This window comes from Streptomyces sp. S.PB5 (genome assembly GCF_030403745.1).
Lineage (GTDB): Bacteria > Actinomycetota > Actinomycetes > Streptomycetales > Streptomycetaceae > Streptomyces.
Genome location: NZ_JAQMWP010000001.1, coordinates 283235 through 398164 on the forward strand (window position 1 = coordinate 283235; position 114930 = coordinate 398164).

At 71.0% G+C, this 114930-nt stretch carries 92 protein-coding genes, 1 other RNA gene and 4 pseudogenes (1 of these 97 running past the window's edge); 49 read left to right on the forward strand and 48 right to left on the reverse strand.

What is annotated here, in order from left to right:
• Positions 1–32 precede the first annotated feature (32 nt).
• Positions 33–2120 (forward strand): bifunctional glycosyltransferase 87/phosphatase PAP2 family protein, encoded by a 2088-nt coding sequence (locus PH203_RS01330; RefSeq protein ID WP_289915087.1) that lies wholly within the window; start codon positions 33–35, stop codon positions 2118–2120.
• 26 nt (positions 2121–2146) lie between these two features.
• On the opposite strand, the gene PH203_RS01335 is transcribed toward PH203_RS01330, so the two are convergent.
• Complete coding sequence (locus PH203_RS01335) at positions 2147–6205, reverse strand: CHAT domain-containing protein (protein ID WP_289915089.1); 4059 nt, start codon at positions 6203–6205, stop codon at positions 2147–2149.
• Positions 6206–6286: 81 nt separating this feature from the next.
• On the opposite strand from PH203_RS01335, the gene PH203_RS01340 reads away from it, so the two are divergent.
• Together PH203_RS01340 and PH203_RS01345 are read left to right on the forward strand one after the other, a co-directional pair.
• Positions 6287–6652, forward strand: a complete 366-nt coding sequence (locus PH203_RS01340) for a hypothetical protein (RefSeq protein ID WP_289915091.1) — start codon at positions 6287–6289, stop codon at positions 6650–6652.
• Between the two features lie 10 nt (positions 6653–6662).
• A complete protein-coding gene (locus PH203_RS01345; protein WP_289915093.1) occupies positions 6663–7556 on the forward strand; it encodes a hypothetical protein in 894 nt (297 codons plus the stop codon).
• Positions 7557–7988: 432 nt separating this feature from the next.
• Here PH203_RS01345 and PH203_RS01350 read toward each other — a convergent pair whose 3' ends face one another.
• Entirely contained in the window at positions 7989–9227 is a 1239-nt protein-coding gene (locus PH203_RS01350; protein ID WP_289915096.1) for a cytochrome P450, read from the reverse strand.
• Between the two features lie 238 nt (positions 9228–9465).
• On the opposite strand from PH203_RS01350, the gene PH203_RS01355 reads away from it, so the two are divergent.
• Complete coding sequence (locus PH203_RS01355) at positions 9466–10635, forward strand: steroid 3-ketoacyl-CoA thiolase (RefSeq protein ID WP_289915098.1); 1170 nt, start codon at positions 9466–9468, stop codon at positions 10633–10635.
• Between the two features lie 44 nt (positions 10636–10679).
• Here PH203_RS01355 and PH203_RS01360 read toward each other — a convergent pair whose 3' ends face one another.
• Entirely contained in the window at positions 10680–12932 is a 2253-nt protein-coding gene (locus PH203_RS01360) for an XRE family transcriptional regulator (protein ID WP_289915101.1), read from the reverse strand.
• A 99-nt stretch (positions 12933–13031) separates the two neighbouring features.
• Between PH203_RS01360 and PH203_RS01365 the strand changes: the two genes are divergently transcribed.
• The 3 genes from PH203_RS01365 (at position 13032) to PH203_RS01375 (ending at position 14893) form a co-directional block, all read left to right on the forward strand.
• Entirely contained in the window at positions 13032–13865 is an 834-nt protein-coding gene (locus tag PH203_RS01365) for an alpha/beta hydrolase (RefSeq protein WP_289915102.1), read from the forward strand.
• A 111-nt stretch (positions 13866–13976) separates the two neighbouring features.
• Positions 13977–14426, forward strand: a complete 450-nt coding sequence (locus tag PH203_RS01370) for a hypothetical protein (RefSeq protein WP_289915105.1) — start codon at positions 13977–13979, stop codon at positions 14424–14426.
• Entirely contained in the window at positions 14423–14893 is a 471-nt protein-coding gene (locus tag PH203_RS01375) for a pyridoxamine 5'-phosphate oxidase family protein (protein WP_289915107.1), read from the forward strand. Before PH203_RS01370 ends, PH203_RS01375 begins: the two co-directional genes overlap by 4 nt.
• Here PH203_RS01375 and PH203_RS01380 read toward each other — a convergent pair.
• The 9 genes from PH203_RS01380 to PH203_RS01420 all read right to left on the reverse strand — a co-directional run bounded on the left by PH203_RS01380 (position 14799) and on the right by PH203_RS01420 (position 23846).
• Complete coding sequence (locus PH203_RS01380; RefSeq protein WP_289915109.1) at positions 14799–15233, reverse strand: Fic family protein; 435 nt, start codon at positions 15231–15233, stop codon at positions 14799–14801. The genes PH203_RS01375 and PH203_RS01380 overlap by 95 nt on opposite strands.
• A 346-nt stretch (positions 15234–15579) precedes the next feature.
• Positions 15580–16374 carry a hypothetical protein gene (locus PH203_RS01385; RefSeq protein WP_289915111.1) on the reverse strand — a complete coding sequence of 265 codons (795 nt, stop codon included), beginning with the start codon at positions 16372–16374 and terminating at the stop codon, positions 15580–15582.
• Between the two features lie 59 nt (positions 16375–16433).
• Positions 16434–17117, reverse strand: coding sequence for a YoaK family protein (locus PH203_RS01390; protein ID WP_289915112.1), 684 nt, complete (start codon positions 17115–17117; stop codon positions 16434–16436).
• Between the two features lie 99 nt (positions 17118–17216).
• Entirely contained in the window at positions 17217–17636 is a 420-nt protein-coding gene (locus PH203_RS01395; protein ID WP_289915114.1) for a transglycosylase SLT domain-containing protein, read from the reverse strand.
• Positions 17637–17944: 308 nt separating this feature from the next.
• Complete coding sequence (locus PH203_RS01400; RefSeq protein WP_289915116.1) at positions 17945–18808, reverse strand: ECF transporter S component; 864 nt, start codon at positions 18806–18808, stop codon at positions 17945–17947.
• A complete protein-coding gene (locus PH203_RS01405; RefSeq protein ID WP_289915118.1) occupies positions 18805–20655 on the reverse strand; it encodes an ABC transporter ATP-binding protein in 1851 nt (616 codons plus the stop codon). Before PH203_RS01405 ends, PH203_RS01400 begins: the two co-directional genes overlap by 4 nt.
• Positions 20652–21833, reverse strand: a complete 1182-nt coding sequence (locus PH203_RS01410; RefSeq protein WP_289915120.1) for an energy-coupling factor transporter transmembrane component T — start codon at positions 21831–21833, stop codon at positions 20652–20654. Before PH203_RS01410 ends, PH203_RS01405 begins: the two co-directional genes overlap by 4 nt.
• A gap of 130 nt (positions 21834–21963) precedes the next feature.
• The gene (locus PH203_RS01415; protein ID WP_289915121.1) at positions 21964–22641 is read right to left on the reverse strand and encodes an SCO2322 family protein; all 678 of its coding nucleotides are present in this window, start codon (positions 22639–22641) and stop codon (positions 21964–21966) included.
• Positions 22638–23846, reverse strand: coding sequence for a prenyltransferase/squalene oxidase repeat-containing protein (locus PH203_RS01420; protein WP_289915123.1), 1209 nt, complete (start codon positions 23844–23846; stop codon positions 22638–22640). The genes PH203_RS01415 and PH203_RS01420 overlap by 4 nt, the downstream gene beginning before the upstream one ends.
• A 330-nt stretch (positions 23847–24176) precedes the next feature.
• Here PH203_RS01420 and PH203_RS01425 point away from each other — a divergent pair, with 330 nt between their 5' ends.
• Both PH203_RS01425 and PH203_RS01430 read left to right on the forward strand, forming a co-directional pair.
• Positions 24177–24821: a phosphotransferase gene (locus tag PH203_RS01425; protein WP_289915127.1), complete on the forward strand. Its 645-nt coding sequence runs from the start codon at positions 24177–24179 to the stop codon at positions 24819–24821.
• A gap of 110 nt (positions 24822–24931) precedes the next feature.
• On the forward strand, positions 24932–27031 hold the full coding sequence (locus tag PH203_RS01430; protein ID WP_289915129.1) for an NB-ARC domain-containing protein: 2100 nt from the start codon (positions 24932–24934) through the stop codon (positions 27029–27031).
• Here the strand turns inward: PH203_RS01430 and PH203_RS01435 are convergent.
• Complete coding sequence (locus PH203_RS01435; RefSeq protein WP_289915131.1) at positions 27007–27471, reverse strand: nuclear transport factor 2 family protein; 465 nt, start codon at positions 27469–27471, stop codon at positions 27007–27009. The two genes, PH203_RS01430 and PH203_RS01435, sit on opposite strands and share 25 nt — an antisense overlap.
• Positions 27472–27512: 41 nt before the next feature.
• Complete coding sequence (locus PH203_RS01440) at positions 27513–28550, reverse strand: MBL fold metallo-hydrolase (RefSeq protein ID WP_289915133.1); 1038 nt, start codon at positions 28548–28550, stop codon at positions 27513–27515.
• A 194-nt stretch (positions 28551–28744) separates the two neighbouring features.
• Here PH203_RS01440 and PH203_RS01445 point away from each other — a divergent pair, with 194 nt between their 5' ends.
• The 3 genes from PH203_RS01445 (at position 28745) to PH203_RS01455 (ending at position 31075) form a co-directional block, all read left to right on the forward strand.
• On the forward strand, positions 28745–30202 hold the full coding sequence (locus PH203_RS01445; protein WP_289915135.1) for an aldehyde dehydrogenase: 1458 nt from the start codon (positions 28745–28747) through the stop codon (positions 30200–30202).
• A gap of 6 nt (positions 30203–30208) precedes the next feature.
• Positions 30209–30442 carry a ferredoxin gene (locus PH203_RS01450; RefSeq protein ID WP_289915136.1) on the forward strand — a complete coding sequence of 78 codons (234 nt, stop codon included), beginning with the start codon at positions 30209–30211 and terminating at the stop codon, positions 30440–30442.
• A 90-nt stretch (positions 30443–30532) separates the two neighbouring features.
• A complete protein-coding gene (locus PH203_RS01455; protein WP_289915138.1) occupies positions 30533–31075 on the forward strand; it encodes a hypothetical protein in 543 nt (180 codons plus the stop codon).
• Positions 31076–31346: 271 nt separating this feature from the next.
• Here PH203_RS01455 and PH203_RS01460 read toward each other — a convergent pair whose 3' ends face one another.
• Complete coding sequence (locus PH203_RS01460; RefSeq protein WP_289915141.1) at positions 31347–31985, reverse strand: TetR family transcriptional regulator; 639 nt, start codon at positions 31983–31985, stop codon at positions 31347–31349.
• A gap of 209 nt (positions 31986–32194) precedes the next feature.
• Here PH203_RS01460 and PH203_RS01465 point away from each other — a divergent pair, with 209 nt between their 5' ends.
• The 3 genes from PH203_RS01465 to PH203_RS01475 are packed head-to-tail and all read left to right on the forward strand — an operon-like array spanning position 32195 to position 35441.
• A complete protein-coding gene (locus tag PH203_RS01465) occupies positions 32195–33643 on the forward strand; it encodes a glycosyltransferase family 4 protein (protein ID WP_289915142.1) in 1449 nt (482 codons plus the stop codon).
• Complete coding sequence (locus PH203_RS01470) at positions 33637–34371, forward strand: class I SAM-dependent methyltransferase (protein WP_289915144.1); 735 nt, start codon at positions 33637–33639, stop codon at positions 34369–34371. Before PH203_RS01465 ends, PH203_RS01470 begins: the two co-directional genes overlap by 7 nt.
• Entirely contained in the window at positions 34368–35441 is a 1074-nt protein-coding gene (locus tag PH203_RS01475) for a prenyltransferase/squalene oxidase repeat-containing protein (RefSeq protein WP_289915146.1), read from the forward strand. The genes PH203_RS01470 and PH203_RS01475 overlap by 4 nt, the downstream gene beginning before the upstream one ends.
• Before the next feature lie 41 nt (positions 35442–35482).
• Here PH203_RS01475 and PH203_RS01480 read toward each other — a convergent pair whose 3' ends face one another.
• Positions 35483–35773: a hypothetical protein gene (locus tag PH203_RS01480; protein ID WP_289915147.1), complete on the reverse strand. Its 291-nt coding sequence runs from the start codon at positions 35771–35773 to the stop codon at positions 35483–35485.
• A 110-nt stretch (positions 35774–35883) separates the two neighbouring features.
• Between PH203_RS01480 and PH203_RS01485 the strand changes: the two are divergent.
• Positions 35884–36111, forward strand: a pseudogene (locus tag PH203_RS01485) (hypothetical protein); the annotation flags it as partial.
• A 12-nt stretch (positions 36112–36123) separates the two neighbouring features.
• Here the strand turns inward: PH203_RS01485 and PH203_RS01490 are convergent.
• The 9 genes from PH203_RS01490 to PH203_RS01530 all read right to left on the reverse strand — a co-directional run bounded on the left by PH203_RS01490 (position 36124) and on the right by PH203_RS01530 (position 45622).
• A complete protein-coding gene (locus tag PH203_RS01490; protein ID WP_289915150.1) occupies positions 36124–37134 on the reverse strand; it encodes an LLM class F420-dependent oxidoreductase in 1011 nt (336 codons plus the stop codon).
• Positions 37135–37242: 108 nt separating this feature from the next.
• The gene (locus PH203_RS01495) at positions 37243–38040 is read right to left on the reverse strand and encodes a DUF5336 domain-containing protein (protein ID WP_289915151.1); all 798 of its coding nucleotides are present in this window, start codon (positions 38038–38040) and stop codon (positions 37243–37245) included.
• Between the two features lie 158 nt (positions 38041–38198).
• On the reverse strand, positions 38199–39188 hold the full coding sequence (locus PH203_RS01500) for an N-acetylmuramoyl-L-alanine amidase (protein WP_289915152.1): 990 nt from the start codon (positions 39186–39188) through the stop codon (positions 38199–38201).
• Between the two features lie 385 nt (positions 39189–39573).
• The gene (locus tag PH203_RS01505) at positions 39574–40224 is read right to left on the reverse strand and encodes a class I SAM-dependent methyltransferase (protein WP_289915154.1); all 651 of its coding nucleotides are present in this window, start codon (positions 40222–40224) and stop codon (positions 39574–39576) included.
• 99 nt (positions 40225–40323) lie between these two features.
• Positions 40324–41481, reverse strand: a complete 1158-nt coding sequence (locus tag PH203_RS01510) for a sialidase family protein (RefSeq protein WP_289915155.1) — start codon at positions 41479–41481, stop codon at positions 40324–40326.
• Positions 41469–42005: an RICIN domain-containing protein gene (locus PH203_RS01515; protein ID WP_289915157.1), complete on the reverse strand. Its 537-nt coding sequence runs from the start codon at positions 42003–42005 to the stop codon at positions 41469–41471. Before PH203_RS01515 ends, PH203_RS01510 begins: the two co-directional genes overlap by 13 nt.
• A gap of 80 nt (positions 42006–42085) precedes the next feature.
• On the reverse strand, positions 42086–42586 hold the full coding sequence (locus tag PH203_RS01520; RefSeq protein WP_289915159.1) for an RICIN domain-containing protein: 501 nt from the start codon (positions 42584–42586) through the stop codon (positions 42086–42088).
• 121 nt (positions 42587–42707) lie between these two features.
• The gene (locus PH203_RS01525) at positions 42708–43712 is read right to left on the reverse strand and encodes a helix-turn-helix domain-containing protein (protein ID WP_289915160.1); all 1005 of its coding nucleotides are present in this window, start codon (positions 43710–43712) and stop codon (positions 42708–42710) included.
• A gap of 161 nt (positions 43713–43873) precedes the next feature.
• Positions 43874–45622, reverse strand: coding sequence for an MFS transporter (locus PH203_RS01530; protein WP_289915162.1), 1749 nt, complete (start codon positions 45620–45622; stop codon positions 43874–43876).
• Positions 45623–45789: 167 nt separating this feature from the next.
• On the opposite strand from PH203_RS01530, the gene PH203_RS01535 reads away from it, so the two are divergent.
• The 4 genes and pseudogenes from PH203_RS01535 to PH203_RS01550 all read left to right on the forward strand — a co-directional run bounded on the left by PH203_RS01535 (position 45790) and on the right by PH203_RS01550 (position 49901).
• Positions 45790–47238, forward strand: a complete 1449-nt coding sequence (locus tag PH203_RS01535; RefSeq protein WP_289915164.1) for an MFS transporter — start codon at positions 45790–45792, stop codon at positions 47236–47238.
• A 162-nt stretch (positions 47239–47400) separates the two neighbouring features.
• Positions 47401–47919 (forward strand): annotated as a pseudogene (locus PH203_RS01540) (SigE family RNA polymerase sigma factor); the annotation flags it as partial.
• 119 nt (positions 47920–48038) lie between these two features.
• Entirely contained in the window at positions 48039–48881 is an 843-nt protein-coding gene (locus PH203_RS01545; RefSeq protein WP_289915168.1) for a hypothetical protein, read from the forward strand.
• Between the two features lie 273 nt (positions 48882–49154).
• The gene (locus tag PH203_RS01550) at positions 49155–49901 is read left to right on the forward strand and encodes a class I SAM-dependent methyltransferase (protein WP_289916595.1); all 747 of its coding nucleotides are present in this window, start codon (positions 49155–49157) and stop codon (positions 49899–49901) included.
• A 108-nt stretch (positions 49902–50009) separates the two neighbouring features.
• Here PH203_RS01550 and PH203_RS01555 read toward each other — a convergent pair whose 3' ends face one another.
• Complete coding sequence (locus PH203_RS01555; RefSeq protein ID WP_289916596.1) at positions 50010–50642, reverse strand: response regulator transcription factor; 633 nt, start codon at positions 50640–50642, stop codon at positions 50010–50012.
• A 103-nt stretch (positions 50643–50745) separates the two neighbouring features.
• Between PH203_RS01555 and PH203_RS01560 the strand changes: the two are divergent.
• A pseudogene (locus PH203_RS01560) lies at positions 50746–50892 on the forward strand (amino acid transporter); the annotation flags it as partial.
• 36 nt (positions 50893–50928) lie between these two features.
• Here the strand turns inward: PH203_RS01560 and PH203_RS01565 are convergent.
• Positions 50929–52248 (reverse strand): sensor histidine kinase, encoded by a 1320-nt coding sequence (locus tag PH203_RS01565; RefSeq protein WP_289915170.1) that lies wholly within the window; start codon positions 52246–52248, stop codon positions 50929–50931.
• Positions 52249–52557: 309 nt separating this feature from the next.
• Here PH203_RS01565 and PH203_RS01570 point away from each other — a divergent pair, with 309 nt between their 5' ends.
• Genes PH203_RS01570 through PH203_RS01580 form a run of 3 tightly spaced genes read left to right on the forward strand, consistent with a single transcriptional unit; the run spans position 52558 to position 55512 of the window.
• Positions 52558–53415, forward strand: a complete 858-nt coding sequence (locus tag PH203_RS01570; protein WP_289915172.1) for a MaoC/PaaZ C-terminal domain-containing protein — start codon at positions 52558–52560, stop codon at positions 53413–53415.
• Between the two features lie 39 nt (positions 53416–53454).
• Positions 53455–54531 (forward strand): Zn-dependent alcohol dehydrogenase, encoded by a 1077-nt coding sequence (locus PH203_RS01575; protein WP_289915173.1) that lies wholly within the window; start codon positions 53455–53457, stop codon positions 54529–54531.
• Positions 54532–54573: 42 nt separating this feature from the next.
• The gene (locus PH203_RS01580; RefSeq protein WP_289915176.1) at positions 54574–55512 is read left to right on the forward strand and encodes a 3-oxoacyl-ACP reductase; all 939 of its coding nucleotides are present in this window, start codon (positions 54574–54576) and stop codon (positions 55510–55512) included.
• A 65-nt stretch (positions 55513–55577) separates the two neighbouring features.
• Here PH203_RS01580 and PH203_RS01585 read toward each other — a convergent pair whose 3' ends face one another.
• Together PH203_RS01585 and PH203_RS01590 are read right to left on the reverse strand one after the other, a co-directional pair.
• The gene (locus PH203_RS01585) at positions 55578–55733 is read right to left on the reverse strand and encodes a hypothetical protein (protein WP_289915178.1); all 156 of its coding nucleotides are present in this window, start codon (positions 55731–55733) and stop codon (positions 55578–55580) included.
• Between the two features lie 96 nt (positions 55734–55829).
• Entirely contained in the window at positions 55830–57086 is a 1257-nt protein-coding gene (locus tag PH203_RS01590) for a hypothetical protein (protein ID WP_289915180.1), read from the reverse strand.
• A gap of 202 nt (positions 57087–57288) precedes the next feature.
• On the opposite strand from PH203_RS01590, the gene PH203_RS01595 reads away from it, so the two are divergent.
• From PH203_RS01595 to PH203_RS01605, 3 genes are all read left to right on the forward strand, one after another.
• Positions 57289–58143 carry a Nif3-like dinuclear metal center hexameric protein gene (locus PH203_RS01595; protein WP_289916598.1) on the forward strand — a complete coding sequence of 285 codons (855 nt, stop codon included), beginning with the start codon at positions 57289–57291 and terminating at the stop codon, positions 58141–58143.
• Positions 58140–58883, forward strand: coding sequence for a C4-type zinc ribbon domain-containing protein (locus tag PH203_RS01600; RefSeq protein ID WP_354671232.1), 744 nt, complete (start codon positions 58140–58142; stop codon positions 58881–58883). Before PH203_RS01595 ends, PH203_RS01600 begins: the two co-directional genes overlap by 4 nt.
• Before the next feature lie 96 nt (positions 58884–58979).
• Positions 58980–60326 carry a bifunctional RNase H/acid phosphatase gene (locus PH203_RS01605; RefSeq protein ID WP_289915183.1) on the forward strand — a complete coding sequence of 449 codons (1347 nt, stop codon included), beginning with the start codon at positions 58980–58982 and terminating at the stop codon, positions 60324–60326.
• Here PH203_RS01605 and PH203_RS01610 read toward each other — a convergent pair.
• Both PH203_RS01610 and yaaA read right to left on the reverse strand, forming a co-directional pair.
• Positions 60298–60930, reverse strand: coding sequence for a bifunctional 4-hydroxy-2-oxoglutarate aldolase/2-dehydro-3-deoxy-phosphogluconate aldolase (locus tag PH203_RS01610; protein WP_289915185.1), 633 nt, complete (start codon positions 60928–60930; stop codon positions 60298–60300). The two genes, PH203_RS01605 and PH203_RS01610, sit on opposite strands and share 29 nt — an antisense overlap.
• 87 nt (positions 60931–61017) lie before the next feature.
• Positions 61018–61800, reverse strand: a complete 783-nt coding sequence (yaaA, locus tag PH203_RS01615; RefSeq protein ID WP_289915187.1) for a peroxide stress protein YaaA — start codon at positions 61798–61800, stop codon at positions 61018–61020.
• 76 nt (positions 61801–61876) lie between these two features.
• Between yaaA and PH203_RS01620 the strand changes: the two genes are divergently transcribed.
• Positions 61877–63316, forward strand: coding sequence for an RNB domain-containing ribonuclease (locus PH203_RS01620; RefSeq protein ID WP_289915189.1), 1440 nt, complete (start codon positions 61877–61879; stop codon positions 63314–63316).
• Here the strand turns inward: PH203_RS01620 and PH203_RS01625 are convergent.
• On the reverse strand, positions 63258–63881 hold the full coding sequence (locus PH203_RS01625; RefSeq protein WP_289915192.1) for a hypothetical protein: 624 nt from the start codon (positions 63879–63881) through the stop codon (positions 63258–63260). The two genes, PH203_RS01620 and PH203_RS01625, sit on opposite strands and share 59 nt — an antisense overlap.
• Positions 63878–64636: a MerR family transcriptional regulator gene (locus PH203_RS01630; protein WP_289915193.1), complete on the reverse strand. Its 759-nt coding sequence runs from the start codon at positions 64634–64636 to the stop codon at positions 63878–63880. The genes PH203_RS01625 and PH203_RS01630 overlap by 4 nt, the downstream gene beginning before the upstream one ends.
• 227 nt (positions 64637–64863) lie before the next feature.
• Between PH203_RS01630 and PH203_RS01635 the strand changes: the two genes are divergently transcribed.
• The 5 genes and pseudogenes from PH203_RS01635 (at position 64864) to rnpB (ending at position 68058) form a co-directional block, all read left to right on the forward strand.
• A complete protein-coding gene (locus PH203_RS01635) occupies positions 64864–65340 on the forward strand; it encodes a DUF4260 family protein (RefSeq protein WP_289915195.1) in 477 nt (158 codons plus the stop codon).
• Complete coding sequence (locus PH203_RS01640) at positions 65333–65854, forward strand: TetR/AcrR family transcriptional regulator (RefSeq protein WP_289915197.1); 522 nt, start codon at positions 65333–65335, stop codon at positions 65852–65854. The genes PH203_RS01635 and PH203_RS01640 overlap by 8 nt, the downstream gene beginning before the upstream one ends.
• Positions 65855–65893: 39 nt before the next feature.
• Positions 65894–66721: an AraC family transcriptional regulator gene (locus PH203_RS01645; protein WP_289915199.1), complete on the forward strand. Its 828-nt coding sequence runs from the start codon at positions 65894–65896 to the stop codon at positions 66719–66721.
• 21 nt (positions 66722–66742) lie between these two features.
• Positions 66743–67537 (forward strand): annotated as a pseudogene (locus PH203_RS49600) (DMT family transporter); the annotation flags it as partial.
• A 115-nt stretch (positions 67538–67652) separates the two neighbouring features.
• Positions 67653–68058, forward strand: an RNA gene (gene rnpB, locus PH203_RS01655) — RNase P RNA component class A.
• A gap of 67 nt (positions 68059–68125) precedes the next feature.
• Here the strand turns inward: rnpB and PH203_RS01660 are convergent.
• Positions 68126–69010, reverse strand: a complete 885-nt coding sequence (locus PH203_RS01660) for a hypothetical protein (RefSeq protein ID WP_289915203.1) — start codon at positions 69008–69010, stop codon at positions 68126–68128.
• Between the two features lie 18 nt (positions 69011–69028).
• Positions 69029–69904: a hypothetical protein gene (locus tag PH203_RS01665; RefSeq protein ID WP_289915205.1), complete on the reverse strand. Its 876-nt coding sequence runs from the start codon at positions 69902–69904 to the stop codon at positions 69029–69031.
• A gap of 181 nt (positions 69905–70085) precedes the next feature.
• Here PH203_RS01665 and PH203_RS01670 point away from each other — a divergent pair, with 181 nt between their 5' ends.
• On the forward strand, positions 70086–70436 hold the full coding sequence (locus tag PH203_RS01670) for a hypothetical protein (protein WP_289915206.1): 351 nt from the start codon (positions 70086–70088) through the stop codon (positions 70434–70436).
• On the opposite strand, the gene PH203_RS01675 is transcribed toward PH203_RS01670, so the two are convergent.
• Positions 70416–72008: a CBS domain-containing protein gene (locus PH203_RS01675; RefSeq protein WP_289915208.1), complete on the reverse strand. Its 1593-nt coding sequence runs from the start codon at positions 72006–72008 to the stop codon at positions 70416–70418. The two genes, PH203_RS01670 and PH203_RS01675, sit on opposite strands and share 21 nt — an antisense overlap.
• 231 nt (positions 72009–72239) lie before the next feature.
• Here PH203_RS01675 and PH203_RS01680 point away from each other — a divergent pair, with 231 nt between their 5' ends.
• The 3 genes from PH203_RS01680 to PH203_RS01690 all read left to right on the forward strand — a co-directional run bounded on the left by PH203_RS01680 (position 72240) and on the right by PH203_RS01690 (position 82351).
• Complete coding sequence (locus PH203_RS01680; protein WP_289915211.1) at positions 72240–73529, forward strand: serine/threonine-protein kinase; 1290 nt, start codon at positions 72240–72242, stop codon at positions 73527–73529.
• A 160-nt stretch (positions 73530–73689) separates the two neighbouring features.
• A complete protein-coding gene (locus tag PH203_RS01685) occupies positions 73690–76764 on the forward strand; it encodes a DEAD/DEAH box helicase (RefSeq protein ID WP_289915214.1) in 3075 nt (1024 codons plus the stop codon).
• Between the two features lie 70 nt (positions 76765–76834).
• Positions 76835–82351: a DNA methyltransferase gene (locus PH203_RS01690; RefSeq protein ID WP_289915216.1), complete on the forward strand. Its 5517-nt coding sequence runs from the start codon at positions 76835–76837 to the stop codon at positions 82349–82351.
• Between the two features lie 74 nt (positions 82352–82425).
• On the opposite strand, the gene PH203_RS01695 is transcribed toward PH203_RS01690, so the two are convergent.
• Positions 82426–82626, reverse strand: a complete 201-nt coding sequence (locus PH203_RS01695; protein WP_289915218.1) for a DUF397 domain-containing protein — start codon at positions 82624–82626, stop codon at positions 82426–82428.
• A complete protein-coding gene (locus PH203_RS01700; protein WP_289915220.1) occupies positions 82623–83561 on the reverse strand; it encodes a helix-turn-helix transcriptional regulator in 939 nt (312 codons plus the stop codon). Before PH203_RS01700 ends, PH203_RS01695 begins: the two co-directional genes overlap by 4 nt.
• Before the next feature lie 147 nt (positions 83562–83708).
• Between PH203_RS01700 and PH203_RS01705 the strand changes: the two genes are divergently transcribed.
• The gene (locus tag PH203_RS01705) at positions 83709–84209 is read left to right on the forward strand and encodes an ATP-binding protein (RefSeq protein ID WP_289915223.1); all 501 of its coding nucleotides are present in this window, start codon (positions 83709–83711) and stop codon (positions 84207–84209) included.
• Here PH203_RS01705 and PH203_RS01710 read toward each other — a convergent pair.
• Positions 84190–84765 carry a Fic family protein gene (locus tag PH203_RS01710; RefSeq protein ID WP_289915224.1) on the reverse strand — a complete coding sequence of 192 codons (576 nt, stop codon included), beginning with the start codon at positions 84763–84765 and terminating at the stop codon, positions 84190–84192. The genes PH203_RS01705 and PH203_RS01710 overlap by 20 nt on opposite strands.
• Complete coding sequence (locus PH203_RS01715; protein ID WP_289915225.1) at positions 84762–85112, reverse strand: type II toxin-antitoxin system Phd/YefM family antitoxin; 351 nt, start codon at positions 85110–85112, stop codon at positions 84762–84764. The genes PH203_RS01710 and PH203_RS01715 overlap by 4 nt, the downstream gene beginning before the upstream one ends.
• Positions 85113–85284: 172 nt before the next feature.
• On the opposite strand from PH203_RS01715, the gene PH203_RS01720 reads away from it, so the two are divergent.
• Entirely contained in the window at positions 85285–92286 is a 7002-nt protein-coding gene (locus PH203_RS01720; protein ID WP_289915228.1) for a DEAD/DEAH box helicase, read from the forward strand.
• Positions 92283–94595, forward strand: a complete 2313-nt coding sequence (locus PH203_RS01725) for a UvrD-helicase domain-containing protein (protein WP_289915232.1) — start codon at positions 92283–92285, stop codon at positions 94593–94595. The genes PH203_RS01720 and PH203_RS01725 overlap by 4 nt, the downstream gene beginning before the upstream one ends.
• 102 nt (positions 94596–94697) lie before the next feature.
• On the opposite strand, the gene PH203_RS01730 is transcribed toward PH203_RS01725, so the two are convergent.
• From PH203_RS01730 to PH203_RS01745, 4 genes are all read right to left on the reverse strand, one after another.
• On the reverse strand, positions 94698–97274 hold the full coding sequence (locus PH203_RS01730; RefSeq protein ID WP_289915234.1) for a DUF262 domain-containing protein: 2577 nt from the start codon (positions 97272–97274) through the stop codon (positions 94698–94700).
• A gap of 154 nt (positions 97275–97428) precedes the next feature.
• The gene (locus tag PH203_RS01735; protein ID WP_289915236.1) at positions 97429–98937 is read right to left on the reverse strand and encodes a DUF4246 domain-containing protein; all 1509 of its coding nucleotides are present in this window, start codon (positions 98935–98937) and stop codon (positions 97429–97431) included.
• 139 nt (positions 98938–99076) lie between these two features.
• Positions 99077–99598: a hypothetical protein gene (locus PH203_RS01740; protein WP_289915239.1), complete on the reverse strand. Its 522-nt coding sequence runs from the start codon at positions 99596–99598 to the stop codon at positions 99077–99079.
• A gap of 386 nt (positions 99599–99984) precedes the next feature.
• Positions 99985–100590 carry a TetR/AcrR family transcriptional regulator gene (locus PH203_RS01745; protein ID WP_289915241.1) on the reverse strand — a complete coding sequence of 202 codons (606 nt, stop codon included), beginning with the start codon at positions 100588–100590 and terminating at the stop codon, positions 99985–99987.
• 143 nt (positions 100591–100733) lie between these two features.
• On the opposite strand from PH203_RS01745, the gene PH203_RS01750 reads away from it, so the two are divergent.
• The 4 genes from PH203_RS01750 (at position 100734) to PH203_RS01765 (ending at position 106226) form a co-directional block, all read left to right on the forward strand.
• Complete coding sequence (locus PH203_RS01750) at positions 100734–101363, forward strand: TetR/AcrR family transcriptional regulator (protein WP_289915243.1); 630 nt, start codon at positions 100734–100736, stop codon at positions 101361–101363.
• Between the two features lie 261 nt (positions 101364–101624).
• Entirely contained in the window at positions 101625–103622 is a 1998-nt protein-coding gene (locus PH203_RS01755) for a hypothetical protein (RefSeq protein WP_289915247.1), read from the forward strand.
• A gap of 53 nt (positions 103623–103675) precedes the next feature.
• On the forward strand, positions 103676–104053 hold the full coding sequence (locus tag PH203_RS01760) for a hypothetical protein (protein WP_289915250.1): 378 nt from the start codon (positions 103676–103678) through the stop codon (positions 104051–104053).
• Between the two features lies 1 nt (position 104054).
• Positions 104055–106226: a VCBS repeat-containing protein gene (locus PH203_RS01765; protein ID WP_289915251.1), complete on the forward strand. Its 2172-nt coding sequence runs from the start codon at positions 104055–104057 to the stop codon at positions 106224–106226.
• A 43-nt stretch (positions 106227–106269) separates the two neighbouring features.
• Here the strand turns inward: PH203_RS01765 and PH203_RS01770 are convergent, their stop codons facing one another.
• Positions 106270–106623, reverse strand: coding sequence for a MazG-like family protein (locus PH203_RS01770; protein ID WP_289915254.1), 354 nt, complete (start codon positions 106621–106623; stop codon positions 106270–106272).
• Positions 106624–106707: 84 nt separating this feature from the next.
• Positions 106708–107250, reverse strand: a complete 543-nt coding sequence (locus PH203_RS01775) for a DoxX family membrane protein (RefSeq protein ID WP_289916599.1) — start codon at positions 107248–107250, stop codon at positions 106708–106710.
• Positions 107251–107476: 226 nt separating this feature from the next.
• Between PH203_RS01775 and PH203_RS01780 the strand changes: the two genes are divergently transcribed.
• On the forward strand, positions 107477–107800 hold the full coding sequence (locus PH203_RS01780; RefSeq protein WP_289915256.1) for a nuclear transport factor 2 family protein: 324 nt from the start codon (positions 107477–107479) through the stop codon (positions 107798–107800).
• A 113-nt stretch (positions 107801–107913) separates the two neighbouring features.
• On the forward strand, positions 107914–108894 hold the full coding sequence (locus tag PH203_RS01785; RefSeq protein WP_289915259.1) for an aldo/keto reductase: 981 nt from the start codon (positions 107914–107916) through the stop codon (positions 108892–108894).
• 281 nt (positions 108895–109175) lie between these two features.
• On the opposite strand, the gene PH203_RS01790 is transcribed toward PH203_RS01785, so the two are convergent.
• The gene (locus PH203_RS01790; protein ID WP_289915261.1) at positions 109176–109934 is read right to left on the reverse strand and encodes an SDR family oxidoreductase; all 759 of its coding nucleotides are present in this window, start codon (positions 109932–109934) and stop codon (positions 109176–109178) included.
• A gap of 138 nt (positions 109935–110072) precedes the next feature.
• Between PH203_RS01790 and PH203_RS01795 the strand changes: the two genes are divergently transcribed.
• Positions 110073–111713, forward strand: coding sequence for an alkaline phosphatase D family protein (locus PH203_RS01795; protein ID WP_289915263.1), 1641 nt, complete (start codon positions 110073–110075; stop codon positions 111711–111713).
• Here PH203_RS01795 and PH203_RS01800 read toward each other — a convergent pair.
• Positions 111700–112719 (reverse strand): Gfo/Idh/MocA family oxidoreductase, encoded by a 1020-nt coding sequence (locus PH203_RS01800; RefSeq protein WP_289915265.1) that lies wholly within the window; start codon positions 112717–112719, stop codon positions 111700–111702. The two genes, PH203_RS01795 and PH203_RS01800, sit on opposite strands and share 14 nt — an antisense overlap.
• A 99-nt stretch (positions 112720–112818) precedes the next feature.
• On the opposite strand from PH203_RS01800, the gene PH203_RS01805 reads away from it, so the two are divergent.
• Both PH203_RS01805 and PH203_RS01810 read left to right on the forward strand, forming a co-directional pair.
• On the forward strand, positions 112819–114117 hold the full coding sequence (locus PH203_RS01805; RefSeq protein ID WP_289915268.1) for a multidrug effflux MFS transporter: 1299 nt from the start codon (positions 112819–112821) through the stop codon (positions 114115–114117).
• Positions 114069–114930, forward strand: the 5' portion of a protein-coding gene (locus PH203_RS01810; RefSeq protein WP_289915270.1) for a serine hydrolase domain-containing protein. 341 nt of this gene lie beyond the right edge of the window; only the first 862 of its 1203 coding nucleotides appear in the window; it begins with the start codon at positions 114069–114071; its stop codon lies off the right edge, out of view. The genes PH203_RS01805 and PH203_RS01810 overlap by 49 nt, the downstream gene beginning before the upstream one ends.

Consider the following 114930-nt stretch of genomic DNA (forward strand, 5'->3'; position numbering starts at 1 on the left):
GTGGGACGAACGGGGCGGGAGGCCTTCGAGTCGTGGCGGATGCGGAACGCGGCGGGCAGACGGTGGAGGCGTTCGGGGCGACGGCCGCGGACACGGCCAGAGCGCGGATGCGCGTGGTCAGACTCGGGCTGTGGCTGGTCGCCGCGATACTCGGCGTCCGGCAGGTGGCCGTCATCCTGAGCACCCCGGAGGGGGAGCGGCTGACGGATCTGGAGACCTGGGTCGGTCCCGAGGGTGTCCTGCATGTGAAGGGCTCGCTGTACGACTCCTCGCTCTTCACGGGTACGCCGTTCGGTGGGCTTGTGCTGAAGCCGTTGACACGTGCCGCCGAGCAGGCGCTCGGCTGGGGCTGGACCTTCGGCACGCTGCTGCTGGTCGCTGCCCTCGGCCTGGTCGCCGCGCGTGCTCTGCCGCAGCCGGTGAGCAGGCTTGCATCGCTGCTGGCCGCGCCGGTCGCGATCAGTCTGCTGATGCTGTCGCTGCCGGTCCGCAACACGCTGTGGCTCGGGCAGACGAGCATCATGCCGGTCCTGCTGGTGCTCCTTGGCTGTTTCGTCGTCCGCGGGGAGCGGGCGGGGGGCGTGCTGATCGGCGTCGCGGCCGCTCTGCAGCCGACCGTGCTGCTGTTCGCGCCGCTGCTGTGGTTCACCGGGCGGCACCGGGGTGCGCTGTCGACGGGCGTGACGTTCGTGGCGTGCACGGCGCTGGCCTGGCTGGCGATGCCGCACGACTCGTACACGTACTGGGTGCACCACGTGGCGGGCACCGGGCTGGGCGGGCAGTCGGACGACCTCGGCAATCAGTCGCTGCACGGGGCGCTGCTGCGGGCCGGGTTCGCCGGGCCGACGGAGATCGGGCTGTTCCTGGTGCTGGGTACGGCGGTCGCGGTGCTGGCACTGCGGCGGGCCGTGCGGTACGCCCACGACGGTCAGCTGCTGCTCGCGGTGGCCGTCACGGGCTGTGCGGCGATCCTGATCTCGCCGACGACCTGGCAGCACCAGTTGCTGTGGGTGCTGCTCGCGGTGGTCGGGCGGGTCGGGAAGCGGGCGTCGGACCGGTATGTGTGGCCGGTCGCGGTGGTGCTGGTGATGACACTGCCGGCGAAGATGATCTTTCCGAACATGTCGGTGCTGTACCCGTTGCGCGACAACGTCGTGCTGCTGGCGGCGCTCGCGGCGGCGACGGTGGTCCCGTTCCTGTCGCGCACGTCCGCCTACTACCAGACCCCGGTTCCGACGGAGTTCGCCGCACCTGTCCCGGCCCGCGTCAAGCGCGTGCCGCTGCTGCCCTTCCTCAAACGGGTGCTGACCCGTCCGAACCTGCTGCTCGAACTGCTGCTGATCCGGGTGACGTACGCGGCGTACCAGAAGGTGCGGCTGGCGGCGACGGGCGGCAGCAACTCCGGAGGGCGGGTGCGGGCGGAGCGGCACGGCGGGCAGGTCCTGGACCTGGAGCGCCTGCTCCACATCGACATCGAGCACTGGGCGAACCACGCGATCGTCAAGGTCGACTGGGCCCGGAACTTCTTCGACTTCTACTACACGTCCTTCCACTTCGTGGTGCCGCTGTCGGTGCTCGGGGTCCTGTACTGGCGCCGGCCGGTCGACTACCGCTGGGCCCGTGCGTCACTGGGCTTCACCACGCTCCTCGCCCTCGTCGGCTTCTGGCTCTACCCGCTGGCTCCGCCCCGCCTGATGCCGTCGCTGGGCATCATCGACACGGTCCACGGCGTCCAGGACTTCTCCCAACCGGACTACGGCACCCTGACAGCCCTGACGAACCAGTACGCGGCGATGCCCTCACTGCACTTCGGCTGGTCCCTGTGGTGCGGCCTGGTGATCGCGATCATCGCGCCCCGATGGTGGATGAAGGCACTGGGCCTGCTGCACCCCCTGTTCACGGTGACGGCGATCGTGGTGACGGGGAACCACTGGCTGCTGGACGCGGTCGGCGGCGCGGTGGTCGTGGGCGCGGGCTTCGGACTGGCCTATCTGTTCCAGGGGCCGCGGGCGCGAGGGGCGGGGGCGGCGCGCGGAGTGGAGGAGGAGAAGGACGTCGGTGCCGTCGGTGCCGTCGGTGCCGTCGGTGCTTCCGGTGCCGCCGGCGAGAGAGCCACTTGAGCGGGTTCGGGAGAGCGGCGAAGTGGTCAGGGGCCCGCGTGTACCTGGCAGGCCCACAGGCTGGGGGTTGTCGGGTAGCGCGTGCGGAGGGTGCGGACCGTGGTGTGGAGGGCGTGGGCGGTGCGGGTCACGTCCAGGGTGCCGGTGGCTGTGCGCAGGCCGGTGTAGACGGACGGGACGGCTTCGGCCGCGATCGTGTCGTCGACGTGCCACAGGGATCCGACGACGTGTGGGAAGCCCGCCATCTGGAAGGCGCTGACGATGTGGACGGCCTCGTCGGCGAGTTCCGGGCTGGTGCGCAGGGTGTCGCAGGCGGAGAGATAGGCGAGCTGGACCGCGGGCAGCCGGTGGCGGGACAGGTCCCGGACGGTGAGCGGGTGTTCGGCGTGGTCGTGGAGGACCGGGCCGCCTGCGGAGGGACGTTCGGGATCGCCCAGGGCGTGGCAGGCGAAGTGGGCGTACGCGTGGCGCGGGAGCGCGGAGAGCACCGCGGCGCGGGTCGCGTGTGCGTCGGCGAGCAGGGTCGAGCCGGGGAGCAGCCCGGTCAGGTACTCGGCCTCGCGGCGCGTGCCCGGCAGCGGTTCGTGTCCGGGGGCCTGCGGGACGGAGACGATCAGGGCGCCCGGGCTCGTGGGGTGCTGTGACGGGCGGGTGAGGCGCTCTCTGGCGTGGTGCAGGGCCCGTAGCGTCGGTGTGTAGGACGAGACCACGCGGTCCAGTGCGCCGGGGGTGCCGTCGGCGGGGGCCGCGGCGTGGAAGGGGAGGGTGCGCAGGACACCCGCGGGCGACCACCACAGGCGGGGCCAGGGGCCCTCGGGCGCGGACGGTATGCGCAGATGACCGAGGACCGGCCCGGTGACCGTGCGCCACAGCCAGTCGAGCGTCTCCCGGACCACCTGCTGGGCCTCCAGCGACTGCTTGTGGGAGATCCCGGGCGACCTCAGACGGTCCACCGCCTCGTCCAGCGCCCGCTCACGCGTGGCCGCCCGCCGCGGATCGAGATCGGGCAGCGGTACGGCGTCCACGGCGCGCTCGGTGACGATCAGCGCGTCGCTGCCGTACGGGGACACGTTGACCAGGACCACCGGACCCACGGCGGCCGCCGCACGCAACTCCCCCTCGTCCCAGTCCCGCACCGGCCGCAGCAACCCCGACTCGGGATGCTCGGCACGGATCCGGGCGGTGAGCTCCCGCCACTCGGCGGCCAAGCGCTGCCGCTCGTCGGCGCGGGGGATGGCGGGGGCGGTGGCGGGAATGGTGGCAAGGGTGGTCGGTATGCCGGTGGCGGGGTACGGCACTTCGGCGTGGGCGGGGGGCGGGGGGTACGGCACTCCGGCGTGGGCCTCGGTCAGGCCGGTCGGTGCATCGGGGCCGGTGTCGGTCGGGTCGGTCGGTGCGTCGGTGTGGGCGGTGGGCGGGTCGGTCAGCAGCTCGATGTGGGCGTTGGTCGGGCCGGTCGGCAGCTCGGTGTGGGGCGTGGGTGTGCCGGTGGCCGTGGTGGTCGGGGGCAGTGGTGGTGTTGGTTGTTCCGGTAGGAACTCCTGGGTGACGGTTGCCGTGTCCAGGGAGTCCCGGAGGTGTTCGAAGCGGTCGGCCAGGGCGGGGGCCGTGTCGCGGAGGCGGGTCAGGTCGCTGTCGGCGTCGAAGGCGTGGGAGAGGATCACGCCCCGTGCCTGTTCGAGGAGGCCGACCGCGAGGCCGGGGCGGCCGCAGCGCACCGCGCAGGCAGCGGCGGCGGCGCCGAGGCCGACGCTGCGGCCCAGCAGGAACTCCTGGTCGTCGCGGGCGAGATGGCGGGGCGCGACCGCGTGCAGCAGGTCCACCGCCACGACGTAGCCCTCCAGGGCGCCCGCCCAGTCACCGAGTTCCGCCCGGGTGTCGCCCCAGTCCCGCGCCGCGTCCAGGCGCAGGACGGGCGCGCACTGCTGCTCCAGGGCCGCCTCCTGGAACCGCTCGGCCGCCTCGACGAGATCGGCCCGGCGGCGACGGCGGCGGGACCCCGGACCGCGCAGGACGTTGCCGAGGTTCGAAAGCCGCTGCGTACGCGTGGGATGGCCGGGCGGGGTGGCCTCGACCGCCCGGCGGTACAGCGCGACCGCCTCCTTCCGCGCCGACGACGACACCAGGGTCCGCAGGCTCAGCAGCCGCGCGCCCCCGGCCACGGTGAGGGCACCCGGCAGGTCGGGGGAGTTCGGCGGCAGTGCCGCGACCACCGCGTCGGCCAGTTCACGTGCCTCGCGGGCCTGGTCGATCCGCATGGTCCTGGAGATGCGGAGCAGCAGGGCGACGGCGAGGTTGTGCCGGCGCCGGGGCAGCCGCGGATCGCTCTCGGGGGTGAGGGCGAGCGCCTCCCGCAGGAGCCGTACCGCCTCGTCGAGCAGGGCGACGGGGTCGGGGGCGCGTTCGACGCCCGGCATGAGGCTGAGCCCGGTCGAGCTGAGCAGCGCCGCCCGGTGCGCGGGGCCCATGCCGGGCAGCCCGGTGGCCCGGCGCCGGCACTCCTGGGCCTCCCGCAGGTCGTCGCCGTCCTCGGTGAGCTGGTTCCGCAGAGTCAGTGCGGTGCCGAGGTTGAGCAGCCGGATCCCGAGCGAACCGTGCCCCTCCACGGTGAGCGCCACCGACTCCCGGTGGACCAGCACGGACTCGTTCAACTCCTCCGGATTTCCCGAGCGTTGATAGCAGGCCGTCAGGACCAGACCGAGGTCGTCGAGGGCCGCGGGGCGGTCCGGGTGGGTCGGTGGCATGAGCTTCTCGGCGTGCCGGAGGCGGCGCAACGCCTCGTCCAGGTCCGCGCTGTTGGCCTTCGGGTCGCGCAGATAGCGGTTGTACAGGGCCACCGCGGGGCCGATGAGCGGCAGTTGGGGCCGGTCCGAGGGATCGGCGAGGTCGAGCGCTTCGTCCAGGTCGTCCTGGGAGCCGGTCGCGACGGAGCGGGCGCGCCTGGCGTTGCTCAGCGCGTTGCGCAGGGCGGCGGTCTCCCCCTCCTGCCGCGCCGCCGCCAGCGCCTCGGTGAACACGGTGATCGCCTCGTCCAGATCGGCGACCCGCCCGGTGTGGTGGGCCCTCAGGACCAGTGCCATGCCGAGGTTGTGGCCCGCCCCCGCGGGTCCCTTCACCTGGTCGGTGAGGGCCCGGCGGCACACGTCCACCACCTCGTCGCACTCCTCGGGCGTCGCCCCCGCCGCCTGCCGCAGCAGCACCAGCGCCTCACCCAGGGCGCCGAAGGCGGACGGCAGATGCGGGTGCCCGGACGGCAGTTGGGCCAGTACGTCCCGGGCGATGCCCACCGCCTCGTGCAGGTCCTCCGGGTCGTGCGTCTCCAGGTAGCGGGCCAGAAGGCGGCGGCCCAGGCCGTCGAGGACGAGGACCCGCTCGGGGGAGCCGGGCGGGATCCGTCTGAGGGCGCCGCGCACGAACCGGACCGGATCCGCGTCCGCCAGATCCTCGAACGGCCAGGCCGCCCCCGCGAGGTTCACGAACTCGGCCACGCCGCGCAGCCGGCCCGCGAGCCAGGGGTCGTACTCCGGCGTCGTGAGCAGGACGAGTCTGCCGAGCCCGAGCGCGGTGGCGAGCCCGGTGTCGCGCGAGGGGATCATGGCGGTGAGCACCGCGGCCACCTCGTGGAGCCATCGGTCGGCCTCGGAGGCGTCCGGCGGTGGCGTGTGCTGCCGCCCCTCCCACGCGATCCCGAACGCGGCGACCTGGGCCATCCACTCGTGGGGGCCGTCCGCGTTCACCGGGTCGGGGTGCACGGCGGGATCGTGGGACGCGTACCCCGCCGCCAACTCCGCTGGCACCAGGCTTGGTTCGGCGACCCACACCGGGAAGAGCAGCGTCCCGGCCATGCATCCGTGCACGGAGCCGCGCGGACCGGGGTCGGCCATCGCCCGGGCGACACAGAGCCAGCCCGCCGCGTGCCGGGCCTCCATGTCGGTCCTGGTGTCACAGGTCCGCAGCAGCCCCCTCAACTCGGCGTCCGCGTCAGGGCCGTACACCACGTCCGCGGCCACGCCCCCGTCCGCCGTCCCGGCCCGGTCGAGGCGTACACGCACCGCCCGGAGAAACCAGTCCCGGTCGTACCTCACGCCTGCGCTCCCCCCGTCCGCCACTGTCGACAGCATGTCAACTCGGGCTCAACTCCGCTCGTTCTCCGGCACACTTGGACCATGAACGCGACTCCCGACGACCCCTTCGCGGCGGCGTTGTGCGCTCTCCTCAACCAGCCCGAGGCGCTGCGACAGCCCGGAGTCCGGGAGGCGGCCGAGCGAGCCAGGGACCTGCTGCGGGCGGGCGCGGACGCCGCCGAACTCGCCGGCCCCTACCGAGCCCTGGACACCGCGCTGCGGCAGGCGGGGGACGCGCGAGGCCTGTCCGGCGCCCGGGTCGCGAGGGCACCCGGCATCGCCCAGCACATCACGGTGGCCGTCTGCCCGGGCCCGGCCCGGTGCACCCGCGTCGAACGGGCCCGCGACCTGCTCCCCGCCCCGCCCTGCGCCGTCAACGGCGCCCGGATGCACAAACGGCGCCGGTGACCCCGCCCGGATGAACTCCCTCCTCGCCACCCTGGGCGGCAGACTCACCGAGCGCTGGCTGAACCTGCTGGTCCTGCCCGGCGCCCTCTTCCTGGCCGCGGGCGCGGTCGGCGCCACCCTGGGGCACCGCCGCTGGCACGACGTCGACCGGCTGCGCACCACGCTGGACGACCTCGCGGCCCGCCCCGCCCTCGACCGCGCCGGCACCGCCGCGCTCCTGGTCGCCCTCGTCCTGCTCGCCGCGACCGCGGCCTCACTCGCGGCGCAGTTCCTCGGCGGCGCGATCGAGCGGTACTGGCTGCGGTTCGGGAGCGACCGGCTGTCCCGTGCCCTGACCGCCCGCCGGGGACGCCGGTGGCGGGAGCTGGACACGCGGTTCGAGGCGGCCGTCACCTCTTCGGGCAGCGCCCCGGAGGCGGACGTGTCGGGGATCCAGGCGCTGGCCGAGGCCCGCGACCGCGTCGCCCTGCGCGCGCCGGCCCGCCCCACCTGGTACGGCGACCGTATGCAGGCCGCCGCGGACCGCGTCCACCTCGCCTACGGGGTGGACCTCGCCGCCCTCTGGCCGCGTCTGTGGCTGATCCTGCCCGAACCCGCCGTACGCCAGATCCAGTCCGCCCACGACTCCTTCACCGCCGCCGCCCGGCTCGCCGCCTGGGCCGTGGGATACGCCCTGCTCGCCTGCTGGTGGTGGCCGGCCGCCCTGGCCGCCGTCGGCTGCGCAGCGGTCGCCCGCTCTCGGGCCCGCGTCGCCCTGGACGCGCTGGCCGAGCTCATCGAGGCCGCGGTCGACGTCCACGGCCGAGAACTGGCCGAACGCATCGGCCTGACCGGGACGGACTCGGCGGTGCTGGACCGTCGGGTGGGGGACCGGATGTCGGAACTGTTCAGGAAGGGTGGGTGAGAAGGCCGGGTGAGTGGGTCGAGCTGGAAGGCCGGGTGAGTGGGCCGGGTGAGCGCGCCGAGCCAGAGAGCTGGGTGAGCGGGGCGAGTGAGCGGGCCGAGCCAGAGGGCCGCGTGAGCGGGCCGGGTAAGTGGGCCGAACCGGAAGGCCGGGGCGAGCCGGAGCGCCGGGTGAGCGGGGTGAGTGAGTAGGCCGAGCCAGAGGGTCGGGTGGGCGGGCCGAGCGGGAAGGCCGGGGTGGGCGGGTCGAGCCGGAGCGCCGGGTGAGTGGGGCGAGTGAGAAGGCCGGGTGAGTGGGCCGAGTCAGAGGGCCGAGCGCCAAAGCCGGGCGGGTCTCGGGGGAGGCAGGGGCGGGGCGTGTGGGACTGGGGTGCTCCTGCCTCCCTCGGGACGGGCCGGCGGCGCCGGGAAGCCGCCGGCCCGAGCAGTGCGGTCAGCCGACGCTGACCTGGAGTTCCTTCACCCCGTTGATCCACGCGGAGCGCAGCCGGCGGGGGTCGCCGGTGAGGTGGAGGCCGGGCATGGCGTCGGCGACGGCGTTGAAGATCAGGTTGATCTCCAGGACCGCCAGGGACTTGCCGAGGCAGAAGTGCGGGCCGCCGCCACCGAAGCCGAGGTGGGGGTTGGGGTCGCGGGTGATGTCGAAGGCGCCGGGGTTGTCGAAGACGTCGGGGTCGTGGTTGGCGGAGGCGTAGAAGATGCCCACCCGGTCGCCCTGCTTGATCTTCTTGCCGCCCAGCTCCGTGTCCTGGGTGGCCGTGCGCTGGAAGGAGACCACCGGGGTCCCCCAGCGGACGATCTCCTCGGCGGTCGTCGCGGGCCGCTCGCGCTTGAACAGCTCCCACTGCTCGGGGTGGGTGAGGAAGGCGTGCATGCCGTGGCTGATCGCGTTGCGGGTCGTCTCGTTGCCCGCCACCGCCAACGCCAGGACGAACATGCCGAACTCGTCCGAGCCGAGGTTGCCCTCGTCCTCCGCCGCCACCAGCGTCGTCACGATGTCCTTCGCCGGGCACTTCTTGCGTTCGGCGGCCATGTTCATGGCGTAGGCGATGACCTCCATCGCCGCCTCCTGGCCGACCTCCTCGGTGATGGCGTACTCGGGGTCGTCGTACGAGATCATCCGGTTCGACCACTCGAAGATCTTGAGGCGGTCCTCCTGGGGGATGCCGATGAGTTCGGCGATGGCCTGGAGGGGGAGTTCGCAGGCGACCTGGGTGACGAAGTCGAAGGAGCCGTCGTGGGTGGCGAGGGCGGTTTCGACGATGGACCGGGCGCGGGCGCGGAGGGTGTCCTCCAGGGCCCTGATCGAGCGTGGCGTGAAGCCGCGCTGGACGATCTGGCGGACACGGGTGTGCTCCGGGGGGTCCATGTTGAGGATGATCAGGCGCTGGGCGTCGATGGCGTCGCGCTCGATGTGCTCGTTGAAGCGGATGATCGCCGTGTTGAGCATGGAGGAGAAGAGCTCCGGGTGCGTGGAGACGTACTTGACGTCCTCGTGCCTGGTGACGGCCCAGTAGCCCTCGTCCTGGAAGCCGGCGATGTTGCCCTGCTGGGGGACCCAGTGGACGGGTTCCGTCCGGCGCAGCTCGGCGAACTCCGGCAGCGGGACGCGGTGTTGCAGAAGGTCGGGGTCGGTGAAGTCGAACCCGTCGGGCAGCGCTGGACAGGACATGAGCAACTCACTCCACTCGTCATTTTCTGACGGTCCATCAGGTCCGGTTGCCGTGAAGGTAGTAACGGGTTCTATAAGAGGCAAGAGGTGCGGCGAGCTCAATTGCTTGCACGACCCTTGCGGTTATGGACGCGAAGTCAGCAGACTGCCTGTGGAACTAGAACACGTACTAGTTCCGCGTGGCGGGCCGGGCCGGGACGCCCCCGCGCCGCGCGGGTACGGAGGAGAGGAACTCCCCATGGCCGCGGAACCCGTGATCGTCGAAGCCGTACGCACCCCCATCGGCAGGCGCGGCGGCGCGCTCGCCAACCTCCACCCCGCTTATCTTCTGGGCGAGACCTACCGTGAACTCCTCGGCCGCACCGGCATCCCCGCCGACTGCGTCGAGCAGATCGTCGGCGGCACGGTGACCCACGCCGGCGAGCAGTCCATGAACCCCGCGCGCACGGCCTGGCTGACCATGGGCCTGCCGTACGAGACGGCGGCGACGACCGTCGACTGCCAGTGCGGCTCCTCGCAGCAGGCCTCGCACATGACGGCGAACCTCGTCGCGGCGGGCGTGATCGACGTCGGCATCTCGTGCGGGGTCGAGGCGATGTCGAGGGTGCCGCTGGGGTCGGGGTCGAAGCACGGTCCGGGGAAGCCGTTCCCGGACGAGTGGAATGTGGATCTGCCGAATCAGTTCGAGGCGGCGGAGCGGATCGCCCGCCATCGGGGGCTGACCCGCGAGCACGTCGACTCGCTCGGGCTCATCTCGCAGGAGCGGGCCGCCGTCGCGTGGAGCGAGGAGCGGTTCAAGAGGGAGACGTTCGCCGTGCAGGTCCCGACGACCGAGGACGAGCAGCGTGCCGGCCAGGGCATGTGGCGGCTCGTCGACCGCGACGAGGGGCTGCGCGACACGTCCATGGAGGCGCTGGCCGGTCTGAAGCCGGTCATGCCGACCGCCATCCACACGGCGGGCAACTCGTCCCAGATCAGCGACGGCGCGGCCGCCATCATGTGGGCGTCGAAACGGATGGCACGCGCCCTGAAGCTACGGCCCCGGGCACGGATCGTCGCCCAGGCGCTCGTCGGCGCCGACCCGCACTTCCACCTCGACGGCCCGATCGACGCGACCAAGGCGGTCCTCGGCAAGGCGGGCATGTCACTGAAGGACATCGACCTCGTCGAGATCAACGAGGCCTTCGCCTCCGTGGTGCTGAGCTGGGCACAGGTCTTCGACCAGGACCTGGAGAAGGTCAACGTGAACGGCGGCGCGATCGCCCTCGGCCACCCCGTGGGAGCCACGGGCGCCCGCCTCATCACCTCCGCACTCCATGAACTGGAGCGCACGGACAAGGAGTTCGCCCTGGTGACCATGTGCGCGGGCGGCGGTCTCGCCACCGGCACGATCATCCAGCGGATCTAGGCCCGACAGCGGGTGACGCGCCCCGGCCACGTGGTTCGTACAGGTCAGTCGGCCGAGGAGAGGCGGGCGATCGCGGCGCTGGTCCTCGCCGCGGACGCCGTGTCCTCGGCCGACTCGTACAGACGCCGGGCGTCCTCGTAGTGCTCGAGCGCCTCCGTGACGTCACCCATGTGTTCCAGGGCCGTCGCCAGGCCCGCCAGGATGTTGCCGCGGAAGCGTTCGATGCCCTCGTGGGTGGCCGGGGCCATGACCGCGCGGTAGGCGGCGGCCGCCTCCTCCCAGCGGCCCAACGCCAGCAGGTCGGCGGCTATGTCGAGGTGCAGCAGGGCCTGGATGTACTCGCCCACGTCGGGAACGTCCCCGGAGGAGACACCGAGTTGGGCGCGGTGCAGGGCGAGGGCCCGCTCGGGCTGTCCGGCCGCGCGGAGGGCACTGGCGTGCTGGCGGGCGGCGACCGCCCTGCCCATCGGGTCGTCGAGGACTTCGAAGAGCTCAAGGGCCTGCTCGATCGCCCGGAGCCCTTCCGCCGGCCGGTCCTGTCCCAGGAGGGCGCCGCTCAGGTGGGCCCAGGCCCAGGCCTGCCGGTCGCGGTCCCCGGCCTCCGTCGCCAACTCCAGGGAGCGGCGGGCGTGTTCCTCGGCCTGTGCGTACTGCGCGGCGCCGACCGAGTGGGCCCAGGCCAGGCAGTGGAGCTGATGGGCCTCGGCCGCGCGGTCGCCGAGGGCCGCGGCGGAGCGGGCGCCGTGACCGAAGAGCAGGCGCCACTCGGGCCACTCGCTCCAGCGGTCGGAGAACCAGTAGAGGGTCCGTGAGGTGTGGAGGATGTGCTCATGGGCGCCCGCCTCGGCCAGCACGTCCAACGCGCCCGCCCAGTGGGCGCGTTCGGTGATGAGCCACTCCTCCGCGTCCTCCCGCGACGCCGGCGTGAACGCCGGGATGTCCCCCGGCCACGGCTGCGGCGCACCCGGCGCCTCGAAGAGACGGCCCGCCGCGGACGCCGAGCGCAGCAGCCAGTCGGCCATACGGAGACGGGCGGCCTCGGTGACCTCCGGCGGGTCCTCCTGGACCAACTGCTCACGGGCGAAGAGGCATACGAGATCGTGGAGGGCATAGCGGCCGTGTGCCGTCTCCTCCAGCAGGCCCCGGTCGACGAGCTGGTCCAGGGAGTCCTCCACCGCGATCGGGTCCCCCTCCACCAGTACGGCGGCCAGCTCCGGCCCGGTGTCGCGGCCCAAGGTGAGAGCGAGGCGGCGCAGAAGGAGGCGACGGGGGCCGGTGAGCTGGCGGTACGACAGGGCGAAGGCGCTGCGCACCGCGAGGTCGCCCGCGACCAGCCCGCTCAACCGGCGCTCCTCGTCGGCCAGTTGACCGGCGAGTCGGTCCGGTGTCCACGTGGGGCGGCTGGAGAGGCGGTTGCCGACGATCCGCAGGGCGAGGGGGAGATGGCCGCACAGGCCGGTGAGCCGCTCGATGGCCTCGGTCTGTCCGGCCGTGCGTCCCGTGCCGAGGATCCGTTCCAGCAGGGTCGCCGACTCCCGGGTGGACAGTCCGCCGAGCCGGATGCGCTGGACGCCCTCCAGGCCTGCCAGCGGCCGGCGGCCGGTGACCAGGGCGAAGCAGCCCGGGGCGTCCGGGAGGAGCGGGCGGGTGTCCGCCTCGTCGGCGGCGTCGTCGAGGACGACCAGGACGCGCCGGGCGGCGAGGGTCGCCCGGTAGACGGCCTCGCGGGTGGTGGGGTCGGCGGGGATGCGGTCGGGCGGATGGCCGAGGGCGGTGAGCAGCAGGACCAGGGCCTCGGCTGCGGGCACCGGTGACTCGCTCATGCCGTGCAGCTGGACGGTGACACAGCCGTCCGGGAAGTGGTCGGCCAGCCGGCGGGCCGCCTCCGCGGCGAGGGTCGTCTTGCCCTGGCCGCCGGGCCCGAACAGGACCACGCCACGGGTGCGCGCCGGGTCGGCGGCGAGGGCCGCGAGCGCGGCCAGTTCGTCCTCGCGACCGGTGAAGTCCGGGACCGTGCGCAGCAGATACGGCGCTGGCGGGTCCCCGCCGCGGTCCCGCCCCGCGTCGGCCAGGCGCCGCAGCCGGCCGCGCTCCTCGGCGTCGAGCTTCAGGGCGTCGGCGAGCGCCTCGACGGTACGGCGCTGAGGGCCCCGGCTGCGGCCGCGCTCCATGTCACCGAGGGCACGGACACTGACCCCGGACAGCCCGGCCAGCTCCTCCAGGGTGAGCCGGGCGGCCCGGCGCAAGGAACGCAGCGTCACACCGAACGGGGTGCCCTGCGGGAAGTCACTGATCATCAGGGCAATTCTGCCTGTGTTTCTGCCTGGAGCCCGGAGGATGGGGCTGTTGGACTGGACGTACCCCCTGCCCGTACGACCGAACGGAGACCAACCGCCATGCCGTACATCACCGTTGGTGAAGAGAACAGCGCCGAGATCGAGCTGTACTACGAGGACCACGGCACCGGACAGCCCGTCGTGCTGATCCACGGCTACCCGTTGGACGGGCACTCCTGGGAGAAGCAGCTCCCCGTCCTGCTGTCCGCCGGCTACCGGGTCATCACCTACGACCGCCGCGGCTTCGGCCGGTCCTCGCAGCCGACGACCGGCTACGACTACGACACCTTCGCCGCCGACCTCGACAAGGTGCTGACCACCCTGGACCTGACCGACGCGGTGCTTGTCGGCTTCTCCATGGGCACCGGCGAGGTGGGCCGCTACCTGGGCACGTACGGCTCGCGCCGGGTGGCCAAGGCGGTGTTCCTGGCCTCCCTGGAGCCCTTCCTGCTCAAGACCGACGACAACCCGACCGGCGTCGGCCAGGCGGTCTTCGACGGCATCCTGGAGGCCGTCACCAAGGACCGGTACGCCTACTTCACCGCGTTCTACCAGGACTTCTACAACCTGGACGAGACGCTCGGCAGCCGGATCAGCGAGGAGGCCGTGCGGGGCAGCTGGAACGTCGCGGCAGGTGCCTCCGCGCACGCCTCGGCGGCCTGCGTACCCACCTGGATCACCGACTTCCGCGCGGACATCGAGAACGTCGACGTCCCGGCGCTGATCCTGCACGGCACCGGCGACCGCATCCTGCCCATCGACGCGACCGGCCGCCCCTTCCGCGCCCTGCTGCCCTCCGCCGAGTACGTCGAGGTCGAGGGCGCGCCGCACGGGCTGCTGTGGACCCACGCCGAGGAGGTGAACGCGGCGCTGCTGGCGTTCCTCGCCAAGTAGCCCGCGAGCAGACGTCGGTCCGGGTCGCCCCCCGTTCGGCCCGGACCGATGAGTTCCGCCCGTCGCCGGCGTCATCCTTGCGTCAGACGCGAGGACGAGGAGGTGTCCGTCATGGGCGGCGGAGCGGAAGCCCTGGAGAGGCTGGGCGTACTGGTCGGGGAGTGGGAGGTGGAGGCCGACCTTCCCGGCGCGGCCGAGGGCCCGGCCGCGCGCTGCGTGTTCTCGTGGGACCTCGACGGCCGGTTCCTGGTGCAGCGCACGGAGATCCCGGTGCCCGGGGCCCCGGACAGCATGGCGGTCATCGCCGTCGACCCGGAGTCGGGGGCGTACACGTACCACTACTTCGACACGCGCGGGGTCGTACGGACGTACGGGATGACCTTCGACGGTACGGAGTGGCGGCTGCTGCGGGAGAAGGCGGACTTCTCGGCGCTGTCCTTCCGGCAGCGGTTCGCCGGGCGGGTCGAGGGTGATGTGATCCGGGGTGTCTGGGAGCTGGCGAAGGGCGAATCGGCGGACTGGGAGCGGGACTTCGGGCTCGTGTACCGGAGGCGTGGGTGACGGGGCGGGCCGAGAGCGCGCGGGAACTCCTCGACGCGGTCGCGTACATGGTGCTGGCCACCGCCGACGCGGACGGACTGCCGTGGAGTTCGCCGGTCTACTTCGCGCACGAGGGATACCGCGCGTTCTTCTGGGTGTCGTCCGCCGAGGCCACGCATTCGCGGAACATCGCGGTACGGCCCGAGGTCGGCATCTCGGTCTTCGACTCCTCCGTGCCCATCGGCACCGGCCAGGGCGTGTACATGGCGGGCGTGGCGGAGGAGGTCGTGGACGACAAGGCCGCCGAGCACGCGCTGGAGGTCTTCTCCCGGCGCTCGGTGGCGCACGGCGGCCGGGTCTGGACCCTCGACGACGTCCGGGGCGGCTCGGGGATCAGGCTGTACCGGGCGGTGGCCGCAGGCTACTCGGTCCTGGCGAAGGACGGCCGGCCGGACCACCGGATCCCGGTCGACCCGCTGTCGCCGTGATGAGCACGGCCAGCAGCTCGGCGAGCGCCAGGGCGCCCTTAGGATCGTCGGCGTAGCGGGCGATCCGCCGCACCGGACCGACCTGGTCGAGTGCGACCCCCTCCCGGGCCAGCACGAAGGCCAGGGCCAGGAAGGCGGCGCGGGCGTTGCCGTCGTCGAAGGGGTGGAAGAAGCAGACGTCGAGGTAGGCGCGGGCGGCGCGGGCGGTGAGCGGCAGCGCGGGATCGGCGGCCTCGGCGAGACAGACGTCGAGACGGGCGGGGAGATCCGCTCCGATGCCGTACCGCTCCCGGCCGCCCTTCGCATACGCCGGGTGCCGCCGGAAGGGAGCCTCGGACACGCCCAGCACGTACCGCTGCCAGCCGCTGAGCAGGCCGAAGCTCAGGGGGACACCGGCAGCGGCATCGGCACGGGCCCGCTCGAGGGCGGCGAGGAGCCGTTCGGCACGGTGCGGGGAGCGGGCGTGGTCATGGGTGCGGATGTCGTGGACGGCACCGTCACGGGCGGGGGCGGTGGGGGCGGGGGCCGGGCGGGTTCGGTGCCAGGGGATGCCGGGGCGGAGCGCCAGCCAGATGCGGAGGTGGTCGGGGGCTGAGCGGGGGCAGCCGGGGCCGGCGGCCGGGCGGTGGTCGCGTCGGTCATGGGGCGCCTCGTCGGTCGTGTGTCGTCTCGTCGCTGCGGCCCGGTCACTCGTCCAGGTAGGACTGGAGGTGCGCGGACGTGTACCGGTACCGCTCGACCGCGGCCGGGGGCTCGGCGTCCGGCTCCAGGGAGGTGGCGAGCTGCTCCGCCACCTCGTGGACCAGTTTCCCCTCCGGTGCGGTCCAGCTCGCGAAACGGCCGCCGATCGCCTCCTCGACCAGGGCGTCGGCGGTCCGGCGGTCCACGTCCCAGCGGGTGAGGAACCAGGTCAGGACCTGCCGGCAGTGGCCGTACCAGGCGTCCCCGGAGCCGGTGCGGTCCAGGACCTGGAGGATCAGGTGGTGGGTGGCGCGCTCCCACGTGTCGCGGCGGTCCTCGGCGTCCGGGGCGTCCAGCGGGTAGGCGTCGAACCGCCGGGCCAGGTACTCCAGCCACTCCCGCCACTCGCACAGCGCGCCGGCGACCCGCTCCAGGGTCTCCTCCGGTGTGCCGATCGAGTGCAGGGTGCAGCACCAGAGGCCCACGGGTCCACCGCCGAGGTCGCCCTCGTCGTGCGCCCAGCGCCAGCCGGTGCTCCAGGGGCCGTACCGCGCGATGAGGTCCGCGGTCATGGCCCTGGCCCAGTCCCAGCCCTCGGTGTGGGACCAGGAGCAGAGCCTCGCGTACTCCTCGCGCCGCTCGTCGGGATCGGACGAGCGCCTGCCGAAGGGCCGCACCGGCACCCGGCTCGCCGCGTCCAGCCCCCGGACGACGTCGAGTGCGGCGGCGGGATCGAAGGGGTGGGTGCGGGGGTCGACGTCGGACCAGGCGAGGTCGTAGGGGAGCAGTTCGCGGGACATCGTACGAACGTTCCATCGCCCGCCGTTCGCCCCGCAACCGAATTACCGGTCCCTGATCGCTACTCGCGTCCCGAGGTCAGCACCGCCAGCAGCCCCACCACTACGGCCGCGACCAGCAGCGGGAGGCCCAGCCCGTGGTCGCGTACCAGCCATGCCCCGAGCGCGGCGCCCGCGACCATCGCGGCGACCGCCGCCGTGCGGCGGACGGAGCGGGTGCCCGGGCCGTCGGCGGCGAGGCCCGTCAGGGTCATGGTCAGGACCGTGGTGGTGAGGTCGGGGACGCCGAGCCTGCGCACGGTGGCGTTGCGGAAGCCCATCGCGAGGGCCGTGACCGCGATGAGCGCGTAGACGGTGGCGGTGGCGTCCGGGGCGGCGAAGGCGACCACGGCGGACGCGGTCAGCAAGGTGGCCTCCGTGGCGAGGGTGAGCCGGGCCCAGGTCCGGCGCGGACCGCCGGCGAGGCGTGCGGCGACCCGTCCGCCGGCCGCCGCGCCGGTCACGAAGCAGCCCAGTGAGGTCAGCGTGTGCGGGACGGAGAAGCCGGGCGCGCCGGTCGCCGCGAAGCCCAGGACCACCACGTTGCCGGTCATGTTCGCGGTGAAGACATGCCCGAGGCCGAGATAGCTGACGGCGTCGATCATCCCGCTGACCGCGGTCAGCACGAGCAGCACCGGCACCAGGCGCAGGCCGCGCTCCTTTGGGGTGGACGGGCCGGACGCACCGGCCTCGGTCTGTGTGCTCACCGGGTCAGTGGAACACGGGAGGGTGAGGGGCGGGTGTACGACGACGGCGGCGCCCCTCTCCGAGAGGGGCGCCGCCGTCGTGTGTCAGTGCCGGTCGGCTCAGTACCAGCCGTTGGCCTGCCAGAAGGACCACGCGCCGGTCGGGCTGCCGTAGCGCTCGTTCATGTAGTTCAGGCCCCACTCGATCTGGGTCTCGGCGCTGGTCTTCCAGTCGGCGCCGGCGGAGGCCATCTTGGAGCCGGGGAGGGCCTGGACCAGGCCGTAGGCGCCGGAGGAGGCGTTGGTGGCGTCGACGTCCCAGCCGCTCTCGTGCTCGACGATCTTGCTGAAGGCGTTGTACTGAGCGGTGTTCGGGATCATCTGGCGCGCGATGGCCTTGGCCTCGGCGACGGAGTCGGTGGTGGCCGCCTGAGCGGGCGCCGCGGTCAGCACCAGACCTGCGGTGGCGGCGGCCATCGCGAGGGTGGTGACGGCCTTCTTGGGAGAAGCGATGCGGCGAACGATGCGGGAGACGGACACGGAGAACCTTTTCTTCGGGGACAGGGGATCGCCCGTATGTCGTGGTCGCGGTGAGCGGCTCCGACATGCGTTGGCGCCGAGGCCCGTGGGGCGGGTCGGCGCCTTGCGACGTCGTCCAGAGAAGCAGGCTCGGAGGGCGTCCGCAATGCCCCCTTTTACTAGTTGTGGTCGCATCCGGGGCGGCGGGGGCTGTTGTGACCTGGCTCTCAATGCGCAGGTCAGAGGCTGTTATGACATGGGCATGGCGTCCGAAATGCACTACTAGGGCGCATAGTGAGTGATGTGGGTCATGTGGGACGGTTCACCGGTCAACGAGCCTCGAATGTGACCGCGGTCTCGAACGCCGCCCGGCGGGTGGCTCTGCGTAGCCCCCTCAGTACCGCCGGACCGAGCAGGAAGGTCAGCACGACCGTGCACAGCGCGCGCCCCAGGTCCCAGCCGAGGGAGGTGGCCAGGCAGTACGCGACGAAGCGGGCCAGGTTCTCGGGGGCCGGCGCCGCCGGGTCGAAGGCGATGTTCGAGGCCAGGGCGCCCATGAAGGGCCAGCCGGCGAGGTTCGTCGCGGTGCCGTAGGCGAAGGCGGCCAGGAAGCCGTACAGGGCGAGCAGGCGCACCTCCGCCCGGCCGCGCAGATTCCGGCCCGGCAGCAGGCCCGCGCCCATCGTGAACCAGCCCATCGCCATCATCTGGAACGGCATCCACGGCCCCACCCCGCCCGTCAGCAGCGCCGACGCGAACATCGTCGTCGAGCCGAGGGCGAAGCCGAAGCCGGGGCCCAGGACGCGGCCGCTCAGCACCATCAGGAAGAACATCGGCTCGATACCCGCGGTGCCTGCGCCGATGGGGCGCAGTGCGGCACCCGTGGCGGCCAGTACGCCCATCATCGCCACCGCCTTCGAGTCCATGCCGGACTCCGCGATCGCCGCGGCCACCACCGCCACGAGCAGGACCAGGAGGGCCGCGAAGAGCCAGGGCGCGTCCTTGCTGTGGGCGGCTGTCTGGGAGGTGGGCGGGGCGAGGAAGGGCCAGGTGAAGGCGACGACGCCGGTGACGCTGACCAGGGCCAGGGCGGTGACGGAGCGGGGGCCCAGGCGGACGGCTCGGGTGCGGGGGTGGGGGCGGGCCTGGGGGATTCGGGTGCGGGGGCGCGGGGTGCTGTTCGGTGGGGTCATCGGAGGGCCTGCCTCACTTGCGCCACCGTCAGCCACTTCTGCGGGGCCAGGATCTTGCTGACCTGCGGGGCGAAGGAGGGGGAGGCGACGACCACGTCCGCGGCGGGGCCGTCCGCGATCACTTCGCCGTCCGCGAGGAGGATCACGCGATGGGCGATCTCGGCGGCCAGTTCCACGTCATGGGTGGCCAGGACGATGGCGTGGCCTTCGGCGGCCAGTTCCCGGAGGAGCCTGATGAGGCGGGACTTCGCCGCGTAGTCCAGCCCGCGGGTGGGCTCGTCGAGGAGGAGCAGGGGCGGACTGGCGGTGAGTACGACGGCCAGGGCGAGGGCCAGACGCTGGCCCTCGGAGAGATCGCGGGGGTGGGTGTCGTCCGTCACGCCGGGGAGGAGGGCGGTGACGAGGGTGCGGCAGGTGCCGGGGGACGCGCCCGCGTCGGCGTCGGCGGCCTCGCACTCCGCGGCGACCGTGTCCGTGTAGAGGAGGTCTCGGGGTTCCTGGGGGACCAGGCCCACGTGGTGCACGAGGGTCTTCGGGGGTGTGCGGTGGGGGGTCCGTCCGGCGACCCGGACTGTGCCGGCGGTGGGTTCCACCAGGCCCACGAGCGTGTTGAGGAGGGTGGACTTGCCCGCGCCGTTGCGGCCCATCAGGGCGATGGTCTCGCCCGGGGTGACGGTGAGGGTGATGTCGCGGAGGGCTTGGACCCGGTCCCGGCGGACCGAGAGGGCCTGGACCTCGGCGGGGACGGGGGACGCGGGGGCTGGAGGAGCCGGGGTGGGGCGCTTGCGGAGGAAGAAGAGGCGACGGCCGGTGGGGGCGGGGTCGCTCGCCCGGACCGGCGGGGTGCCGCCTCCCTCGGGGGTGTCGGCAGCCTCCCCTGGCCGCGTGGCCGCCCGCAGGCCGGATGTGTTGCGGGGTGCTGCCTGCTCAGGGGCACGGTGGTCCGCGGGCTCTTTGGAGGTCGAGCCGGCGGTCGTGTCGGCGGTCGAGCCGGCGGTCGTGTCGGTGGGGCGCGGATGGCTGCCGGCCGGGTCCGCCAAGCGTTCCCGCAGGTCCGCCGCCCGGCGCCGCGCGTCGCGGATCGTCAGCGGCAGGGGGGACCAGCCCGCCAGTCTGCCCAGGTCCACCACCGGCGGGTACACCGGGGACACGGCCATGATCTCGGCCGGGGTGCCGAGGACCGGGGCCGAGCCCTCGGCCGGCAACAGGGCTACCTGGTCGGCGTACTGGATCACTCGCTCCAGACGGTGCTCGGCCATGAGGACCGTGGTGCCCAGGTCGTGGACCAGACGTTGGAGGACGGCGAGGACCTCCTCCGCGGCGGCGGGGTCCAGGGCCGAGGTCGGTTCGTCGAGGACGAGGACCCTGGGGTGCGGGGTGAGGACCGAGCCGATCGCCACGCGTTGCTGCTGGCCGCCGGAGAGGGTGGTGATGGAGCGGGTGCGGAGGGCTGTCAGGCCCAGGAGATCCAGGGTCTCCTCCACCCGGCGGCGCATCACGTCCGGTGCCAGACCCAGCGACTCCATGCCGTAGGCGAGCTCGTCCTCGACCGTGTCCGTGACGAAGTGGGCGAGCGGGTCCTGGCCCACGGTGCCCACCACGTCCGCGAGTTCACGTGGTCTGTGGGTACGGGTGTCCCGGCCGGCCACCGTGACGCGGCCGCGCAGGGTGCCGCCGGTGAAGTGGGGGACCAGCCCGCAGACGGAGTTGAGGATCGTCGACTTGCCGGTGCCGGACGGGCCCACCAGGAGGACCAGTTCGCCTTCCGGGACGTCGAGGTCCACACCCCTGACGGCGGGTTCGGACGCTCCGTCGTACGTCACGGAGACATCCTCGAAGCGGATCACGACGGCTCCTTGTGCGGGACGTTGGGTGCGATGAAGGCGGGGAGCAGGCCGAGGAGGATCGCCGCCGCGGGCCACAGGGGGAGGGTGGGGGCGACCAGGGGGATCACGCCCGGGTTCAGGGCGGCCGGGTCGCGGGTGGCCGCGACCGCCAGTGCCGCCGCCACCGTCGCGCCGGAAGCGGTGACCAGCCACGCGCGCGTGCCCCACGGGTCCGGGCGGTAGCGGGTGCGAGGGGTGCGGCGGCCCCCGAGGCGCAGGCCTGCCAGGGCGGCGGCCGCTCCGGCGAGGAGGACGGGCATGCCGTACGCGGCTCCCTCGGCGGTGAGCAGGCCGTATGTTCCGCCGCAGATGCCCAGCAGGCCACCGAGGGTGAGAGCCGTCGTCGTACGGCGGACTCCGCGCGGGACGTCGGCGGTGCGGCCGTATCCGCGGGCGTCCATCGCAGCGGCGAGGGCGATGGAGCGTTCGAGGGCGCCCTCCAGGACGGGGAGGGCGACCTGGAGGAGGCCGCGGATTCCGTTGTCCGGGCGGCCTCGCAGACGGCGGGCGGCGCGCAGCCGTTGGACGTCGGCGATGAGGCTGGGGGCGAAGGTGAGGGCCACGACGACCGCCACGCCCATCTCGTACAGGGCGCCGGGGAGGGATTTGAGGAGGCGGCTGGGGTTGGCGAGGGCGTTCGCCCCGCCCACGCAGATGAGGAGCGTGGCCAGCTTCAGGCCGTCGTAGAACGCGAAGGTGAGGGTTTCCGCGGTCACCTTGCCGCCCAGGCGGATGCCCTGCGCCCAGTCGGGGAGGGGGAGTTCGGGGAGGATGACGATCACATGGGTGCCGGGGAGGGGGGAGCCGAGGGTGATCGCGAAGGTGAGGCGGATGAGGAGGACGGCGAGGGCGAGTTTGACGAAGGCGGAGTAGGAGCGGGACCAGGGGGCGTCCGGGCGGCAGGTGACCACCACATAGGCGGAGGTGGCGATGAGGAGGGCGAGGAGGAGGGGGTTGGTGGTGCGGGTGGCCGCGATACCGAGGGAGAGGGCCCACAGCCACCAGGCGCCGGGGTGCAGGGTGCGCTGCAGAGGTGCCTGGTGGTGGTGGGGCAGGGGCTGCGGCTGGGCGGGGGGCGGGGCGCTCGCCGACGCCGGCCGGGTGCCGACTGCGCCTGTCCGTTCTGCCCTCGGAGGCATGCCTGCGCCGCCTGCCCGTACCGTCCTCGGCGGCACGCCTGCGTCTGTCTGTTCGGTACTCGGCGGCACGACTGCGCCTCCCCTTGCCGTCCTCGACGGCACGCCCGCCCCCGGGCCGGGCTGCTCCGGTTCATCGCGCATTCCTGCGCCGCCTCGCCTGCCACATCGCCGCCGCGCCCAGTGCCGCCACCGCCGCCGTGCCCGCGAGCAGGCCCACCGACGGGCCTCCGTCCGGGTCGGGCTCCGTCCTCGCCGCTCCCGTCGACCGCTCGCCCGTCGACGTCTCGCCGGTCGTCTTCTCCCCTGACGCCACCTGCTCCCCGCACCCCGTCTCCGGGTATCCGGCGATGGCGCACAGCAGGGCGTTGGTGTCGTAGCGCAGGGGTTTGGCCACCGCCGCCAGGGCCTCCGCCGTCGTCGCGTCCTCGGCGACGAGGGCGCAGGCCGTGCGCGGGGCGGGCGGGGTCTCGCCGGACGGGGCGTCCGAGGACGTGCCGAAGTCGATGACCAGGGCCACCCGCTTCCGGCCGTCCGCCGCCGGTGTCTTGGCGCAGATCGTCTCGAAGGACGCCGTGCCGCGTGGCTTCGTCGCGTCCGACGTGTCCTCGCTGACCGCGAAGCGGAAGCCCTGGAGGTCGCCGTCGGAGGGGACGACGGTGGCGGGGCCCTGGGTGGCGTAGATCCAGGCGGAGCCCGTGCGGTCCCAGAAGGACCAGTAGCGGTATCCGGCGGCCTGGGCGGACCACGGGGCCAGGGCCGTCAGGAGGAACGCGGCCAGGAGGAGGGCTGCGGCGCGGCGGTGCTTCACGGCTGCTGCCTCTTCCTGCGGCCGCTGAGGAGGATGCCGACGCCGGCGCCCGCGGCGAGACCGGCGAGCACGGTCCACCAGACGGCGTTGCCGGAACCGTCGTCGCCGTCCTTCGCGGCCGGTTCCTCGGCGGCGGCCTTCTTCGGCGCCGGTCCCGTCGCGTTGAGCTGCTCGACGAGGTCGGCGCCGCCGAAGTCACGGGGGTCGGCGCCCGCCACATCGGCGGCGATGATCAGCTGGGCGTAGGCCGCGGGGCCGCTCTGCCGCGCCCAGGCGGCGGAGTTCTTCTCCAGCCAGCGCAGGGGCTTCTGCGCCGCCTTCTCTCCGCCCTGTACGGCGAGGGCGACCACCGCGTCCGCGGTGTTGCCGTAGTCGGGCTGGTCCTCGGAGCCGGGGAGCGAGGACTTGAGGTAGCCGTCCTTCCGCACCGCCCGCGCCAGGTAGGCGCCGCCGCCGTTGGCCGCGGCCTGCTCGGGGTTCGCGCTGTCCGTGCAGCCGCCCTTCGTCCCGTCCTCGGCCTGCGCCGTCAGCATGCCCATGCCCATCGCGCCGACGACAGCCGCCGCCGTCGCGTCCGCGTTGGCCGCCAGCTTGCCCTTCTTGTCCGGCTGGTAGGCGAAGGCGCCGCCCTGGGCGCACGGCAGGGACAGGTCCAGCAGGGCGTCGAAGGGCGACTTGCCGTACTTGCTGACGTGCGAGGCGGGGTAGCCGCCCAGGGCGTTGAGCGCACCGATCACCACGGACGTCGAGTTGGCGTCGCTGGCCCCGCCGGGCGTGTAGCCCCAGCCGCCGTCCTTGTTCTGCACGGACCTCAGCCAGGTCCGCGCCTTGCTGATCTCGATGTCGTGCCCGCCGACCGCGGCCAGGGCCTGGAGGGCGGCGGCGGTGCTGTTGGTGTCGACCTGCGTCTTCGCGTCGCACGCCTTGCCGGTATCGGCGCGGAACGCCGCGAACGCCCCGTCGGCGCACTGCTGTCCCACCAGCCAGTCGACCGCCTCGGCGGCCGGTTCCACATCCGCCCGGTGCTGTGCGATCAGCGCCAGCGACTGCCGCCACACCCCGTCGAACGCCGGGTCGGCCTTCCCGTACAGCCCGTCCGGTATCGCCACCGACGGCGACGGAGCGGGGCTCGCGGCCACGGCCGGCGTGGCCGTGCCGATCACTGCGGTGGCGGCCAGGACCGCGGCGCTGCGGCGGACGTTCATGATCGGCGGGTGCCTCTCCCTGAAAGGGAGCCGGGCAGCGCGGGACACCCCGGCGGCTCGGCTCCGTATACCTCGACGGTGCCCCGCACCGGCCGGTTGCCGGTGCGCGCGAGCCGGTCACAAGTACCGCGCGGGGCGATCCGGCTCGCCGGCTCGCGGGGGAGGCGGCTCACGATGGGGGTACCTCCCAGGCCCTTAAGGCACTGGGGGAGGGTCAGCGCCGGATTTGCACCGGCTTCCCCCCGTACGGGTGTGATGACGACCCGGCCACTCTACCGGCCCGTAACGAACGCCCTGAGGGGTGGCCGTGCGCCCGGTAGGTTCGGCGGCATGGGGATCACCACGGGGAGACTGATCGGCTCGGGGCGGGCGTCCGACGTGTACGAGATCGACGACGAGTGGGTGCTGCGGCGGGCCCGGGACACCTACAGCGACGCCCTCGCCGAGGCCGCCGTCATGGAGCGGGTGCGGGGGCACGGGTACCCGGTGCCGAAGGTGCGCATCGAGGACTCCTCGCGCACCGAGCTGGTGATGGAACGGCTGCACGGGCCGACGATGCTGGCGGCGTTCGGCGCCGGGGAGATCGGGGCGGAGCGGGCGGGCGCCATCGTCGCCGAACTGCTCGTACGGCTGCATGCCGTCCCGGGGCGCGTCGTCCATCTGGATCTGCACCCCGACAATGTCATGCTCACCCCGGACGGGCCGTACGTCATCGACTGGGCCAACGCCGAGGAGGGCGACCCCGGTCTCGACTGGGGGATCTCGGCGTTGATCCTCGCCCAGGTCGCCGTGGACGACGGGCCGTTCGCCGGGCCCGCGCGCACCATGCTGGCCGCGCTCCTCGCCGACCCCTCGCACCTCACCGGGACGGGTCTGGCCGAGGCGCGGCGACGGCGGGCCGCCAACCCGACCATGAGCCGCCGGGAGGTCGAACTCCTGGGGGTGGCGGAGGAGTTGGTCCGCTCCCTTAAGTGAGGCGATCGGAACGTGTCCCGGGGTGCCGTGAATCGGTCGATCCCGGTGCTCCTTCGATCTCGACCGGTCGCACGTGGCGGGTCCCCCGACCCGGCGATCACACTGGTGCCGTGCCCACCGAGAAGGCCGTGCACGGCCCAGGGAACCTGCCGCCCGATCCCCGCGGCTTCGTCGGACGGCGGCGTGAACTCGCCTTGCTGGCCGAGGAGTTGGAGAACGGCCGGGGACGCCTGGTGACGCTCGTCGGGGTGGGCGGCGTCGGCAAGACGCGGCTCGCGCGGCAGGCGGCGGAGCGGGCGAGGTGGATGTATCCCGACGGGGTCCGGCTGGTGGAGCTGTCCTGGCTGCGGAGCGGGGGACAGGTGCCGCTGGCGGTGATGGAGGCGCTGGGACTCGCCGACCAGACGACGGGCTCGGCTGCCGAGGCGCTGTGTGCCTGGGCGCGGGACAAGCGGCTGCTGCTCGTCCTGGACTCCTGCGAGCCGGTGCTGGGGGGCTGTGTGACGCTGGTGGCGGACCTCCTCGCGGCGGCACCCGGAGTGCGGATACTGGCCACCAGCCGCGAGGTGCTGGGGCTGCCCGGGGAGCGGGTCGTGGACGTCGGCCCGCTGCCGGTGGGGGACGGGAAGGGCGAACTGGCCGAGGCCGAGGCCCTGTTCGCCCAGCGGGCCATGAGCGTCCGCACCGGATTCGTCGTCGAGGGCGGCAACCGGCAGCGGGTCACCGACATCTGCCGGGCCCTCGACGGTATTCCGCTGGCCATCGAACTCGCCGCCGCACGGCTGGAGTCGTACTCCCTGGACAAGCTGCACCAGGTGCTCGGCGACCGGCTGTGCTCCCGCTTCGATCTGCTCACGTCCGAGGGCGGGACGGGGGCGCCCCGGCACTGGACCCTGCGCACCACCATCGGCTGGAGCAACGAACTGTGCGCACCGCTGGAGCGGCTGCTGTGGGCGCGGCTGTCGGTGTTCGCCGGCACGTTCACGACGGGCGCCGCGACCTGGGTGTGCTCGGGCGGTCCACTGCCGGCCGACCAGGTGGAGGATGTGCTGTTGCGCCTGGTGCGGCAGTCCGTCGTGCTGCGCCATCCCACCGACGCGGAGCGCTTCCGGCTGCTGGACACGGTGCGTGAGTACGGCGCCGACTGGCTGCGCGGGCTGGGCGAGGAGGAGGCCGTACGGCTGCGGCACCGGGAGCACTACCGGCGGTTCGCGCGGGAGGCCTGCTCCGACTGGAACACCGGACGTCAAGTGGCCTGGTGCGAAAGGATCTTCGCCGAGCAGGCGAACCTGCGGGCGGCGATGGACGGCGCTCTGGCCGAACCGGACGGCCGGGTGGCGCTGGAGATGGCGGGCACCATCGGCTTCCTGTGGCGGCACTGCGGCCTGATGCGCGACGCCCAGCGCTGCCTCGATCTGGTGCTCGCCACCGAACACGAACTGGGCGAGCCGCTGCTCAGGGCCGTGTGGGCGCGGGCGACCGTGGCGGTGAACCAGGGAGACGCGGCCGCCGCACGCTCATGGGCGGACCGCTGCGCCGCCGTCGTACGCCAACTGGACGACCCGGCCGCGACCGAGGCCGCCACCTACCCCGGCCACGCGCAGCTGATCATGATGGGCCAACTGGAGGAGACGCTCTGCCGGTTGGAGACGGTGGTGCCCGCGCCCCTGATGTCGGACTGGCGCGGTTCAGCCCAGCTCCAGGCACGTCTGACGGCGGCCATCACCCACATGCTGCGCGGCGAGTTCGAGGACGCGCGACGGGTGGCCATCGAGGTCCAGGAGCAGAGCGCGCGGTGCGGTGAGCGCTGGACCGGGGCCTTCGCGATCGGGGTCGTCGCCAGGGCCGACCTCGCACAGGGCCGGGCCGAGGCCGCCCTGGACAACGCCCGTGCCGCGGTGTCGGGACACCGCCTGATGCACAACACGGCCGGGATCGCCTTCTGCATCGACATCCTGGCGGCCGCGGAGGCCGGGGTCGAGGACGGTGACGTGTTGCGGGCGACCCGGCTGCATGGCGTCACCAGGCGTGCCTGGGAGCCGCTCGGCCGTGAGCAGTTCAGTCTGGCCACGCTGATCGCGGCCCGCCAGGAGCGCGAACGCGCCCTCCGCGCCCGCCTCGGCGACGAGGCCTTCGAGCAGGCCTACGCCGAAGGCCTCGCCATGTCCTACGACGAGGGTCTCGACTACGCGCTCGCGGCGGACACCTGAGGCGTCGGCCCGCCGAACGGCAGATGCAGCGCCCGCGACGCCAGCAGCCATGTCCCGTCGGGCGACCGGCGGAAGGTGTCCTCGTAGTGCCCGACCTGCACCGGTGGTCCCGGCGGGACGATTCCACCGGTGTATCCGTCGACGCGGTACGTCGTGAAGTACGAGGTCGCCGTCGCCGTATCGGATGAAGTGACCGTGACCAGGACGTTGGACATGACCCGCCGCGACAGCCGGTCGCCGGGGCGCGACCCGAAGTACGCCCGGATCGCCGCCCGTCCGTCGCAGCGCCGTCCGTCACCCGGTGCGGGCCACTCCCACGAGCCGTCCTCGGTGAACAGCTCGGCCACGGAGCCGGGGTCGCCGATGTCGAGCCGGTGGACGAAGTCGACGACGAGGCGCTCGCAGGCGCGCTCGGCGAGGAGTTGCTGCAAGGGGTCCATGGTCGTTGGTACCAACCACCGGCCCCGGGACGCCACCGGATTCACACCGCCACGTACGCCACCGGCTCGCTCCCCGCCACCGCCTCCGCCCGCCCCAGCTTCACCAGCCGCCGCAGATGGGCCTCCGCCTCGGACACCGCGATGTTCCTCGATCCGTAGGGGATCTGCTCCCAGGGGCGGTTCCACTCCATGCGCTCGGCGAGCTGCCACGGGGTGAGCGGTTCGACGAGCAACCCCAGGAGACCGGTGAGCCGTTCCTCGTGGTGGGCGAGCAACTCCCGTACGCGCGCGGCCGCGTCGGTGAAGACGTGCTGGTGGGCGGGGAGCACCTCGGCGGGGGTGAGGCGGCCGACGCGTTCGAGGGAGTCGAGGTAGTCGCCGAGGGGGTCGGTGACCGTGGCGTCGTCGGGATCCTCGTACAGGCCGATGTGCGGGGTGATCTCGGGGAGCAGATGGTCGCCGGAGAACAGGCGGCCGTGGCCCGGGAGTCGGGAGGGGTGTTCCTCCTCCAGGTGCAGGCAGACGTGGCCGGGGGTGTGGCCCGGCGTCCAGATCGCGCGCAGGCGGCGGCCCGGGAGGGCGAGGAGTTCGCCGGGGACGATCTCGCGGTCGGGGACGGCGGGGGAGAAGCCGGGGAGCCGGAGGGGGCGGGGCGTGCGCATCGGGGCCACATGGGCCTCCGGCGCGCCGGCCGCCGTGAGCTTGGCCGCCATGTACGACAGCCAGCGGCCCAGGTCGGTCTCACGGGTGCGGCGGACGATCGCCGAGTCCGCCTCGTGCATCGCGATCCAGGCGCCGGAGGCCTCCCTGACCTTGCCGGACAGACCGTGGTGGTCGGGGTGGTGGTGGGTGATCACCACGCCGTGGATCTCGCCGGCCGCCGTCCCCAGCGCCGACAGGCCCGCGGTGAGGGTGTCCCAGGACTGCGGGTCGTCCCACCCCGTGTCGACCAGCACCGGACCCCGGTCGGTGTCGACGACGTACACGAGCGTGTAGCCCAAGGGGTTGTCGGGGATGGGCACCTGGATGGAGCGGACGCCACCGCCGTGGTCGGTGACCTGTGGTACGAGCTGTGTCATGGGTCCCCCGTCCCCGCGTCCTCGCGGCCGAGGCCCACTATAACTAGAACGGGTTTCGATGGGAGCCCAAGTCATCCGTCTCCTCCCTTCCCGCCCGGTGGACTCCTCCGACCTGTGGACTCCTCCGAATAGAACTGGTATCAGTTCCGGTATCTGATGAACCGTCAGAGTCAGCTCCCGGGGAGGCAGTCGCCATGACCGAGCTCGTGGAACACGGACAGCTGTTCATCGGCGGGGAGTTGACCGACCCCCTGGGAAAGGACGTCATCGAGGTCGTCTCCCCGCACACCGAGGAGGTCATCGGACGCGTGCCGCACGCGGCGCGGGAGGACGTCGACCGGGCCGTCGCGGTGGCGCGGCAGGCGTTCGAGCAGGGGCCCTGGCCGCGGATGACGCTCGACGAGCGCATCGATGTCGTCTCCCGGATCAAGGACGGCATCCTCGCCCGGCACGAGGAGCTGGCCCGCGTGATCTCCTCCGAGAACGGCTCGCCGTACTCCTGGAGCGTCCTCGCGCAGGCGCTCGGCGCGATGATGGTGTGGGACGCGGCGATCACGGTCGCACGGGACTACACCTACGAGGAGCAGCGCGACGGCGTCCTCGGCAAGATCCTCGTCCGGCGCGAGCCGGTGGGCGTGGTCGCGGCCGTGGTCCCGTGGAACGTCCCGCAGTTCGTCGCCGCCGCCAAGCTCGCGCCCGCACTGCTCACCGGCTGCACGGTGATACTGAAGCCGTCGCCCGAGTCGCCGCTGGACGCCTATCTCCTCGCGGAGATCACCAAGGAGGCGGGGCTGCCGGAGGGCGTGCTGTCGATCCTCCCCGCCGACCGTGAGGTCAGCGAGTACCTGGTCGGGCACCCGGGCGTGGACAAGGTGTCGTTCACGGGCTCGGTGGCCGCGGGCAAGCGCGTGATGGAGGTGGCGTCACGCCATCTGACGCGCGTGACACTGGAGTTGGGCGGCAAGTCCGCGGCCGTGGTCCTGCCGGACGCGGACATCGAGACCTCCGTCCCCGGCATCGTGTCCGCTGCCTGGATGAACAACGGCCAGGCCTGCGTGGCCCAGACCCGCATCCTTCTCCCGCGCTCCCGCTACGACGAGTTCGCGGACGCCTTCGCCGCCGCGGCGAGCGCGCTGGTCGTCGGCGACCCACTGGACCCGGCGACACAGGTGGGCCCGCTGGTGGCGCAGCGCCAGCAACGCCGCAACCTCGACTACATCCGCATCGGCCAGGAGGAGGGCGCGAAGATCCTCACCGGCGGCGGGCGCCCGCCGGGCCTGGACCGCGGCTGGTACGTCGAGCCGACCCTCTTCGGCGACGTCGACAACTCCATGCGGATCGCCCGCGAGGAGATCTTCGGCCCGGTGATCTGCCTGCTGCCGTACGGCGACGAGGACGAGGCCCTGAAGATCGCGAACGACTCGGACTACGGTCTGTCGGGCAGTGTCTGGACGGCGGACGTGGAGCACGGCATCGAGTTCGCGCGCGGGGTGCGTACGGGCACGTACAACGTCAACACCTTCAGCCTCGACATGCTCGGCCCGTTCGGCGGCTACAAGAACTCGGGCCTGGGCCGGGAGTTCGGCCCGGAGGGCTACGGCGAGTTCCTGGAACACAAGATGATCCATCTGCCGGCCGGCTGGGAGGGCTGACCGGCCATGGGCGACCGCTGGCAGGTCGAGGTCGACCGTTCCATCTGCATCGGCTCCGCCCAGTGCGTCCACCACGCCCCCGACGCCTTCCACCTCGACACCGCCCGCCAGTCCCACCCCGCCGATCCGGAGACCGACGCCAACGAGAAGGTCCTGGAGGCGGCGGAGAGCTGCCCGGTGGAGGCGATCATGATCACACTGCTGGGGAGCGGGGAGCCGGTGTTTCCGCCCGAGGAGTAGTGGAGCGGGAGGCCGGAGGAAGAGCAGAGGAGTAGCACCTGTGTGCGAAGATCCCCCTCGTCTGTGCGTGATCTGTGAGGTGGGGGAGCGATGCGACGGGTGGGGAGTGCCGTGGTCACGGCCTGGGCGGCGGCCGCGGTCATGGTCCTGGCGGGATGTGGTGGCGGTGGGGACGGCAACCCGGGCGCGGACCCGGGCGTGCTGACCATCGACGCCGTACGGGAAGACCTCCGGGCCGCTCTGAAGGCGGGCGGATTCGAGCAGGCCTCATTCCTCGACGACCGGTCCGAGGCGATGCGACGGCGCCCCTGCCAGGTCATGGGGCAGCTGCGCACCCCCACCGCGCCGGACCGGAAGGCCACCGAGCGGGCCGTCGCCGAACTGGAGAAGCGCGGCTGGCAGGCGACCGAACCGATGGCCGACGAGAACGGCACCGGCTGGGCGCTGGACCGCTCGGGCTGGACGCTGAGCCTTCTGTCCGGGACGGCATCCGAGGAGGGTGCGGGTGCTTTTCTCCCGACCGAAGCACAGGACCCGGCCGGGGAGCAGGGCCAGGTCCAGGCATTCGAGGGGCTGTCGTTCCATGCATACGGCCAGGAGTGTGGGCAAGCCGCAGCTACGGCGTCCCCTTGATCCCGGTCTGCTCGTATTCGTCCAAAGAAATTCGCATTCCGGCGGAGCTTTCTCCGGACGGAAGTTCTATTCTGGGAAGTGGCCTACGAGGCGAGTGAGGGAGTTCGAGCGGAGTAGCCGACTCGGGCGTGAGGCAGATGCTTCCGCCGGGGCCGACGTCGACGGTCGGGCTGAGAGGTCGGAAGGCAGCGGTCAGGCCGGAAGACGACCCCCATCACCTGATCCGGACAATGCCGGCGCAGGGAACCCGTCTCGTAGGTTCTTCGTGTGCTCAGGACGCGGGGGACTCGGGGGACTCGGGGTGGGCCGTCGTCACGTCGATCAAACGGCAGACCGTCTCGATGTCGATCTTCACCTGTGCGATGGAGGCGCGGCCCGACAGCCAGGTGATCAGCGCCGAGTGCCAGGTGTGCTCGATGACGCGGACCGCCGACAGCTGCTGCGGCGTCGGGTCCGCGATGCCCATCGCGTCGAGGATGATCAGCGTGGTCTGACGCGAGACCTGGTCGACCTCGGGGGAGACGCTGCGGTCGGCGAAGGTGAGGGCGCGGACCATCGCGTCGGCGAGATGGGGCTCGCGCTGCAGCGCCCGGAACGCCCGCATCAGCGTCTCCGCGACCCGCTCCGCCGCCGACTCGCCTTGCGGCGGCTTCTTCCGCAGCGTGCCGTGCATGTGCTCCAGCTGGTCCTGCATCGTGGCGACCAGCAGATGGATCTTGGAAGGGAAGTAGCGGTAGAGCGTACCCAGCGCCACCTGCGAGGACTCCGCGACCTCACGCATCTGCACCGCGTCGAAACCGCCCCGGCTCGCCAGCTGCGCGCTCGCGTGCAGGATGCGGCGACGACGGGCCTCCTGCCGCTCCGTGAGCGGCGGCGAGGCGGGGCGCTGGGTGATGGCTTCCGCAGGCATGGGTCCCGTTCCGTGACAGTCGGTGAGGGCGAGTGATCACACAGCATGGCAGGAGCGTCGGCCGTGGCGTGAATCACCTGATCCACTGCTCACTGCGCCCCTACCTGCCGGTAGATTCAGAGCCTCTTGAACGATCAAGTCTGAAACTTGTTCTAGATTAGCGTCCCGGCGTAATCTCGCGGGAAATAGCAGGGAGAAGGGGGCCCGGAGTGACCGCTGAGGCCAGTCAGGCGGGGTCCCAGGAGGACCCGGCCGCGGACGGCGAGCGACCGCTCAACATCGCACTCCTCACCTATAAGGGGAACCCGTTCTGCGGCGGCCAGGGCGTCTACGTCCGCCACCTCTCCCGCGAACTGGCCCGCCTCGGACACCGCGTCGAAGTCATCGGCTCCCAGCCGTACCCGGTCCTCGACGAAGGCGCCGACTACGCGCACCGCCTCACCCTCACTGAACTCCCCAGCCTCGACCTCTACCGCTCGCCGGATCCCTTCCGCACCCCGAAGCGCGACGAGTACCGGGACTGGATCGACGCGCTCGAAGTCGCGACGATGTGGACGGGCGGCTTCCCCGAGCCGCTGACGTTCTCGCTCCGGGCCCGCCGCCATCTGCGCGCCCGCCGCGGCGAGTTCGACGTCGTGCACGACAACCAGACCCTGGGATACGGCCTGTTGGGCGACATCGGCGCCCCCCTGGTGACCACGATCCACCACCCCATCACCGTCGACCGCCAACTGGAACTGGACGCCGCCCAGGGCTGGGGCCAGCGCTGGGCCAAGCGCCGCTGGTACGGCTTCACCCGTATGCAGAAGCGCGTCGCGGACCGCCTGCCCTCCGTGCTCACCGTCTCCGGCACCTCCCGCCAGGAGATCGTCGACCACCTCGGCGTCCGCGACGACCGCATCCACGTCGTCCACATCGGCGCCGACACCGACCTCTTCTCGCCGGACCCGTCGGTGGCGGTGGTCCCCGGCCGCATCGTCACCACCTCCAGCGCCGACGTCCCCCTCAAGGGCCTGGTCTTCCTCGTCGAGGCCCTCGCCAAGGTCCGCACCGAGCACCCCGACGCCCACCTCGTCGTCGTCGGCAAGCGCGCCGAGGACGGCCCCGTCGCCCAGGCCATCGAGCGCTACGGCCTCGAAGGCGCCGTCCGGTTCGTCAAGGGCATCTCCGACGCCGAACTGGTCGACCTGATCCGCTCGGCGGAGATCGCCTGCGTACCGTCCCTGTACGAGGGCTTCTCCCTCCCCGCGGCGGAGGCGATGGCCACCGGCACGCCCCTGCTGGCCACGACCGGCGGAGCGATCCCGGAGGTCGCCGGCCGGGACGGAGAGACGTGCCTGGCCGTACCGCCGGGCGACGCGGGCGCACTGGCCACCGGGCTCAGCCGCCTCCTCGGTGACCGCGACCTGAGAGCGAGACTCGGTCTGGCGGGCCGTGAGCGGGTGCTGAGGAACTTCACCTGGGCCCGGGCCGCCGAGGGCACGGCAGCCCGCTACCGCGAGGCGATCGCCCTCCCCCACGCTCGGCGGCGCTCGCGCGGGGGGACCCCCATCGCGAGCAGCCGACCCGACCGCTCCGCGGCCTCACGAGGCGTCGCACCCGCGGCCCCAGAAGTTGTTGACGTTGTATCCGATCGCGAAAGCAGGGCCACGTGCTGACCGTCGACTTCTCCCGGTTCCCGCTCGCCCCGGGCGACCGCGTCCTCGACCTCGGCTGCGGAGCCGGCCGGCACGCGTTCGAGTGCTACCGGCGGGGTGCCCAGGTCGTGGCCCTGGACCAGAACGCCGACGAGATCCGCGAGGTCGCGAAGTGGTTCGCGGCGATGAAGGAGGCGGGCGAGGCACCGGAGGGCGCCACCGCCACCGCCATGGAGGGCGACGCCCTGGCGCTCCCCTTCCCCGACGAGTCCTTCGACGTCGTGATCATCTCCGAGGTCATGGAGCACATCCCGGACGACAAGGGCGTACTCGCCGAGATGGTCCGGGTGCTCAAGCCCGGCGGCCGCATCGCCATCACCGTCCCGCGCTACGGCCCCGAGAAGATCTGCTGGGCCCTGTCCGACGCGTACCACGAGGTCGAGGGCGGTCACATCCGCATCTACAAGGCGGACGAACTGCTGGCCAAGATCCGCGAGGCGGGCCTCAAGCCGTACGGCACCCACCACGCGCACGCCCTCCACTCGCCGTACTGGTGGCTGAAGTGCGCGTTCGGCGTCGACAACGACAAGGCGCTGCCGGTGAAGGCGTACCACAAGCTCCTGGTCTGGGACATCATGAAGAAGCCGCTGGCGACCCGGGTCGCCGAGCAGGCCCTCAACCCCCTGATCGGCAAGAGCTTCGTGGCGTACGCGACCAAGCCGCACCTGCCGGTCGTGGACGCGCGGTGACGACTCCGCGCACCGAACACCTCGTCCTGCCCGGGGTGTTGACCGCCGAACAGGCCGCCGCGACCGTCGCCGGCATCCGCGCCGTACAGCGCGAGGACGGCGCCATCCCGTGGTTCCGCGGCCACCACCTCGACCCCTGGGACCACACCGAGGCCGCGATGGCCCTCGACGCGGCGGGCGAGCACACCGCCGCCGAGCGGGCGTACGAGTGGCTGGCACGGCACCAGAACGAGGACGGTTCCTGGTACGCCGCGTACCAGGACGGGGCACACGACGACGTCACCGACCGCGGCCGGGAGACCAACTTCGTCGCCTACATAGCCGTGGGCGTGTGGCACCACTACCTGTCGACGGGCGACGACACGTTCCTCGACCGCATGTGGCCGACGGTGTACGCGGCGGTGGAATACGTCCTGCGGCTCCAGCAGCCCGGCGGCCAGATCGGCTGGAAGGGCGAGGACGACGGCACGTTCACGAAGGACGCGCTGCTGACCGGCTCCTCGTCGATCCACCACGCCCTGCGCTGCGCCCTCGCCATCGCCGACCAGCGCGAAGAGGCCCAGCCCGACTGGGAGTTGGCGGTCGGCGCACTGCGCCACGCGATCCGCCGCCACCCGGAGCGGTTCCTGGACAAGGACCGCTACTCGATGGACTGGTACTACCCGATCCTCGGCGGCGCGCTGACCGGCTCGGAGGCCAAGTCCCGTATGGAGGCGGACTGGGACCGCTTCGTGGTCCCCGGCCTCGGCGTGCGCTGCGTGGTCCCCAACCCGTGGGTGACGGGCGGCGAGTCCGCCGAACTCGCCCTCGCCCTCTGGGCGATGGGCGAGTCCGACCGTGCGCTGGAGATCCTGCAGTCGATCCAGCATCTGCGGGACCCGGAGAGCGGCCTGTACTGGACCGGGTACGTCTTCGAGGACGAGGCGATCTGGCCGCGGGAACTGACCACTTGGACGGCCGGTTCGCTGCTCCTGGCGGTGGCCGCGCTGGGCGGCCACGAGGCGACCTGCGCGGTCTTCGGAGGGGAACGCCTGCCGACCGGGCTGGACCCGGACTGCTGCGACGACTGACCGCTACGGCTACCGCTACCGGCTACTGTCGGCGCTACAACTCAGTGCCTGTGCACCCGGTTGGCGATGGCGTGCCCGACAAACAGATACACCACGGCCGCCAGCCCGTATCCGGCGACGACCCGCGCCCACGCCTCGTCGAAGGTGAACAGGTCATGGCTCCAGCCCGCCAGCCACCGGGCCGCGTCGTGGATGAACTGCACGAAGTCGTTCCCGCGGTTGGCGTCCAGCAGGTACATCAGGATCCACAGGCCCAGGATGAGGGCCATGATGTCGGCGACGATCGCTATGACCGTGCCGGCCGAATTGGCACCGCTATATCGAGGGGACATAACCATCGGGTTGCCGCTCATTCATGAATAAAACCCTGCCCGAAAACCCGAATGGGTTCGCCCGAGTGGCGCACCGGACGGGCCGGGGTGAGCCTGCCGGGAGAAGCACCCTGCTCGCCGGGGCCACGGCTTGCGGCGGCGACGACAGCGACCGCGCCACGGCGGCGACCCCCACGACCTCGGCGGAACAGCAGAAGTTCGCCAAGACCCGCTTCGTGACGAACGCGGGCCTGGCCGCCGGGGCGACCTACCAGTGGATCGTGAAGCCCTGGCGGGCGGGCAAGTTCAAGAGCGGCGCGGACGGCCGCAAGCTCGCCCTCGTCAAGGCCGGCCTCGCAACTCAGCTCCACCTAGGAGTTGAGCTCGGCCAGCACCCGCAGCGACTCCCGGTCAGGGGACAGCGCCAGCAGGTCCGTGACCGGTCCCTTGCGCCACGACTCCAGGCGTTCCGCGATGCGTTCGCGCGGGCCGACCAGGGAGATCTCGTCGGCGAAGGCGTCGGGTACGGCGAGTACCGCTTCCTCTCTGCGCCCTTCGAGGAAGAGCCGCTGGATCCGCCGGGCCTCCTCCTCGTAGCCCATGCGGGCCATGAGGTCGGCGTGGAAGTTGCGGGCGGCGTGGCCCATGCCGCCGATGTAGAAGCCGAGCATGGTCTTCACGGGGAGCAGGCCTTCGCTCACGTCGTCGCAGACTCTGACCTGGGCCATGGGGGCGACGAGGAAGCCCTCCGGGGCGTCCGTCAGCGAGGTCTCGTAGACCTCGGGGCGGGTGGGGGACCAGTAGAGGGGGAGCCAGCCGTCGGCGATGCGCGTGGTCTGGGCGATGTTCTTCGGGCCTTCGGCGCCGAGGAGGATGGGGAGGCCGGCGCGGAGGGGGTGGGTGATCGGCTTGAGCGGTTTGCCGAGGCCCGTCGCGTCCTCGCCCCGGTAGGGGTGGGCGTGGAAGCGGCCGGACAGCTCAACAGGGGCCTCGCGCCTGAGGACTTGGCGTACGACATCGACGTACTCCCGGGTCGCGGTGAGCGGCGACTTCGGGAACGGACGGCCGTACCAGCCCTCCACCACCTGTGGCCCGGACAGTCCGAGTCCGAGCATGACGCGGCCGCCGGAGAGGTGGTCGAGGGTGAGGGCGTGCATGGCGGTGGTGGTGGGGGAGCGCGCGGCCATCTGGGCAACCGCCGTGCCGAGCTTGATGGTTGTCGTCTGCGCGGCGATCCAGGTGAGCGGGGTGAAGACGTCCGAGCCCCAGGACTCGGCCGTCCACACGGAGTCGTAGCCGAGCCGTTCCGCCTCCTGGGCGAGGGGGACGTGGTCGGGGTCGGGGCCGCGGCCCCAGTAGCCGAGTGCCAGACCTAGCCGCATGGCCACTGCCTCCTGACGGTGTGTCAGCTCGCCGTTCGGGGAGGCGACTGTACGACAACGGCCCCCCGCCCGGAAGGGCGAGGGGCCGTGCGTCGAGTCTGAAGGGGATCAGCCGCGCTGGATGCCCGAGGTGTCCTGCAGCACGCCACGACGGCCGTCCTGCGTCTGCGCGACCAGGTTGGGGCCACGCTGCTCGACGGCCAGGTACCAGGTGCCCGGCGCCAGTTCGGCGATCGGCGCCGGCGAACCGTCCTCCGCGAACAGCGGGCGCGCCACCGGAACCGCGAACCAGAACGGCGAGAAGTCCCCGGCCGGCTGCGGCGCCTGGGGCTGACCCGGACCGGGCTGCGGCTGGGCACCGTACGGCGCACCCGGCTGCGGCTGGCCACCGTAGGGCTGACCCGGCTGCGGGGCACCCGCGCCCGGGTAGCCGTAACCGCCGGGGGGCTGGGCGCCGTAGGGCTGGGGGGCGACGGGGCGGGGGGCCGGGATGAGGGCGGCCTGGAGGGCGGGGAGCAGCGGGGCGGCGACGGCGCCGGCGGCCAGGACGAGCGCCGCGATGAAGCCGAGGATGAGACCGGCGCCCGCCGAAACGCTGTCCGGGGTGTCCACCAGCGCCCAGAACAGGATCCACGCGGCGAGAATCGTGAATCCCGTGCCGACCACGCCGAGGTCCAGGCCGGCGACCTTGCGCGGCTGCGGCAGGATGCGGTTGACGATGATCAGGGCGGCACCGATGACCCCACCCAGGTAGACACCCATGCCGGTGTCGAGGGTTTCCCACGCGTTCGGCGCGTCGATGCTGATGCCGTCGACGGAGTAGAGGTCGAGGAACGACGCGATGAACAGCAACACCGCTGCTCCGATCACCACGCCGTCGCCTCGAGTGAGGGAGCGGATATTCACTTCAGGTCCTTCGTAGGTCGTCTCATCGTCGGAAGAGGCGTCGCTGTCACCATGTCGCCGTCAGGCCCCGGTGTGAAGCGCGGGGGTGGCCCCTCATCGTAGGAACGACCTTATCGTCCGTCCGACGAGGCTGTCCCCGGGGATCAACCCGCGGAACGCTACCCGCGCAGGAAACTCACGATTCCCTCAGAGATCCCCTGCGCCGCCTTCTGCCGCCAGGCACCGCTGGTGAGCAATGCCGCGTCCTTGCTATCGCGCATGTTGCCGCACTCGATGAACACCTTGGGAACCGTTGACAGATTGAGACCGCCGAGGTCCTTACGTGTGACGAGTCCGGTGCCGTCGCCGGCGTAGTTGGAGGGGGCGCTGCCGGTGGTGCGGACGAAGTTGCCCGCGATGCGTTCGCCTAGGTCGGCGGAGGAGGCGACGATCGGGCCGGTGTTCGCGGTGCCCGCCTTGACCTTGCCCGGAAGGATGACGTGGAAGCCGCGCTGACCGGTGCCGGCGCCGTCCGCGTGGATGGACACCACCGCGTCCGCGCCCGCCGTGTTGCCGATTCTCGCCCGCTCGTCGATGCACGGGCCGAAGGTGCGGTCGCCGTCCTGCGTCAACTTCACCGTGGCGCCCTGCTTCTCCAGGAGGGTGCGCAGCCGGTGGGCGACGTCCAGCGTGAACTTGGCTTCCGTGTAGCCGGAGTTGGTGGACGTGCCCGTCGTGTCGCACTCCTTCCGGCCCGTGCCGATGTCCACCTTCTTGTTGATGTCGGCCGGGTGCCGGAAGTTGTTCGGGTTGTGGCCCGGGTCGATGACGACGACCTTGCCCTTGAGGGGACCGGAGACGGCAGGGGCGGAGGTGGCGGGGGTCGGTTTCTCGTCGTCACCGGGAGCGACCGAGGTCGAGGACGCCGTAGAGCCCGTAGAGCCCGTAGAGCCCGTCGGGCTCGCGGGGGGCGTGGGGGAGGCGGGTGCGCTCGACGACGTCGGCGTCCCCACGGCTTCCTCGGAACCTCCACCGGATCCGCCCACCGCCTCGTACACCAGCCACCCGAGCAACGCGCCCGGGACGAGTGCGGCGACCGCGACGGTCAGCGGACGGCGCCGGGAGCGGCGGGGCTGGGGAGGATCGAAGTCCGGGCCTACGTACGACACGTCAGCCACCCTAGCGGCGGGTCGGTGGCCCGGCGGGGTGCTGTCCGCCGGGCGGGTCGTTTCATCCGAACGGCACATCGGTATCGCTCACGGCTGGGCGGTATGCCGAGAATCGCCCATTCGATCACATATGCGTTTCATGGCCGACGCCCTCACCGCCACCGTCGCCCTCGCCGGGGCGGTCGTACTGGGCGCGCCCGCGGCCCGGGCCGGCTCGTTCCCCTGCATGCCGCCGGAAGACGCCTGTGCCGTCGACCACGTCTACGGTCAGCCGGGCGTCGGTACGGGGAATGTCATCCAGACCCCGGTCGACATCGACATCGACATCGACATCGACATCGACATCGACATCGCCATCAACGTCAAGCCCTGTCGGCTTGCCGGGTCAGATCCCCGCGCCCGTCCGCCGCAGCACCCGCAGCGTCCCGGTCGTGGAGACCTCCGTGAACGCCCCCGACTCCAGCGCCCGCAGATAGATCCGGTACGGCGCCTGGCCCGTGAACTCGTCCTTGGGGTCCGGGTGCACGTCGTGGATGAGCAGCAGTCCGCCCTCCGCGACGTGTGGCGCCCAGCCCTCGTAGTCCGCGTTCGCGTGCTCGTCGGTGTGGCCGCCGTCGACGAAGACGAGGCCGAGGGGAGCGCCCCAGACCTTCGCCACCTGCGGCGAACGGCCCACCAGCGCCACGATGTGGTCCTCCAGGCCCGCCCTGTGCAGGGTCCGGCGGAACGTCGGCAGCGTGTCCATCAGGCCGATCTCGGGGTCGACCGTCTCCGGGTCGTGGTACTCCCAGCCCGGCTGCTGCTCCTCGCTGCCCCGGTGGTGGTCGACGGTCAGGGCCGTCACCCCGGCCGCGCGGGCCGCGTCGGCGAGCAGGATCGCGGAGCGCCCGCAGTACGTGCCGACCTCCAGGAGCGGGAGGCCGAGCCGCCCCGCCTCGACAGCGGCCGCGTAGAGGGCGAGGCCCTCGTCCGCCGGCATGAATCCCTTCGCCGCCTCGAACGCGGCCAGGATCTCGGGCTTGGGTGCCGCGGTCATGGGCGGGGCCTTTCGGTCGTACGTGGGTGTGGGCGCCCCACATGCTGCCGTACCCCCTGGCCGGCGGGCGACAGGGGGTACGGCGGTTGCGGTCGGGGCTCAGGGTGCGTCGGAGATGTCCAGCTTGTTCACCTTGATGCGGGTGGTGTCGAACTCCCAGGTGACGAAGAACTTGCCCGGCGCGTACTCATCGGCCATGGGGTACGTGTCCCAGCCCGCGCCGGTGCCGGCCGGCGTCGGGTCCTCCTGGCTCGCTGGGCCGTCGGCGAAGAACTTGGCGGCACTCCAGGACGTCGCGCCGGGGCGCTTGGTCTTGTAGTAGAGGGACGGGCGGGTGTCGGTGGTGCCGGTCGTGTAGATGTACAGGAGCCGGCCGTTGCTGTCCTTGCCGAAGTAGCTCCTGGCCACGTTGTTGCTCGGCAGGCCGGCGGCGGCGGTGTAGTTCGTCCAGGTGGTGCCGCCGTTGGAGCTCGTGGCCGTCATGGCGTTGGCGTTGGCTGCGCGGGCGACCATGATCAGCGAGTTCGGGTCGTCCGGCGAGACGGCGATCTGGTTCTCACCGGCCCTGACGTCGGTGGCGTTCGCGTTCGTGACAGTGCCGCCCTTCGTCCAGGTCTTCAGGTCCGGGTTCGTGGCGATCAGCACCCCGTTCTCGCGGCTCGTCCCCCAGTAGGGGAGGACGGTGTTGCCGTTGGCCATCCTGATCGGGCGGCCGGAGATGGCGAGGTTGCCGATGGTCGGCATGGTGACGGGGTGGTCCTGCCAGGTGTGGCCCTCGTCGGTGCTGCGCTTGACGACGGTGGCGGTGATCGGAAGGCCGTCGTTGTTCCAGCCGTCCCCGTCCGTCTCGCTGGTGTCCGCGATCGGCGTGCGTCCGAGGAACGCGAACAGCTCGCTGCCCGACTTGTAGAGCATCACGTAGTGCCAGGCGTACTGATCGGTCTCCTGCGCCAGCGTCCGGGGGCGGCTCCAGGTCGCCCCGCCGTCGGTGGTGTACGAGTACCGCATGTAGCCCATGTCCCGGTTGCCGGGCCGCAGGCCCTCCCGCCACGCCACGACCGCGTTGCTGGCGCTCGTGCTGATGATGTCGGGGGTGCGGGGACCGTCGCCGCCGGTCGCCGTGTTGGTGTACACGGTCTTCTCGGCCGACGTGCCTTCGGCGGAGGCCGGGCCCGGCATGAGGAGGCCGGTCAGGACGGCGAGGACGAGTGCGGTCAGGAGCGCGGTCAAGGCGCGTTTGCGGGTCACCACAGCCATTGCCGGTCCAGGTTCGGGGTCGTGTCGGTCACGGCGTCGCAGTTCCACTGGATGGCCTCCGTGCCGGCGGTCGTGGTGCTGTTGGGGATGGCCAGGCACAGGCCGGTCTTCACGTTCCGCAGCTGGTCGATCCCGTCGTGGACCCAGACCTGCTCGTCGTTCTGGGTGTCCTGGCACGGCCACTGGATGGCCTTGACGCCGAGCGTCGTGCTCCCGCTGGGGATGGCCAGGCACTGGCCGCTCGCCTTGTTGACCACGTGGAAGCCGCCGCCGGTCATCGGCTGGAGGGACCAGTAGTTGCTGTCGCTGTTGCTGCACGTCCACTGGATCATCACGGTGCCGTTGGTCTGGCTGGAACTCGGGTTGGCCAGACACAGGCCGGTGCCCATGTTGTAGAGGCGTGCGTTGGTGACCGCTTCGGCTGTCTCGGCCGCCGACGCCGTACCGGTGAGGGCGGAGCCTGTGAGCAGAGGTGCGCTCAGCATGGCGATGGCCGCCATTCCGGCGGCTATGCGTCTTCTCATTCGGGGAGCTTCCTTGGCTGTTTCCGATGTTCCCAAAGGAGGAGCGGCCCTCGTGGAGAGGGCCGCTCCGGCGGTTCTGCCTACCAGAGCCACACCTGGTCGTCGCTGGTGGTGCAGGTCCACTGGATGGCCTCGGTGCCGTTGGCGGTACTGCCGTTGGGGATGGCCAGGCACCTGTCGCTGCTCACGTTGCGCAGGCGGTCGGCGCTGTCGTGGATCCAGATCTGTTCGCTGCCGCCGTTGCAGGTCCACTGGATGGCCTGGGTGCCGTTGGCCGTGCTGCCGTTCGGTATGGCGAGGCACTTGTTGCTGTTCAGGTTCCTGACGAGGTAGCGGTCGCCGTTTCCGCCTGCCACCGACTCCAGCTGCCACTGCTGCTCGCTGTTGCCGTTGCATCCCCACTGGATCACACCGACGCCGTTGGCGGTGCTCGCGTTGGGGACGGCCAGACACTTCACCGTCTTGAAGTTGACGAGCGTGTCGTAGGCGGTTGCGCCTGCGTTGGCCGGCGTGGCGAAGGCCACGGCGCTCACGGCGGTGGCGGCGACTGCGGAGACTCTTGTCAGTATGTTCATGGTCATGACAGTGCGGGGCTCCTCTGCGTCCGTTGATCGGATCGGGTCGAGCGACTGCCCGATCAGCATGCGAGGTGACCACCGGGACTGTCGTTAACTGTGAGTGCACTGCGACTTGGCAGTGCGTCTACTCCGGCTGGTGCGGCTGGTGCGGCTGGTGCGGCTGGTGCCGGTACTCCCTCGGTGAGACCCCATAGGCGGCGCGGAAGGCGCGTGTGAAGTCGGATGCGCGAGGCAGGCCCCAGCGGGCGCCGATCGTGTGGATCGGCGTGGTACGCCGCGCGGGGTCCGCCAGGTCGCGGCGGGCCCCCTCCAGCCGTTGGTGGCGGATCCAGGCCGCGACCGTCTCGCCCCGCGTCTGCTGCTGGAACAGCCGGTGCAGATAGCTGAGGGAGATGTGGTGGGCGGCGGCGATCACCGGCGGTGTCAGCCCCGGATCGTGCAGGTTCTGCTGGATGAACGCCCGGACCTGTGCGGTCAGGGCCTGCTGGCGGGTCTCCGGCGGCAGCGCGGCCTCGGCCTCCAGCGGCTGGGCGAGCCAGACCGACACCAGGTCGAGCAGGATCCTGCTCAGGCGAGGTATGTCGGACGGCTGAAGGACGCCCGACTGCCGGTCCAGCCCGATCAGGAAATCCGTCAGCAGAGCGCCGCTCCCCTCGCGCCCAGACAGACGTCTGCCCAGCAGCTGCCGGACCTGGTCCGGTGGCAGCGGCAGCGACGCCTTGGGTAACTCCACCGCCACCCCGGTGACGACATGCCGGCTCTCGTCCCTCGGCGGCCGTACGTCGTAGGGCCGTGAGGTGTCGGACACCCACAGATCGCATGGGCCGTACGTGTCGGTCCGCCCGACGTGGTCGAGGCCGAACTCGCCTCCGAGCAGCAGTTGGAGGTGGTACTGCTCGGGGTCGGACTGCCGGATCAGTCTCGGGCTCCGTCGGTAGCGCGTCGGCAGGAGCCCTCCGGACCACACGATCACCGGCCCCAGCTCCACCAGTCGCTGCTCCGCCCAGAAGTCGGCGGTGTGGTGGCTGCTGATCTCGCTGGGCGCGATGGTCCGGCTCATCAACTCCCGCCAGTACTCGAACCGGTCCTCCGCCGGCACGTCACTGGTCCGGAACACCGTCTTGATCATTCCGCTCCCCGCGCTGATTCCCCACCCGCGCTGCCGCCGGGTCCCGCCCCTTGCATACGACTGCTTCCGCATCCGCGTGGTTGCGTCGTGCCGGCGGCGAGGTGAAGGGGAGCAGGTGAGGCGGGGGCGGGGCAGCGGGAGGGCTGGGTCAGGCGGTGGGGTCAGGCGGTGGGGACCGTCTCACCCGGCAGCGCCAGGTCCAGGTCGACCGCGCTCTCGTCGCCCGCGTGGGTCGCGGAGGAGGCGAGCGGGCCGTGGCCGGCGGCGCGGGCGGCGAGGACGTAGGCGCCCTGGGCGGGTACGGCGAGAGCGTAACTGCCGTCCTCCGCCGAGAGGGTGGCCCCGGCCTGGCGGCCGCGGCGGTCGATGAGCGTGACCTTGGCGCGGGCGACCGGTGTGCCCTCGGCGTCCAGGACCCGGCCCCGGAAGCCGCGCAGGGCCTCCTCGGCGCGCTCCAGGTTGGCGTCCTCCTCGCTGCTCGCGCGCAGTTGCAGTTCCGGCTTGGCGGCGGGGCGCTGCCTCGGCAGGAACAGGGCCATCAGCAGGCCGATCGCCACCGCGCCGGTCGCGATGAGGAAGGAGACGCGGAAGCCGTGCATGGTCGGGATCTCGACGCCGCCCACGGTGTTCGCGGTGTTGGCCAGCACCATGCCGATGACGGCGCTCGACACCGACGTACCGATGGAACGCATCAGCGTGTTCAGGCCGTTCGCCGCGCCCGTCTCGGAGGCCGGGACCGCGCCGACGATCAGGGCGGGGAGCGAGGAGTACGCGAGACCGATGCCGGCGCCGAGGACGACCGAGATGACCAGGCTCTGCCAGGCGGCGCTCATCAGGCCCAGGCCGGCGCCGTAGCCGATCGCGATGATCAGCATGCCGAGGATCAGGGTGAGCTTGGGGCCGTACTTCGCGGACAGGCGGGCGTAGACGGGGGCGGTGAGCATCATCGTCAGGCCCAGCGGGGCGACCAGCAGACCGGCGACGACCATCGACTGGCCGAGGCCGTAGCCGGTGGCCTTCGGGAGCTGCAGGAGCTGGGGGAGGACGAGGGAGACGACGTAGAACGAGACCCCGACCATGATCGACGCGAGGTTGGTGAAGAGGACGGCCGGGCGGGCCGTGGTGCGCAGGTCCACGAGGGGGGCCTTGGTGCGCAGCTCGTAGACGCCCCAGAGGAGGAGGACGACGACCGAGGCGCCGAACAGGCCGAGCGTGGTGCCGGAGGTCCAGCCCCAGTCGCTGCCCTTGGTGATCGGCAGCAGGAACAGGACCAGGCCGGTGGAGAGGCCGAGTGCGCCGAGCCCGTCGAAGGAGCCCTCGGCGCGCATGGGGGATTCCGGTACGACGAGGAGGGTGAGGACGATCGAGAGCACGCCGAGACCCGCGGCACCGTAGAAGAGGGCGTGCCAGTCGGCGTGCTGGGCGATGAGCGCGGCGAGGGGCAGCGCGAGGCCGCCGCCGACACCGATCGAGGAACTCATCAGGGCCATCGCCGAGCCGAGCTTCTCGCGGGGGAGCATGTCGCGCATCAGACCGATGCCGAGGGGGATCGCACCCATCGCGAAGCCCTGGAGGGTACGGCCGGCGATCATCAGCAGCAGGTCGCTGGTGAGCGCGCTGACCAGGGCGCCGACCACCATCACCGCGAGGCTCGCGATCAGCATCCGGCGCTTGCCGTACAGGTCACCGAGGCGGCCCATGATCGGGGTGGCGACGGCGCCCGAGAGGAGGGTCGAGGTCAGGACCCAGGTGGCGTTGCTGGGGGCGGTGTCGAGGAGCTGCGGGAGGTCCTTGATGACCGGGACGAGCAGGGTCTGCATCACCGCGACGACGATGCCCGCGAAGGCGAGCACCGGGACGAGGGCGGCGCTCGCTGTGCGGTGGGGCTGGTCGGTCGGCGTGTGTCTCATGTGTGTCGGCAACCAGGTGTACTGGGGCAACTATTCCGATGCTTCGGGCAGCTAACGAATTCTTTGTCTTCTCTTGACGGAAGGGGGCCTGGGACCGGGGTCCGGTCGTCCGGGGCTCCGGGTGTAGGCCGAAATCCCGATGCCAGGAGTGTCGGGGGGTTGGGAGCATGACAGGCATGCTCAGAGCCGAGGAAGTCAGCCGCGTCCCCCGTCCTCGTACCGCGCCGCCCGCCTGGGTGCTCGTGGCGCTCGCCTGTGCCGGTCAGTTCCTCGTCGTGCTCGACGTTTCCGTCGTCAACGTGGCACTGCCCTCGATGCGGGCCGACCTCGGGCTGAGCGAGCAGGGCCTCCAGTGGGTGGTGAACGCGTACGCGATCGCCTTCGCCGGGTTCATGCTGCTCGGCGGACGGGCCGGTGACCTGTACGGCCGCAAGCGGATGTTCCTGGTCGGGCTCGGTCTGTTCACGCTGGCCTCACTGGGCGGCGGGCTCGCCCAGGAGAGCTGGCAGCTGCTCCTCGCACGGGCCGTGCAGGGACTGGGGGCGGCGGTGCTGGCGCCCTCGACGCTCACGATCGTCACGTCCGCCGTGCCCGAGGGGGCCGCACGCGCGCGTGCCATAGCCACCTGGACGGCGGTCGGCGCGGGCGGCGGCGCGGCGGGCGGGTTCGTCGGCGGGGTGCTGGTGGACCTGTGGTCGTGGCGCTGGACACTGCTGATCAACGTCCCGGTCGGCGCGGCCGTGCTCCTCGGCGCCCTGTGGTGGCTGACCGAGAGCCGTGCCGGGGACGGCCGGCGGCTCGACGTACCGGGCGCGGTCCTGGTGACCGCCGGGCTGGCGACGCTCGCGTACGGCATCTCGCAGACGGAGGCCGAGGGGTGGACGTCGGCGGCGACCGTGGTGCCGCTCGTGGCCGGGGCGGCGCTGATCGGGATGTTCCTGCTCGTCGAGGCGCGTACGACGGCTCCGCTGATGCCGCTCGGGCTGCTGCGGCTGCGGTCCGTGGCCTCGGCGAACACGGCGATGTTCCTGTCCGGCGCGGCGATGTTCTGCATGTGGTTCTTCATGACGCTCTACGCCCAGAACGTGCTCGGCTACACGCCGGTCCAGGCCGGTCTCGCCCTGGTGCCGAGCTCGCTGGCGATCGTGCTCGGTTCCAAGCTGGCGCCACGGCTCATGCGGGTGCTCGGCGAGCGGAAGGTGGCGGTGCTGGGGACCGTCGTGGCGGTGACCGGGTTCGCCTGGCAGTCGACGATGCGGGTGGACGGATCGTACGTGGTGGCCATCATGTGCCCCGGGATTCTGATGATGCTGGGGGCGGGACTGGCGACGACACCACTGGCCGCGCTCGCCATATCGGGGGCCGCGCCGGGAGAGGCCGGGCTGGTGTCGGGGCTGGTCAACACCTCGCGGACCATGGGGGGTTCGCTGGGGCTCGCGGTGATGTCCACGCTGGCGGCGGCCCGGACGGGGGACGACGCCGGGCCGGGGGCGCTGACCGAGGGGTACGCGCTGGTGTTCCGGGTGGGGGCCGGGGTGCTGGCGGTCGGGGCGGTGCTGATGGTGGTGTGGCTGCCGCGGAAGCGGATGGGGGCGGAAGCAGTGCCGGAGGTGTGAGGCGGGAAGCGAATGGTGGACCGGGCGGATGTGCCCCAAGGGGAGCGGAAAACCGGTTGGGCTGTGGCGAGGGGTGTCTGCGAGGCGGTTGAAAAGATCTCCGCGGAGGGAGGCAACGGTCCGGACGGCCCATGGACTCCTTCAGACATCTAGGAGGTGCCCATGGGGGATCGCAAGGAGGCTCGGGACGAGGAGTTCCAGAGCTTCGTCATCGGCCGCTGGCCGCGGCTGCTGCGGACGGCATTTCTCCTCACGGGGGAGCAGCACGCCGCGGAGGACCTGGTCCAGTCGACGCTGGAGCGGGTCTATGTGGCCTGGCGCAGAGTCGGCTCGGCCGACGACCCGGAGGCGTATGTACGGCGCGTGATGATCAACGCGCATGCGCGGAAACACCGCAGACGGCTCAGGGAGTTCCTGGCGCCCAAGGACGACTCGGGCCTGGCGCGCGAGGTCGCCGACACCGGTGACCGCATCGCCCAGGCCGAGGACCGCAACGCCCTGCTGAAGGCGCTGGCCCAACTGCCGCCGCGCCAGCGTGAGGCGGTCGTCCTGCGCTACTGGGAGGACCTGACCGAGACCCAGACCGCCGAGGCGATGGGCTGTTCCGTCGGCTCGGTGAAGAGCAACGCGGCCAAGGGGATCGCGAAACTCCGCGCCATACCGGGGCTGGTCGACATGGTTGCGCAGTCGGCGCAGTCGGCGCAGTCGGCGCAGTCGGCGGGGGCGGCGCAGGCAGGACAGCTGACGCAGGCAGGGCGGCCGACGCAGGCGACGCGCGTGGCGCAGGGAGGGCGGAAGTGATGAGCGCGGACCGGGAGACGAACCACGACATGGCGAACCGAGACATCTCCGTCCTGCTGGCCGCCGCCACGGACGAGGTGGAGATCGGTACAGCCCCCTACCAGGAGGTCGTCCGAGGCGGCCGCCGCCGCAGGACCCGCCGCTGGGCCGTCGCCGCGGCCACGGCACTGGTGCTCGCCGGCTCCTCGGCGACGCTCGCGGTGGCCGGACTGCCGGGCGGCGGCGAGACGGTGGCACCGGCGGCGACCCAGTCGGCGACACCGACCGCCGACCTCTTCGCACCGGCCCGGACGACCCTCGCGACCGGCGAGGAGAACGGCAAGGAGTGGAGGGTCGTCATCGACGTCTGGGATGCCCCGAGGAACGAGGTCCAGGCCGCGGGTCAGTTCGAGGCGATGGGCGAGTACGGCGATGTCCCGTCGGGCGTGACCGAGGCCGCCGAACTGATCGGCAAGAGCACGTACCAAGTGCGCTACAGCGACGGGTCCGAGGGCACGATGGTGTTCGGCGATGACTTCATGAAGGGCGACGACGCCTCGGGCACGGACATCCAGGCCGCGGCGATCCCCACCGAGATCTCCTCCAAGGGCGACCCCTCCGCCCCCGCTTCCACGGGCCCGGAGCGCCTGGTCATCGGCCAGGTGAGCAAATACGCCCAGCAGGTCACCTGCACCTGGAAGGACGGCACGATGACCCGGGTGGACCGCGCCCCGTCGAACGCGGAGATCAGCACCGACGAACTGTCGATCCGCCCGGCGGAGGGCTCCCCGGTGGACTGGTTCGTCTGCCTGGCGCCGAAGGGTACGGCGTACAAGTCGGTGGAGGTGTCGGCGGTGGAGTAGCGGACACCGCCGGGGGTGCGGTCGTGCAGGGGCGGCGGCGCGAGGGAAAATGTGCCGCCGGGATGGCCGGCGAGGCCCCCGTACCGGCCTTCCGTCCGCGTGCTGAGGCTGTTTCGCCCCGTGCGCGGAGTCGGCCCGCAGCCGGGCTGCGGCGGCCCCGCACACCGCTGGTGAGCCAGCCTGAGCAGCTGTCACCCACCACCCCTGACCTGGTATTTCCATCCCCACGCCCCTAGGCTCGCCACCGTGGGGAAGGGGGAGCAGATCATGCACATGGACCGGAACATCCGCACTGTCGACGACGTACTACGCCTCCTCGACGGCCTGTTCGCACCGGACGCCGACCGCTGGACGGAGCAGGGTGCCTCCTGGTGGGACGGCTTCTACGCCGACCGTTCCAGACCGGTGCCGTTCTTCGTGGCGAAGCCGGACGAGAACCTGGTGTCGTACGTCGACCGAGGCCTCCTGCCGGCGGGCGGCGGCCGCGCCCTGGACCTGGGGTGCGGTCCGGGCCGCAACTCGCTGTATCTGGCGGCGCGCGGCTTCGACGTGGACGGGGTGGACCTGTCGCCGACGCCGGTGGCCTGGGCGGAGGAGAGAGCGAGGGGGACGGGAGAGGAGACGCGGGGGAGGACCCGCTTCCACTGCGGCGACGCCTTCGCCCTCGCGGGCACGGAACTGACGGGACCGTACGACCTGATCTACGACTCCGGCTGCTTCCACCACCTGCCACCGCACCGCCGCGTCACCTACCTGGGCCTCCTGGACCGACTCCTCGCTCCTGATGGCCACTTCGCCCTCACCTGCTTCGCGGCCGGCGGCATGGGCTCGGAGCTGTCCGACACGGAGTTCTACCGACGGGAGCGGCTGGAGGGCGGGCTGGCGTACACCGCCGAGTCCCTGCGGTGGATCTTCTCCGACCTGACGGAGGTGGAACTGCGACGCATGTCCGACGAGCCGGAGGGGTCGGCGTGCTTCGGGGAGGACTTCTTGTGGACGGCGCTGTTCAGGAGGAGTTAGCACACCTCGCCCAGCACCCTCCGCCGACACCGACACCGACACCGACACCGACACCGACACCGACACCGACACCGACACCGACGCCCGCCCCTGCACTCATCCCCGCGCCTACACCCACCCCCGCTGCCTGGCCTCCCGCAGAGCCTCCGTCCGGTTCCTCGTCCCCGTCTTGCCGATCGCGGAGGAGAGGTAGTTGCGGACGGTGGATTCGGAGAGGTGGAGGGTGGCGGCGATGTCCGCGACCGTCGCGCCGTCCGCCGAGGCGCTCAGGACGTCGCACTCACGGGAGGTGAGGGGGTTGGGGCCGGCGCTGAGGGCGGCCGCGGCGAGGGCGGGGTCGATCACCGTTTCGCCGGTCAGGACTCTGCGGATGGACGTGGCCAGTTCCTCGACCGGGCCGTCCTTCACCAGGAAGCCCGCGGCTCCGGCTTCCATCGCTCGGCGGAGGTAGCCGGGGCGGCCGAAGGTGGTGAGGATCAGGACCCGGCAGTCGGGAGCCTCGTCGCGGAGTTCGGCGGCGGCGTCCAGGCCGCTCTTGCCGGGGAGTTCGATGTCGAGGAGGGCGACGTCGGGGCGGTGGGTCAGGGCCGCGTCCACGATCGCGTCGCCGGTCCCCACCTGGGCCACGACCTCGATGTCCGCCTCCATCCCGAGCAGCAGGGCGAGGGCGCCCCGCATCATCCCCTGGTCCTCGGCGAGCAGAACCCTGATGGACTTGGCTGGCCGGTGGTCCCGGGGCATCTCGTTCACGGCCTCAGGGTCGCATCTGACATCGCTCAAGGGATGACTGCCGACGACGTGTTGTCCGTTCTCCGCCTGTTGCGTCTCCGCCTGTTGCGGCGGGCGGGAGATCGTTCTGCATCCGCTGGTCTTCCGGGAGGACGGCTCCGCCGCCCAGGCCTCGTTCGAGCCGCATCGGCCTTTCGCCCACCCCTCGTCCTGTTCCGTGCCCGGCACCATCCAGGACACCCCAGTCCCCTGCCTCTCCCCTGCCTCTCCGCCGAGCAGCAGGTCTGACTCCCGAGGCTCAGGCCCCCACCACCCGCGCCACGGTCCCCATCGCCCCTATCGCCCGTGCCGTCTCCGGTGCCTCCACCGTCCCCACCGCCCCCACCGGCAACTCCGCCACCACCACGAACCCGCCTCGCGGCCCGACCCCAGGCCCCGCCTCCAACCGTCCCCCCGCCGCCGCCAGCCGCTCCCTCAGCCCCGTCAACCCCGTGCCGGGCGAACCCGCAGTGTCCGAAGGTCCCCGTCCGTCGTCCATGACCCGCAACCGCACCCGTTCCGCCGCCCCCTCGACAGAGATCTCGCACCGCCCCGCCCCGCTGTGCCGTACCGCGTTGGTCACGGCCTCCCGCACCACCCAGCTCAGCAGCGTCTCCGTCTGTGCGGCGAGGGGCGGTCCGGAGTGCCGTACGACGGGTTCGATGCCCGCGGCTTCCAGTGCCGAGCGGGCCCGGTCCAGCTCGGTGGCGAGGCTGCCGTCGCGATAGCCCGTCACCGCCTCGCGGATCTCCGTCAGCGCCTGGCGGCCGACGGACTCGATGTCGGTGATCTGGGCGAGCGCCGCGTCCATGTCGCGCGAGGCCAGCCGCCTCGCGGCCTCCGACTTCACCACGATCACCGAGAGGGTGTGGCCGAGGAGGTCGTGCAGGTCGCGGGAGAAGCGCAGGCGCTCCTTCTCCACCGCGCGCCGGGCCAGTTCCTCGCGGGCGGCGCGCAGTTCTCGTACCGCCTCGGAGAGGGAGAGGATCGCGGCGGTCACCATGGTCGACAGGAAGGTGGCGTACGCGATGTTCACCGCGTCCCAGCCCTCCTGGACCGCGGAGACGGCCACCGCGAGGGCCGTCACGGCGAGGCCGACCCGGCCGAGCCAGGGGCCGCGGGTGATCGCGCCGGTGGCGAGTCCCAGCAGGGGGAAGAAGTACAGCCAGCTGCCGCCGTAGCCGAGGGCGAGGGCGCAGGTGACCGCGCCCAGCAGGATCAGCGCCGCCCGGGTCGAGCGAGCCTCCCGGGTCTCCTTCCGGAACGCCCTGAACACCACATAGATGTAAAGGGAGTTGAAGGCGAGCAGTCCCAGTCCGCCGAGCAGCGGCTGGGGTGTGCCGGCCTGGAAGAGGTTGGAGAACGCGCCCATCCCCAGCAGCAGCCAGGGGAGGAGGGAGAAGCCGGTGGGCGGCGGGCCCGGGTTCTCGGCCCGCTTCCCGGTGCGCCGGGCGGCCCGCTGGTCGTCCTTGAACCGCTCCATGTCCTCCTTCCAGTCCGCCCGCGCCGCCTGCCACGCGTCCATGCGGCACGACGCCCTCCGCGCCCAGGTCCTCTTGTCGCTCTCCTCTGTCGTCATGGCTCCACGCTACGAACCCCGCCACCTGCGCGGCAGGGGCGCATGTACGGAATCCGGCAGTACAAATGTCCTGGCCCCGGAGCGGACCGGTGTTTCTGACATGCCGTCAGCAGTCTTCACAACTATCGGGAGCTGGGCTATACAGGGGTCGCCGTACTGGAACGCGTTCTAGAAGAGCCCCACCCCGAGCCCCACCCCGAGCATCACCCCGAACGCCTCCGGCCCGGCCCCGTGAACGACCTCGGTGCGGCCGACGGTGCGGACGGCCGTACCGAGGTCTCCGATCCGGAGCGAGCCCTCAGGAGCCCCATGCCCATCGACGCCGCCAAGGCCGTTGCCGCCGAGCCCAGGACGGGCGAGATCACCTGGAACTCCAAGGACGTGCAGCTCTACCACCTCGGCGTCGGCGCCGGAATCCCCGCCACCGACCCCGACGAGCTGCGCTACACCCTGGAGTCCCGCCTCCACGTCCTGCCGAGCTTCGCCACCGTCGCGGGCAACGGCTCACCCGGCGTGATCAGCGGTCTGTCCATGCCCGGCATCGAGGTGGACCTCGCCAAGGTCCTGCACGGCGGCCAGTCGCTCACCCTGCACCGCCCCATCCCCGTCGAGGGCGCGGCGACCGCCACCGGCCGGATCGCCGCCGTCTACGACAAGGGCAAGGCGGCCGTCCTCGTCATGCGCACCGAAGTCGCCGACGCCGAGGGCCCGTTGTGGACCAACGACGCCCAGATCTTCGTACGGGGCGAAGGCGGCTGGGGCGGCGACCGGGGGCCGTCCGCCCGGCTCGACCCGCCCTCCGGCGAGCCCGGCCGGATCGTCGAGCGGGCCGTCCGCGAGGACCAGGCCCTGCTCTACCGGCTCTCCGGCGACTGGAACCCGCTGCACGCCGACCCCGAGTTCGCCAAGGTCGCCGGGTTCGAACGGCCCATCCTGCACGGGCTGTGCACCTACGGCATCACGCTCAAGGCCGTCGTAGACACGCTGCTGGGCGGGGATGTGACACGGGTGCGGTCGTACGTCACCCGGTTCGCCGGGGTCGTGTACCCGGGGGAGACCCTGCGCATCCGGATGTGGCAGCAGCAGGACGCCGTCCGGGTCGCCGTGAGCGCCGTCGAGCGGGGCGATGTGCCGGTCCTCGCCGACACCGTCGTCGAACACACGTAATTCCACTCGCCGTTGAGGCTGTCTGAGGGGAGCCGCACCATGCGCGCAGCCGTACTGCACGAGATCGGCCAGGACAAGCTGGAGGTCCTCGACGACGTCGAGGCGGTGGGGTTCGGGCCCGGAAAGGTCAGGATCAGGGTGCGGGCCGCGGGGCTGTGCCACTCGGACCTGTCCGGGATGAGCGGCGTACTGCCGCAGCCGGCGCCCTTCGTGCCCGGTCACGAGGGCGCGGGCGAGATCCTCGAAGTCGGCGAAGGCGTCGGCCACTTGAAGGCCGGTGACCGGGTTGTCGTCTGCTGGCTGCCCGCCTGCGGTGCCTGTCCCGCCTGCAAGCGCGGCCAGACCGAACTGTGTCTGGCCGGGTTCATGAACGCCGGCACCCCCAACTTCAAGCGTCCCTCCGGCGATGTCTTCGGCATGGCCGGCACCGGCACCTTCGCCGAGGAGGTCGTCGTCGACGCCGGCTGCGCGGTGCCGATCCCCGACGACGTGCCCTTCGACATCGCCGCGCTGATCGGCTGCGGGGTCACCACCGGACTCGGCGCCGCCCTCAACACCGCCGATGTCGCGGCCGGTTCGTCCGTCGCCGTCATCGGCTGCGGCGGCGTCGGCATCTCCGCGATCCAGGGCGCCCGGCTCAAGGGCGCCGCCGAGATCGTGGCCGTCGACCCGGTGCGGACCCGCCGCGAGTCCGCCCTCAAGTTCGGTGCCACCAGGGCCGTTTCACCCGACGAGCTCGCCGACGCCAAGCAGCAGATCACCGCGGGCGAGGGCTTCGACTACGTCTTCGAGGTCGTCGGCAAGTCGGCCACCGCCCGCACGGCGTACGAGAACACCCGGCGCGGCGGCACTCTCGTCGTGGTCGGCGCGGGGGCCATGGACGACAACCTCCAGCTCAACATGTTCGAGCTGTTCTTCGACGAGAAGCGGATCCTGCCGTCCATGTACGGCGGCGGCGACGTCCTGACCTCCTACGAGCGGACCATCGCCCTGTGGCGGGCCGGCCGCGTCGACCTGGAGGGGCTCATCACCCACCGCGTCCCGCTGGCCGACATCAACGAGGCCCTGGACCAGATGCGGACCGGCACTTCGCTCCGGACCTGCATCGAGCTGTGAGAGGTCCGGGGGAACTCTGGGGGAAAGAGGGGAACTCCACGTATGTCACTGCCACTTGAGGGACTCTCCGCGATCGTCACCGGCGCCGGACGCGGACTCGGCCGGGCCGAGGCGCTCGAACTCGCCCGGCTCGGCGCGGCCGTCGTCGTCAACGACTACGGTCAGCCCGGCCGGGACGGTTCCGGTGAGGCCTCCGCGGGCCCCGCCGAGGAGGTCGCCGCCGAGATCCGCGCCACGGGCGGCAAGGCGCTCGCCCACACCGGGGACGTGTCCGACTTCCAACAGGCGCAGCAGCTCATCCAGTTGGCGGTGTCGGAGTTCGGCAAGCTCGACATCCTCGTCAACAACGCGGGCATCCTGCGCGACCGCATGGTCTTCTCCATGACCGAGCAGGAGTGGGACTCGGTGATCCGGGTCCACCTCAAGGGGCACTTCAACACCACCCGCTTCGCCGCCGCGCACTGGCGGGAGCGCTCCAAGGCGGCGGGAGGGCCGGTGTACGGGCGGATCGTGAACACCTCCTCGGAGGCGTTCCTCGCGGGCTCGGCCGGACAGCCCAACTACGCGGCGGCGAAAGGCGGAATCGTCGGCCTGACCACCTCCACGGCCCTCGCCCTCGCCAAGTACGGCGTCACCGCGAACGCCATCTGCCCCCGCGCCCGCACCCGGATGACCGAGGACGTCTTCGCGGGCCTCCAGCTCCCCGACGCCGGCCTCGACCCACTCGCCCCCGAGCATGTCGCCCCGCTCGTCGGCTACTTGGCCTCCCCGGCTGCCGCGCGCGTCAACGGCCAGCTTCTCGTCGTACACGGAGGGATGGTTGCCGTCGTCGAACGGCCGCGGGTACAGGCCAAGTTCGACAGTAAGCAGGAGACCTTCACCTACGACGAACTCGACGCCCTGCTCACCCCGCACTACGCGGCGCAGCCGGTGGGGGAGACGTTCGGAGCGGCGGAAGTACTGGGGCTCAAGCGGGAGTAGGAGACCCACGGGCATACGGAAGGGGTCCGCGTGTCAGCCGACACGCGGACCCCTTCGCCGTACCGTCAGGCAGCCTTCTCGGCTTCCTCCACCGGCTTGCGGTGGCGGCCGCGAGGGGCCGACTCACCGTCCTGTGCCGAGACCTGACCCCGGTGCCTGCCGTGGCCGGCGGACTCCTGGACATCGGTGCGCGGCGGCTGGATCGTGCTTGCGTCGCTCATCGGAAAAACTCACCCCGTCAACATGATCTTTCTAACAGCCGGGCGAGTTTAACCGGCGCACCACGGGGCGGATCCAGACGGCCACGCCAACCGGCACTAGTTCGTTACAAGACCACCCAACGGCGTTTTCCCGAGGTCCTTGACGGGCGCTTTGCCGAGTGCCTCCAACGGGGCCTTGCCCAGCGGCACGGGCCGCGCCACGACAGGCTCCGGAGGATCCGGTTCCGACGGCCCGTCCGAGCTCGACGGCCTCCCCGGCGCCGGCTCGTCGGCCGTTCCGTCCCGGACCGGATCCTCCGGGCCCGCGTCCCCCGCCCTTCCCCCGCCCCCCGGTTCCCCCGCCGGCACGGTCAACTCGGCCAGCGCGCACGGCACCTCGTCCGTGGTGTACGGCAGCCGCAGCACCCCGTCCCGCGTCCACAGCCCGGCCCCCGTCAGCCACCCCATGGGCGCCGCGAGATGGTGCACCTGCCGCTCGTCGGGCCGCCACAGCCCGACCCAGCTGCCGACCGGCCCGTCGATCCGCAACGCCACCGCGCAGCTTTCCGGCATCAGCACCTGCCCGGGCTGTATGGCGAACGGCGTCACCACGCACTCCGGCATCCTGAGGCTCTCCGGGAACCGCACCGGCAGCGTGCTCCCCAGTACGCCCCACCCGAGCCGCTCCTCACCGGGCGCGTCCGAGCGGATCAGCAGCAGCCCGCTGTCCGGGTCGGCGAGCAGCAGCCGGTCGTCACTGCCCACGGCGATCTGCAGCAGCGGCGAGACCTCGCCACCCCGCTCCAGATCCACCACGATCGTCTTGACGCACCCCCCGACCTCCCGGTCGAGCGCCAGCATCCGCCCCGTCCGGTCCAGCCACACCCCGCCCGAGCAGCGACCCGGGATCTCCGCGAGATGCTCGGGCCCGAAGGCGCCCCCCGCCACCAGCCACACCGCCGTCGAATGCCGGCCCACGGCGATGGCGTACGCCTTCTCGCCCCCCGGCGCGGGCGGCAGCAGCCGCAGCCGGGTGCCCTCCTCGGGGCATTCGACCGCCCCGAGCAGCAGCTCACCGGTGCCGGGTCCGGTCGGGTAGAGCAGCGAGAAGTTGTGCCGCCCGTCGGCGAACCGCCGGATCAGGACCCGTCCGTCGCCCATCGGGTGCACCTCGGTGCCGGGCTCCTCCGGCTGGTTGCCGGGCAACGGCACCGCATACGGCTCGGGGCCGTCCAGTGTCCAGCGCTCCGGGAACCAGGAGTCGCCGTCACGCGTGAGGCGGGCGGCGTAAGCGCCGTCCGCGGTGATCGTGCAGCCAGCCTGCGGCGTACCGTCCTCGTCCGCCGCCGTGGGCTCGATCGCACAGGCCGTCATCGTTCGGTCACCTCCGGCCACGAAGCTAGTTTTCGCACGCACAGACGGGGGACCGGCCGCCTACCACTTCACACAAAGGGGTGGCCCAGGAACGATTCGCCTGAGGAAACCGGGGCGATTGTGCTGTACGGGGCGAGCGGCGCCCGCACCGGTACAACGGCACAGAACAGCCAGGTAGCCTTTTCCCGTGTCCCCTGTGTCTGTGCCCCGTCTGTCCGAAGTGATCGCCGCGCTGGAGAACCTGTGGCCCGCCGAGCGTGCCGAGTCCTGGGACGCGGTCGGCACCGTCGTGGGCGACCCCGACCAGGAGGTCACGCGGGTCCTGTTCGCCGTCGACCCGGTCCAGGAGATCGTCGACGAGGCGGTGAAGCTGGGCGCCGACCTGCTGGTCACCCACCACCCCCTCTATCTGCGCGGCACGACGACGGTCGCGGCGACCCACTTCAAGGGCCGCGTCGTCCACACCCTCATCAAGAACGACATCGCGCTGCACGTGGCCCACACCAACGCGGACACGGCGGACCCGGGCGTGAGCGACGCGCTGGCGGGCGCGCTGGACCTGCGGGTCGTACGGCCGCTGGTGCCGGACGCGACGGACCCGTCAGGCCGCCGGGGCCTCGGCCGCATCTGCGAGCTGGACCACCCCCTGCCGCTCCGTGAACTCGCCCGTAAGGCCGCCGAACGCCTCCCCGCCACCGCGCAGGGCATCCGCGTGGCAGGCGACCCCGAATCGGTCATCCGCACGATCGCCGTCAGCGGCGGCTCCGGCGACAGCCTCTTCGACGTCGTACGAGCCGCGGGCGTCGACGCCTTCCTGACCGCGGACCTCCGCCACCACCCGGCCTCCGAGGCCGTGGCCCACAGTCCTCTCGCGCTGCTCGACGCGGCGCACTGGGCCACCGAGTGGCCCTGGTGCGAGCTGGCCGCCACCCAGCTCGACGAGATCTCCGACCGTCACGGATGGGGCCTGCGCGTCCACGTGTCCAAGACGGTCACCGACCCCTGGACCGCCCACGCGGCGTCCAGCACCTCTGACTCACTGGGAGCCCCCAACTGAACGCCGCGCCCGCCGACCAGATCCGTCTTCTCGACGTCCAGGCCCTCGACGTACGCCTCCAGCAGCTCGCCCACAAGCGGAAGTCGCTGCCCGAGCACGCCGAGATCGAGGCGCTGACCAAGGACCACGTCCAGCTGCGCGACCTGCTCGTGGCCGCGCAGACCGAGGAGAGCGACACCGCCCGCGAGCAGACCAAGGCCGAGCAGGACGTCGACCAGGTCCGCCAGCGCGCCGCCCGCGACCAGCAGCGCCTGGACTCCGGCGCGGTCACGTCCCCCAAGGACCTGGAGAACCTCCAGCGCGAGATCACCTCCCTCGCCAAGCGCCAGGGCGACCTGGAGGACATCGTCCTGGAGGTCATGGAGCGCCGTGAGTCCGCCCAGGAGCGGGTCGCCGAGCTGACCGAGCGGGTCGGTGCGGTCCAGGGCAAGATTGACGACGCCACCGCCCGCCGTGAGGCCGCCTTCGAGGGCATCGACGGCGAGGTCGCCACGGTCACCAAGGAGCGCGAGGTCATCGCGGGCACCATCCCCGCGGACCTCCTCAAGCTCTACGACAAGCTCCGCGAGCAGCAGGGCGGCATCGGCGCGGCGAAGCTGTACCAGCGCACCTGCCAGGGCTGCCGCCAGGAACTCGCCATCACCGACATCAACGAGATCCGCGCGGCGGCGCCGGACACGGTGGTGCGGTGCGAGAACTGCCGCCGCATCCTGGTGCGTACGGCGGAGTCGGGTCTGTAGGGAATCCGGGTCGGACAAGGGTCTGAGACTGTCGGGCAAGGGTCTGAGGCTGTCGGACAAGGGTCTGAGGCTGGGGCCAGGTAAGGGGCGCTGCACGTGCGGGAGTTCATCGTCGAGGCCGACGGCGGGTCCCGGGGCAACCCCGGACCCGCGGGCTACGGCTCCGTGGTCATCGACGCGGCCACCGGCGAGACGCTGGCGGAACGGGCCGAGTACATCGGCGTCGCGACGAACAACGTCGCCGAGTACCGGGGGCTGGTCGCCGGCCTGCGCGCGGCGCACGAACTCGACCCCACCGCGTCCATCCACGTCCGCATGGACTCCAAGCTCGTCGTCGAGCAGATGTCCGGCCGCTGGAAGATCAAGCACCCGGACATGAAGCCGCTGGCCATGGAGGCGGGCCGGGTGTTCCCGGCGGACCGCGTCACCTACGAGTGGATTCCGCGGGAGAGGAACAAGCACGCGGATCGCCTGGCCAACGAGGCGATGGACGCGGGCAAGCGGGGCGAGCAGTGGTCGGCCTCGGCTTCCACGGCGGAGCTGGACGTGAAGGCCGCGACGCCTGAGCCGTCCGGCCCGCCGGGGGACGCGGTCGCGGGGGTGGCGCGGGCGCGGGCGGCCTTGGCTTCGGCTTCCGTCGCCTCTGCGGCGGGGTCCTCCGCTGGCGCTGTTGCGTCCACTTCCGCCGCCTCCACCTCCACCTCCGCGTCCTCGGCCTCCTTTTCCCCGGGATCGGGGGGCGGAGCCGCCAAGGCCGAGGCTGATGTGCGAGCTGCGAAGGCTGTTGCGACTCCGGGTTGGGCACCTGCCGACATGGGTGCGCCCGCGACCTTTGTGCTGCTGCGGCACGGGGAGACTCCGCTGACGCCTCAGAAGCGGTTCTCGGGGAGTGGGGGGACGGATCCCTCGCTGTCCGACGTGGGGCGGGAGCAGGCCGAGCGGGTGGCGGCCGCGCTTGCCCGGCGGGGCACGATCCAGGAGATTCTCGCGTCCCCGCTCGCCCGTACCCGGGAGACCGCCGGCGCCGTCGCCGAGCGGCTCGGGCTTGAGGTGACCGTCGAGGACGGGCTTCGGGAGACCGACTTCGGGGCGTGGGAGGGGCTCACGTTCGCCGAGGTGCGGGAGCGGTACCCGCAGGACCTGAACAGGTGGCTGTCCGACCCCGACGCCGAACCCACCGGCGGTGGCGAGAGCTTCACGGCGACCGCGACCCGTATCGCCGCCACGAGGGACAAGCTGATCGCCGCCTACGCGGGGCGCACGGTCCTGCTCGTCACTCACGTCACGCCGATCAAGACGTTCGTACGGCTCGCGCTCGGCGCCCCGCCGGAGTCCCTGTTCAAGATGGAACTGTCGGCCGCGTCCCTGTCCGCCGTGGCGTACTACGCGGACGGCAACGCGAGCGTACGGCTCTTCAACGACACGTCCCACCTGCGGGCCTGAGCGCGGACGCGGCCCGGGCCAGTTCCTCGACCCGCCCCCAGTCCCGGGCCGCCACCGCGTCCGCCGGCAGCATCCAGGTCCCGCCCACGCAACCGACGTTGGGCAAGGACAGGTACTCCGGAGCGTTCGCGAGCCCGATACCCCCCGTCGGACAGAACCGCGCCTGCGGCAACGGCCCCGCCAGCGACTTCAGATACGCCGTCCCGCCCGCCGCCTGAGCCGGGAAGAACTTCATCTCCCGCACCCCGCGCTCCAGCAGCGCCACGACCTCCGACGCCGTGGACACCCCCGGCAGGAACGGCACCCCGGACGCCCGCATCGCCTCCAGCAGTACGTCCGTCCAGCCCGGGCTCACGAGAAAACGGGCCCCGGCACACACGGACTCCGTCACCTGCTCCGGCGTGATCACCGTCCCCGCCCCGACCACCGCCTCCGGCACCCCGTCCGCGATCGCCCGTATCGCCTCCAGCGCCACCGGCGTCCGCAACGTCACCTCGATCGCCGGCAGCCCGCCGTCCACCAGCGCCCGCGCGAGCGGTACGGCATCGGCGGCGTCCTCGATGACGACGACGGGCACGACGGGGGCGAGATCCAGCACGTTCATGACGTCATCGTGCCGATGAGGAGCGTTGGCTGCAACGCCCGTTGCGAATGCTGCAATGCATGCTGGGGTGTGGGCTGAGGTGCGGGCTCAGTGGATCTCGTCCACCAGCACATCCAGCGACCACGCCTTCCCGGCCCCCTTCGGAGGCTCCACCTCCACCACGTACCCGAGGTCCCTGAGCGCCTCCACCAGCTCGGCAGGGCCCTTCGGCGCCACCCCGGCCGACAGCAGCGACCGTACGATCCGCCCCTTCGTCGCCTTGTTGAAGTGGCTGACCACCTTCCGCGTCGGCGCGTGCAGCACCCGCACGCTCGCCGTCCGACCGGCCACCTCACCCTTCGGCTTCCAGGCTGCCGCGTACGCCGAGGACCGCAGGTCCAGCACCAGCCCGTTCCCCGCGGCCTCGGGCAGCGCCGCCGCCATCGGCGTACGCCAATGCGCGCCGAGCGCTCCGAGGCCGGGCAGCTTCACACCCATGGAGCACCGGTACGAGGGGATCTTGTCGGCGACCCCGACGGCCCCCCACAACCCGGAGAAGACGAGAAGCTGCCGGGCGGCCCGCCTCTTGGCGGCGGCGTCCAACGTGGCGAGCTCCAGAGCGTCGTACAACACCCCCGTGTAGACCTCCCCGGCCGGCCGCGCCCCCGCCGTCCGCAGCTCGACGTTCTTCGCGACCTCGCCCCGCAGCCCTTCACTCAGCCCGAGCACCTCGCGCGCCTTCTCCTCGTCGCCGGCGCACAGCTCGACCAGCTCGTCGAGTACGGCCTCACGCGCGGCCGTCAGCCCCGGCAGCGACAGCGACTCCAGCTTCAGCGGGGCGCCACGACCGGAGGAGGCCTTGCCTTCGGACGGCGGCAGCAGGACAAGCACGGGCGTATCTCCTTCTCTAGAGCTCTGCGACAGGGTACGGCGTGCTCCTTGGACTTCCCGGCCCTACGCTCGCTGTATGCCCCGCCGCCACATCCGCGTGACCGGCGCCCCCGAAGCCCCCCTCCGGGCCGCCCTCACCGCCCTGCGCACCGAACTGGACGTCCCGGAGACGTACCCGCCTCAGGCCGCTGCCGAGGCCGAGCGGCCTCCCGCCCTGCCGTCGTACGACGCCACCGACATCCCCCTGTTCACGATCGATCCGCCCACCTCCACCGACCTCGACCAGGCGATGCACCTTTCCCGCCACGGCACCGGCTACCGCGTCCGGTACGCCATCGCCGACGTCGCCGCCTTCGTCGTACCCGGATCGGCCCTCGACGCGGAGACCCACGGCCGCGTGATGACCCTCTACTTCCCGGACGAGAAGGTTCCCCTGCACCCGGCCGCCCTCAGCGAGGGCGCCGCCAGCCTCCTCCCCGACCGGACCCGCCCCGCCGCCCTGTGGACGATCGACCTCGACGCGGAGGGCCGGACGCTCGACGTGGACGTCCGCCGAGCCCTGGTCCGCAGCCGGGCCAAGCTCGACTACGCCGGCGTACAGAAGCAGATCGACGAGAAGACCGCCGAGGAACCGCTGGCCCTGCTGGAGGTGATCGGCCGACTGCGGGAGGAACTGGAGGTGGAGCGGGGCGGCATCTCGCTCAACGTCCCCGAGCAGGAGATCGTCGAGCAGGACGGCACATACGAACTGACGTACCGCGCCCCGCTCCCCGCCGACGGCTGGAACGCCCAGATCTCCCTGTTGACGGGCATGGCGGCGGCCGACCTGATGCTCGCCCACGGCACCGGGGTCCTGCGCACCCTCCCCGCCGCCCCCGACGGCGCTGTCGGCCGCCTCCGCCGTACCGCCCACGCGCTGCACATCGACTGGCCGCACCATGTGTCGTACGCGGCGTTGGTGCGCTCGCTGGATCCGGGGATCCCGCAGCACGCGGCGTTCCTCCAGGAGTGCACGACGCTGCTCCGGGGCGCGGGCTACACGGTCTTCCGGGACGGGGCGCTGCCGGACATCACCACGCACTCCGCGGTGGCCGCCCCGTACGCCCACTGCACCGCCCCGCTCCGCCGCCTGGCCGACCGGTACGCGTCGGAGATCTGTCTGGCGGCGGTGGCGGGGGACCCCGTGCCCGACTGGGTCCTGGCCGCCTTCGAGGCCCTGCCCCGCGAAATGGCCGAGGGCGGCCGACGCGCGGGCGCGGTGGAACGGGCCTGTGTGGACATCGTCGAGGCGGCCCTGCTCAAGGATCGGGTGGGCGAGGTCTTCGACGGGTGCGTGGTGGACGTGGAGGAGCGTCAACCGACGGTCGGGGTCGTGCAGTTGGTGTCCCCGGCGGTCATCGGCCGGATCGAGGGCGGCCCGGAGCGGCTGCCGCTGGGGGAGCGGCTGCGGGTCCGCCTCACCCAGGCGGATCCGGGACTTGGTCCGTCCGGGAAAGTGCGCTTCGCGCCCGCGTGATGGCGTGCACGAGCTCGCCGGGCTCGTCGGCGTGGAAACGGACCAGGTGGACGACCTTCGGGCGCCCGAGCAAGGTGAAGTGGACGACCGGCCGGTCCAGTTCGAGGGTGACGGTGGTCCGCGTGCCCATGGCGAGGCCGAGTTCACCGTCGGCACGCTGATGGGTGACCCGCAACTCCCGCCGTACGCACGCGATGTGCTCGATCGGTATCCGCAGATCGACATGCGCGGCCCGACGGATCCGCAGCGAGTCCTCGTCCAGCACGTGCGGCCGTACGACGTTGGCGGCATGCATCCCGACGACGAGGACGACGGTGTACACGTCCAGCACGAGCACGACCCGGTGCACCACCGGTAGATCCCGAAGCAGCACGGACATCGTGACGGACTCGATCACGCACACGAACGCGAGCCCGAACATCAACGGCCCTTCCCCACGGGCGTACCCGAAGGCCCGCCCGTGCCGGACCTGATGCGTCCGCCGCCCCAGCCACAGCAACAGGCTGACGAACAGCCGCAGTTCATGCCGTACGAGGGCGGCGGCGAGGGTGGCGGTCGTCCTCATGTCTCCTCCGTCTCCTCCGTGAGGATGCGCAGCGCACGGCGGATGGCCTCCGCCTGGGCCGGGGCGAAGTCGGCGTAGAAGGCGCGAAGGAAACTGCTGCCGTGATCGAGGGGGGCGGCCTCGGGCAGCAGCTCGCGGGGCGTGCTGTCGGCGAGCCGCCGGGCGGCCCGTTCGATCCGCGGGTCGTCGGGGGAGGCGTCGACGAGCTCGTCGAGCAGCGCGTACGCCTCGTTGGCCCGGGCGACGGCGTCGGGCGATCCCAGCAGGGAGCTGACGGCCGCCAGCATCCGCTCCCGCTCCTCGGGCCCGGCGGCGGCCTCGATGAGGGCGAGCACCTCACGGTCCTTGACGGCCATGGGGGAGTGGGACAAGGGCGCCATCTCGCTGAAGAGGGAGGCGAGTTCGGGCGAGACGGGCCCTTCGCCGGGCAACTCGTCGGCATCGAGCAACGCCCGCAGCCGCACCCGCCGCTCCCTGATGGCGGCCTCCTGCCGGGCGAGATCCTCATCGAGCTCCTGAAGGATCTCCACGAGCTCCTTCGCCGTGTCATCGGCCAGCACATCCCGCACCTCGGCCAGCCCCAGCCCCAACTCGGTCAGCCGCCGGATGCGCGCCAGCACGACGGCGTGCCGCAGCGTGTAGTCCCGATACCCGTTGGCCAGCCGCTCCGGCTCCGGCAGCAGCCCCTGGTGGTGGTAGTGCCGCACGGTCCGCGTGGTGACGCCGACGGCGGCGGCGAGTTCTCCGATCCGCATGGGATCAGTAGAGACGTTGACGTCGCGGCAGGGTCAAGGGGCGGCGGTGGGGACGCGTAACTCCCTTGACGGCTAACGCTGTTAGCCGTACCGTCATGAGCACGGAGAAGGCTAACGCTGTTAGCCCGTGAACTCCGCCCGCTGGATCACGGCGAACGACCGAACACCCAACAACATGCGATGGGCCCGACAGCCAGTCTTCGACGAGCCCGCGACCGGAGGCAGTCATGAGCACCGTCACCGTCCCTGACGCCGACGCCGACGCCGACGCCGACGCCGACGCCGACGCCAACACCGACGGTCCCACCACCCACGGCTCGGCCCTCTCCCCCGTCCGCCGTACCGCCTGGCTCGCGAACGCCCTGTTCTGGTCCGCCTTCGCCGTCCTGGAGGCCGTCAACCACGGCTGGCTCGCCGGCACCCTGGCGCTCGCCTTCTTCGTCCTGCCGGACCTGACCTTCCTGGTGGCCCTCGGTGACGCGCCCCGGATGGCGAAGGGCCAGCTGCCGCCGCGCGCGGTGCCGTACTACAACGCGGCACACCGCGCCCTGATCCCGCTGGCACTGCTGGTGGCCTACTCGTTCCAGCCCTTCCTCGACTGGCCCGCCCTCTTCGCGGGCGGATGCGGCTGGCTCGCCCACATCTCGTACGACCGTGCCTTCGGCTACGGACTGCGCACGAAGGAGGGCTTCCAGCGTGGCTGACCGGCTCACCCCCCGCGCCCGCGAGATCGCGACGGCCGCCCGGGTCCTCCTGGAGGAGTCCGGGCCCGCCGCGCTCACCCTGCGGGCCCTCGCCGAGCGCCTCGGCATCAAGGCGCCCTCCCTCTACAAGCACTTCCCCGACAAGCACGCCGTGGAGGTGGAGCTGATTGCGCAGCTGTTCGAGGAGTCGGCGCAGACCATGGAAGCGGCGGAGGAACGCGAGCCCGGCTCACTCCCGGCCCTGGCGGAGGCGTACCGCGCGTACGCTCTCGACCACCCCCACCTCTACTGCCTCGCCACCGAACGCCCCCTGCCTCGCGCCGACCTGCCCGCCGGCCTGGAGGACCGGGCCGCGATGCCCCTGGTACGGGCGTGCGGCGGCGACATCGACCTGGCCCGCTCGGTGTGGGCCTTCGCGCACGGGATGGTGATCCTGGAGATCCACGGCCGGTTTCCGGACGACGCCGACCTGGGGGCGGCATGGAAGAGGGGCCTGAAGGCGTTCCACCCCTGACGGAACGGAACCGTCAACGGGAACGGGGGCGGACGTCGGATGGGTGGAGCGGGTGAGCAGGCTCTGTGGACCCGGGCGAGGCTGGGCCGCTGCGGCCCCCGCCTGGACCTCCTCACGGCCCGCTTCGACAAGCACGTCTACGCGCCCCACGCCCACGACGAGTTCACGGTCGGCGTCTGCGTGGGCGGCTCGGAGATCATCGACTACAGGGGCGGGCACATCCGCACCGGCCCGGGCAGCATCGTCGTCCTGGCACCGGGGGAGGTGCACACGGGAGGCCCGGGAAACGCGACGGGCGGTTACGCGTACCGGGCCCTGTACGCGGAGACGTCCCTGCTGGCCGACGGCACACTCGACTTCCCGCACTTCCGTGAGCCCCTGATAGACGACCCGGAGCTCGCCACGGCCCTCCGCCTGACCCACACGGAACTCAGCGCCTGCCCCGACCCGCTGGAGGCGGAGTCCCGACTGCCATGGCTGCTGACGGCACTGGCCTGCCGCCACTCGACGGCACGGGCGACGGACGATGCGGTGCCGGGCGGCGACGGCATCGCGCTGCTAGTACGTGACCGCCTGGCGGACGAACTGACGGCCCCTCCGTCCCTGGCGACGCTGGCCGAGGACGTAGGCCTCTCCCGCTACCAACTCCTCCGGGCCTTCCGCACGACGATGGGCCTGCCCCCGTACGCCTGGCTGGCCCAATACCGAGTCCACCGAGCCCGGACCCTGCTGGAATCGGGCCTGCGCCCGGCGGAGACGGCCGCAGCGGTGGGCTTCGCCGACCAGGCGCACCTCACCCGCTGGTTCCGGCGGGTGCTGGGGGTGACGCCGGCGGCGTACCGCAACAGCGTTCAAGACGGCCGCTGACGGCGCGACGAGCATGGCGGCATGACTGCACGCGGCTGGTTCCTGTTCTCCCTGATGGGAGTGGTGTGGGGCATCCCCTATCTGATGATCAAGGTGGCGGTGGAGGCTCCGCTGTCGCCGTCGTTCGTGGTGTTCACGCGGTGTGCGCTGGGGGCGCTGCTCCTGCTCCCCTTCGCGATACGCCAGGGCGGCCTGCTCCGGACGGTCCGCAGGCACTGGGCGCCGATGCTGGCCTTCGCGTGCATCGAGATCATCGGCCCGTGGTTCACGTTGACGGACGCCGAACGGCATCTGTCCAGCTCGACGGCGGGGCTGCTGATCGCCGGGGTGCCGATCGTGGGTGTGCTGCTGGCCCGCCTCTTCGGGGAGACGTTCGGGGAGACGGAGAGGCTGGGGGTGCGGCGGGTGACGGGCCTGGCGCTGGGCCTGGGAGGGGTGGGGGTCCTGACGGTGCCGCACCTGACGGGCGGGGACGCGCGCTCGCTGGGCGAGGTGCTGCTGACGGTACTGGGCTATGCGACGGCACCCCTGATCGCGGCCCGCTGGCTGAGGGACGTCCCGACCCTCCAGCTGACGGCGCCGTGCCTGGCGCTGGCGGCCCTGGTGTACGCGCTGCCGGCCGCCGTGACCTGGCCGTCCGAGACGCCGTCGACATCCGTGCTGGTGGCGCTGGTGGGCCTGGGCGTGATCTGCACGGCGCTGGCCTTCGTGGCCTTCCTGGAGCTGATCAAGGAGGTGGGACCGACCCGCGCGACGGTCTTCACCTACGTCAACCCGGCGGTGGCGGTCGCGGCGGGCGCGCTGTTCCTGGGGGAGGAGCTGACGCTGGGCATCGGGGCGGCGTTCACGCTGATCCTGGCGGGCTCGGTGCTGGCGACGGCGGCCGGTCCTGCGAACAGTGGAGGGCCGGTAACATGGTCGACACGGCAGACGAGCCGGGCGGACGGCCGCGTGGAGTCCCTTGACGGGGGGCTTCCCGAGGAACGTCCGGGCTCCACAGGGCAGGGTGGTGGCTAACGGCCACCCGGGGTGACCCGCGGGACAGTGCCACAGAAAACAGACCGCCGGGGACTTCGGTCCTCGGTAAGGGTGAAACGGTGGTGTAAGAGACCACCAGTGCTCAGGGTGACCTGGGCAGCTAGGTAAACCCCACCTGGAGCAAGGTCAAAAGGAGTGCCGTAAAAAGCACTCTGCGGGGACGTTCGAGGGCTGCCCGCCCGAGTCTCCGGGTGGACCGCACGAGGCCGGCGGCAACGTCGGTCCTAGATGGATGGCCGTCGCCGAGAGGTCCGCGAGGACCCTCGGCACAGAACCCGGCGTACAGCTCGGCTCGTCTGCTCTTGGCGCTCTGACCTGGTCTTATGGCCAGGTCGGGGCTCTTTCGCGTGTTAGGGCGCCAGCGGGCTAGTCTGCGGTCTTGACCTCGCGCAGCATCGCGCGCAGTGCGTTGACGATTCCATGGGCCTGGCCGCGGGATTGCTTGTTCATGATGCTCGCGCCGTTGGCATGGCACCCGACCGTGACGGAGAACGTCTCACCGCTCGACATGGTGATACGGAAGTCCTGGCGGACGCTTACGTCGGCTGGGCTGAGGTACCTCACGGCGATGGGGCCGTCCATGCGGATGGCCTGTCCGGTCGAGGAGTTGGCGGCATGGTTCACGTTGCGGTCGTTGACCGTGGCCACGGAAGTGATGTCGGACATCATGTACTGGTAGGTCGTCTCCAGCTCCAGGGTCCCGGCCACGAAGTTGATCACGCAGTAGTAGACACTGAGATGACTTTCGGTGAGGTAGAGAACGGCCGCCTCGTAGCTGGCGAATCTCGGCTGCTTGTCCCTTCCCAGTCCGTAGTCGGTCGGCAGTGCCGGGCCGATGATGAGTTCGGGGTCGCGGATCAGTGATTCCTCAGGAATGTTGAGTTCTTTCTCCGCCTGCTTCCGCAGAGATTTCAGGTCCTCCTCGAGCCACGCGTCCATCTCGGTGTCAGTGGGTGCGCCCCCCTTGGCGGTGGTCTGCCTGTTGTAGCGGTGCACGTGTGCGACCCCGGAGGCGATGAGCCGTCCACCGAAGATCATGCCCACAGCGAAGAAGGTGAAGGCGAAGGCGACCTTCGAGAAATCCATCCCATCTTCGTCCGAGAGGATCGAGGCCGGGATGATCCATCCCAGAGCAAGCAGCACCACACCGCCGAGTACCAGGCCGGTTCCGAGTGACCTGTCGCGGTCGTCCGGCGGTGCGATGAAGTATTGGCGCACCACGTCTTGTGGTCGTCCGAAAATGTAGGGCATAGTTCCGTGTTCCTCCGTTCAGTTCTGGCGCAACAGTTTGAGATAGCGCCACACGGAACTTTCCGTCGCCACGATGTGACTCAGGATGGCGGAGATGTGTTCGCTGTCTTCCGTCAGCGTTTCGCGGGCTTTGTCGAGCAGTTGGTCCGGTGGGGGCGGAGGATAGTTGGTTTTGCTATTTGCCTCGTAGTAGTCCTCCTTGATGATCGCTGACAGGAGGAGGGCACCTTCGTGCTGTGAGCGCTGTGCGAGGGCCTGGGCCAGTTCTCGTTCGGCGCGCTCGATCACGGAGCGCTTTTGGAGCCGTATCCGCTTGTCGCCCAGCGTGGCTATCGCGAGGAGGAAGTGGGACTCTGCGGAGTTCTCCGCGTTTCGGGTGGCGTCTTCGAGCGAGGTGGCAGCCGTGGTGTAGTGCTTGTGCTTCAGGTGTTCCTGGCCTCTTTTGAAGGGGTCTTCGGCTTTGGGGGCCTCGTTGACCGTCGTGTTGAGGGTGCCCCCGGGCCCTCCCACCACATTGACCGAATGATCTCCGTGCCACGTGACATGCTGGCCCGGTTCTGCCATTTTCTCGAGCGCGCGGATTTGTGCGACCAGCTTGCTCACCTCTGCCGCAAGGGCGGCATCGTTGGCAAGCGCCTTCCGTATGGCTTTGCGCAGTGCCCCTCGGTTGTCGGGGTCCTGCGGATCCTCGATCGCGTCTGTCAATTCCTCGGGAACTTCTTCTCCCTCCTGGCGCGTACCAAAGATCTTCTGGGCCAGTCGCCGTCCCAGGCTGACGGTGCCCACAGCGGCTTCTTCCTGTACTTGTGTCAGTACTGCCGCTCCGTACGCGCCGAGCGCTGTCATCACGTACGGCATCGCGTCGTTGGCGATTCCGATAAGATTCTCGCTCATCTCCTGGGGCTCCCTGTTGATCGCCGACGAGCGGTGGTGATGCGGATCGCTCGGAGTTTATTGGGGAGTCAATTGGGTGCGCCATATTGTAAGCGGGACTGCTTCATGGGATGATCGAAAATGTCTTTCCTTGGGGGTGAAGTTGTCGGGCGTGACCGTTCTCTTGCGACGGGGTGTCGGTGTGTGCGCGATCGGAATTGGAGTTTCCGGGAAATGCGGAGTTCCGGAAGACGGCACATGGTCGGGACTCGCCGTAGCCACCGACGAGATCTCCGTCAGAGCCGACATCGACGATGCCGGGTTCGTCGTGGTCGATCAGCTCCTTGCCGCGGCACCGGCGGCGAGGAGCCGGCGTTTCGACGCCGGAGCGTACGTCGACCACCTCGGCCTCGCGCCGGACGGCATTTCCGCGGACCGGTGGACGAACACGCACATGCTCCGCGATCTGTACGTGGAACAACGCCTCCCGACGCACGAGGAGGCGTTGCTCACCCCCCTGCTCGATGACCTCTCACGTGTGCGGGTCCACTGAACGCAGCAGTTCCAGCAACCCCTGTGCAGGAAGCAACTGTTCGTCGGTGATGGGGTCGGGGCTGAAGTGCATCAGGCTGTTGCGGAAGTTCCGGCATTCCTCCAGTGCTGCCAGGAAGTACTCCTGGTCGATGGTCCACCCCAGCGCAGCCCAGTTCTCGGGGGCCTTGAGCAGATGTCCGTACGCCCCGAAGGTCAGGTTGGCGGCGGAGTTCACCCGTGAAGCGCGCCCCTTGGGGACGACGGCCCTGATGCGGTCGAGCGGGATGCACCGGTCGACCACGCGGCGCATGCGTTGCTCGATCTCCTCCACCAGAACGAAGGGCCGTACGCGGGTGCCGAACTGCACTGTCAGGTCAGAGGCAGTGATCAGGCCGCAGACCTTGTGGTCGTGGTCGCGGACGAGGACATACCCGGACCGTTCGATGGTCCCGATCCAGGCGAGCAGATCGTCGGAGCGGTCCGCTTCCTGTCCTCGTACGGTGGCCGCCTGGAGGTCGGCGGCGGGATCGGCCATGCGTGCACGCCCGATCGACTCCCAGCTGACGACTCCGCGCAGCCTTCCGTCCGGGTCGAGGACGGGGAGCTGGCTGTAGCCGCGCAGCACCATGATCGTCATGGCGGTTCCGAGGCTGTCGCCGACGCGGACGGACTCGGGCATGCGGTTCGCCGAGTCGAGGTTGCTCACCCGGTACGCGATGGTGTCGGTCTCGGACTCCTCGTCCGGCAGGAGGCCGGCGGCTTGCGCGGCGAAGTGGACGGCGAGCGACGGAAGGTGACTGCCGGAGAGTCTGGTCACCGCGCTCGCGCCGGATTCGTCCGGCTCGGCGCCTCCCGCCAGCACTGCGATCTGGCTGTCCAGCGTGCCCTCGGTGAACGGCGGCACGGTGACCAGGCCTCGTGCCGCCAGGTCGTTCTTGATCTGTTCGGTGACCGCCGGGTAGCGCCGCTGGGCACCCCAGACGGCGAGGAAGTCCCGGATGGACAGGGTGAGCGGCTGGTCTGCGCCCCGGCTGCGCACCTCTTCGTACAGCTTGGCGGGCTCGGTGAGGGTGGCGGCGAACTCGTCGGCGTCCGGACGCCCCGGGTCGGGCTTGCCTTCGGCGAGGGCGGCCACGCGGTTCGCCGCTCCGAACCGGCTGAGTTCGAAGACGGTGAGCAGGGAGCCCATGCTGTCGAGGAGGTCGGACTGGATGGTCTGCCGGTCGACGTCGGTGACCAGCCAGTCCACGCGGCGGACGTGACGATGCCCGTCGGGGGCGTCCGCCCGGTACTCGTAGTCGCCGGTCACCCGGCCGATGGCCACGAGCCATGATTTCAGGGGGAGGACCACCAGATCGCCGCGCTGCATCTCGTGGGCGAAGCGGTAGAGCTGGCCGGTCCAGTTGCCGATCGTGTACGGACCTTCGTCGGGATAGGCCGTGGCCAGGGCGGCCCTGATGCTGTCACGGGTGGCGGTGCCGGCGAGGTCGCCCATGCTGAGCCTGTCCCACCCGGTGAGGAGAAGGCCTTCCTCCAGGGCGGCCCGCTCCCGCTCCCCTTGTTCGCCCGCCCGCACCACCCAGGCCCGCATGCCGTGCCTCCCCGTGAGTACTCCCCGAGCACCGTGCGCACACGATGCGTGATCATGTGTGAGCGACCTTATAGCAAGCGTGGTCAACTACCCGCGGAAAAAGGCCACTTGACCTGTTTGGCGTGCTCGTTCGAACCGTCGGTGCACGTCCGGGCGCAGCCCGTAAACTGATCGAGACAGGTGTGGCCGATGTGCGGGCCGGGACGAGAGCACGGGGGTACGAGAGCGCCGATGAAGCCGTTGGACACCGATGCCGACCCGCGTGTGGTGGGGCCGTTCGAACTGCTGGCCCGCCTCGGCGAGGGAGGCATGGGCGTCGCCTATCTGGCGCGCAGGATTCCTCTGGACGGTCTCTCGGACGAGCTGGCGGCGGCCTACAACCTCGTGGAGCCCGACGGTGACGCGGCCGAGGAGCCCCGGCTCGTCGTGGTCAAGATGATCCAGCCGAAGCTGCTGGACGGCGAGCCACAGTACCGGGAACGGTTCGGCAGGGAGATCGACGCCGTGCGGGCCGTGGTCAGCGGCCGGGTGCCGGCGCTGATCGCGTTCGAGGAGGATCCGGCCGCCGAGCGGCCGTGGTTCGCGATGGACTACATCGCGGGACCCTCCCTGCATACGATGATCAAGGAGTCCGGCACCTTCGGCGTCGGCCCCTACGCGGCGCTGGGTCTCGCCCTCGTGGAGGCGCTGCAGGCGATCCACGGTACGAAGCTGCTGCATCGCGACCTCAAGCCCAGCAACGTCGTCCTCGGCCCCGACGGGCCGGTGGTACTGGACTTCGGGCTCGCTGTCCTGTCCGAGAGACAGTCCAGCGCGGCACTCACCCAGACCGGCGACCGTATGGGCACGCGCCCCTACATGCCCGTCGAACAGCTGAGAGACACCAAGCACGTGAAGGAGCCCGCCGACGTCTACGCGCTCGGCGCCACCCTGTTCTTCGCCCTGACGGGCAGGCCGCCGTATCCCGTCATGCCGCTGATGTTGCCACCGAAGTGGGACGGCGTGGACACCGCCTACCTGCCGCTGCTCGCCCAGATCCTCGTCGCCAACCCGCTGCAGCGCCCGGATCTCGACGCGGTGCGGGAGAGCCTGCTCACCCTGCTCGCCGACGCGGACCTGACACCGGAACTCGCGGCGGAGCAACTGAGCGCCCTCGTCGAGTCCGCGGCCCTGACTCCGCAACCTCCCTCCGACGCCCTCGCCGACCCTGTTGCCCCGGAGGTCCAGGAGCTGGTCCGACAGGCGATGGACGCCGACCTGCCGGACATGGACCCAGGGTTCTACGGCATCGTCGACACGGACGAGATCGAGCTCGCGGTGGACGAGATCGAGCCCGCACCCGAGCCACCGGCCCCCGCACCGGCGCCGGTGGACCCCCAGCCGACCCCCACGAGCTACCCCCTCCCGCCCCCACGTCCCCCGCAGGAACCGCAGCCCCCTGTCCCGCAGGCACCCCCGCGAGCCGCACAGAAGATCGCAGCAGAGCTGCGCAAGCGCTATGCACACCGAGGGACCTTGTAAACAAGGGGCCACTACAACCCCCTCAGGGGCGCGGGGCTGTGACATCTGCGGCTCCGCCGAGTGGGCGCGACCAGCCGCATCACACGCGCAGACACCCACATCGCTCAACCCCTACGGCGCTACTCTCAACACCACCTCGCGCAACCCGAAAGGACCCTCCATGCCCACCCCCGACGGCCCCCCGCCCCCCGGTACCGTCATCGAGGTGCGGGACGAGGAATGGATGGTCCGCAACAGCAAGGAACTGCGCCCCGGCGAATACCTGATCGAAGCCGTCGGCGCCTCCGACCTGGTCCGCGGCCAGCGCGCCCGCTTCCTCGCCCCCACGATGGACCAGCCCCGCGTCCTGCGCCCCGAGAACACCCGACTCGTCCCCGACGGCTCCCCCCACTTCCGCCGCAGCCGCCTCTTCGTGGAGGCGGTCCTGCGCAAGACCCCGCTGCCCCAGCGGGAACGGCGCCTGGCGCTGACCGACGGCTTCCTCCTCGACCGCATGGACTACCAACTGAGGCCCGCCGCGAAGGCCCTGGCGAACCCGCTCCGCCCCCGCCTCCTCATCGGTGATGTCGTAGGTCTCGGCAAGACCCTGGAGATCGGCGTACTGCTCGGCGAGCTGATCCGGCGTGGCCGGGGTGAGCGCATCCTCGTGGTGACCCCCGCGCCGGTCCTCGAACAGTTCCAGCACGAGATGTGGACGCGTTTCTCCCTGCCGCTGGTTCGGCTGGACAGCTCCGGTATCGCCCGTATCGAGCGGAAGATCCCGGCCGGCCGCAATCCGTTCACGTACTACAAGCGCGTGATCATCTCCATGGACACGCTCAAGAACCCCAAGCGCTACCGCCCGTGGCTGGAGAACCTCCACTGGGACGCCGTGGTCATCGACGAGTCCCACAACCTCATCAACCAGGGCAGCGACCGCCGCGCCCTCGCCGACCTGCTGGCCGAACGCACCGACGCGCTGATTCTGGCCAGCGCGACCCCGCACAACGGCAACATGCCCGCCTTCACCGGCCTGATCCGCCTCCTGGACCCCATGGCGGTCAAGGACCCGAACAACCCGAAGGCGGCGGAGCTGGAACACCTGATGCTGCGCCGCACCAAGGTCAGCACCGAGGTGGCGGCCCAGCTCAAGGACCACTGGGCGCCGCGCGGCTGCTCGCACCCCGTGTCCTGTCGGGCGGGCGACCTGGAGGAGCAGGTCTTCCAGGAACTGGCCGAACACTGGCTGGCGCGGCCCGAGCAGCAGGCCGGTCGGCGGGCGGAGGCCGAGGACCACCTCTTCCCGTACGTCCTGCTCAAGTCCTTCCTGTCCTCGCACCGCGCGATGTTCGCCACCGTCCGCCAGCGGCTCGCGAAGACCGGCCACGAGCTTCCCCCGCGGCACAAGATCACCGACGAGCCGCCGTCCGTCCGGACGACCACCCCCGAGGGCGCCTCCCTCCTGCGGCTCATGGAGCTGGCCCGCGCGATCGAGCGCGCCGCCGCCGGGGACGACGGACTCACCGTCACGTCCAAGCTGGCGGGCCTGGTCGAGGAGCTGGGCCGGATCGGCGTGAAGGCGGGCAGCCCCTTCCGCGCCGTCGTCTTCTCCGAGCGCCGCGAGACCCTCGACTGGCTCGGCGCGGTCCTCCCGCCGCTGCTCGGCTGGAAGGACGAGGACGACGCCAAGGCCGCCGTCAAGGTGATGTACAGCGGCGCCGGCATCTCCGACAAGGTCCAGCAGGAGTACGTCGACGAGTTCGCCCGCGCGGGCAGCGACGTACGGCTGCTGCTGACGGGCGACGGCGCCTCCGAGGGCGTCAACCTGCACCGCCAGTGCCACCACCTCATCCACTGGGACCTGCCCTGGAGCCTGATCAGGGTCGAGCAGCGCAACGGCCGCATCGACCGGTACGGGCAGACCGAACCGCCGGAGTTCCGCGCGCTGATCCTCCGCTCGGCCGTCGAGGGCGCACTGGACGACACCGACATCGCCGAGAAGGTCCTCGCCCGTGAGGAGAAGGTGCACGCGATCCTCGGTGCCGTGGAGGCGGCGACGAAGGAGAACGACGGGGCGCTGGAGGAGAAGCGCGTGATGGAGGCGCTCTTCAAGGGGGAAGCCCCCGACCAGGCCGTCGACGACCTCCAGTCCGTGTCACTCGACACCCTGGACGCCCCGGACGGCGGCGGGCTCGCCCTCGCCCAGCAGCTGAACGCCGAGTTCGGCGCGGACGGCGACCCGTACGAGGACTCGGAGTTCAGCGGCGGCTTCGACTTCGACGACGACTTCGAGGCGGACCCCGGGTTCGAGTTCGACGAGGTGCCGGAAACCCCCGCGGCGCAGGCCGGCGGGACCCCGGTGGCCGACCCCGACGCTCACGCCCCCCTCCACGTCGTCGAGGAACTGCGCCTGTTCACGGACCGCCGCGACTACGTCCTCGCGGGCCTGGAGGAGCTGGCGGACCTGGAGGCGTTCCGGCTGGACACCACCGTCAGCGGTACCGACCTCAGCTTCGACACCCCGGAGGACCTCGCCGACCGCCTCGACGTCCTGCCCGCCGGCTACCTCCGCGACCACGGCATCACCAACCGCATGAAGCTCACTTTCAGCCGGGAGGACGCGGCCGACTCCCTGCGCCGGGCCCGGGAGGACGCCGACTCCTCATCTCTGTGGCCGGACGCGCACTACGTCGGTGAGCTGCACCCCGTCCTCGAGTGGATCACCGACAAGGTCCTGGTCCAGCTCGGTCGCCAGCAGGCGCCCGTGATCCAGGTGGACGGCGCCCGCGTCCCGGAGCCGGTCTTCCTCACCCAGGGCGTGTGGTCCAACAAGGACGGTCGCCCGACCGTGGTGGCCTGGCTGGCCGTCGACTGTCTCGGCAGGCCCGGGGAGGAGCCCCGGGTACGGGAACTGACCCGCGGCCTCCTCGCCGACCTCGGCCTGGGCCCGAACATGCCGGACCACTTCGCGCAAGGCGACCCGGCGGCACTCCAGCAACTCGTACCGGAGGCCGTGCTCGCCACGCGCCGCGAGATGGGCCGCCGCAGGACCGAGGTGGAGGAGCACGTCAACCGTCCGCTGCGCGCCTACGAGAAGAAGGTCGGCCACTGGCTGGAGCAGCCGCTGCCCGGCTTCACCGGCGGACGCACCGCCCGCGAGAAGGCCGCCGAGAACCTGGAAGAGGCGGCGGCCAGACTGCGCACGACCGGCGCCCCGATGGTGCGGGTCCTGGCGGTTCTGGAGCCGAGCTCATGACTCCCGTGGTCACCTCCCCTATTTCTGAAGCGACTTGTATTTCTGAAGCGACCTGGCAGGAGCGGCAAGCGTGAAGTTCGACGCGCTGATCAACGAGGGTGAGTACTTCCCGTCCTTCTACCTGGACGAGATCCTGCCCAAGCAGCTCAAGTCGGGCCGCCTGAAGGAGTGGGCGGCCGAGGAACGCCAGGGCCGTCCCACGCCCCGGCAGGGGCTGCGCGACCTCACCGGGCCCTATCTCGACGTACGGCTCACCGTGGGCGGCGAGGCGGAGAAGTTCAACGTCCTGCCCGACCCGGGGGCCGTCGCCGCCCAGCAGACGGCGGTCGAGGCGCTCAAGGCACACAGCGGTGCGGAGGAGCCGCCCGCCTTCCAGCCCTGCGGGCCTCGCGAGTACGGCGACAGCCCGGAGGACGTGTGGCGCGCGGGCCTGGACGCCTGGCACGCACGCGTCCTGCGCGCCCTCGGCTTCACCCCGAACCCCGGCCATCTCACCGTGCACGGCGCGGCCGGTCCCGTCGCGGTCCCCGTTGCCCACCACGAGCCTGGTGTCGCCGTCCTGACCGGCGGCTTCGCCTACGACATCGCCGGCACCCGCGCCGAGGGCTCCGCCAACCGCCTGCCCGCGCCCGTCCGGGTCGCCTCGGGCAAGACCCTCACCACCGTCACGGACCTCGCGGCCTGGCTGCTCGCCGACCCGGCCGCGCCGCGTTACGCGCTGCTCCTGTTCGGCGGCGTGATGGTCCTCGCCGACCGCGAGAACTACGCACGCGGACGCCACCTCGCGGTGAGCCTGGAGGTCGCCCTGCCCCGCAAGGGCGTCAAGGGCGCGAGCGCGGGCGAACTCGAAGTGATCGCCGCCCTGTTCGGCGCCCCGTCGCTCCGCCCGGCCGAGGACGGCGGGGACGACGACATCGCCCGCCTGGTGTCGGAGTCCCGCGACCATTCCGTCGGCGTGACCAGTGATCTGCGCGAGGGCCTGAAGAAGTCCGTCCAGCTCATCGCCAACGAGGTCCTGCAACTCGCCCGCGACGAGGGCGGTGTCCAGCCCGACGACCTCCCCGAGTGGCTCCCGGAGACGCTCACCGACCCGAACGCACTCCCGCGCGTGCTCACCAAGGAGTCGCTGCGCTACCTGTACCGCATCCTCTTCCTCCTCTACGCCGAGGCCCGTCCCGAGCTGGACATCCTCCCGATGAAGAGCGAGGAGTACGTCGAGGGATACAGCGTGGCCCGGCTGCGCGAGCTGGTGGTCCAGGAGAAGCTGTCCAGCGCCTCCCGGGACCGCCACCATTTCCACGACTCCCTGGCCCTGCTCTTCGAGAAGGTCTTCACCGGCCACCCGGTGGCGGACACGATCACCTCGCGCGAGGCGCTGCGGTCCGACGAGACCGAGCGGGAGCCGGAGACCGCCGTACTCGCCGAGGACGACGGCTACGAGGGCGTACGCATCGAGGCCCTGAAGTCCCGGCTCTTCGACCCGAAGTCGATAAAGCTCGTCGACCAGGTGATCACCCACCCCGACGACCCCGCCCGCCGCCTCGACCTGCGCCTGCGCAACAAGGTCCTGCACCAGGTGCTGCGCAATCTGACCGTCGTGGAGGGCCGTGGGCGGGGCGGACGCGGCGGCTTCATCTCGTACGCCAACCTGAGCATCAACCACCTCGGAGCGGTGTACGAGGGCCTGATGTCGTACACCGGGTTCGTCGCCGACGAGCCGCTCTACGAGGTCGCCAAGGGCGGTGATCCGAGCGGGGGTTCATGGCTGATCAAGGCGAGCCAGGTCGCGTCGGGCCGTTATCCGGACGGTCCTGACGACAGCGTGTTCGTCGCCACGGAGGTCAACCCCCAGACCAACGAGCGGGTGCCGGTGCCGCGCAAGGTCGGTTCGTACGTGTACCGGCTGGCCGGCCGCGACCGGCAGACCAGCGCCTCGTACTACACGCCGGAGTCCCTGACGCAGGCCACCGTCGAGCAGACTCTGCGGTTCCGGCTCGACGAGAAGGGCGAGGTCGACCCGAAGGAACCGGAGAGCGCGTGGGTCAACGCGGCGGACGTGCTGCGCTGGCGGGTGTGTGAGCCCGCTCTGGGGTCGGGTGCCTTCCTCAACGAGGCCGTCAACCAGCTCGCCGAGCTGTACCTGCGGCTCGCCCAGCGTGAGCGGGGCGTCGAGATCGACCCCGAGGACTACCAGCGCGAGTTGCAGAAGGTGAAGGCGTACATCGCCCTGCACAACGCGTACGGCGTCGACCTGAACGAGACGGCGGTCGAACTCGCCGAGATCTCGTTGTGGTTGAACACCATGTACCAGGGGATGAAGGCGCCTTGGTACGGCCTTCACCTCCACCGGGGTAACTCGCTGATCGGCGCGGCGCGCAAGGTGTACCCCGGGAACCTGCTGCACAAGGGCGACTGGCTGACCACGAAGGATCCGCGGCGGCCCCGGCACGTTCCGCTCGGCGAGAAGCTGAAGGCACGTGAGGTCCACCAGTTCCTGCTGCCCGCCATGGGGTGGGGGTCGATCGGGGAGAAGGTCGGCCTGCGGACGCTGAAGAAGGGGACGCCGGAGGAGACGGTGAAGGCCGTTGTCGACGGTGATGTCGTCGACTGGCTGGAGCCCGAGCTGGTCGAGGCGATGCGTAAGTGGCGGTCCGCCATGCGGAGGAATCCGAAGGGGGGTCCGCCGAAGAAGGAGAGCGGTTCGAAGCAGAAGGCTGCGCTGACGCCGGAGGAACTTGCTGAGAAAGACGCCCAGTTGGGGCAGGGGGCGTTCGATCTCGGGCTGGGGATCTACGAGCAGGAGACGCTGGAGGAGGCGTTCGGCGGGGCCGATTCAGGGGCGGGCGCGGGTTCTGCTTCGGGATCGGGGTCGGGTTCGGCGCGGGCTGTGGTTTCTTCTGCGGACGAGGACTGGGATCCCAAGGGGACGACGCAGACCGGGCGGCTGATCAGGCTCGCTCGGCGGGTTGAGTATCTGTGGGATCTGGTCGTGATGCGGCTGACGCTGTCCGAGCAGGAGATCTCGCGGCAGGTGGATGTCTGGGGTGCGGCGGCTCCGCGGGACGGGCAGGGCGGTCGTGGGTCGATGGACCGGGACGCGGTCCTGGCCGCGCTGCAGCGCAAGGGCACGCCCTACTGGCGGCTCAAGCAGGTCATGGACGCGTGGTGCGCGCTGTGGTTCTGGCCGTTGGAGGACGTCGGACTGCTCGATGGCTCGGATGACTTCGAGTACCGGCCGCATGGGGAGGACCGCACGGCCCTGAGGAAGGACGACCCCAGGCGTACGGTGCCGTTGCGGTCACTGGAGGACTGGCTTGAGTTCGCCGAGGCTGTGGTCGGGCGGGTGGATGTCGACACGGGGGAGGGGGAGCAGGGGTCGTTCCTGTCCTTCGAGGGCGTCAAGAACCTCGGGGAGTTGGACGACAAGGAGCGCGAACTCGACCAGAAGATGATCGAGACGCTGGCGTGGGCGCGGCCGGCGGAGCTGGGGTCGACGTTTCCCTGGTACGGGAAGGTTGTGCGGATCGCTGAGGAACGGGGGTTTTTCCATTGGGAGTTGGACTTCGCGCATGTCTTCAGCGAGGGCGGGTTCGACTTGATGGTGGGGAATCCGCCGTGGGTGAAGCAGGAGTGGAAGGAGAGCGGGGTCCTCGCCGAGTTCGAGCCGTGGTTCGAGCTGGCGGAGAAGCCGAGCAATGAGGCTTGGGATGAGCGTAAGGCCGACGTGATGGGGTGGCCGGGGGCTCGGTCGGCGTTCATGGGGGAGCTGGCGGATCATGCGGCGATGGCCGGGTTCCTGGCGTCGGTGGATACGTATCCGGAGCTGGTGGGGACGCAGCCGGATCTGTATCGGGCGTTCATGCTGCTGGGGTGGCGGGCTGTGGGGGAGCGGGGGACTGCGGGGCTGATTCATCCGTCTACGCATCTGACGGGGCCGAAGGAAGGAGTCCTGCGGAAGCAGGCCTACGCACACCTGCGACTACACGCGGACTTCGTCAACGAGCTCTACCTCTTCGCAAAGCCTGTCGATCACAGCACGCACTTCAGCCTCAATGTGTACGGCAAGGAACAGGACATCTGCTTCCAGCACATGAGTTGGCTGCTGCATCCCAGCGTGCTGGTCAAGTCCGTGCGCCACGACGGTGCAGGCCCTGTGCCAGGTGTAAAGGAGGCGGGCAAATGGGACTTGCGCCCGCATCAGAAGCGGATTGTCCCCGTGGGCGAGGCTCGCCTCACGAAGTGGCGCGCCTTGGCAGGTGAGCAGAACCCGCCGCCGGTTGAACAGACCAAGCTCCTGTTCCCTGTCACGGTCTCCGAGGACTCGGCCATCGCCGCGCTGGCGAAGTGGCCGCACCGGCTTGCCGCACTGAGCCCGCGTATCAGCCGAGGCTTCGATGAGAAGAACGACCGCACAGCGGGCTACTTCACATGGGACTCCGGTCCAGCTGACACCTGGAATGACGTAATCCTTCAGGGACCGTTCATCGGCCTTGCGACGCCCTTCGCCAAGCGGCCTGTGGACGGCGCCCGAACCTCGCTCCAGACCGAGCCATGGGACCACCTGACCCTGGCGGTGGACGCGGTACCGCGCACCAACTACCGGCGCTCCGTGAACTGTTCGGTGTCCGAGTACTACGCGGGCCTTGGTCGACGCAGCTGGACAGATGGGGAGCTGCTCGACGCGCTGCGGAGTGACGAGCAGGTGGCTGACGTCCTTCGGGAACTGGCCGACGACGAGGACGAGCGGCGCGCGCTGCTCGGACGCTGGGCGACTCGCCCGTATTCGCGCTTCTACCGGCTGGCGTGGCGCCGACAGATCGCCTCGAACACCGAGCGCAGCCTCTTTGCCGCCTTGATCCCGCCCGGGCCGGCACACGTCCACATGATGCACAGTGCCGCGCTGGCCACCAGCCGCGAGACCGCGTTGGTCGCCGGCTTCTGGGCGTCCCTGCCGCTGGACTACTTCTTGCGAGCCACCGGCCGCTCTGACCTCCAGAAGGGCGAGGCCGAGGTCATGCCGGCCCCGACGGCAGACCACCCCCTGGAACAGGCCCTCCTCCTCCGCACCCTCCGCCTCAACTGCCAAACCAACGCCTACGCCCCCCTCTGGGACGAGCTCTACGACCCCACCTGGCAACAGGACACCTGGGCTGCCTCCACCACCTGGCCCGACGCCACACCCCTGCTCACCGAAGGCGTAACCGACACCTGGACCGGCAACACCCCCCTCCGCACGGAGTTCACCCGCCGCGCGGCCCTCGTCGAGATCGACGCCCTCGTTGCCGTCTGGCTCGGCATCAGCGCCGACGAGTTGGTGGCGATGTACGACGCCAGGTTCCCCGTACTCCAGCAGTACGAGGAGAACATGTGGTTCGACGCCACGGGCCGCCGAATCGCGAAGGCACACCAACAGCACGGTTACGGCCAGCCCAAGGACGCCTGGAAGGAACTGAGTTCACACGAGGACTTCCCGGAGACGGCCAACGTCCCGTCCGGCTACACCGGCCCCCTCTACCGAGCCGACCGCAAGAAGGAAATGCGCGCCGCCCACGCCGAGTTCACCCGCCGCCTGAACGAGGCCGGCTGACCAGGCACTCCACGCGCACGAGAGGCCCTGCCGTTCGACAGGAATGGGCAGGGCCTCTCGCGACCGTACGAACGTCAGACGCCCCGCCCGACGAACCCCGCCCACGCCTCACGCGACACCGTGAGCATGGGCCCGGCCACGGCCTTGGAGTCTCGGACGTGCACAACTGCCGTACCGGCCGCGACCTCTACGCAATCGCCGCCCTCGGTTCCGCTGTAGCTGCTCTTGAACCAGGTGAGGCCGGAGGCGACGGTCGAGGACTCAGCGTTGTTCATAGTGATCTCAGCACCCCTTCGATGAGCTCCAGTGACACTCGCGGAGCGAGAGCCTGTGACCGGATGATCCCATAGCGTGCGTGTGCGAAAGCCGCCTGTTCAGGGTCGGTCTTGAGAGAGCCGATTCCGTCCGCCTCGGCGTACACGAATTGCTTGCCGTCCTTGCGCGTGACGACGGTGAACGGCCCGTTCACCCCGGGGTTGTCCTCGCACTCGACCAGCATGACCTGAATCTCGACGTTCCGCTTCTGACCGATCAGAAGGATGTGCTCCAACTGCCTCCGAAGCACGTCCTTCCCGCCGTACGGACGCCGTAGTACCGACTCGTCCAGCACGAAACTCAGGAATGGTGCAGGCCAGCGGTCGAAGATCTGCTGCCGGGTCAACCGGGCCGCCACACGCTGCTCGATGGTCTCCTGGTCCAGAAAGGGGCGCCGCATGCCCAGCAGCGCCCGCATGTAATCCTCCGTCTGGAGCAGGCCCTTGACCACGAGGGTGTCGTACGAGAGCAGCTCCATCGCCTCCTTCTCCAGCGCCGCCATCCCTTGAAAGAACACCGGATACTGAGCCTTCTCCACCTCCTCCTTCCACACACTCAACAACCCGTCCGCCCCCACCACCTCGTCCGCCTTGTCGATCGTCCTCGCCGTCGGAATCCTCCGCCCCTGCTCGTACGAGGCCACCGTCGACGCCGAGTACCCGATCCGCCGCCCGAACTCCTCCCGGTCCAGCCCGGCCCGCACCCGCAGCGTCTTGAGGTTCTGCCCGAACGCGACGACGATCCCCTTCCCGGCCCCGTCCTCCGGCCGCCGCCCGCCCTCGTCGTCGTTCTCCCACCCGTCGCCGAGGCTCATCACCCGGCCGCCTTCGCCCCCGGCACCCGGAAGCTCCCCGCTCCCCGCCGCCGCACCCGCACTCGCCGTACGCTCAGTCATCGACCACCGCCTCCCCGGCCCAACGCCCGCCCACCGGACGTCGTAACGCCGCGCGCCTCGTACCCGTACTGACACCGCGCGTACAGCCGGTCCGCGTCGGTGCGTCACCACTGGTCACGCTACGCGACCGGCGACACCGTTGTCGGTATGACGACCAAGCCCGTGGACCCCGCAGGTACCACCCAACTCGCCACCCCCACCCGCACGTTCGAGATGTGCTTCACCTCCACACCCCGAGGGGCCCGCCTCGCCCGCCGCCTCGCAGCTCTCCGCCTGGACGCATGGGGCATCCCGTACGGCACCGACCCGCACGACACTCTCGTACTGATCGTCGCCGAGTTGACCGCGAACGCCGTGCGGCACGGTCACGTCCCCGGTCGGGACTTCCACCTCCGTGTGCACGTCCCGGCCGACGGCCGTACCGTCCGCATCGAGGTCACCGACACCCGCGCCGAACGCCTGCCCCGGCGCCCCGCCCCCGCCCCGAAGGCCGACGGCACCGAGGAGAACGGTCGCGGACTGCTTATCGTGTCGCGTCTGGCCACCCGCTGGGACTGGCACCCGCGCGCGGACGGGCCGGGCAAGACGGTCTGGGCGGAATATGCGCTCGCGAGTCCGTCGGCCCCTGTCAGCTCGGCTCGTGACTGACCAGCCGGTCCAGCATTCGCTCCAGCGGCTGGTTGTCGCCCCGAAAGCTCTTGATCGACGCTTCCCGGTTCTCGTCGGCGGCCAGCGCAGCCCAGTTGATCAACCAGCCCGCCTGGCCGCTCAGTTCGGCCAGAAAGGCGCGTTGGGTGCGGCCGTTGCCCTCGCGGAAGGGATGCAACGCGTTGATGTCGCCGTAGAGTTCGGCGACCGCGCGGACGAAGTCGCCCCGGGCCAGACCGCGAAAGTGGTCGGCTGCTGCGAGCCGGCCGAAGACCTCCGCCGCGTAGACGGTGAGGTTCTGGACCGGGCAGAACGGTGTGTCCTTCGAGATGTCCACCGTGCGCAGCTCGCCCGCCCAGTCGTACAGATCGCCGAAGATCTTGGTGTGGAAACGGCATAAGTGCGCCAGGTCGAACTCCCCGGGCGGAGCGTGTTCGCCGACCTGGAGAAGCCGCGCGCGCGTGATGTCGGCCTCGGCAGCGGCGAGCGCGGCGGTGTCGGTGATGCCGAGGCGGTTGCGCAGGACGCCGTTCGGCAGGACGTACGGGTCGATCATCCAGCTTCCCGGCGGGTCTTGGGGCGGTGCCGGGCCAGGGCTCGGTCGGCCATCTCCTCGGCCGACAACGTGCCGCGTACGTATGCCTCGGCGTCCTGATCGGAGGCGGCGGTCGGCCGGAGGCCCTCGGCGGCCAGGGACCCCGTGGCGGACTCGACCGCCTCCCTGCGGGTGGCGCGGCCGGTCAGGTTCTCGTACGCCTCGATAGAGAGGAGCACACCCTGTGCCTTGCGGTGGGCGCCGATCAGTACGGGCTCCGCCTCCGGGCCGGCCTCGGCCAGCTCGGCCAGTATCCGCGACAGTCCGCTGCGGGCGTCGCTCACGGTGACGATCTCAGGTACGCGCATAACCTCACTCTACCCGGAATCAGGACAGAATTCTGTACAGATTTCGGTGCAGGAGTGAGTCCGCTTCTTGGTGCGCATCTCCAGGCGCTCTGTCAGTCCCTCCTCGTAGAGTGGAACGTGATCGATTCCGATCAGCGGGGCGACATCGGTAGACAGGGGGCCGGGGCACGTCATGCGACCCACACTCGCGGCGCAGACACTGCGCGACACGACGGTCGAGTATCTGACCACGACGTTCGCGCTGGCCGAACCCGATACCCAGGAAGCCCTGGAGGACTTCCTCACCGACCCGGCCGACGGGCTCTTCCGAGGGCCCTATCTGCGGATCCGGCGGCCCTTCCGGCCCGCCGCGGACGGCTGGCAGCGGCATCTGGACTGGTATCCGGCTGACTTCCCGCCGCCGTACGCCCATCAGGCGGAGGCGTTCGCCCGGCTCAGCAGCAAGGACGGGCACCGGCCTGAGCCCACGCTCGTCACCACCGGCACCGGGTCCGGCAAGACGGAGTCCTTCCTCATCCCCGTACTCGATCACTGTCGGCGGGCGCGGGAAGCCGGGAAGGCGGGCATCAAGGCGATCCTGCTGTATCCGATGAACGCGCTCGCCGGTGACCAGGCCGACCGCCTTGGTGATCAGCTGGAGGACAGTCGGCTGCGGGAGGTCACGGCCGGGCTGTACATCGGTGAGGCCTCGTCGCGGGGGAGCGCGCCGTACAAGCGGGTCATGGTCGACCGGGCCGAGATCCGCCGCAATCCGCCGGACATCCTGATCACCAACTACAAGATGCTGGACCTGCTGCTCCAGCGGCAGCAGGACGCCTCCCTGTGGCGGGACGCGGACCTCGCGTATGTCGTGATCGACGAGTTCCACACGTACGACGGCGCCCAGGGCACGGACGTGGCGATGCTGCTGCGGCGGCTCGCGGCCGTCGTGGGAGCGGCCGAGGAAGGACGGCCACTCGGATCCATCTGTCCGGTGGCGACCTCCGCGACCCTCGGCTCCGGGAGCGCGGCGGGCGGGCCCCGCGCGATGCTGAACGTGGCCTCCCAGGTGTTCGGGACGCGGTTCCCGGACGATGCGGTGGTGGGGGAGGACCGGCGGGACGTCGAGGAGTTCCTGTCCGGCGTCGACCACTCGTTGCCCGTGCCGTCGCCCGAGGAACTCGCCGCTCTGCCCGACCCCGCGCGGACACCGGACGGCCTGGACGCCATCGCCCGCGCGACCGTCGGCTGCGACACCGCCGATCCGCGTGAACTGGGGCGACGGCTGCTGGCCCATCCGCTCACCCATGCGCTGCTGCGCTCGAAGGACGCGCCCCTGACGGCGGGCGCGGCGCTGCGGGTGTTTCCCGACGCGTCGCCCTGGCGCGCGGTGGCCGAGCAGGATCCGGAGACCGCCGCCACCGCCCTGGCGCGTTTCGTCGCGCTCATCTCGGTGGCCCGCGACCCCGAGGCGCCTGCCGACAAGGAGCGACCCCTTCTCCTCGTGGAGACGCACCTGTGGCTCCGGTCGCTCTCGCGCGTGCTGCGGTTCGTCGCACCCAGGCCGGTGTTCTCCTGGTCGGACGCCGACCAGGCCGCCCTCGCGGAGACCGATGACACCGCAGGTTCCGACGCAGGCCGTGCGGACGCCGAGCGGCGGGCCCTGAGCGTGGCCGCCCAGGTCGAGCGGCGGCGTCAGGTCCAGCGGTCCGGGCGGCTGCCCGCCGCGTACTGCCGGCACTGCGGGCGCTCCGGCTGGTCGGCGATCTGCCCCGACCGCAATCCGCAGAACCTGGTGCATGCGCCGGACGAGATCTACCGCGCCAGCGTGGCCGGCGGAGCCGCCAAGGGCCGGGTCCGGGCGATGATCGCCGCCACTCCGGCCGAGGCCGCCGAGCAAGCCCGCGCCATTCGCGCGCGCCGGGCGGCCCGCCGTGCCCGCCGGGGCGCCGCACACGACGCGACCCTGCTGGTCCTGGAGGACAACGGCAAGGCGCTGCGCAGGCTCGACCCGGACGAGGTCCTGCTCGAAGAGGACCGGATCGCCCCGGCGCCGGAGAACGGCGTCTATGTGTGGACCTGGTTCGACAACCAGGAACAGAGCGACTACGCCAAGCAGGACCGCTGCCCGGCCTGCGGGCAGGCCCAGGGCATCCGCTTCCTCGGTGCCGGTGTCGCCCCGCTCGCCTCCGTCGTCGTCACCCAGCTGTTCACCGGCGGCGAGCTGCCGAGCGAGGACGAACACAAGCGCGACCGGCGCAAGACGCTGATCTTCAACGACTCGGTGCAGGACGCGGCCCACCGGGCCGGATTCGTGGCCAGCCGGTCCTGGAAGTTCTCCCTGCGCTCCCTCATCCACGAGCAACTCACCGAACGCTCCGCCGCCGAAACGGAGTTCGCGTCCGAGGGCGTCCCGCTCAACGAGCTGATCGCCTCCATGGTCGGCCGCGCCGCCGTCCCGGGACAGCGTCTTCTCGCCTCCGTCGTGCCGCCCGACCTGCACGACGTGGACCCGGTCAAGCGGCTGCTCGCGGGCAAGAAGCGCATCCCCGAGTCCACTTGGGAACTCGTCGGCGAGCGCCTCGCCTTCAACACCTTGCTGGAGTTCGGCCTCTACTCCCGCCTCGGCCGCACCCTGGAGCTCACCCGCACGGTCGCCGCCGAGGTGCACCTGCCCGACCCGGAGGCGGCGGCCGAAGCGGCGGAAGCCCTGTACCGCGTCCATCTGGAGAGGCAGCGGGCCAGGCAACTGCCGTTGGCCGCGGAGGCGGAGGAGGACGAGAGGGCGCTCGTGCCGACCGAGGCGGGCGCCGAGCGGCTGCGCTACTTCGAGGGGTACGTGCGCGGCCTCCTGGAACACATCCGCCAGATCGGCGGCATCAACCACAAGTGGCTGAAGGAGTTCATAGACGAGGAAGGCCGCAACCGCTACTGGGTCTCCACGGGTCGTGCTCCCGGCATGCCCTCGTTCGGCCACCGCCGCGACTTCGAAGCCCCGGCGTTCGTCCTCGTCGGCGCCGGCAGCGGACGTACCGACTTCGAACGCGTGGACACCAGGGACAGCTGGTACGCCGACTTCACCCGGCGATGCCTCGGTCTCGACCGGGAGGCGGCAGGGGAGTACCTGGCGGAACTCCTCCAGGAGCTCGCCCGCGACGACATCGGCGCCCTGGCCCGGCGGCGGATCAACCAGACGGACAAACAGCAGGGCCACGGCGTCTACGGACTGACCCCGGGGCACATCCGGGTGCGCCCGCTCGACGACGAACAGACGGCGCTCGCCGCGCTCACCTGCCCCGAGTGCGGCTGGACCCAGACCGTGCCGCCCGAGCGGGCGCCCGTCTGGCAGGGCACGCGCTGCCCGCTCAAGCGCTGCGAGGGCACCCTCGCCCGGCCCTCGGAGGAAGCGGGCGGACGCGCGGCCCGTGACTACCGCTCCGACTACTACAGGCGGCTGTACCGGGAGGCCGAGCCGTACAGCGTCGTCGCGGCCGAGCACACCGGTGTACTGGCACGCAAGGAGCGCGAGGAGGTCGAGAAGGGCTTCCGGCTGGGACTGCGGCACACCGACCCCAACGTGCTGTCCTGCACTCCGACCCTCGAACTCGGCATCGACATCGGTCAGCTGGAGGCGGTCATCCTGGCCTCGCTGCCGCCGTCCACCGCGGGCTACGTCCAGCGGGTCGGCCGCGCGGGCCGCGCCACCGGCAACGCCTTCATGGTCACCCTGGCCGACACCAGCCCCCGAGCGCTGTACCACCTCGCCGAACCACAGCACCTCATCGCAGGCCCCATCCTGCCCCCCGGCTGCTTCCTGTCCGCGGGGGAGCTGCTGTGCCGCCAGTACACCGCCTTCCTGATCGACCGGGCGGCCCGAGGCGCTCTGGAGGGGGTCATTCCGCTGCCGGACCGGACCACTCAACTGGTTGGCAGGGAAGGGTGGTTGAAGACGTTCCGCGATGCCACGAAGGGCCGCGTGGACCTCGCGGAGGAGTTCCTGAGCCTGTTCCCCGAGATCGACGGGGTGCCCGGCTCCGGTGCCTCCCGCGACGCCCGCAAGACGCTGCGGCGCTACGCCGAGTACAAACTGGCCGACGAACTGGACCGGGCCAGGGACGCCTGGGAGGAGGAGCGCGCCGAACTCGTCCGACGCCGCGGCCTGATCAACGACGCGGCCGATTCACTCCAGGAGCACGTGGAGGACGAGGCCCGCGAGAAGCGCAACCTGAACCGCGAAGCAGCCGGCGTGTCCAAGATCCTTCAGAAGATGGCCCAGTCGGACGCCCAGGGATTCCTCGTCGAACACGGGCTGCTGCCCAACTACAGCCTCGTCGAGGACGGCGTACGGCTGGAGGCCCAGCTCAGCTACAAGCAGCCCGCACGGAAGGCACGTCCGGCCGGTGAGGCGGGCACGGGCGAGACGCCCAAGGCCCGCTGGAGCAACGACCCGCGGACGTACGACCGGCCCGCCGAAGCCGCCCTCACCGAACTCGCCCCGGGCAACGCCTACTACGTCCGCGGCTACCGGCATGTCATCGACGGCTTCGAACTCGGCCCGGTCCGCCAGGACTCGCCCGACGGCACGCCCGTCGGGCTCCGGACCTGGCGGGTGTGCAAGGAGTGCGGTCACGTCCGCACCGGCGACCGTGCCGAGGAGGACACCTCACCCTGCCCCCGCTGTGGTGGTCCCGGAATCGGCGGGCGCACGGCGCTGTTCAAGGTGGTCGTCCCGCGCAAGGTCACCGCCCACGACAAGCGGGACGACGCACGCATCGTCGACGACCACGAAAGCCGCACACGAACCCAGTACACGACCGTCACCGCCGTCGACATCGACCCGGCCGACATCAAGCAGACCTGGCGGCACCAGAAGACCACCTTCGGCGTGGACCATGTCCGCGAGGCGGTCATCCGCCGCTTCAACCTCGGCAAGAGCCGCCATGGCAGGCGTAACGACACCTACTTCGCAGGCACCGAGGTGGCCATAACAGGGTTCATGGTGTGCCCGCGATGTGGCGGCGCCACCGAGCGCGAGTCCGGTCAAGGCCCCGCCCAGGACACCCTCAGCCAGTCCCTGCTCGGCCGGGCCGAACTCGCCCACCACCGGCCGTGGTGCGTCACCCGTCGCCGCGACAAGCAGGCCAGGCCGGAGGACGTCCAGGTCATCACCGCCACCGAGCACCGCACGGAAGCCCTGCGCATCCTGCTGCCGGCCGCCACGCTCAACGTCCCGGAACGCCTGGCCTCCTTCTCCGCCGCCCTCCACCTCGGCCTCGCCCTGCGCTACGGCGGCGACCCCGCCCACATCCGCTCCGCCCCCGCCACCGAACCCGACCGCGAGAGCGACCTCACCCGCAACTACCTCGTCCTCTACGACGCCCTGCCCGGCGGCACCGGCTACCTCCAGCGTCTCGTCGACCGAGAGGGAGAGGAGTTCCGGGCCGTACTGGCCGCCGCCCAGCGGGAGTTGCGGGCCTGCCCCTGCAAGGACACCCCGCGCCGCGCCTGCCACCGCTGCCTGCTGGGGTACGCCCCGGAGCGGGACTACAAGGACCTCGACCGGCAGGAAGCCCTGTGGATGCTGGACAATCTGCTGGGCGCCGACGGCAGCAGCGGATGGGACGTCCGCAAGGACGCGGCCGACGCCGAACTCCGCTTCGTCGACCAGGCGGAGAGTGACCTGGAGCGTCGGTTCATCGAATGCCTCGACCGCTGGCTCGCGATCCCGGGCAACGCGGCCGAGGCGGGCCACGCCTCGACCCCCACCGGACGGGACGGCAAGCAGTTCACCCTCACCCGGCCCGACGGCAGCCCCGTCCACTGGGAGGTCGTCGCCCAGAAGGACCTGCACGGCTACCGCACCCGGCCCGACCTGCTGTTCCGGCCGGTCGCCGGAGACACCACCAGTGACGGGGCCCCGCCCGTGCCCGTCGCCGTCTACTTGGACGGGTACCGCTGGCACGCCTCGTCCCGCACCAACCGGATCGCCGCCGACGCGGCCAAGCGGGCCCGGCTGCGCGCCGACGGGATACTCGTCTGGCAGATCACCTGGGACGACGTGGCGGACTGGGACCGCAGCCTGAAGGGCGAGACGGCACGTGACCCGGACGCACCGGCCGATCCGCTCGACGCCGTCATCGCCGGCCGCGCGGCCGACGCCGCCTGGCCGCCGTACGACGTGACCTCGGTCGCGGGCCCCGGAGCGATGGTGCGCGAGCAATGGAGCAACGCACGGCGCGACCCCGCGCAGATCGACGCGCTCCTGTTCGCCGGAGCGATCCCCTCCCTGCTGGGATTCCTGCGCGACCCCCGGCTGAACAAGTGGCAGCAGCTGGCCACGCTCGCCGTCAGCGCGCCGGCCGCCCAGCGCAGGCGCGACCTGGTCGACGCGGACCCGGTCACAGCCGTCGGCTGGATCGAGGCCGCCCTGCGCGACGAGCCCGCTCCGGCCGTCTCGGGGCAGGGGCTCAAACTGCTGTCCTTCCAGGACGGTTCGGGGCTGCTGCTCGTCCTCGCCGGAGCCCGGCGCCCGGACGGCAAGGGGCTGCGATGGAGCGCCCTCGCCGTCCTCGACGACCGGCCCGAGGCCGTCGACGGCGACCGGGACGATCATCGGCGGCGATGGAAGGCGTGGCTGTGCTGGGGCAACGTCATCCAGTTCCTCGACCCCGACGGCACCGGCCAGGCGGATGGCATCGCCCTGGCCCGCACCACGCTCGACACCTTCGACGCGGCGCTGCTCGCCGCCACTGCCGGACCGGTCAGCGGGCTGCTGGCCGCGCTGCGCGACGAGGCTCCGGGAACGGGGCTGGCCCTGCCCGACGACACCGCCCAGGGCCAGGAACCGGCACCCGAACAGGCGGATGAGATGACCCCGTTGGAGCGAACCGCCTGGGAACTCGTCCTCGCGGAACTGAAGAAGTGGGGCGACCCGGAAGTCGCTGCTCTCGGCGAAGCCCTGGCCGGCCGTGGACACGTCCCGGCGGGCAAGGCCGGCTGGGACGTCGAAGGAGTGTCACGCACGGTCGAACTCGCCTGGCCCGGCCCTAAGATCGGAATCGTCCTCACGGAGGACGCCGAGGACACGGAGTACATGGCCCAGTGCGCGGCGGCCGGCTGGCACGTGCGCGCGCCGGAGGCCTGGGACGTGGAGGAACTCGCCCGTCTGGTGGGCGAGGAGGGGGGCGTGGCATGAACTACGGGGCGGGGGCGGGTCGGCCGGGGGGCCGGGCCAGGACACGCGTCCAGGTCAACCGTCAGGCGTCCGGCGACACAGAGCGCCGGGGCGCGGCCGTCGCGGACGCGGTGGTGGACTTCGTCCAGCGCCTTCGCGACAACCGGAACAACCGAGCCCTGCGCCTGGCCTTCCTGCGCAAGGCGGGCGACAACGGTGACCTGTATCTCGCGCACCCCGACACCCACTGCATGGTGCTCCTCCTGTCGACCGACGGCGGCGACGAGATGCGGGTCCTCGCCGTACGCGACGGAGCTCGGGCCCGTGACGAACTCGCCCGGCTCACCGTGGAGATCAACCCCGTCTCGGGCGCCGTCGAGGTCGTCGACCAGAGCGAGGTCAGCGAGAACGTCCTCGCCCTGCCGGACCGGGCCACCCCCCTGTTCGCCGCGTACGACGACCAGACCCTGATCGACCTCGGTGTGGTGCACTCGCTCCTGCCGGCCATCCGCAAGGTCACCACGGACGAACAGTTCGCCAAGCTCCTCACCCACAACCTCCCCGAACTCACCCGCGACGTCCTGCTCGCCCTGCGCGACCACGTGGAACCCGAGGACGTACGGCGGCACATCACCGACGAATGGCGTGCCGACGACGACGTCGACACCCACGACTGGGCGCGGGCGGCCAAGCGCCCCGTCTCCCAGGCGGAGACCGACGACGACGCCGTCCTCGGCGCGCTGGGCCGCAGCTTCGACGCCTGGCGGCTCTTCCTGCACCCCGAGCAACAGCGGCTCGCCGTCGCTGACTTCAAGGGATCGGCGAAGGTGACCGGAGGCCCGGGCACCGGCAAGACCGTCGTCGCCCTGCACCGCGTACGCCACCTCGTCGACCGGCTGCCACCCGGCCATTCGCGCCCGGTGCTGCTCACCACCTACAACACCAACCTCGCCCTCGACCTCAAGGAGCGGCTGCGTCTGCTGGGCGGCGACGAACTGCTGCGCCGCGTCGAGGTCAAGTCCGTCGACGCGCTCGCCCGCGAGCTCGTCCAGGAGTCCCGCCTGGACGTGGGACGGCCGCTGAGCGACGACGCGGCCATGGACCTTTGGCACATCGTGCGCACAGAGCTGAATCTGCTGGAATACGACGCCGACTTCCTGGACAGCGAGTTCAAGCATGTGATCCTCGCCAACCGGTGCGGCTCGTGGGAGGCCTACCGACGCGTCGGCCGACCGGGACGGCCTCGTCTCGGCAACGCCCAGAAGCACGACGTATGGCAACTCGTGCAGGCCTACAAGGCCCACCTGGGCACACCGCCGCGACGGACGACGTACGCGCTCATCGCCGACCAGGCCGCCGAACTCGAACAGCGGCGCATGGCCCGCGTCGAGGAACAGGCCCGCTACAAGGACGAACAGGGCGGCCGGGACCTCGTCCACCGGGAGGCGGGAAGCGGCATGTGGCTCAAGCCGCGTTACCAGCACGTCGTGGTCGACGAGGCACAGGACCTGTCCGCCTCGCACTGGCGGATGCTGCGTGCCATGGTCCGCAGAGGACCGAACGACATCTTCCTCGTCGGCGACGCCCACCAGCGTATCTACGGCAGCCGGGTCGTCCTCGGCCACCAGGGCATCGAGATCCGGGGCCGAGCTTCCCGCCGCCTCACCCTCAACTACCGCACCACCCGGCAGATCCTGGGCAGCGCCAACCGACTGATCGAGGGAGCCCCCTTCGACGACCTCGACGCCGGCACCGACACGCTCGACGGTTACCGGTCGGTGCTGACCGGACTCGCTCCCCAGTTCTGGCGCGCACCCGACCGGCTGACCGAGATGCGCGCTGTGGCCACGCTCATCAAGGAGCGTCACGACAGTCACGGGACGCCGTACTCGGCGATGGCGGTCAGCGCCCCCGACCGGGACTCCGTCATCGAGTTCGCCAACGTCCTGGTCAAGGAGTTCCACCTTCCGGCAGTGGAACTCGGCAGGGAAGGGGTGCGGTCCGACACCGACGCGGTGCGTGTCGGGACCATGCACCGGTTCAAAGGGCTCGAATTCCAGCGTGTGTTCCTGACCTCCGTCGGTGACGGTCAGGTGCCGCACCAGCGCATCGAGCAGTACCGGGTCACGAACCCCGATCGCTACAAGCAGGAGGAGCAGAAGGCTCGATCGCTCGTGTTCGTCGCCGCCACTCGCGCGCGCGACGAGCTCATCGTCACCTGGAGCGGCAGGGCCAGCCGCTTCCTCCCGACCGATGCGGACGAGATCGCCTACCCGGCCGCGGATCTCTTCAGACACGATGGACCGCCGTCCGGATCGGCCGCCGCCTGATCGCAGGTGTGCCGTTTCGGTCTGTGTGGTACATGAAGATCGCTGGCTTGTCATCGGTGCCCTCTCCTGGTCGGGCGATGACCAGGAGAGGTGCTCGTCCGCTCAGGCCGTGTTCCGGCTCTCCCAGCGGTCCCGGAACCACGCCAGCGCCTCGCCGAGCAACTCGCGGTTGCGATCGCTCTCCAGCGCCGAGAGTCGGAAGCTCGGGTGCAGTTCCAGCTTGCCCTCCGGGATGTCGACGCCTTCCAGGTCGTTGAGGCGCTTGAGGAACTCGAGGCGTAGGCCGCGGTCGGTGAAGGGCTCTCGGGCGGCGAGGTACTGGAAGACCACCTGTGCCGTGCCGCCCCGTCCTGTGCCCGGGTAGAGCGTCAGGGGCCAGATGCCGCGGCCCGGGGCGCCTGCCTTCCCCAGCATGAGGAAGGCACTCGTCGTGACCTGGCCCGCCCCGTGGCCGATCCAGCCGCCGAGTTCCTCCCAGCGGGCGAGGAGTGCGCGTACCGCCTCGACGGTCTCGGGGGAGTCGTCCGCCGCGAGCTGGCGGAAGAAGCGGTCGGCGCGGGTTTCCTCGCCCGGGGTTTTCGGTGTGGTCTGTACGGAGATGGAGGCCGAGTCCTCGGTCTGGTCATCGGCGTCGGCTACCAGCAGGGCGAGGTCGTCGGCGTTGAGGCGTTGTGTGGGATCGGCGGCCCCGGTCACCGTGAAGGCGACGCCGTCCGCGGTCAGCCGGGAGCGGACGTCGCCGTCCTCGTCCCCTGAGGTCCAGCGGAAGCCGTCCGAGACCTTGCCCTCCGAGGTGAGCACCCGATACGCGTTCGCCACCCCGGGTGTTCCCGCCAGGTGGTTGCCCACGGCCTGGGCGCCGGAGCCGAGGAACGCGGCGAGATCGCCGTATGACGTCCAGGTGCCGTGGGGGAGTGCCGCGAGTACCTGGTGGGCCAGGTGCCAGTCCCGGCTGCGTTCGGCGCGGCCGACTCCGTGGAGCGGGGACGGCCACAACGCCACCGCACGGTCGGTGAGTTCGTCGGCGCGGGCGAGGATCTCCTTCGCGCCCCAGCGTTCGGTGGCGGCGATGCGGCGGTTCATCTCCAGGTGGCTGCTCTGGAGCAGGCCCTGCTTGCGCTCGAAGGGGTGGTTCGACAGTTCCGAGTTGACCGCGGTGAGCGTCAGGTTGCCGAGCGTGTGCTGCAAGCGGGAATGCAGGTCCTTCGGGTTCTCTCCGTCGGCGGCGTCCTCGCCCAGCATGCGCAGCCACTCGTCGCCGGGTGACTGCGGCATGACGTGCTCGATGGTGAGGCGCGCGGCGGCGAAGTCCACCGGCTCCGGATGCTCGTAGCTCTCCTCAAGTCGCTGCAGCACCAACTTGCGCTGCGGAGCGAGTCCGTAGCGGTAGAAGGGTGCCTTCTGGATTTTCTCGCGCAGCTCGTCGTCATCGGGCCAGAACCGGTTGTCGGCGGAGAGCACTTGGCGTAGGCCGTCGGCTACGGACACGTCGAGCGGCAGCTGTGCCGGTACGGCCTGGAAGATCCTGCCGAGGCTGTTCGGCGGCACCCGGCAGATCATCCGGCGCACGAGGAAGCTCTCGACATACGACAGCGCGCGGGCGGTGTCCGCGGAGTCGAGTTCCCCGCGCTCGCGCCGGTCCAGGAGCAGCATCAGCGCGGGATAGGTGGCCAGGGCCTGCCAGGTGTGCAGGCGATGCAGGTGGGCGCGGACGGATGGGTCCGGCTCCTCCTCCGGGTGGAGCAGGCGGCGGAAGAGGGCGGCGCTGCGGTGCAGCTCCTTGATGTACGCCTCGATCTCGTCCTCGCGTGCCCCGCCGCGCTCGAAGTGCTGCTGCTGAGACGCGTACAGGTCCTGGCGGCGTACCCGGTCGTCGCCGTCCAGGACCAGTTGGAGCCACATGAGCTGTTCCAGCTCTTCGTTGCTCAGGCTGGTCTGCAGCGGGAGCCAGTAGGTCTCGTAGATGTGCTCACCGCGGGTGGGGAGCTTCATGAACAGGTAGTTGCGCAGCAGGTCGGCCTGGCTGAGCTTGAGCCCGGTGTTGTTGAGGGACTCGAAGATGCGGTGCACGTTGTCGCCGCGCTCGGCGGTGACCGCCACGAGGGTCAGCCGGGAGGTGATGGCCTGCTCGATACGGAACACGTCCTGCGGGGCCGCCGGATCGGCGGCCTCGACCAGCTTGCGGCGGAAGAAGGTGTACGCCGCGGCGACGCTGCCGCCGGCGGTCTGTTCCGTGTGCGGGCCGCGGACGTGCGCGGCGAACTGCGGCCGGTCCGCCTGGGTCGGCAGGAGTCGGAAGTGGTCGCTGCCGGTCTTCCGCTTGTTGATCAGGTATTCCTCGTCGATGCGCTCGGCCTCGTCGGGCTGAGCGTCTCTGATGTGATCGCGGATCGCGGCCAGCGCGAGGGAGAGCGTGGTCAGCCGCTGCTGACCGTCGACCACGAGCCAGCGGGGGAACGTCGCCTCGTTCTGCGGCGACGGAGCGAGTACGACGGACCCCAGGAAGTGCGTGTTCGCCTTCTCCCCGCGCTCTATCAGTTCGGCCTGCTCCAGGACGTCTTTCCACAGCTGTCCGAGCTGCTTCTCCGTCCAGGAGTACGTCCGCTGATAGAGCGGCACCTGGAACTGCTGGGCCCTCCCCTGCACGAGATCGGCGAACAGCGTCTCCTTCGCCTGCATCGTGGTCCCCCCTTGGCAGTTGATGCGGTCGTGGCACGTGGGAACGACCATAGGGCTTACCGCTGACAGCAAGGGATCGGTCAGGCCATCTGGGAGGGCAGGGCCACCGAGCCCGGGCGGTCGAGGAGGGACGCCCGGCTCGGTGGTGGTGGGTTCAGTGCTCGCAGAGGGAGAATTCGCGCTCGTAGAGCTGCTCGTTGTGTTCGTCGACGAAGAACTTGCGTTCCTGCATGAGTTGTTCGCGGTAGTTCTTGGCCTGTTCAAGCGTCATGGTCGTGGTGTCGGACCACGGTTGTTGTGGTGGTACGTCGGAGGTCGAGACGATTCTTTCCGACGGGTTGACCAGGAAGAACGCGAGGATTTTGCGGTGTCCCGGGCGGGTGGGGTCCTGAAGGCGGAATTCGCTGACGCGGTGCTGCAGGATGTTCGGGAAGGCCAGGCAGCGGCCCTGCGGGGTCGATGCCGATCCCAGTACCTGGTTCAGTGCGTCCTCGTTCTCCAGGCCGTAGACCTCACGCATACCGTCGTCGTCGCTCTGCTCGTATTCGGGGTCGTCCAGGGCGGTCCGGAAACTCAGTCGGCTTTCGGTGATGTTCTCGCTGTCCCAGTAGTAGATGCCGGTCGAGACGATCCGCTCGTTCAGCATTCCCTCGACATGCCAGGAGCCGCCGGCGTACTCGGGCTTGTCCGGGGTGAGGTGGATGGTGGCGAGCTTGACGATGACCTGGAGGGGGCGACCCCGCAGGTCGATTCGGGAGGAGGCATCGGGCAGCTCGGGCGGGGTGAAGGCCGGGGCGTCCGGGATGACCGGGCGGCGGTTCTCCCACCAGTCGTCGTGGGCTTCTCCCCATGCTTGGCGGGCTGCTGTGTAGGCCTCGTCGTCGCTGTAGGAAGCCCGGTTCGGATACTCCGGTTCTGCGTCGTACCACCCGTAGGGGTCGGCCTCGATCCGCAGGGGGCGTGGGTGGCGCAGATCGGTGAGTACGTTCTCCAGCAGCGGGCGCATGCGGGCGAGCAAGTCCGGGAGGACGGCGGCCAGTTCGCGGTGGATTTCGGGGTGGACGTTGTTGACGTACGAACGGAAGGTGACTTCGCCGTCGTCACTGATGTCCACGTCCGTGGGCAGCCACTGGAATTTCTCCGAGAACTCGTAGCGTGAATAGCGGTCCGTCGGGTTCTGCCAAGCCCGGTCGGGTGCGCCGCTCACCTCGCGCGTCAGGCAGAACAGCGAGGGGTGGATCAGGTCCAGTACCTGGCCATCGGATCCGGGATGCCAGTCCTGTTCCGCTTCGGGGACCTCTTCCAGAACTTGAACTGCTTTGTGTAGCCGGGATGTGAGCTCGTTGTCCATCAACGTGTCCGACTGCCACACTCCGTCGACAGCGGAGACCTCGATTCCGGTTCGTTCGTCCCGCAGTGCGGCGTAATGCGCGAGTTCGGCCAGTACGTAAGCCACTTGTGCTTCGGTGAGGCCCTGGGCGACCGCTTCCTGCGTCCATCTGGCGACGATGTCGGCGTCGTTCATCTTGTCGAACCACCCGGGCTTCGCCCGGATGTGGGCGCTGCACTGCATCATCTGAAGTTCCCGCAGCGTTCGGGGTGTTGCGAACGATATGGAACGTGAAGCTTGAAAGGGCAGCGGGAAAGCGGTCAGGCCGGTCAACTCTCTTGATCCTCCCGGTCGGTGTGCGGCGGCGGGAAGGATACTTCAGTGGACTGACACCGCTGCTGCAGGATCAGGATCAGGATCAGGATCAGGAGCAGGAGGAGTTGGGGTCCGCGGTCCCTGTGGTACGCCGGGATCAGTTGGCCAGGGCCATGCGCTCCACGTAGGCGACCTTCACCGTCTTGATGTCGGACAGGTCATGGCCGTCTTCGAGGTTGACGTACTCGTCGAACTCGCCCTTGTCGGCGTCGGTCTTGCCGGCGGCCAGATGCGTCGTACCGATATAGGTCTGGCCGATGAATTCGCCGTCCTCGTCGAAGCCGTTGACGAGGACGGAGTAGTTGGCGGGTTCGTCGCCCTTGTTGGTGATCTTGTAGACGAACTCGTAGGTCGTGGCGTCCGAATCGCCGTACGAGTCACAGTCGTTGTACGCGAAATCGTCGGTGTCGTCGCAGTCCTCGCCGTCACCGAACGAGTCGCTGTCCCCGGTGACGAGCTTGCCGCCCGACACCTCGACGTGGTCCATGGGGTCACCGTCGCCGGCCAGCGCCCACCAGGTGATGCCGCCACCGGCGAGGAGTACGACGGCAGCAGCGCCGGCTATCAGGGCACGCTTGCGCCGACGGCCCTGTGGGGCGGCCCAGGGCAGGGAAGTCATGGGCGGCGCCGGAGGGAACGGAGGGAGCGAGGATCCCACGAGCTCGGGCTCGGAGATGGAGGTACCCACGAGCTCGGGCTCGGAGATGGCTGACTGGGGTTCCGGCTGCTGGGGCGCCTTGTCGTTCAACTGGTTCTGCCTTGTCATGGGATCGGGCGGGGGCGGGGGCGGGGCTGCGGATGTGGAGGTCTGCTCCGGCAAGTAATAGCAGCGTGGCGAGTGTGGGCAAGGCGCAGGTGGCGAATCTGGCTGTCGTCTCGTCCGTGATGGCGAACCTGTCTGACGTCTCGTTCCTGAGCCTGCCGACGGCGGCCAACGCGAGGAACACGCATGTGGCTCGCGGCCCGGTTCCGGCGGCGATGTCTTTCAGGCCTCCCGCGGCCCCCTCAACCTGTCAACGACGGTATGACCACCGAGTCCAGATAGTGGAGCAGGAACGCCCGGTCCGGTGGCCGGTTGGCCACCAGCGGTCGGGCCACCAAGGCGCCGATCAATACGTACGGCACGTACTGCAGTGCCGGGCAGTCCGCTCGTACCTCACCCCGGGCCACCGCTCGCCGGAGGATCGCCGCGAGGCCGGTGGGGTCGGGGTCGACGATCAGGTCCTGTAGGGCCCGCATGAGGTCGGGGTAGGTGTGGACGGCGTGGATCAGGCCTCGGACCAGGGCGGCTTCTCTGCGGAGTTGCTCGTCGTCGAGCTGTTCGACCATCGCGCGCAGGTCGCCTTGGAGGGAACCCGTGTCGATGTCGCCGACGGCGTTGCCCTTGGTCTGGCGCAGCGCCTCGGCGACCAGTTCCGGCTTGCCCGACCACTGGCGGTAGAGCGTGGCCTTGCTGCAGTGGGTGCGGGTCGCCACCGCGTCCATGGTCAGGGCCTCGTAGCCGACCTCGCGGAGGAGGTCGAGGACGGTGGCGTAGAGCTCGGCCTCGCGTTCCGGGGTGATGCGGCTGCGGCGCGTGCGTGGCGTGGTGGCCTGGTCCGTCGCTGTCATCCGCGGCACCTCGTTCGAGCTTCGAGCGAAACGGTTTCGTACACATACACGGTAACCTAGGATGAGGTGAATACGAAACCGTTTCGGTTGCGGAATGGGCCCTGGGCCCTGGGTCGTCTCGGGGGATGAAGGGAGAGCCAGTCATGGCAGCCATCACGTCGCCGGTCCCGGCCGAACCCGCCCCCGCCAAACCCGGCCGCCCCCGCGACACCACCGCCGACGACCGCATCCTCCGTGCCGTCGTCGACGAGCTCTCCGATCACGGGGTCGCCGGCTTCCGGATCAACAACGTCGCCGCCCGCGCCAAGGTCGCCAAGCGCACCCTCTACAGTCGCTGGACCGAGCGGGACGAGCTGATCCTCGCGGGGCTCAACACCCTCGCCCTCGACCTCGTCCCGCCCCGCACCGGAAGCCTCGTCGGCGACCTCAACGCCCTCTACGACGACATCGCCGACGCCCTCGACAGCCCACGCTGGCTCATCGCCGCCCGCTGTTCCTTCGAGCTCCCCGACTACCCCGAGCTGTACGCCCTGTTCCAGCGGGACTGCATCGACAAGCCCCTCGCCGTCGTCGAGGACGTCCTCCGGGACGCGCGATCGCGGGGTGAACTGCGCCCCGGCATCGACTGCTCCGTCGCCGCCGAGACCTTCACCGGGTCCATCGCGGGGTTCAGTTCGCATATCGCGCGGCTGAGGGGGGTCAGTGCGTACGGGGTGCGCGAGCACTTCCTCGACATGTTCCTGCAGGGGCTGCACGACGACGCCGGCAAATGACGGGCCCGGGGTGCCGGCTCACAGGGTCGCACAGTCACCGGCGCTGCACCGCCGACCAGTTGACACACACGCTGGCAAAAGCGGAAGCATCCCTCTAACTCAGGCTTTTCACTTCGATGTCGTATTGACACCGACACGGTCCGGGAGTTGAGTCTCCAGCCTGAGCAGGGCGTACCGCGCCCACCAACGCTCGGGCAGCGGGGGGCCGCCATGGCGCATCATTCGGACGTCGTTCACCGGGCAACTCGGCGCTTACGCACCGTGGTTCGGGCACTGTGGGTCGGCGCGCTCGCCGTACTGGTCGCGGGGGCCGCGGTTGTCGTGGCACCGCCCGCCGTGGGTGCACCGGCGCAGCTTCCCGGCGGCAGTCCCGCCGCGCAGAGTGGGCTGTGGGTGGTGGCCAGGGCGGACGGCAGCGTGGTGCGCAGTTCCGGGCTCACCTGGCTGAACCGGTCGTCCACCGGGGTCTACGAGGCCCGCTTCGGCCGGGATGTCAGCGGATGCGTGTTCACGGCGAGCGTCGGCGACCCCGGCAAGGGGACCGTGCCGCCGGCCGGGCTCGTCTTCACCGCGGGTGGTCATCAGAGCCGGGCCGGGGTGTATGTCGAGACCAAGAACTCCGGGGGCGGGCTGACGGACCTGCCCTTCCAGCTGACGGTGGACTGCGCGGGCGGTGACAGGGCCGTCGCCGAACCCGGCGGGCTGGTGCGGGGGTCGGCCACGTCGTTCACCCGCTTCGGGGTCGGGCGCTACGAGGTCGTGTTCCGCCATGACGTCAGCGCGTGCGCGTACCGGGTGACCGTCGGGGACCCCGGGGCCGGGCTGGTGTACCACCCCGCGCTGGCGTTCGCGGCCGGCGGGCATCTCGGCCCGTACGGGGTGTACGTCGAGACCAAGAACCTCGGCGGCGGGCTCATGGACGCGCCGTTCCATCTCGCCGTGCACTGCGCCCAGGACCCCCGTACCGGCTACCGGGGCAGCGCGGTCGTGGACGCCGCGGGCGGCCTGGTCCGTGGTGACGGGGTCCGCTCCGCCGCACGGACCGGGACGGGCCGCTACGAGGTGCGCTTCAGCGCCGCCGTCGAGTCCTGCGCACGGGTCGCGTCCATCGCCGATCCCGGGAACGGGCTGGTGTACGCGCCCGGACTGGTCTTCACCGCGGGCAGTTCCCTCAGCACGACGGGGGTGAGGGTCGAGACCCGGACCCCCGACGGCACCCTGTCCGACCGTCCCTTCCACCTCCATGTGGACTGCGGCAAACGCGCCCTGTCCGACGAGAACATCTCGGTCCTCTCCCTCAACCTCCAGGGCACGGACAGCTCGTTCGGCCCGTGGCGGGACCGTCACGGCCGGCTCGCGGCATGGATGGGTGCCACCCAGACCGTGCCTGACCTGCTGGTCCTCCAGGAGACCCCCGCCAGCAAGTGCTGGTTCCTCGGCGGCTGCGACCCCAAGGACTACGAGGCCGTCTTCGGGCTGATGGCGAGGATCGAGTCGGCCACCGGGGTGCGCTACCGCGCCGCGCTGCTGAGCACCGGCCCGTCCGTGGAGGGCTGGAACCCGCTGTACCAAGGCCGGGCCGTGCTCTACAACCCGCAACGGCTGCGCAACATCAGCCCCGTGCCCGGCACGCTCGCGATCGGGTCGCCGTACGACAGCCTGTCCCTCACACCCGCCCTGCGCGCCAGCTACCCGTGCACGAATCCGCCGGCGCACTGGGCCGCGTACTGCGCCCGGGTCGACTCCACCACCCGCGACACCAAGTACTGGGGGCCGCACTGGGCGATCCGGCCGGCCGCGTTCGCGCGGTTCGCGCTCGTGGAGCGCTGGCCGCTCGCCGTCCACTCGGTCGACGTATGGGACGTCCACGCGAGCAGCACCGCACCGGGACCGGACTACGCGCTTCTCGCCCAGGCCGTGGACCAGCTCGAACTGGCCGTGCCGCCCGCTCCCGGCGGCCGTCTCTTCCCGCCGGTCCTGGCCGGCGACTTCAACGCCGCCCGCGGCGACATCGACAACGAGGTCGCCACGGGCACCTTCGCCAAGTACGAGATCGCCGCGTTCCCGCCCGGGCCACCGGCGTCCGACGACGTCGTCGGCATCCTCGTCGGCGAACAGCGCTTCTTCCCGGCACGGTTCGCGGCCGCCGGCACGCACACGAACTTCCTGCCCAGCGGAGGGCCGGGCCTGTGCGGCGACCTGCCCAGCAGGTGGAGCGACCACTGCGCCGTCTACACCGAGCTCGCACCCACCCCCTGAAGCCCCCTGAGGGCGGGGCGGGGCGCGAAGGACACCGAAGACAGGGGACGGTCATGGAGACCACCGAGATCCTCGTCGTGAGCATCGGCTCCGAACCGGGCGAGGGCGAAGGCACGAGTGAGGTGGAGGGCGAGGGCCGCTGGCCCGTCGTGGCCCGACTGGCCCCGTCGATCACCATCTACCGCGCCGACGCGAAACACCTCCCCGAGCTGTCCACGCACGGCCGCCTCGCCATCGCGCGCTCACCCCAGGGAGAGATCACGAGCAGCGGCGACTACACGCTCCTCCGCCAACTGGACGCGACAGCAGGCCTGTTCGTCGAGGCCTGGAAGGCGGCGGGGCCGCGCAAGCAGTCATCGAGGCCGGGCGACGGCCGGAACTGGGGCGACCCGGAATTCCAGCCGCCCGACCAGAACCCGAACGGAGTGTGAGATGGCAGGAGACCTCGACATCACCGAACGCGCCGTGCTCGGAGCGGACGCCGCCCAGCGGGGCGCCGCACCGACCTGGCCCGGCGTGGGCCAGACCCTGCACCGGTACGGCAGGGTCAGCGTCGTAGCCGTGCCCGACGGACCGGCCGCGGCGGCGCCGGGACCCGAACCCGGCGACACGGACGGCCTCACCGAAGTGGAGCAACTCGGCCTGGCCGCCCTGCGGTTGCGCGAGTCCACCGCGTACCGCACAGCCAAGACCCGCCGTCTGCGGGACGCGGAGCCCTGGGACATGCCCGACTGTACGGAGGTCGTACCCCAGCCCGGGCCACCCACCGCCTCCGCCACCGCCGCGGCGCCGACCAGCTCCTACCTGGAGGGCACCGTCGCGGTCGGCATCGTCATCGTGCAGGGCCCCACCGCCGACCTGCAGTTCTCCAACGACGAGATACTCAAGGTCGTCGCCGAGGTGCAGAACGGGCTCAGCTTCTACCCGACGACCAACCCCATCGCCGGCATCAGCTTCTCCTACGACATCCAGAACGTGGCCGTCGCGGTCGCCGCTGACCCCAACGCCCCTGACCTGGAGGCCCATTGGCGCAACCCCGCGATGGCGGCGATCGGCTACAGCGCCGACTTTGCCGGCGTGGGCGCCTACGTCGAGGACCTGCGCACCCGCTTCGGCACCCGCTGGACCTACTGCGGCTTCTTCACCAAGTACCCGCTCAGCCACTTCGCGTACGCGAGCATCGGCGGTCCGCGCGTGGTCATGCAGTACGCCAACGACGGCTGGGGCCCCGACAACATCGACCGCGTCTTCGCCCACGAGACCGGGCACATCTTCGGCTGCCCCGACGAGTACGCCAACAGCAAGTGCGACTGCGGTGGCGCCTGGGGACGGTTCGGGCTGGTCAACGGCAACTGCGAGAACTGCGCGGGCGGTGGCGGCGTCGCCTGCCTCATGAAGGCCAACACCTTCGCGGTGTGCGAGTTCACCCCGGGCCACCTCGGCTGGTCACCGCAGCTGCTCGTCCGCAACTACGGCCACGCCGCCGGAGGCTGGCGCGTCGAGAAGCACCCCCGGCTCCTCGGGGACATCACCGGCGACGGCCGGCTGGGCATCGTCGGCTTCGGCGACGCGGGCGTGTACGTGTCCCCGGGCCACTCCGACGGCCGCTTCGAGACCCCGCGCCGGGTCATCGACAACTTCGGCTACGTGGCCGGTGGTTGGCGTGTCGAGCGGCATCCGCGCTTCCTCGCCGACATCACCGGCGACGGCCGTGCGGACATCGTGGGCTTCGGGAACGACGGCGTGTGGGTGGCTCTGTCGAACGGTGACGGCACGTTCGGAGCGATGACGATGCCGGTCGACAACTTCGGCTACGTGGCCGGTGGTTGGCGTGTCGAGCGGCATCCGCGCTTCCTCGCCGACATCACCGGCGACGGCCGCGCCGACCTCGTCGGCTTCGGGAACGACGGGGTATGGGTCGCCCTGTCCAACGGTGACGGCACCTTCGGACCCATGAGGCTCGCCATCAACAACTTCGGCTACAACGCCGGGGGTTGGCGGGTGGAGCGGCATCCACGGTTCCTCGCGGACGTGACCGGGGACGGCCGCGCGGATGTCGTGGGCTTCGGGAACGACGGCGTGTGGGTGGCCCTGTCGAACGGTGACGGCACCTTCGGACCCATGAGGCTCGCCATCAACAACTTCGGCTACAACGCCGGGGGTTGGCGGGTGGAGCGGCATCCACGGTTCCTCGCGGACGTGACCGGGGACGGCCGCGCGGATGTCGTGGGCTTCGGGAACGACGGCGTGTGGGTGGCCCTGTCGAACGGTGACGGCACCTTCGGGCCGCTGTCGATGCCGATCGCCGACTTCGGCTACAACGCGGGTAGCTGGCGGGTGGAGAAGCATCTGCGCCTCCTCGCCGACACCACCGGGGACGGCCGCGCGGATGTCGTCGGCTTCGGTGACGCCGGCGTCTGGGTGTCCCGGTCCCTCGGCGCGGGACTCTTCGACCCGCCCGGACGGGTGATCGCGAACTTCGGCTACAACGCCGGGAGCTGGCGCGTCGAGAACCATCCTCGGTTCGTCGCCGACCTCACCGGCGACGGCAAGGCCGACGTCCTCGGCTTCGGCGACGCCGGCGTGTGGGTCAACCGCACCTGAGCACGGGAGGCACCGGAGGCACAGGAAGCACAGGAAGCACGGGTCAGTGGGGGCCGGCGGAGTCCGTCGGCCCCAGCGACCGCTCCAGCACCCGCCGAAGATGCCGGTCGAAGACCTCGCGGGTGTCCGGTGTCAGGGTGCGCAGGGCGATGAGGGCGGTGATCACGACGTCGCAGAGTTCGCCCTGGACGTCGTCCCAGGTGTGGGTCGTACCCTTGCGCGGGTTCTGGCCCGTCGCGCCGATGACGGCCTGGGCGACCTCGCCTACCTCCTCCGAGAGTTTCAGCATCCGCAGGAGGAGGGCTTCCTTGCCGTCCAGGGGGCGACTGGTGTCGATCCAGGCCCACAGGGCGTCGATGCCGGCCCAGACGTCGGTCGTCGTCTCGCGATCACTCATGGACGCAGCCTGGCATGCGCCACTGACAGTGGGGGAGGCCCTACCGTGCGGCGGTGGGACGGCGGTTCGGCAGGCGTCCCACCCCTACTCCCCGAACAACGCCTCCTGCGCATCGAACTCCCCCGCCTGCTCCTCCCTCTCCTTCTCCGCCAGCCGCCGATTCCGCGCCCCCACGACCACCGCGGTCACCGCCGCCGTCGTCGCCAGTGCCGTCGGGACCATCCACCCCCGGTCGAACACATGCCCAAGTGCATGGTCGAGGGAGAGGCGTCCCGGGCCCGCGATCGCGAGGCCAGTCGCCGCGAGGCCCAGGGTCGCCGCGTACTCGTAGCCGCCGCCCTGGTTGAAGAAGCCGTTGGGGGTGTGGACCGTGGCCGCTCCTCCCATCGCGCCGGCCGCCGCCGCGCCCGCGGCCGGGGTCGCGAGGCCCAGGGCCAGCAGTGTGCCGCCGCCCGCCTCCGCGAGGCCCGCCGCCGTCGCGCTCGCCTTTCCGGGGGAGTAGCCGACGGACTCCATGAACTGGCCCGTCCCCTCGATGCCGTGCCCGCCGAACCAGCCGAACAGCTTCTGCGCGCCGTGCGCGGCCAGCACGCCCCCGGTCCCCAGACGGAGCAGCAGCAGGCCCAGATCACGTCGGTCGCAGGAGGAGCCGGAGGAAGAACCGCGGGAAGAGCCGAAGAGAGAGCCGAACGTAGAGCGGTAGTACGAGGTACGTGAGGTCACGATGACTCCCGGGAGCTATGAACGGAACACCCCCCTCGCGTTTCCACCGTCGCACTCCTGACACCTCACGGAACCACTCGCGCCGCCGTTCGGGTGGCGGGTCCACAGCAGCGGTGTGAGTCTGGCTGGCATGACGATTCAGACCGGCAAGCTCAGCGACCCCGCCGTCCGCGCCTTCGTCACCGCCGTCAATGCGCACGACCGCGACGGCTTCAAGGCTCTCCTCGCCCCGGGCGCGACCATGTCGGACGACGGCTCCGACCGTGACCTCGACGACTGGATCGACCGGGAGATCTTCACCTCCCACGGTCACATGGAGGTCGACAACGAGTCCCGCGGCGGCCGCGACCTCATCGCCCGCTACAGCAACGACACCTGGGGCGAGATGCGCACCAAGTGGCACTTCGAGGTCGACGGCGACAAGATCACCCGCTTCGAGACCGGACAGGCGTGACGGGACAAGTGTGACGGGACAGACATGACCGCACAGGCGCGACCGCACAGGCCTGACCGGTTCCGCGAAAACGCTTGCCCTGGAGTGCACTTCAACTCCTAGCGTTCTCCGGCATGGAGACCACACGCACTCTCGGCCGTACCGGCATCGAGGTCAGCCCGCTCGGCTTCGGCTGCTGGGCGATCGGCGGTGAATGGCAGGACGTCGGCGGACAGCCCCTCGGCTGGGGCAAGGTCGACGACGACGAGTCCGTACGGGCGGTCCACCGCGCCCTCGACCTCGGCGTGACCTTCTTCGACACCGCCGACGTCTACGGCACCGGGCACAGCGAGCGCGTCCTCGGCCGTGCCCTCGGCAAGCGCCGCGACGACGTGGTCGTCGCCACCAAGTGGGGCAACCTCTTCGACGAGCGCACCCGTGTCCTCAACGGGCAGGACGCCTCCGTGGAGCACCTCCGCGAGGCGCTGACCGCCTCGCTCACCCGCCTCGGCACGGACTACGTGGACCTGTACCAGTTCCATCTGTCCGACGCCCACCCCGAACACGGCGCCCGACTCCGTGACGCCTGCGAGGAGCTCGTCCGCGAAGGCCTCGTCCGTGCCTACGCCTGGAGCACCGACGACCCGGCCCGTGCCGCGGTCTTCGCGGAGGGCGAGCACTGCGCGGCCGTGCAGCATGCGCTGAACGTCATGCAGGACGCCCCCGAAATGCTCGCCCTGTGCGAGGAGTTGGGGCTCGCGAGCATCAACCGCAGCCCGCTGGCGATGGGGTTGCTGGCCGGGAAGCGGCAAGGGCCCAAGGACGCCGGGGACATCCGCAGCAAGCCGCCGGCCTGGCTCCCGGGCTTCGGAGACGGTTCCGGGGCGGACCCCGAGTGGCTGTCCAGGATCGACGCCGTCAACGCGATCCTCACCAGTAACGGCCGTACGTTGGCCCAGGGCGCCCTCGCCTGGATCTGGGCCCGCAGCCCCCGCACGATCCCGATCCCCGGCTTCCGTTCCGTCGCCCAGGCGGAGCAGAACGCGGGCGCGATCGAGAAAGGGCCGCTCACCGCCGAGCAGTTGACCGAGATCAACGCAATCCTGGAACGGTAAGCGGCCCAACCTCTTTGAAACGACCGTCGAACGGCCGCCAGTAGCCCTGTCCGCCCCGAACGGCACGGCAGTCGTTCCACCCGTCGGCGTGTACTCCGCGGTCCCGCGCGGAGTCCACCCCCAGCCGGCGCGGTGGAACGACTGCCGTCTCCCCCCTCGGTTTGGTCAGCGGAAGCCTTCTGCCCCAAGTGTGAAGTTCTGATGGAGGAGATGTAGAGCATAAGTCCGCGACCGGCTCAGATGACGCGGAGGTTCATATTCCGGTTGTGCAGATTGAGACCTCAACCACGCCCGATGTACGGCATCGCCGTTGCCAGTACGGTCGCGAACTGCACATTCGCCGCGAGCGGTAGCTCCGCCATGTGCCGCACCGTGCGCGCCACATCGGCCACATCCATCACGGGCTCGGGCGCGACCTCCCCGTTGGCCTGCAGCGCTCCGGTCTGCATGCGCGCCGTCATGTCGGTCGCCGCGTTCCCGATGTCGATCTGTCCGACCGCGATGCCGTACGGCCGCCCGTCCAGGGACAGTGACTTGGTGAGCCCGGTCAGCGCGTGCTTGGTCGCCGTGTAGGCGACGGAGTGCGGGCGGGGCGTATGGGCGGAGATGGATCCGTTGTTGATGATCCGGCCGCCCTGCGGCTCCTGCTCCTTCATCTGCCGGTACGCCGCCTGCGCGCACAGGAACGCCCCGTTGAGGTTGGTGTCGACGACGTGCCGCCACGCGTCGTACGGCAGCTCCTCGACCGGCACCCCGCCGGGCCCGAACGTGCCCGCGTTGTTGAACAGCAGGTCCACCCGTCCGAACCGCTCCACGGTCGCCGCGAACAGCGCTGCCACGTCGTCGGGCTGAGCGACATCGGTGCGTACGACGAGAGCGGCGCCCTCGGGGGCTGGCGCCGCCGTCTCCTCCAGCGTCGCGGGGCGGCGTCCCGCCAGAGCCACCGACCAGCCGGCCCGCAGCAGCTCCACGGCGACGGCCCGTCCGATGCCGGAACCGGCGCCGGTCACCACGGCGATCTTCGATCCACTGTCAGTCATGGCATCGCAGCGTACGGGAGGGGCGTCCGCTGGCCGGAACTCATGCGTCCGCCATCTGGATGTCATGAACGCGATAGACGCGGGTCGTCCCCGGCCACTCCAATGCCTCCTGCATGCATCCGTCAGGGGAGGACCGGAATGACACCCGCAGCACACCCGACCCAGCACGCTCCCGAACTCCGCGCAGCCGCCCGCCACTTCAGCCGCCGCCGCTTCCTCACCGCCGGTGGCGCGGCCGCCGCCCTCGCCTTCGCCGTGAACCTGCCCACCGCCGGCACCGCGGCCGCCGCCGAACTCGACCCCGCGCAGCTCACCGCCGACCCCTTCACCCTCGGCATCGCCTCAGGAGACCCGCGGCCCGACTCGGTCCTGCTGTGGACCCGCCTCGCGCCCACCCCGTACCAGGCCGACGGCGGGCTGCCCGCCGAGCGCGTCACCGTCGGGTGGGAGCTGGCCCTCGACGAGAGATTCCGCAGCGTCGTCAGACGCGGCACGGCCACCGCGCACCCCGAGTTCCACCACACCGTGCACGTCGAGGTCGGCCACCTCGCCCCCGGCCACGCCTACTACTACCGCTTCCGCGCCGGGAGTTGGATCAGCCCGGCCGGCCGCACCCGCACCGCCCCCGCCGAGCGCTCCCGCACCTCCGCCCTCACCTTCGCCCTGACCTCCTGCCAGCGGTACGACCAGGGCTACTGGACCGCGTACAAGTACCTGGCCGAGGACGACGTGGACGTCGTTCTCCACCTCGGCGACTACCTCTACGAGTACGCGGTCAACGCGGTCGGCGGCGCCCGCGCCTACCCGGCCGGGACCCTCCCCGACCTCTTCAACCACGAGACGGTGACCCTGGAGGACTACCGCCTGCGGTACGCCCTCTACAAGACCGACCCCGACCTGCGCGCCGCCCACGCCGCGCACCCCTTCGTCGTCACCTGGGACGACCACGAGACCGAGAACAACTACGCGGGCGACACCCCCGAGAACAACGTCCCGCCGGAGGAGTTCCTGCTCCGCCGGGCCGCCGCCTACCGGGCCTACTGGGAGAACATGCCGCTGCGCCGCCCCCAGCTCCCCGAGGGCCCGGACCTGAAGCTCTACCGCCGTCTGCACTGGGGCCGGCTCGCCCAGTTCGACGTCCTCGACACCCGCCAGTACCGCTCGAACCAGGCCTACGGCGACGGCTGGCAGTTCCCGGGCCCGGAGTCGGAGGACCCGAGCCGCACGCTCACCGGGGACGCGCAGGAGCGCTGGCTGATCGACGGCTGGCACCGCTCGGACGCCGTCTGGAACGTCGTACCGCAGCAGGTCACCTTCTCCCGCCGCCACAACTCCACCACCCTGCCCTCCCGGGTCTCCATGGACTCCTGGGACGGCTACCCCGCCTCCCGCGAGCGGGTACTGGCCGGGGCGGAGGCCGCCGGGATCAGGAACCTGATGGTCCTCACCGGCGACGTCCACGTCCACTACGGCTTCGACATCAAGCGGGACTTCGAAGACCCCGACTCCAGGACCATGGGTACGGAGATCGTCGCCACGTCGATCAGCAGCGGCGGCAACGGCTCGGAGAGACCGTCGAACTGGGCCACCTATCTCGCCGCCAACCCGCACTTGAAGTTCTACAACGGGCAGCGCGGCTACGCGACGGTGGCCCTCGGCCGGGAGCGGGCGCGGATCGACTACAAGACCGTGCCGTACGTGACCACGCAGGGCGCGCCGCTCACTACGTACGCCTCCTTCGTGACCGAGGCTGACGGCCAGGGGCTCAGGCCGGCGTGAGGCCGGAGGCCTCTGGGGTCTCCGACGGGTAGCGGACGCCGACGCGGTCCCGGATCGTGTCGAGCGTCCGCATCACCGCGAGGGTGCCGTCGAGCGGCACGAGCGGCGACTCGGTCTCGCCGGCCCGCAGCGCGCGCATGACCTCGACGGCCTCGTGCTTGAGGCTGCCCCGGGGACCGGCCTCGGCCGTGAACTCCTCGGCGTCGCGGCCGTCCCGGTGCAGGACGAACCGGTCCGGGAAGAAGAAGCCGTACGGCACGTCGATCCGCCCCAGCGAACCGGTGACCGACGCCGAGGTCGCCGTACCGCCGATGATCGAGCAGTGCACCGAGGCGAGCGCGCCGCTGTCCCAGGAGAGCAGGGCGCCGGTCTGGAGGTCGACGCCCTCGGGGGAGAGGGTGGCGCGGGCGGCGATGTCGGAGGGTTCGCCGAGCAGGAGCTGGGCGAAGGAGACCGGGTAGACGCCGAGGTCCAGCAGGGCGCCGCCGCCTTGGGCCGGGTCGCGGAGGCGGTGGCTGGGCGGGAAGGGACCGGCGAGTCCGAAGTCGGCCTGGACGCTGCGGACTTCGCCGATCGCGCCGTCGTCGACGAGCGCCTTGAGTTGCCGTACGAGGGGGTTGCAGTACATCCACATGGCTTCCATCAGGAAGCTCCCGCGTTCGCGTGCCAGCCCTACCAACTCCTCGGCCTCGCGCGCGTTGAGGGTGAAGGCCTTCTCGCAGAGCACGTTGCGTCCGGCCTCCAGGCACAGACCGGCGGCCGCGCGGTGTGCCGAGTGCGGGGTGGCGACGTACACGACATCGATGTCCGCGTCCTCGGCGAGCGCGCCCCACTCGCCGTACGCCCGGTCGATCCCGAACCGCTCGGCGAACGCCTGGGCCGACGCCTCGCTCCGCGAGGCCACCGCCACCACCTCCGCGTCCGGCAGGTCGACCAGATCGGCGGTGAACGCCGCCGCTATCCCGCCGGTCGCCAGGATCCCCCAGCGCACGCTCTGCTCCGTCATCCCGGTCCCTGCCCTCGCTCTGGTGACACTCGCCTGACACTCGCCACTGTGTACGAGCTGAGAGCATAGGTGGCGGATCGGACGGAGAGGGAGGGGCACATGCCCGAGAGCGGGGCATCGACACCGGAGCTTCAACAGACGGCTGGGAAGGGGGCCCAGCCGTCGTCCGCACGTGGCGTACGCCGTACCGGCTGGCTCGTCACCCTCACCCTCGGCGGCCTGACCGCCACGCCACCGCTGGCGATAGACATGTACCTGCCGTCGCTGCCCGAGGTCACCCAGTCCCTGCACGCCCCCGCCGCGACCGTCCAGCTCACCCTCACCGCCTGTCTGCTCGGCATGGCCCTCGGCCAGCTGGTGGTCGGCCCGATGAGCGACCGCTGGGGCCGCCGCCGCCCGCTGCTCGCCGGACTCGCCGTCTACGTCGTCGCCACCGCCCTGTGTGCCGTGGCACCCACCGTCGAGACCCTGGTCGCCTTCCGGCTGACACAGGGGCTGGCGGGCGCGGCCGGGATAGTCATCGCGCGGGCCGTCGTACGCGATCTCTACGACGGTGTGACCATGGCCCGCTTCTTCTCCACCCTGATGCTGATCGGCGGGGTCGCCCCGATCGTCGCGCCGGTCATCGGCGGGCAGATCCTGCGGGTGACGGACTGGCGGGGCGTGTTCGTGGTGCTGACGGTGGTCGGTGCGCTGCTGGCGGGGCTGGTGTGGGCCCGGCTGCCCGAGACGCTCCCCGCCGCCGACCGGCACGCCGGAGGTGTGGGGGAGGCCCTGCGCTCGATGCGGGCGCTGCTGGCCGACCTCCCCTTCACCGGGTACATGCTCGCGGGCGGCTTCGCCTTCGCCTCGCTGTTCGCGTACGTCTCGGCCTCGCCGTTCGTGATCCAGGAGATCTACGGGGCCTCGCCGCAGACGTTCAGTCTGCTCTTCGGCCTGAACTCGGTGGGTCTGGTGGTCGTGGGCCAGATCAACGGCAAGGTGCTGGTGGGCCGGGTCAGCCTGGAGAAGGTGCTGGGCATCGGGCTGGTGATCGTGGTCGCCGCCGCGACGGCCCTGGTGCTGATGTCGTCGGGCGTCTTCGGCGAGGCGGGTCTGGCACCGGTCGCGGCCGCCCTCTTCGTCCTGATGTCGGCGATGGGCCTCGCCCTGCCCAACGCCCAGTCGCTGGCCCTGCTGCGCACCAGACACTCCGCGGGCGCCGCGTCCGCCCTGCTCGGCACGTCCTCCTTCCTCATAGGGGCGGTCGCCTCGCCGCTGGTCGGGGTCGCCGGGGAGGACACCGCCGTACCGATGGCCGTGGTCCAACTCGTGGCGGCACTGGTAGCACTTGGCTGTTTCATGGGAATGTGCCGTCCTTGGAACAGACGTGCGACTGTGGAGGGGGCGGAGAACTGAGCGCGCCGAGACTGCGCAGCGACACACCGGAACGGGCCGGACTCGACCCCGGGGAGCTCCATCGGCTGATCCAGGAGGTACACGACCTCACCACCGGCGAACGCCCCTGGGCGGCGGGCGCCGTCGTGGTCGCCGGACGCGGACCCGTGATCGCCGTCGAGGAGGCGGCCGGGTGGGCGGTGCGGTACGAGTCCTACGACGCGGACGCCGACGCGGGCGTGGAACTGCCGCTGAGATCACGCGTCCCGATGACCGTCGACACCCCCTTCGACCTCGCCTCCCTCACCAAGCTCTTCACGGCGGTCGCCGCGATCCAGCAGATCGAACGCGGCACGCTCGGCATCGACGCCCGGGTCGGCGCGTATCTACCGGACTTCCGAGCGGCCGCGGCACACGGGGTGACGGTACGGGAGCTGCTCACCCACACGTCCGGGCTGCGCCCCGAACTCCCGCTGTACGACTGCGCGGACGACGCGGAACGGCTGGAGCGGCTGCGGGCGGAGGCCCCGATCGGAGTGCCGGGCACTTATACGTACTCCGACGTGAATCTGCTCCTCCTCCAGCATGTGCTGGAGCGGATCACGGGGCGAGGGCTGGACACCCTCGTCCACGACGGCATCACGCGCCCGCTGGGGATGACGGCGACCGGGTTCGGACCGTGCCCGGGCGCGGCGGCCACGGAGTGCCAGCGGCGGCCGTGGGCCAAGGCGGACCGGGGCATGCTGCGGGGGGTCGTCCACGACGAGAACGCGTGGGCGCTGGGCGGGGTCGCGGGCCACGCCGGGCTCTTCTCGACCGGGCGGGACCTCGCGG

What these genes read in the sequence shown, in the direction of transcription:
- PH203_RS01340 (WP_289915091.1), top strand. Translation starts at nt 6,287, where the DNA reads ATGAACGCGACTCCCGACGACCCCTTCGCGGCGGCGTTGTGCGCTCTC.
- PH203_RS01345 (WP_289915093.1), top strand. Translation starts at nt 6,663, where the DNA reads ATGAACTCCCTCCTCGCCACCCTGGGCGGCAGACTCACCGAGCGCTGG.
- PH203_RS01350 (WP_289915096.1), bottom strand. Translation starts at nt 9,227, where the DNA reads ATGTCCTGTCCAGCGCTGCCCGACGGGTTCGACTTCACCGACCCCGAC.
- PH203_RS01355 (WP_289915098.1), top strand. Translation starts at nt 9,466, where the DNA reads ATGGCCGCGGAACCCGTGATCGTCGAAGCCGTACGCACCCCCATCGGC.
- PH203_RS01360 (WP_289915101.1), bottom strand. Translation starts at nt 12,932, where the DNA reads ATGATCAGTGACTTCCCGCAGGGCACCCCGTTCGGTGTGACGCTGCGT.
- PH203_RS01365 (WP_289915102.1), top strand. Translation starts at nt 13,032, where the DNA reads ATGCCGTACATCACCGTTGGTGAAGAGAACAGCGCCGAGATCGAGCTG.
- PH203_RS01370 (WP_289915105.1), top strand. Translation starts at nt 13,977, where the DNA reads ATGGGCGGCGGAGCGGAAGCCCTGGAGAGGCTGGGCGTACTGGTCGGG.
- PH203_RS01385 (WP_289915111.1), bottom strand. Translation starts at nt 16,374, where the DNA reads ATGTCCCGCGAACTGCTCCCCTACGACCTCGCCTGGTCCGACGTCGAC.
- PH203_RS01400 (WP_289915116.1), bottom strand. Translation starts at nt 18,808, where the DNA reads ATGACCCCACCGAACAGCACCCCGCGCCCCCGCACCCGAATCCCCCAG.
- PH203_RS01410 (WP_289915120.1), bottom strand. Translation starts at nt 21,833, where the DNA reads ATGCCTCCGAGGGCAGAACGGACAGGCGCAGTCGGCACCCGGCCGGCG.
- PH203_RS01420 (WP_289915123.1), bottom strand. Translation starts at nt 23,846, where the DNA reads ATGAACGTCCGCCGCAGCGCCGCGGTCCTGGCCGCCACCGCAGTGATC.
- PH203_RS01425 (WP_289915127.1), top strand. Translation starts at nt 24,177, where the DNA reads ATGGGGATCACCACGGGGAGACTGATCGGCTCGGGGCGGGCGTCCGAC.
- PH203_RS01435 (WP_289915131.1), bottom strand. Translation starts at nt 27,471, where the DNA reads ATGGACCCCTTGCAGCAACTCCTCGCCGAGCGCGCCTGCGAGCGCCTC.
- PH203_RS01440 (WP_289915133.1), bottom strand. Translation starts at nt 28,550, where the DNA reads ATGACACAGCTCGTACCACAGGTCACCGACCACGGCGGTGGCGTCCGC.
- PH203_RS01445 (WP_289915135.1), top strand. Translation starts at nt 28,745, where the DNA reads ATGACCGAGCTCGTGGAACACGGACAGCTGTTCATCGGCGGGGAGTTG.
- PH203_RS01450 (WP_289915136.1), top strand. Translation starts at nt 30,209, where the DNA reads ATGGGCGACCGCTGGCAGGTCGAGGTCGACCGTTCCATCTGCATCGGC.
- PH203_RS01455 (WP_289915138.1), top strand. Translation starts at nt 30,533, where the DNA reads ATGCGACGGGTGGGGAGTGCCGTGGTCACGGCCTGGGCGGCGGCCGCG.
- PH203_RS01460 (WP_289915141.1), bottom strand. Translation starts at nt 31,985, where the DNA reads ATGCCTGCGGAAGCCATCACCCAGCGCCCCGCCTCGCCGCCGCTCACG.
- PH203_RS01480 (WP_289915147.1), bottom strand. Translation starts at nt 35,773, where the DNA reads ATGTCCCCTCGATATAGCGGTGCCAATTCGGCCGGCACGGTCATAGCG.
- PH203_RS01490 (WP_289915150.1), bottom strand. Translation starts at nt 37,134, where the DNA reads ATGCGGCTAGGTCTGGCACTCGGCTACTGGGGCCGCGGCCCCGACCCC.
- PH203_RS01505 (WP_289915154.1), bottom strand. Translation starts at nt 40,224, where the DNA reads ATGACCGCGGCACCCAAGCCCGAGATCCTGGCCGCGTTCGAGGCGGCG.
- PH203_RS01510 (WP_289915155.1), bottom strand. Translation starts at nt 41,481, where the DNA reads ATGGCTGTGGTGACCCGCAAACGCGCCTTGACCGCGCTCCTGACCGCA.
- PH203_RS01515 (WP_289915157.1), bottom strand. Translation starts at nt 42,005, where the DNA reads ATGAGAAGACGCATAGCCGCCGGAATGGCGGCCATCGCCATGCTGAGC.
- PH203_RS01520 (WP_289915159.1), bottom strand. Translation starts at nt 42,586, where the DNA reads ATGACCATGAACATACTGACAAGAGTCTCCGCAGTCGCCGCCACCGCC.
- PH203_RS01525 (WP_289915160.1), bottom strand. Translation starts at nt 43,712, where the DNA reads ATGATCAAGACGGTGTTCCGGACCAGTGACGTGCCGGCGGAGGACCGG.
- PH203_RS01530 (WP_289915162.1), bottom strand. Translation starts at nt 45,622, where the DNA reads ATGAGACACACGCCGACCGACCAGCCCCACCGCACAGCGAGCGCCGCC.
- PH203_RS01535 (WP_289915164.1), top strand. Translation starts at nt 45,790, where the DNA reads ATGACAGGCATGCTCAGAGCCGAGGAAGTCAGCCGCGTCCCCCGTCCT.
- PH203_RS01545 (WP_289915168.1), top strand. Translation starts at nt 48,039, where the DNA reads ATGAGCGCGGACCGGGAGACGAACCACGACATGGCGAACCGAGACATC.
- PH203_RS01550 (WP_289916595.1), top strand. Translation starts at nt 49,155, where the DNA reads ATGGACCGGAACATCCGCACTGTCGACGACGTACTACGCCTCCTCGAC.
- PH203_RS01555 (WP_289916596.1), bottom strand. Translation starts at nt 50,642, where the DNA reads ATGCCCCGGGACCACCGGCCAGCCAAGTCCATCAGGGTTCTGCTCGCC.
- PH203_RS01565 (WP_289915170.1), bottom strand. Translation starts at nt 52,248, where the DNA reads ATGACGACAGAGGAGAGCGACAAGAGGACCTGGGCGCGGAGGGCGTCG.
- PH203_RS01570 (WP_289915172.1), top strand. Translation starts at nt 52,558, where the DNA reads ATGCCCATCGACGCCGCCAAGGCCGTTGCCGCCGAGCCCAGGACGGGC.
- PH203_RS01575 (WP_289915173.1), top strand. Translation starts at nt 53,455, where the DNA reads ATGCGCGCAGCCGTACTGCACGAGATCGGCCAGGACAAGCTGGAGGTC.
- PH203_RS01580 (WP_289915176.1), top strand. Translation starts at nt 54,574, where the DNA reads ATGTCACTGCCACTTGAGGGACTCTCCGCGATCGTCACCGGCGCCGGA.
- PH203_RS01585 (WP_289915178.1), bottom strand. Translation starts at nt 55,733, where the DNA reads ATGAGCGACGCAAGCACGATCCAGCCGCCGCGCACCGATGTCCAGGAG.
- PH203_RS01590 (WP_289915180.1), bottom strand. Translation starts at nt 57,086, where the DNA reads ATGACGGCCTGTGCGATCGAGCCCACGGCGGCGGACGAGGACGGTACG.
- PH203_RS01610 (WP_289915185.1), bottom strand. Translation starts at nt 60,930, where the DNA reads ATGAACGTGCTGGATCTCGCCCCCGTCGTGCCCGTCGTCGTCATCGAG.
- PH203_RS01620 (WP_289915189.1), top strand. Translation starts at nt 61,877, where the DNA reads ATGCCCCGCCGCCACATCCGCGTGACCGGCGCCCCCGAAGCCCCCCTC.
- PH203_RS01625 (WP_289915192.1), bottom strand. Translation starts at nt 63,881, where the DNA reads ATGAGGACGACCGCCACCCTCGCCGCCGCCCTCGTACGGCATGAACTG.
- PH203_RS01630 (WP_289915193.1), bottom strand. Translation starts at nt 64,636, where the DNA reads ATGCGGATCGGAGAACTCGCCGCCGCCGTCGGCGTCACCACGCGGACC.
- PH203_RS01635 (WP_289915195.1), top strand. Translation starts at nt 64,864, where the DNA reads ATGAGCACCGTCACCGTCCCTGACGCCGACGCCGACGCCGACGCCGAC.
- PH203_RS01645 (WP_289915199.1), top strand. Translation starts at nt 65,894, where the DNA reads ATGGGTGGAGCGGGTGAGCAGGCTCTGTGGACCCGGGCGAGGCTGGGC.
- PH203_RS01660 (WP_289915203.1), bottom strand. Translation starts at nt 69,010, where the DNA reads ATGCCCTACATTTTCGGACGACCACAAGACGTGGTGCGCCAATACTTC.
- PH203_RS01665 (WP_289915205.1), bottom strand. Translation starts at nt 69,904, where the DNA reads ATGAGCGAGAATCTTATCGGAATCGCCAACGACGCGATGCCGTACGTG.
- PH203_RS01675 (WP_289915208.1), bottom strand. Translation starts at nt 72,008, where the DNA reads ATGCGGGCCTGGGTGGTGCGGGCGGGCGAACAAGGGGAGCGGGAGCGG.
- PH203_RS01680 (WP_289915211.1), top strand. Translation starts at nt 72,240, where the DNA reads ATGAAGCCGTTGGACACCGATGCCGACCCGCGTGTGGTGGGGCCGTTC.
- PH203_RS01685 (WP_289915214.1), top strand. Translation starts at nt 73,690, where the DNA reads ATGCCCACCCCCGACGGCCCCCCGCCCCCCGGTACCGTCATCGAGGTG.
- PH203_RS01695 (WP_289915218.1), bottom strand. Translation starts at nt 82,626, where the DNA reads ATGAACAACGCTGAGTCCTCGACCGTCGCCTCCGGCCTCACCTGGTTC.
- PH203_RS01700 (WP_289915220.1), bottom strand. Translation starts at nt 83,561, where the DNA reads ATGACTGAGCGTACGGCGAGTGCGGGTGCGGCGGCGGGGAGCGGGGAG.
- PH203_RS01705 (WP_289915223.1), top strand. Translation starts at nt 83,709, where the DNA reads ATGACGACCAAGCCCGTGGACCCCGCAGGTACCACCCAACTCGCCACC.
- PH203_RS01710 (WP_289915224.1), bottom strand. Translation starts at nt 84,765, where the DNA reads ATGATCGACCCGTACGTCCTGCCGAACGGCGTCCTGCGCAACCGCCTC.
- PH203_RS01715 (WP_289915225.1), bottom strand. Translation starts at nt 85,112, where the DNA reads ATGCGCGTACCTGAGATCGTCACCGTGAGCGACGCCCGCAGCGGACTG.
- PH203_RS01720 (WP_289915228.1), top strand. Translation starts at nt 85,285, where the DNA reads ATGCGACCCACACTCGCGGCGCAGACACTGCGCGACACGACGGTCGAG.
- PH203_RS01725 (WP_289915232.1), top strand. Translation starts at nt 92,283, where the DNA reads ATGAACTACGGGGCGGGGGCGGGTCGGCCGGGGGGCCGGGCCAGGACA.
- PH203_RS01730 (WP_289915234.1), bottom strand. Translation starts at nt 97,274, where the DNA reads ATGCAGGCGAAGGAGACGCTGTTCGCCGATCTCGTGCAGGGGAGGGCC.
- PH203_RS01740 (WP_289915239.1), bottom strand. Translation starts at nt 99,598, where the DNA reads ATGACTTCCCTGCCCTGGGCCGCCCCACAGGGCCGTCGGCGCAAGCGT.
- PH203_RS01745 (WP_289915241.1), bottom strand. Translation starts at nt 100,590, where the DNA reads ATGACAGCGACGGACCAGGCCACCACGCCACGCACGCGCCGCAGCCGC.
- PH203_RS01750 (WP_289915243.1), top strand. Translation starts at nt 100,734, where the DNA reads ATGGCAGCCATCACGTCGCCGGTCCCGGCCGAACCCGCCCCCGCCAAA.
- PH203_RS01760 (WP_289915250.1), top strand. Translation starts at nt 103,676, where the DNA reads ATGGAGACCACCGAGATCCTCGTCGTGAGCATCGGCTCCGAACCGGGC.
- PH203_RS01765 (WP_289915251.1), top strand. Translation starts at nt 104,055, where the DNA reads ATGGCAGGAGACCTCGACATCACCGAACGCGCCGTGCTCGGAGCGGAC.
- PH203_RS01770 (WP_289915254.1), bottom strand. Translation starts at nt 106,623, where the DNA reads ATGAGTGATCGCGAGACGACGACCGACGTCTGGGCCGGCATCGACGCC.
- PH203_RS01780 (WP_289915256.1), top strand. Translation starts at nt 107,477, where the DNA reads ATGACGATTCAGACCGGCAAGCTCAGCGACCCCGCCGTCCGCGCCTTC.
- PH203_RS01785 (WP_289915259.1), top strand. Translation starts at nt 107,914, where the DNA reads ATGGAGACCACACGCACTCTCGGCCGTACCGGCATCGAGGTCAGCCCG.
- PH203_RS01790 (WP_289915261.1), bottom strand. Translation starts at nt 109,934, where the DNA reads ATGACTGACAGTGGATCGAAGATCGCCGTGGTGACCGGCGCCGGTTCC.
- PH203_RS01795 (WP_289915263.1), top strand. Translation starts at nt 110,073, where the DNA reads ATGACACCCGCAGCACACCCGACCCAGCACGCTCCCGAACTCCGCGCA.
- PH203_RS01800 (WP_289915265.1), bottom strand. Translation starts at nt 112,719, where the DNA reads ATGACGGAGCAGAGCGTGCGCTGGGGGATCCTGGCGACCGGCGGGATA.
- PH203_RS01805 (WP_289915268.1), top strand. Translation starts at nt 112,819, where the DNA reads ATGCCCGAGAGCGGGGCATCGACACCGGAGCTTCAACAGACGGCTGGG.